Origin of the sequence: Pseudomonas sp. M2, assembly GCF_015751845.1 — a bacterium.
GTDB classification, from domain to species: domain Bacteria; phylum Pseudomonadota; class Gammaproteobacteria; order Pseudomonadales; family Pseudomonadaceae; genus Aquipseudomonas; species Aquipseudomonas putida_E.
Map to the genome: position 1 here is coordinate 4,348,240 of NZ_JADOUD010000001.1, position 112,859 is coordinate 4,461,098.

Annotated in this window: 99 protein-coding genes, 4 tRNA genes, 3 rRNA genes and 3 pseudogenes (1 of these 109 running past the window's edge); 60 read left to right on the forward strand and 49 right to left on the reverse strand. The window is 59.3% G+C overall.

Going from position 1 to position 112,859, the window contains the following annotated elements:
• The first annotated feature begins 20 nt into the window (after positions 1 to 20).
• Positions 21 to 1,829 carry an aminopeptidase P family protein gene (locus IWW33_RS20095; protein ID WP_174142528.1) on the forward strand — a complete coding sequence of 603 codons (1,809 nt, stop codon included), beginning with the start codon at positions 21 to 23 and terminating at the stop codon, positions 1,827 to 1,829.
• Between the two features lie 56 nt (positions 1,830 to 1,885).
• On the opposite strand, the gene IWW33_RS20100 is transcribed toward IWW33_RS20095, so the two are convergent.
• Together IWW33_RS20100 and rhtA are read right to left on the reverse strand one after the other, a co-directional pair.
• Complete coding sequence (locus IWW33_RS20100; protein WP_039602547.1) at positions 1,886 to 2,167, reverse strand: hypothetical protein; 282 nt, start codon at positions 2,165 to 2,167, stop codon at positions 1,886 to 1,888.
• Positions 2,168 to 2,357: 190 nt separating this feature from the next.
• A complete protein-coding gene (gene rhtA / locus IWW33_RS20105; protein ID WP_046785186.1) occupies positions 2,358 to 3,245 on the reverse strand; it encodes a threonine/homoserine exporter RhtA in 888 nt (295 codons plus the stop codon).
• Between the two features lie 607 nt (positions 3,246 to 3,852).
• Between rhtA and IWW33_RS20110 the strand changes: the two genes are divergently transcribed.
• From IWW33_RS20110 to rrf, 5 genes are all read left to right on the forward strand, one after another.
• Positions 3,853 to 5,389, forward strand: a 16S ribosomal RNA gene (locus tag IWW33_RS20110).
• 86 nt (positions 5,390 to 5,475) lie between these two features.
• Positions 5,476 to 5,552, forward strand: a tRNA-Ile gene (locus tag IWW33_RS20115).
• A gap of 24 nt (positions 5,553 to 5,576) precedes the next feature.
• Positions 5,577 to 5,652 (forward strand) — tRNA-Ala (locus IWW33_RS20120).
• Between the two features lie 236 nt (positions 5,653 to 5,888).
• Positions 5,889 to 8,780 (forward strand): 23S ribosomal RNA (locus IWW33_RS20125).
• Between the two features lie 131 nt (positions 8,781 to 8,911).
• A 5S ribosomal RNA gene (gene rrf / locus IWW33_RS20130) occupies positions 8,912 to 9,027 on the forward strand.
• Together the 16S, 23S and 5S rRNA genes with 2 tRNA genes alongside form the textbook arrangement of a ribosomal RNA operon.
• A gap of 65 nt (positions 9,028 to 9,092) precedes the next feature.
• Here the strand turns inward: rrf and IWW33_RS20135 are convergent.
• A complete protein-coding gene (locus tag IWW33_RS20135; RefSeq protein WP_174142248.1) occupies positions 9,093 to 9,956 on the reverse strand; it encodes a universal stress protein in 864 nt (287 codons plus the stop codon).
• 154 nt (positions 9,957 to 10,110) lie between these two features.
• On the opposite strand from IWW33_RS20135, the gene IWW33_RS20140 reads away from it, so the two are divergent.
• Complete coding sequence (locus IWW33_RS20140; RefSeq protein WP_115274326.1) at positions 10,111 to 10,728, forward strand: tRNA-(ms[2]io[6]A)-hydroxylase; 618 nt, start codon at positions 10,111 to 10,113, stop codon at positions 10,726 to 10,728.
• 34 nt (positions 10,729 to 10,762) lie between these two features.
• On the opposite strand, the gene IWW33_RS20145 is transcribed toward IWW33_RS20140, so the two are convergent.
• Positions 10,763 to 11,083: a DUF883 family protein gene (locus IWW33_RS20145; RefSeq protein WP_174142247.1), complete on the reverse strand. Its 321-nt coding sequence runs from the start codon at positions 11,081 to 11,083 to the stop codon at positions 10,763 to 10,765.
• 125 nt (positions 11,084 to 11,208) lie between these two features.
• Between IWW33_RS20145 and IWW33_RS20150 the strand changes: the two genes are divergently transcribed.
• Positions 11,209 to 11,472, forward strand: coding sequence for a hypothetical protein (locus IWW33_RS20150; protein WP_012315267.1), 264 nt, complete (start codon positions 11,209 to 11,211; stop codon positions 11,470 to 11,472).
• A gap of 14 nt (positions 11,473 to 11,486) precedes the next feature.
• On the opposite strand, the gene IWW33_RS20155 is transcribed toward IWW33_RS20150, so the two are convergent.
• Positions 11,487 to 11,975, reverse strand: a complete 489-nt coding sequence (locus IWW33_RS20155; protein WP_046788278.1) for an LEA type 2 family protein — start codon at positions 11,973 to 11,975, stop codon at positions 11,487 to 11,489.
• 264 nt (positions 11,976 to 12,239) lie between these two features.
• Here IWW33_RS20155 and IWW33_RS20160 point away from each other — a divergent pair, with 264 nt between their 5' ends.
• From IWW33_RS20160 to IWW33_RS20175, 4 genes are all read left to right on the forward strand, one after another.
• A complete protein-coding gene (locus tag IWW33_RS20160) occupies positions 12,240 to 12,557 on the forward strand; it encodes a hypothetical protein (RefSeq protein ID WP_046788277.1) in 318 nt (105 codons plus the stop codon).
• Between the two features lie 22 nt (positions 12,558 to 12,579).
• Complete coding sequence (locus IWW33_RS20165) at positions 12,580 to 13,728, forward strand: PQQ-dependent sugar dehydrogenase (RefSeq protein WP_046788276.1); 1,149 nt, start codon at positions 12,580 to 12,582, stop codon at positions 13,726 to 13,728.
• A gap of 119 nt (positions 13,729 to 13,847) precedes the next feature.
• Positions 13,848 to 14,954 carry a cell division protein ZapE gene (zapE, locus tag IWW33_RS20170; RefSeq protein WP_115274329.1) on the forward strand — a complete coding sequence of 369 codons (1,107 nt, stop codon included), beginning with the start codon at positions 13,848 to 13,850 and terminating at the stop codon, positions 14,952 to 14,954.
• Positions 14,955 to 14,966: 12 nt separating this feature from the next.
• Positions 14,967 to 15,545 carry a DinB family protein gene (locus tag IWW33_RS20175; protein WP_174142246.1) on the forward strand — a complete coding sequence of 193 codons (579 nt, stop codon included), beginning with the start codon at positions 14,967 to 14,969 and terminating at the stop codon, positions 15,543 to 15,545.
• Positions 15,546 to 15,569: 24 nt separating this feature from the next.
• Here the strand turns inward: IWW33_RS20175 and IWW33_RS20180 are convergent, their stop codons facing one another.
• From IWW33_RS20180 to IWW33_RS20215, 8 genes are all read right to left on the reverse strand, one after another.
• Positions 15,570 to 17,534, reverse strand: coding sequence for a DNA topoisomerase III (locus IWW33_RS20180; RefSeq protein WP_174142245.1), 1,965 nt, complete (start codon positions 17,532 to 17,534; stop codon positions 15,570 to 15,572).
• A gap of 264 nt (positions 17,535 to 17,798) precedes the next feature.
• Complete coding sequence (locus IWW33_RS20185) at positions 17,799 to 18,233, reverse strand: GNAT family N-acetyltransferase (protein WP_012315260.1); 435 nt, start codon at positions 18,231 to 18,233, stop codon at positions 17,799 to 17,801.
• On the reverse strand, positions 18,226 to 19,392 hold the full coding sequence (locus tag IWW33_RS20190; protein WP_039604938.1) for a cupin domain-containing protein: 1,167 nt from the start codon (positions 19,390 to 19,392) through the stop codon (positions 18,226 to 18,228). The genes IWW33_RS20185 and IWW33_RS20190 overlap by 8 nt, the downstream gene beginning before the upstream one ends.
• A gap of 81 nt (positions 19,393 to 19,473) precedes the next feature.
• Positions 19,474 to 20,844, reverse strand: a complete 1,371-nt coding sequence (gene purB, locus IWW33_RS20195; protein WP_046788271.1) for an adenylosuccinate lyase — start codon at positions 20,842 to 20,844, stop codon at positions 19,474 to 19,476.
• 191 nt (positions 20,845 to 21,035) lie between these two features.
• Positions 21,036 to 21,662 carry a high frequency lysogenization protein HflD gene (gene hflD / locus IWW33_RS20200; RefSeq protein WP_012315257.1) on the reverse strand — a complete coding sequence of 209 codons (627 nt, stop codon included), beginning with the start codon at positions 21,660 to 21,662 and terminating at the stop codon, positions 21,036 to 21,038.
• Positions 21,659 to 22,783, reverse strand: a complete 1,125-nt coding sequence (gene mnmA / locus IWW33_RS20205) for a tRNA 2-thiouridine(34) synthase MnmA (RefSeq protein WP_115274332.1) — start codon at positions 22,781 to 22,783, stop codon at positions 21,659 to 21,661. Before mnmA ends, hflD begins: the two co-directional genes overlap by 4 nt.
• 59 nt (positions 22,784 to 22,842) lie before the next feature.
• On the reverse strand, positions 22,843 to 23,283 hold the full coding sequence (locus tag IWW33_RS20210; protein WP_046788268.1) for an NUDIX hydrolase: 441 nt from the start codon (positions 23,281 to 23,283) through the stop codon (positions 22,843 to 22,845).
• A gap of 113 nt (positions 23,284 to 23,396) precedes the next feature.
• Complete coding sequence (locus IWW33_RS20215) at positions 23,397 to 25,622, reverse strand: NADP-dependent isocitrate dehydrogenase (protein WP_115274333.1); 2,226 nt, start codon at positions 25,620 to 25,622, stop codon at positions 23,397 to 23,399.
• A gap of 416 nt (positions 25,623 to 26,038) precedes the next feature.
• Between IWW33_RS20215 and icd the strand changes: the two genes are divergently transcribed.
• On the forward strand, positions 26,039 to 27,295 hold the full coding sequence (icd, locus tag IWW33_RS20220) for an NADP-dependent isocitrate dehydrogenase (protein WP_012315253.1): 1,257 nt from the start codon (positions 26,039 to 26,041) through the stop codon (positions 27,293 to 27,295).
• Positions 27,296 to 27,366: 71 nt separating this feature from the next.
• On the opposite strand, the gene cspD is transcribed toward icd, so the two are convergent.
• Positions 27,367 to 27,618, reverse strand: coding sequence for a cold shock domain-containing protein CspD (gene cspD, locus IWW33_RS20225; protein WP_046788266.1), 252 nt, complete (start codon positions 27,616 to 27,618; stop codon positions 27,367 to 27,369).
• A 230-nt stretch (positions 27,619 to 27,848) separates the two neighbouring features.
• On the opposite strand from cspD, the gene clpS reads away from it, so the two are divergent.
• Entirely contained in the window at positions 27,849 to 28,211 is a 363-nt protein-coding gene (clpS, locus tag IWW33_RS20230) for an ATP-dependent Clp protease adapter ClpS (protein ID WP_012315251.1), read from the forward strand.
• A 30-nt stretch (positions 28,212 to 28,241) separates the two neighbouring features.
• Positions 28,242 to 30,512 carry an ATP-dependent Clp protease ATP-binding subunit ClpA gene (gene clpA, locus IWW33_RS20235; RefSeq protein WP_046788265.1) on the forward strand — a complete coding sequence of 757 codons (2,271 nt, stop codon included), beginning with the start codon at positions 28,242 to 28,244 and terminating at the stop codon, positions 30,510 to 30,512.
• An 83-nt stretch (positions 30,513 to 30,595) separates the two neighbouring features.
• Here the strand turns inward: clpA and infA are convergent, their stop codons facing one another.
• The 3 genes from infA to aat all read right to left on the reverse strand — a co-directional run bounded on the left by infA (position 30,596) and on the right by aat (position 32,361).
• Positions 30,596 to 30,814, reverse strand: coding sequence for a translation initiation factor IF-1 (infA, locus tag IWW33_RS20240; RefSeq protein WP_002553999.1), 219 nt, complete (start codon positions 30,812 to 30,814; stop codon positions 30,596 to 30,598).
• Between the two features lie 102 nt (positions 30,815 to 30,916).
• Entirely contained in the window at positions 30,917 to 31,624 is a 708-nt protein-coding gene (locus IWW33_RS20245; protein ID WP_046788264.1) for an arginyltransferase, read from the reverse strand.
• A 56-nt stretch (positions 31,625 to 31,680) separates the two neighbouring features.
• Positions 31,681 to 32,361 carry a leucyl/phenylalanyl-tRNA--protein transferase gene (gene aat / locus IWW33_RS20250; protein ID WP_125923910.1) on the reverse strand — a complete coding sequence of 227 codons (681 nt, stop codon included), beginning with the start codon at positions 32,359 to 32,361 and terminating at the stop codon, positions 31,681 to 31,683.
• Between the two features lie 380 nt (positions 32,362 to 32,741).
• On the opposite strand from aat, the gene IWW33_RS20255 reads away from it, so the two are divergent.
• The 6 genes and pseudogenes from IWW33_RS20255 to cysG all read left to right on the forward strand — a co-directional run bounded on the left by IWW33_RS20255 (position 32,742) and on the right by cysG (position 40,146).
• Positions 32,742 to 35,201: a DNA translocase FtsK gene (locus IWW33_RS20255; RefSeq protein WP_174142243.1), complete on the forward strand. Its 2,460-nt coding sequence runs from the start codon at positions 32,742 to 32,744 to the stop codon at positions 35,199 to 35,201.
• 62 nt (positions 35,202 to 35,263) lie between these two features.
• Positions 35,264 to 35,899 (forward strand): outer membrane lipoprotein chaperone LolA, encoded by a 636-nt coding sequence (lolA, locus tag IWW33_RS20260; RefSeq protein WP_012315247.1) that lies wholly within the window; start codon positions 35,264 to 35,266, stop codon positions 35,897 to 35,899.
• 12 nt (positions 35,900 to 35,911) lie between these two features.
• On the forward strand, positions 35,912 to 37,237 hold the full coding sequence (locus IWW33_RS20265) for a replication-associated recombination protein A (protein WP_115274336.1): 1,326 nt from the start codon (positions 35,912 to 35,914) through the stop codon (positions 37,235 to 37,237).
• A gap of 32 nt (positions 37,238 to 37,269) precedes the next feature.
• Positions 37,270 to 37,440 (forward strand): annotated as a pseudogene (locus tag IWW33_RS20270) (CrcB family protein); the annotation flags it as partial.
• A 30-nt stretch (positions 37,441 to 37,470) separates the two neighbouring features.
• Positions 37,471 to 38,751, forward strand: coding sequence for a serine--tRNA ligase (gene serS / locus IWW33_RS20275; protein ID WP_046788260.1), 1,281 nt, complete (start codon positions 37,471 to 37,473; stop codon positions 38,749 to 38,751).
• Positions 38,752 to 40,146 carry a siroheme synthase CysG gene (gene cysG / locus IWW33_RS20280; RefSeq protein WP_115274337.1) on the forward strand — a complete coding sequence of 465 codons (1,395 nt, stop codon included), beginning with the start codon at positions 38,752 to 38,754 and terminating at the stop codon, positions 40,144 to 40,146.
• A 117-nt stretch (positions 40,147 to 40,263) separates the two neighbouring features.
• Here the strand turns inward: cysG and IWW33_RS20285 are convergent, their stop codons facing one another.
• The 8 genes from IWW33_RS20285 to IWW33_RS20320 form a co-directional block, all read right to left on the reverse strand.
• Positions 40,264 to 41,220, reverse strand: a complete 957-nt coding sequence (locus tag IWW33_RS20285; protein WP_196914333.1) for a glutathione S-transferase family protein — start codon at positions 41,218 to 41,220, stop codon at positions 40,264 to 40,266.
• A 92-nt stretch (positions 41,221 to 41,312) separates the two neighbouring features.
• Positions 41,313 to 42,317, reverse strand: coding sequence for a glycosyl transferase family protein (locus tag IWW33_RS20290; protein ID WP_115274338.1), 1,005 nt, complete (start codon positions 42,315 to 42,317; stop codon positions 41,313 to 41,315).
• Positions 42,314 to 42,649 carry a TusE/DsrC/DsvC family sulfur relay protein gene (locus IWW33_RS20295; protein WP_174142242.1) on the reverse strand — a complete coding sequence of 112 codons (336 nt, stop codon included), beginning with the start codon at positions 42,647 to 42,649 and terminating at the stop codon, positions 42,314 to 42,316. Before IWW33_RS20295 ends, IWW33_RS20290 begins: the two co-directional genes overlap by 4 nt.
• On the reverse strand, positions 42,646 to 42,942 hold the full coding sequence (gene tusB, locus IWW33_RS20300) for a sulfurtransferase complex subunit TusB (RefSeq protein WP_119687450.1): 297 nt from the start codon (positions 42,940 to 42,942) through the stop codon (positions 42,646 to 42,648). Before tusB ends, IWW33_RS20295 begins: the two co-directional genes overlap by 4 nt.
• Positions 42,942 to 43,301, reverse strand: coding sequence for a sulfurtransferase complex subunit TusC (gene tusC, locus IWW33_RS20305; RefSeq protein WP_174142241.1), 360 nt, complete (start codon positions 43,299 to 43,301; stop codon positions 42,942 to 42,944). The genes tusB and tusC overlap by 1 nt, the downstream gene beginning before the upstream one ends.
• Position 43,302: 1 nt before the next feature.
• Positions 43,303 to 43,695: a sulfurtransferase complex subunit TusD gene (gene tusD, locus IWW33_RS20310; protein WP_174142240.1), complete on the reverse strand. Its 393-nt coding sequence runs from the start codon at positions 43,693 to 43,695 to the stop codon at positions 43,303 to 43,305.
• Between the two features lie 85 nt (positions 43,696 to 43,780).
• A complete protein-coding gene (locus IWW33_RS20315) occupies positions 43,781 to 45,160 on the reverse strand; it encodes a uracil-xanthine permease family protein (RefSeq protein ID WP_174142239.1) in 1,380 nt (459 codons plus the stop codon).
• Positions 45,161 to 45,382: 222 nt separating this feature from the next.
• Positions 45,383 to 46,054 carry a Bax inhibitor-1/YccA family protein gene (locus IWW33_RS20320; RefSeq protein WP_012315235.1) on the reverse strand — a complete coding sequence of 224 codons (672 nt, stop codon included), beginning with the start codon at positions 46,052 to 46,054 and terminating at the stop codon, positions 45,383 to 45,385.
• 134 nt (positions 46,055 to 46,188) lie between these two features.
• Here IWW33_RS20320 and IWW33_RS20325 point away from each other — a divergent pair.
• Positions 46,189 to 46,276, forward strand: a tRNA-Ser gene (locus tag IWW33_RS20325).
• 128 nt (positions 46,277 to 46,404) lie between these two features.
• On the opposite strand, the gene IWW33_RS20330 is transcribed toward IWW33_RS20325, so the two are convergent.
• The 11 genes from IWW33_RS20330 to IWW33_RS20365 form a co-directional block, all read right to left on the reverse strand.
• Entirely contained in the window at positions 46,405 to 46,674 is a 270-nt protein-coding gene (locus tag IWW33_RS20330) for a DUF3077 domain-containing protein (RefSeq protein WP_012315232.1), read from the reverse strand.
• Between the two features lie 150 nt (positions 46,675 to 46,824).
• Positions 46,825 to 47,067 (reverse strand): hypothetical protein, encoded by a 243-nt coding sequence (locus IWW33_RS26700; protein ID WP_231386172.1) that lies wholly within the window; start codon positions 47,065 to 47,067, stop codon positions 46,825 to 46,827.
• 439 nt (positions 47,068 to 47,506) lie between these two features.
• The gene (locus IWW33_RS20335; RefSeq protein ID WP_012315234.1) at positions 47,507 to 47,776 is read right to left on the reverse strand and encodes a DUF3077 domain-containing protein; all 270 of its coding nucleotides are present in this window, start codon (positions 47,774 to 47,776) and stop codon (positions 47,507 to 47,509) included.
• 150 nt (positions 47,777 to 47,926) lie between these two features.
• Complete coding sequence (locus IWW33_RS26705; RefSeq protein WP_231386172.1) at positions 47,927 to 48,169, reverse strand: hypothetical protein; 243 nt, start codon at positions 48,167 to 48,169, stop codon at positions 47,927 to 47,929.
• Between the two features lie 439 nt (positions 48,170 to 48,608).
• Complete coding sequence (locus tag IWW33_RS20340; protein ID WP_012315234.1) at positions 48,609 to 48,878, reverse strand: DUF3077 domain-containing protein; 270 nt, start codon at positions 48,876 to 48,878, stop codon at positions 48,609 to 48,611.
• Positions 48,879 to 49,028: 150 nt separating this feature from the next.
• Positions 49,029 to 49,271, reverse strand: a complete 243-nt coding sequence (locus IWW33_RS20345; protein ID WP_174142238.1) for a hypothetical protein — start codon at positions 49,269 to 49,271, stop codon at positions 49,029 to 49,031.
• Positions 49,272 to 49,711: 440 nt separating this feature from the next.
• Complete coding sequence (locus tag IWW33_RS20350; protein ID WP_012315232.1) at positions 49,712 to 49,981, reverse strand: DUF3077 domain-containing protein; 270 nt, start codon at positions 49,979 to 49,981, stop codon at positions 49,712 to 49,714.
• A gap of 150 nt (positions 49,982 to 50,131) precedes the next feature.
• A complete protein-coding gene (locus IWW33_RS26710) occupies positions 50,132 to 50,374 on the reverse strand; it encodes a hypothetical protein (RefSeq protein ID WP_046788353.1) in 243 nt (80 codons plus the stop codon).
• A gap of 400 nt (positions 50,375 to 50,774) precedes the next feature.
• Positions 50,775 to 52,532, reverse strand: coding sequence for an OPT family oligopeptide transporter (locus tag IWW33_RS20355; RefSeq protein WP_174142251.1), 1,758 nt, complete (start codon positions 52,530 to 52,532; stop codon positions 50,775 to 50,777).
• Between the two features lie 535 nt (positions 52,533 to 53,067).
• Positions 53,068 to 54,393, reverse strand: coding sequence for an isocitrate lyase (aceA, locus tag IWW33_RS20360; protein ID WP_012315229.1), 1,326 nt, complete (start codon positions 54,391 to 54,393; stop codon positions 53,068 to 53,070).
• Positions 54,394 to 54,887: 494 nt separating this feature from the next.
• Positions 54,888 to 55,622, reverse strand: coding sequence for a secretin N-terminal domain-containing protein (locus IWW33_RS20365; protein ID WP_039603676.1), 735 nt, complete (start codon positions 55,620 to 55,622; stop codon positions 54,888 to 54,890).
• Between the two features lie 141 nt (positions 55,623 to 55,763).
• Here IWW33_RS20365 and IWW33_RS20370 point away from each other — a divergent pair, with 141 nt between their 5' ends.
• Positions 55,764 to 56,918: a hypothetical protein gene (locus tag IWW33_RS20370; RefSeq protein WP_046785672.1), complete on the forward strand. Its 1,155-nt coding sequence runs from the start codon at positions 55,764 to 55,766 to the stop codon at positions 56,916 to 56,918.
• Between the two features lie 102 nt (positions 56,919 to 57,020).
• Positions 57,021 to 58,463 carry a SulP family inorganic anion transporter gene (locus tag IWW33_RS20375; RefSeq protein WP_125923937.1) on the forward strand — a complete coding sequence of 481 codons (1,443 nt, stop codon included), beginning with the start codon at positions 57,021 to 57,023 and terminating at the stop codon, positions 58,461 to 58,463.
• Between the two features lie 50 nt (positions 58,464 to 58,513).
• On the opposite strand, the gene fusA is transcribed toward IWW33_RS20375, so the two are convergent.
• Both fusA and IWW33_RS20385 read right to left on the reverse strand, forming a co-directional pair.
• Positions 58,514 to 60,625, reverse strand: coding sequence for an elongation factor G (gene fusA, locus IWW33_RS20380; protein ID WP_046785674.1), 2,112 nt, complete (start codon positions 60,623 to 60,625; stop codon positions 58,514 to 58,516).
• A 73-nt stretch (positions 60,626 to 60,698) separates the two neighbouring features.
• Positions 60,699 to 61,124 (reverse strand): hypothetical protein, encoded by a 426-nt coding sequence (locus tag IWW33_RS20385; RefSeq protein ID WP_046785675.1) that lies wholly within the window; start codon positions 61,122 to 61,124, stop codon positions 60,699 to 60,701.
• Between the two features lie 139 nt (positions 61,125 to 61,263).
• Here IWW33_RS20385 and IWW33_RS20390 point away from each other — a divergent pair, with 139 nt between their 5' ends.
• The gene (locus IWW33_RS20390; protein ID WP_012315223.1) at positions 61,264 to 61,566 is read left to right on the forward strand and encodes a hypothetical protein; all 303 of its coding nucleotides are present in this window, start codon (positions 61,264 to 61,266) and stop codon (positions 61,564 to 61,566) included.
• 3 nt (positions 61,567 to 61,569) lie between these two features.
• On the opposite strand, the gene IWW33_RS20395 is transcribed toward IWW33_RS20390, so the two are convergent.
• Both IWW33_RS20395 and IWW33_RS20400 read right to left on the reverse strand, forming a co-directional pair.
• Positions 61,570 to 62,814 (reverse strand): aspartate aminotransferase family protein, encoded by a 1,245-nt coding sequence (locus IWW33_RS20395; RefSeq protein ID WP_119687446.1) that lies wholly within the window; start codon positions 62,812 to 62,814, stop codon positions 61,570 to 61,572.
• 105 nt (positions 62,815 to 62,919) lie between these two features.
• On the reverse strand, positions 62,920 to 63,816 hold the full coding sequence (locus tag IWW33_RS20400; RefSeq protein ID WP_119687445.1) for a LysR substrate-binding domain-containing protein: 897 nt from the start codon (positions 63,814 to 63,816) through the stop codon (positions 62,920 to 62,922).
• Positions 63,817 to 64,071: 255 nt separating this feature from the next.
• Between IWW33_RS20400 and IWW33_RS20405 the strand changes: the two genes are divergently transcribed.
• The 9 genes from IWW33_RS20405 to IWW33_RS20445 all read left to right on the forward strand — a co-directional run bounded on the left by IWW33_RS20405 (position 64,072) and on the right by IWW33_RS20445 (position 71,201).
• The gene (locus IWW33_RS20405; protein ID WP_174142237.1) at positions 64,072 to 65,454 is read left to right on the forward strand and encodes an amino acid permease; all 1,383 of its coding nucleotides are present in this window, start codon (positions 64,072 to 64,074) and stop codon (positions 65,452 to 65,454) included.
• A gap of 104 nt (positions 65,455 to 65,558) precedes the next feature.
• The gene (locus IWW33_RS20410) at positions 65,559 to 66,059 is read left to right on the forward strand and encodes a PaaI family thioesterase (protein ID WP_174142236.1); all 501 of its coding nucleotides are present in this window, start codon (positions 65,559 to 65,561) and stop codon (positions 66,057 to 66,059) included.
• Positions 66,060 to 66,132: 73 nt separating this feature from the next.
• The gene (locus tag IWW33_RS20415) at positions 66,133 to 66,828 is read left to right on the forward strand and encodes a glutathione S-transferase N-terminal domain-containing protein (protein WP_174142235.1); all 696 of its coding nucleotides are present in this window, start codon (positions 66,133 to 66,135) and stop codon (positions 66,826 to 66,828) included.
• A 134-nt stretch (positions 66,829 to 66,962) separates the two neighbouring features.
• On the forward strand, positions 66,963 to 67,394 hold the full coding sequence (locus IWW33_RS20420) for a GNAT family N-acetyltransferase (RefSeq protein ID WP_174142234.1): 432 nt from the start codon (positions 66,963 to 66,965) through the stop codon (positions 67,392 to 67,394).
• A gap of 153 nt (positions 67,395 to 67,547) precedes the next feature.
• Positions 67,548 to 67,937, forward strand: a complete 390-nt coding sequence (locus IWW33_RS20425; RefSeq protein ID WP_012315216.1) for a helix-turn-helix transcriptional regulator — start codon at positions 67,548 to 67,550, stop codon at positions 67,935 to 67,937.
• Positions 67,938 to 68,000: 63 nt separating this feature from the next.
• Positions 68,001 to 68,639 carry a UvrY/SirA/GacA family response regulator transcription factor gene (gene uvrY, locus IWW33_RS20430; protein ID WP_012315215.1) on the forward strand — a complete coding sequence of 213 codons (639 nt, stop codon included), beginning with the start codon at positions 68,001 to 68,003 and terminating at the stop codon, positions 68,637 to 68,639.
• 5 nt (positions 68,640 to 68,644) lie between these two features.
• Positions 68,645 to 70,468 (forward strand): excinuclease ABC subunit UvrC, encoded by a 1,824-nt coding sequence (gene uvrC / locus IWW33_RS20435; RefSeq protein ID WP_012315214.1) that lies wholly within the window; start codon positions 68,645 to 68,647, stop codon positions 70,466 to 70,468.
• Between the two features lie 33 nt (positions 70,469 to 70,501).
• A complete protein-coding gene (gene pgsA, locus IWW33_RS20440) occupies positions 70,502 to 71,062 on the forward strand; it encodes a CDP-diacylglycerol--glycerol-3-phosphate 3-phosphatidyltransferase (RefSeq protein WP_174142233.1) in 561 nt (186 codons plus the stop codon).
• 63 nt (positions 71,063 to 71,125) lie between these two features.
• Positions 71,126 to 71,201, forward strand: a tRNA-Gly gene (locus IWW33_RS20445).
• A 273-nt stretch (positions 71,202 to 71,474) separates the two neighbouring features.
• On the opposite strand, the pseudogene IWW33_RS20450 reads toward IWW33_RS20445, so the two are convergent.
• A pseudogene (locus IWW33_RS20450) lies at positions 71,475 to 71,804 on the reverse strand (ATP-binding protein); the annotation flags it as partial.
• Between the two features lie 100 nt (positions 71,805 to 71,904).
• Positions 71,905 to 72,110: pseudogene (locus IWW33_RS26715) on the reverse strand (helix-turn-helix domain-containing protein); the annotation flags it as partial.
• A gap of 528 nt (positions 72,111 to 72,638) precedes the next feature.
• Here IWW33_RS26715 and tssB point away from each other — a divergent pair.
• From tssB to arfB, 22 genes are all read left to right on the forward strand, one after another.
• A complete protein-coding gene (tssB, locus tag IWW33_RS20455; protein ID WP_012315105.1) occupies positions 72,639 to 73,142 on the forward strand; it encodes a type VI secretion system contractile sheath small subunit in 504 nt (167 codons plus the stop codon).
• Between the two features lie 34 nt (positions 73,143 to 73,176).
• Positions 73,177 to 74,715, forward strand: coding sequence for a type VI secretion system contractile sheath large subunit (tssC, locus tag IWW33_RS20460; protein WP_115274363.1), 1,539 nt, complete (start codon positions 73,177 to 73,179; stop codon positions 74,713 to 74,715).
• Positions 74,716 to 74,738: 23 nt separating this feature from the next.
• Complete coding sequence (gene tssK / locus IWW33_RS20465) at positions 74,739 to 76,094, forward strand: type VI secretion system baseplate subunit TssK (protein ID WP_119687439.1); 1,356 nt, start codon at positions 74,739 to 74,741, stop codon at positions 76,092 to 76,094.
• Positions 76,091 to 76,771, forward strand: coding sequence for a type VI secretion system protein TssL, short form (gene tssL / locus IWW33_RS20470; RefSeq protein WP_168216545.1), 681 nt, complete (start codon positions 76,091 to 76,093; stop codon positions 76,769 to 76,771). The genes tssK and tssL overlap by 4 nt, the downstream gene beginning before the upstream one ends.
• A 5-nt stretch (positions 76,772 to 76,776) precedes the next feature.
• Entirely contained in the window at positions 76,777 to 78,507 is a 1,731-nt protein-coding gene (locus IWW33_RS20475; protein WP_231386173.1) for an OmpA family protein, read from the forward strand.
• Positions 78,508 to 78,523: 16 nt separating this feature from the next.
• Entirely contained in the window at positions 78,524 to 79,027 is a 504-nt protein-coding gene (locus tag IWW33_RS20480) for an Hcp family type VI secretion system effector (protein WP_012315100.1), read from the forward strand.
• Between the two features lie 149 nt (positions 79,028 to 79,176).
• Entirely contained in the window at positions 79,177 to 81,831 is a 2,655-nt protein-coding gene (gene tssH / locus IWW33_RS20485; RefSeq protein ID WP_174142231.1) for a type VI secretion system ATPase TssH, read from the forward strand.
• Positions 81,831 to 84,338 carry a type VI secretion system tip protein VgrG gene (vgrG, locus tag IWW33_RS20490; RefSeq protein ID WP_174142230.1) on the forward strand — a complete coding sequence of 836 codons (2,508 nt, stop codon included), beginning with the start codon at positions 81,831 to 81,833 and terminating at the stop codon, positions 84,336 to 84,338. The genes tssH and vgrG overlap by 1 nt, the downstream gene beginning before the upstream one ends.
• A 17-nt stretch (positions 84,339 to 84,355) precedes the next feature.
• On the forward strand, positions 84,356 to 86,626 hold the full coding sequence (locus tag IWW33_RS20495) for a hypothetical protein (RefSeq protein WP_196914334.1): 2,271 nt from the start codon (positions 84,356 to 84,358) through the stop codon (positions 86,624 to 86,626).
• Between the two features lie 21 nt (positions 86,627 to 86,647).
• Positions 86,648 to 87,661, forward strand: coding sequence for an SUMF1/EgtB/PvdO family nonheme iron enzyme (locus tag IWW33_RS20500; RefSeq protein WP_196914335.1), 1,014 nt, complete (start codon positions 86,648 to 86,650; stop codon positions 87,659 to 87,661).
• A 452-nt stretch (positions 87,662 to 88,113) separates the two neighbouring features.
• Positions 88,114 to 89,127, forward strand: a complete 1,014-nt coding sequence (locus IWW33_RS20505) for an SUMF1/EgtB/PvdO family nonheme iron enzyme (protein WP_196914336.1) — start codon at positions 88,114 to 88,116, stop codon at positions 89,125 to 89,127.
• A 452-nt stretch (positions 89,128 to 89,579) separates the two neighbouring features.
• On the forward strand, positions 89,580 to 90,596 hold the full coding sequence (locus IWW33_RS20510; protein ID WP_196914337.1) for an SUMF1/EgtB/PvdO family nonheme iron enzyme: 1,017 nt from the start codon (positions 89,580 to 89,582) through the stop codon (positions 90,594 to 90,596).
• Positions 90,597 to 90,682: 86 nt separating this feature from the next.
• Positions 90,683 to 90,946, forward strand: coding sequence for a PAAR domain-containing protein (locus tag IWW33_RS20515; RefSeq protein ID WP_115274372.1), 264 nt, complete (start codon positions 90,683 to 90,685; stop codon positions 90,944 to 90,946).
• Between the two features lie 73 nt (positions 90,947 to 91,019).
• Positions 91,020 to 92,153, forward strand: coding sequence for a hypothetical protein (locus IWW33_RS20520; RefSeq protein WP_174142226.1), 1,134 nt, complete (start codon positions 91,020 to 91,022; stop codon positions 92,151 to 92,153).
• 22 nt (positions 92,154 to 92,175) lie between these two features.
• Positions 92,176 to 95,496: an ImcF-related family protein gene (locus IWW33_RS20525; RefSeq protein WP_174142225.1), complete on the forward strand. Its 3,321-nt coding sequence runs from the start codon at positions 92,176 to 92,178 to the stop codon at positions 95,494 to 95,496.
• On the forward strand, positions 95,493 to 97,079 hold the full coding sequence (gene tssA / locus IWW33_RS20530) for a type VI secretion system protein TssA (RefSeq protein ID WP_174142224.1): 1,587 nt from the start codon (positions 95,493 to 95,495) through the stop codon (positions 97,077 to 97,079). The genes IWW33_RS20525 and tssA overlap by 4 nt, the downstream gene beginning before the upstream one ends.
• Positions 97,080 to 97,102: 23 nt before the next feature.
• Positions 97,103 to 98,872, forward strand: a complete 1,770-nt coding sequence (gene tssF / locus IWW33_RS20535; protein WP_174142223.1) for a type VI secretion system baseplate subunit TssF — start codon at positions 97,103 to 97,105, stop codon at positions 98,870 to 98,872.
• Positions 98,836 to 99,933: a type VI secretion system baseplate subunit TssG gene (tssG, locus tag IWW33_RS20540; RefSeq protein WP_174142222.1), complete on the forward strand. Its 1,098-nt coding sequence runs from the start codon at positions 98,836 to 98,838 to the stop codon at positions 99,931 to 99,933. The genes tssF and tssG overlap by 37 nt, the downstream gene beginning before the upstream one ends.
• A complete protein-coding gene (tssJ, locus tag IWW33_RS20545; RefSeq protein WP_174142221.1) occupies positions 99,914 to 100,450 on the forward strand; it encodes a type VI secretion system lipoprotein TssJ in 537 nt (178 codons plus the stop codon). Before tssG ends, tssJ begins: the two co-directional genes overlap by 20 nt.
• Before the next feature lie 4 nt (positions 100,451 to 100,454).
• Positions 100,455 to 100,901, forward strand: a complete 447-nt coding sequence (gene tssE / locus IWW33_RS20550) for a type VI secretion system baseplate subunit TssE (protein ID WP_174142220.1) — start codon at positions 100,455 to 100,457, stop codon at positions 100,899 to 100,901.
• 11 nt (positions 100,902 to 100,912) lie between these two features.
• Positions 100,913 to 102,079: an OmpA family protein gene (locus tag IWW33_RS20555; protein ID WP_115275510.1), complete on the forward strand. Its 1,167-nt coding sequence runs from the start codon at positions 100,913 to 100,915 to the stop codon at positions 102,077 to 102,079.
• Positions 102,080 to 102,748: 669 nt separating this feature from the next.
• Positions 102,749 to 103,162 carry an alternative ribosome rescue aminoacyl-tRNA hydrolase ArfB gene (gene arfB / locus IWW33_RS20560; protein ID WP_174142219.1) on the forward strand — a complete coding sequence of 138 codons (414 nt, stop codon included), beginning with the start codon at positions 102,749 to 102,751 and terminating at the stop codon, positions 103,160 to 103,162.
• A 17-nt stretch (positions 103,163 to 103,179) separates the two neighbouring features.
• Here the strand turns inward: arfB and IWW33_RS20565 are convergent, their stop codons facing one another.
• Positions 103,180 to 104,400 carry an amidohydrolase family protein gene (locus IWW33_RS20565; protein WP_174142218.1) on the reverse strand — a complete coding sequence of 407 codons (1,221 nt, stop codon included), beginning with the start codon at positions 104,398 to 104,400 and terminating at the stop codon, positions 103,180 to 103,182.
• Between the two features lie 317 nt (positions 104,401 to 104,717).
• Positions 104,718 to 104,903, reverse strand: a complete 186-nt coding sequence (locus tag IWW33_RS20570; RefSeq protein ID WP_046785709.1) for a hypothetical protein — start codon at positions 104,901 to 104,903, stop codon at positions 104,718 to 104,720.
• A 347-nt stretch (positions 104,904 to 105,250) separates the two neighbouring features.
• On the opposite strand from IWW33_RS20570, the gene IWW33_RS20575 reads away from it, so the two are divergent.
• Both IWW33_RS20575 and IWW33_RS20580 read left to right on the forward strand, forming a co-directional pair.
• A complete protein-coding gene (locus tag IWW33_RS20575) occupies positions 105,251 to 105,469 on the forward strand; it encodes a hypothetical protein (protein ID WP_174142157.1) in 219 nt (72 codons plus the stop codon).
• Positions 105,470 to 105,665: 196 nt separating this feature from the next.
• The gene (locus IWW33_RS20580) at positions 105,666 to 105,860 is read left to right on the forward strand and encodes a hypothetical protein (RefSeq protein WP_115274380.1); all 195 of its coding nucleotides are present in this window, start codon (positions 105,666 to 105,668) and stop codon (positions 105,858 to 105,860) included.
• A gap of 116 nt (positions 105,861 to 105,976) precedes the next feature.
• Here IWW33_RS20580 and IWW33_RS20585 read toward each other — a convergent pair whose 3' ends face one another.
• A complete protein-coding gene (locus tag IWW33_RS20585; protein WP_115274381.1) occupies positions 105,977 to 106,897 on the reverse strand; it encodes a LysR family transcriptional regulator in 921 nt (306 codons plus the stop codon).
• Between the two features lie 99 nt (positions 106,898 to 106,996).
• Between IWW33_RS20585 and IWW33_RS20590 the strand changes: the two genes are divergently transcribed.
• Positions 106,997 to 107,758: a TSUP family transporter gene (locus IWW33_RS20590; RefSeq protein ID WP_174142217.1), complete on the forward strand. Its 762-nt coding sequence runs from the start codon at positions 106,997 to 106,999 to the stop codon at positions 107,756 to 107,758.
• A gap of 6 nt (positions 107,759 to 107,764) precedes the next feature.
• Here the strand turns inward: IWW33_RS20590 and IWW33_RS20595 are convergent, their stop codons facing one another.
• The 4 genes from IWW33_RS20595 to IWW33_RS20610 form a co-directional block, all read right to left on the reverse strand.
• The gene (locus IWW33_RS20595; protein WP_174142216.1) at positions 107,765 to 109,186 is read right to left on the reverse strand and encodes a GGDEF domain-containing protein; all 1,422 of its coding nucleotides are present in this window, start codon (positions 109,184 to 109,186) and stop codon (positions 107,765 to 107,767) included.
• A gap of 125 nt (positions 109,187 to 109,311) precedes the next feature.
• Positions 109,312 to 111,141 (reverse strand): SLC13 family permease, encoded by a 1,830-nt coding sequence (locus IWW33_RS20600; protein WP_174142215.1) that lies wholly within the window; start codon positions 111,139 to 111,141, stop codon positions 109,312 to 109,314.
• A 182-nt stretch (positions 111,142 to 111,323) separates the two neighbouring features.
• Positions 111,324 to 111,710 carry a glycine zipper domain-containing protein gene (locus tag IWW33_RS20605; protein ID WP_039604046.1) on the reverse strand — a complete coding sequence of 129 codons (387 nt, stop codon included), beginning with the start codon at positions 111,708 to 111,710 and terminating at the stop codon, positions 111,324 to 111,326.
• Between the two features lie 51 nt (positions 111,711 to 111,761).
• A complete protein-coding gene (locus IWW33_RS20610) occupies positions 111,762 to 111,941 on the reverse strand; it encodes a hypothetical protein (RefSeq protein WP_046785716.1) in 180 nt (59 codons plus the stop codon).
• Positions 111,942 to 112,164: 223 nt separating this feature from the next.
• Here IWW33_RS20610 and IWW33_RS20615 point away from each other — a divergent pair, with 223 nt between their 5' ends.
• Positions 112,165 to 112,859, forward strand: the 5' portion of a protein-coding gene (locus IWW33_RS20615; protein ID WP_119687428.1) for a GGDEF domain-containing protein. Its footprint extends 466 nt past the window's final position; only the first 695 of its 1,161 coding nucleotides appear in the window; it begins with the start codon at positions 112,165 to 112,167; the stop codon falls past the right edge of the window.

Genomic DNA, 112,859 nt, shown 5'->3' on the forward strand with positions numbered 1-112,859 from the left:
ATGTTACCGCAGGAGTGCGAATGAACGTTCATACCACCCGTGAGCAGAGGGTTCCCGAGCGCCTGATGCGTGTGCGCGAGGTAATGGCCAGGGAGGGGGTCGATGCCCTGCTGGTGCCCTCAGCCGACCCTCATCTTTCTGAGTACCTGCCGGGCTATTGGCAGGGGCGGCGGTGGCTGTCGGGCTTCGATGGTTCGGTGGGTACGTTGGTGGTCACTGCAAATTTTGCAGGGGTGTGGGCCGATAGCCGTTACTGGGAGCAAGCTATCAAGGAGTTGGCGGGTAGCGGCATCGAACTCATGAAGCTGCAGCCGGGTAAGCCGGGTGCGCTGGAATGGCTGGGCGACAATGTCCCGGCCAAAGGAACAGTGGCCGTGGATGGGGCGGTCATGGCGCTGGCGTCTGCGCGCCAGCTCGAGGAGCGCCTCAGGGGGCGCGGCATTCGCTTGGTAACCAGCCAGGATTTGCTTGCCGAGGTTTGGGAAGAGCGCCCTGCGCTGCCGAGTAACCCTGTGTATCAGCACCTGCCGCCTCACGCCACAGTCAGTCGGTCGGAAAAGCTTGCCCAGTTGCGCCGCACCATGGAAGAGAAGGGCGCAGACTGGCACTTCATTGCGACCCTGGATGACATCGCCTGGCTGTTCAATTTGCGCGGTAGTGATGTCTCCTACAACCCGGTATTCGTTTCCTTTGCGTTGATCAGCCAGCAGCGCGCCGCTTTATTCGTTGGCGCTGGAAAGCTTGACGCGCATTTGCGCCATGTACTGGAAGCCGATGGTATCGAGGTGCGTGATTATTCGGAGATCGGCGAAGCGCTGTCACAGGTACCTGCCGGCGGCCGGCTTTTGGTCGATCCTGCGCGCGTGACCTGTGGCCTGCTCAAGAACCTAGGCCCCCAGGTTTCGCTGATTGAAGGGCCGAACCCGACCACATTGAGCAAATCACGCAAGGGTGAAGATGAGCTGGTCCATATACGCCACACCATGGAGCAGGATGGCGCAGCGCTGTGTGAGTTCTTCGCCTGGTTTGAGGCGAGTCAAGGTAAGGAACCCATCACCGAACTGACCATCGATGAACAACTGAGTGCTGCGCGTGCACGGCGCCCCGGCTTCGTCTCGCTGAGTTTCTCGACCATTGCAGCTTTCAATGCCAATGGTGCAATGCCCCATTACCGTGCCACCGAGCAATCTCACGCGGTCATTGAAGGCAATGGCTTGCTGCTTATCGACTCGGGAGGGCAGTATCTGGGCGGAACCACCGACATCACGCGGATGGTTCCGGTGGGCACTCCGACGTTTGAGCAGAAGCAGGATTGCACTCGGGTGCTCAAGGGTATGATCGCTCTGTCACGCGCCACATTCCCGCGCGGTATTCTTTCGCCCTTGCTCGATGCTATCGCGAGGGCGCCGATTTGGGCGGATCAGGTCGACTATGGCCATGGTACCGGGCACGGTGTCGGCTATTTCATGAATGTGCATGAAGGGCCGCAGGTCATTGCCTATCAGGCTGCTACCGCGCCGCAGACCGCTATGCAGGAAGGGATGATCAGTTCCATCGAGCCAGGGACCTATCGCCCTGGCGCTTGGGGGGTGCGCATCGAGAACCTGGTGGTCAACCGGGCATCGGGCAAAAGTGAGTTCGGTGATTTCCTCGATTTCGAGACCCTGACGTTATGCCCTATCGATGCACGCTGCCTGCTCACCGAGTGCCTCACCAAGGATGAACTGGCGTGGCTCAACGGCTACCACGCGACGGTTCGCGAGCGCCTTGCTCCCCTGCTGTCAGGCGACGCATCGGCTTGGCTTGAAGCTCGCACAGCAGCATTGTGAGCAGCCGCGGTGGGCAGTAGATAAAAGAAGGGCAGCTCACGAGCTGCCCTTTCTGTTTACTTGCAGATGACGATCATGCTGCGGCTGGTATACCCGGCTGGGTTGATGCCGAAGAGGTAATCACCCGGCTCTTCGTCGGTGTCTCCAGAACGGGCGATGACCTTGTAACCGCGTGTGCTGCAGGCCGTGGCGGCCTTGCTGTAGCACTTGTCCCAGGATGAGGAGAGGCCGGAGCAGTTGATGTGCAGGCCCTTCTTCCCTTTTTTGACCTCAGTCTTGGCCGTTGCGGCACATCCGGCAATGGCCAAGACGGCCAGGATGAGCAAAATACGTTTCATTCCTGTCCTTAAATGCAGGGTTGATCAGTTGTCTGACCCTGTCGTTATCGCTTCGGTTCTTCCTGAATAGCCTTTGACATCCGTGTGCATGCAAGTAGATAGCGTAAAGATTATGGTTTTGTGACAGCTTAATCAGCAGGACTGCGCGCTACAATGGCCAATTCCGGGTCAAATGAAAATATTTCTCAAATCAGTCGGCTGCAACAGGGGGCTTCGCGTCGCGGCGCATGGACAGCGTGGCACCCACTGATGCGGCAATGATGGCGAGAATGGCCAGCCACTGGGTTACGCTCAGCAACTCGCCCAGGAACAATAAACCGGAAAGGGCACCAATGGCCGGTTCTATGCTCATCAGAGTGCCGAATGTGCGGGCTGGCATGCGGGTCAGGGCGACCATTTCCAGGCTATAGGGCAGGGCGGTCGAGAGTATTGCGACCCCTAGGGCCAGTGGTATGAGCGCAGGTGTCAACAGTGCGGTGCCGGCATGAACGATACCGATCGGCGCAACAAATATCGCCGCGACCACTACACCCAGTGCTGCGCTCTGAATCCCGTGTTCTGCTCCGGCGCGTTGGCCAAAGAGGATATACAGGGCCCAGCACACGCCGGCACCCAGTGCATAGGCGGCTCCCGTGAGGTCGAGGGGCTGGCCGCCATGGCCGACCGGGATCAGCAGCAGCAGGCCGCTGACTGCCAGTGCAATCCACAGGAAATCAATGGCGCGCCGCGACGCGAAAAGCGCTACGGCCAATGGGCCGGTGAACTCGAGGGCTACGGCGATGCCCAGTGGTGTTGTCTGCAGTGCCATATAAAAGAGGAAATTCATCCCGCCCAGGGCCATGCCGTAGATGATCACATTGCGCAGCGTCTTGGTGGTCATCCGTACGCGCCAAGGGCGCAGAATTAGAAGCATGATGATGCTGGCGAAGATCAGGCGCAGGGTTGTGGTGCCTTGTGCGCCGATGATCGGGAACATGCTTTTGGCCAGGGAGGCACCGGACTGTATCGATGCCATGGCGATAAGCAGCAGGCCTATAGGAAACAGCATGGTGGCCAAGCTGCGGGGCTGGGTGTTCATTTGTACGCGGCAATCCTTTTAATGATGGGTGTGGGTGTGCAATATAGTGCGCAATTGCAAGGGTGAGGTGCAAGGTGCCCGCCAAAACACCTTCTTGCATGTATGTTCAGTGATTTGAAATAAAGCCTTGACGCCCTCTTGAATCCCCTTATAATGCGCCCCACTTCCAGCGTAGTCGGAATGAGAAACTCCTTGAAATTCAAAGAGTTGCTTAATCCAGGTAGTACTGGTGGTGCTTCGATCGCCTGATCGATAGCGGTTGAAATGGTGGTTGACAGCGCTTCTAAGTGCTGTATGATTCGCCTCCCGCTACGAGAGATCGCAGCGAGCCAAGTGTTTGAAGTTGAACGAGTTTCTCGCAAAAAACTTCAAAATAAACGCTTGACAGGCTCTGAGGAAAGCGTAGAATGCGCGCCTCGGTTGAGACGAAAAGCTCTTAACCAAACGCTCTTTAACAAATCGAATCAAGCAATTCGTGTGGGTGCTTGTGAGTACGGACTGATAGTCAGAAAGATTATCAGCATCACAAGTGACCATGCGAGAAATCACATAGTCATTTGAGATTGCTGAGCCAAGTTTAGGGTTTCTTAAAAACCCAAGCAGTATTGAACTGAAGAGTTTGATCATGGCTCAGATTGAACGCTGGCGGCAGGCCTAACACATGCAAGTCGAGCGGATGACGGGAGCTTGCTCCTTGATTCAGCGGCGGACGGGTGAGTAATGCCTAGGAATCTGCCTGGTAGTGGGGGACAACGTTTCGAAAGGAACGCTAATACCGCATACGTCCTACGGGAGAAAGCAGGGGACCTTCGGGCCTTGCGCTATCAGATGAGCCTAGGTCGGATTAGCTAGTTGGTGGGGTAATGGCTCACCAAGGCGACGATCCGTAACTGGTCTGAGAGGATGATCAGTCACACTGGAACTGAGACACGGTCCAGACTCCTACGGGAGGCAGCAGTGGGGAATATTGGACAATGGGCGAAAGCCTGATCCAGCCATGCCGCGTGTGTGAAGAAGGTCTTCGGATTGTAAAGCACTTTAAGTTGGGAGGAAGGGCATTAATCTAATACGTTAGTGTTTTGACGTTACCGACAGAATAAGCACCGGCTAACTCTGTGCCAGCAGCCGCGGTAATACAGAGGGTGCAAGCGTTAATCGGAATTACTGGGCGTAAAGCGCGCGTAGGTGGTTTGTTAAGTTGGATGTGAAAGCCCCGGGCTCAACCTGGGAACTGCATCCAAAACTGGCAAGCTAGAGTACGGTAGAGGGTGGTGGAATTTCCTGTGTAGCGGTGAAATGCGTAGATATAGGAAGGAACACCAGTGGCGAAGGCGACCACCTGGACTGATACTGACACTGAGGTGCGAAAGCGTGGGGAGCAAACAGGATTAGATACCCTGGTAGTCCACGCCGTAAACGATGTCAACTAGCCGTTGGAATCCTTGAGATTTTAGTGGCGCAGCTAACGCATTAAGTTGACCGCCTGGGGAGTACGGCCGCAAGGTTAAAACTCAAATGAATTGACGGGGGCCCGCACAAGCGGTGGAGCATGTGGTTTAATTCGAAGCAACGCGAAGAACCTTACCAGGCCTTGACATGCAGAGAACTTTCCAGAGATGGATTGGTGCCTTCGGGAACTCTGACACAGGTGCTGCATGGCTGTCGTCAGCTCGTGTCGTGAGATGTTGGGTTAAGTCCCGTAACGAGCGCAACCCTTGTCCTTAGTTACCAGCACGTTATGGTGGGCACTCTAAGGAGACTGCCGGTGACAAACCGGAGGAAGGTGGGGATGACGTCAAGTCATCATGGCCCTTACGGCCTGGGCTACACACGTGCTACAATGGTCGGTACAGAGGGTTGCCAAGCCGCGAGGTGGAGCTAATCTCACAAAACCGATCGTAGTCCGGATCGCAGTCTGCAACTCGACTGCGTGAAGTCGGAATCGCTAGTAATCGCGAATCAGAATGTCGCGGTGAATACGTTCCCGGGCCTTGTACACACCGCCCGTCACACCATGGGAGTGGGTTGCACCAGAAGTAGCTAGTCTAACCTTCGGGAGGACGGTTACCACGGTGTGATTCATGACTGGGGTGAAGTCGTAACAAGGTAGCCGTAGGGGAACCTGCGGCTGGATCACCTCCTTAATCGACGACATCAGCCTGCTGATGAGCTCCCACACGAATTGCTTGATTCTTTGTATAAAGACGATGCTGTAACGCGACCCTGTTATAGGTCTGTAGCTCAGTTGGTTAGAGCGCACCCCTGATAAGGGTGAGGTCGGCAGTTCAAATCTGCCCAGACCTACCATTACATGGTTCAGCCGTAGAATACGGGGCCATAGCTCAGCTGGGAGAGCGCCTGCCTTGCACGCAGGAGGTCAGCGGTTCGATCCCGCTTGGCTCCACCACTTTTGCAGTAACTTGTCAGAACTTAGAAATGAACATTCGGCTTGAATGTTGATTTCTGGCTTTTGTCAGATCGTTCTTTAAAAATTCGGATATGTGATAGAAATAGACTGAACACCAGTTTCACTGCTGGTGGATCAGGCTAAGGTAAAATTTGTGAGTTCTGCTCGAAAGAGCAACATGCGAATTTTCGGCGAATGTCGTCTTCACAGTATAACCAGATTGCTTGGGGTTATATGGTCAAGTGAAGAAGCGCATACGGTGGATGCCTTGGCAGTCAGAGGCGATGAAAGACGTGGTAGCCTGCGATAAGCTTTGGGGAGTCGGCAAACAGACTGTGATCCAGAGATCTCTGAATGGGGGAACCCACTCAGCATAAGCTGAGTATCTTGTACTGAATACATAGGTGCAAGAGGCGAACCAGGGGAACTGAAACATCTAAGTACCCTGAGGAAAAGAAATCAACCGAGATTCCCTTAGTAGTGGCGAGCGAACGGGGACCAGCCCTTAAGTTGATTTGAGATTAGTGGAACGCTCTGGAAAGTGCGGCCATAGTGGGTGATAGCCCCGTACACGAAAATCTCTTATCAATGAAATCGAGTAGGACGGAGCACGAGAAACTTTGTCTGAACATGGGGGGACCATCCTCCAAGGCTAAATACTACTGACTGACCGATAGTGAACCAGTACCGTGAGGGAAAGGCGAAAAGAACCCCGGAGAGGGGAGTGAAATAGATCCTGAAACCGTATGCGTACAAGCAGTGGGAGCCTACTTTGTTAGGTGACTGCGTACCTTTTGTATAATGGGTCAGCGACTTATATTCAGTGGCGAGCTTAACCGAATAGGGGAGGCGTAGCGAAAGCGAGTCTTAATAGGGCGTTTAGTCGCTGGGTATAGACCCGAAACCGGGCGATCTATCCATGGGCAGGTTGAAGGTTAGGTAACACTGACTGGAGGACCGAACCGACTACCGTTGAAAAGTTAGCGGATGACCTGTGGATCGGAGTGAAAGGCTAATCAAGCTCGGAGATAGCTGGTTCTCCTCGAAAGCTATTTAGGTAGCGCCTCATGTATCACTGTAGGGGGTAGAGCACTGTTTCGGCTAGGGGGTCATCCCGACTTACCAAACCGATGCAAACTCCGAATACCTACAAGTGCCGAGCATGGGAGACACACGGCGGGTGCTAACGTCCGTCGTGAAAAGGGAAACAACCCAGACCGTCAGCTAAGGTCCCAAAGTCATGGTTAAGTGGGAAACGATGTGGGAAGGCTTAGACAGCTAGGAGGTTGGCTTAGAAGCAGCCACCCTTTAAAGAAAGCGTAATAGCTCACTAGTCGAGTCGGCCTGCGCGGAAGATGTAACGGGGCTCAAACCATGCACCGAAGCTACGGGTATCACCTTTGGTGATGCGGTAGAGGAGCGTTCTGTAAGCCTGTGAAGGTGAGTTGAGAAGCTTGCTGGAGGTATCAGAAGTGCGAATGCTGACATGAGTAACGACAATGCGAGTGAAAAACTCGCACGCCGAAAGACCAAGGTTTCCTGCGCAACGTTAATCGACGCAGGGTTAGTCGGTCCCTAAGGCGAGGCTGAAAAGCGTAGTCGATGGAAAACAGGTTAATATTCCTGTACTTCCAGTTATTGCGATGGAGGGACGGAGAAGGCTAGGCCAGCTTGGCGTTGGTTGTCCAAGTTTAAGGTGGTAGGCTGAGATCTTAGGCAAATCCGGGATCTCAAAGCCGAGAGCTGATGACGAGTTGCCTTTAGGCGACGAAGTGGTTGATGCCATGCTTCCAAGAAAAGCTCCTAAGCTTCAGATAACTGGGAACCGTACCCCAAACCGACACAGGTGGTTAGGTAGAGAATACCAAGGCGCTTGAGAGAACTCGGGTGAAGGAACTAGGCAAAATGGCACCGTAACTTCGGGAGAAGGTGCGCCGGTGAGGGTGAAGGACTTGCTCCGTAAGCTCATGCCGGTCGAAGATACCAGGCCGCTGCGACTGTTTATTAAAAACACAGCACTCTGCAAACACGAAAGTGGACGTATAGGGTGTGACGCCTGCCCGGTGCCGGAAGGTTAATTGATGGGGTTAGCGCAAGCGAAGCTCTTGATCGAAGCCCCGGTAAACGGCGGCCGTAACTATAACGGTCCTAAGGTAGCGAAATTCCTTGTCGGGTAAGTTCCGACCTGCACGAATGGCGTAACGATGGCGGCGCTGTCTCCACCCGAGACTCAGTGAAATTGAAATCGCTGTGAAGATGCAGTGTATCCGCGGCTAGACGGAAAGACCCCGTGAACCTTTACTATAGCTTTGCACTGGACTTTGAATTTGCTTGTGTAGGATAGGTGGGAGGCTTTGAAGTGGGGACGCCAGTTCTCATGGAGCCATCCTTGAAATACCACCCTGGCAACTTTGAGGTTCTAACTCAGGTCCGTTATCCGGATCGAGGACAGTGTATGGTGGGTAGTTTGACTGGGGCGGTCTCCTCCCAAAGAGTAACGGAGGAGTACGAAGGTGCGCTCAGACCGGTCGGAAATCGGTCGTAGAGTATAAAGGCAAAAGCGCGCTTGACTGCGAGACAAACACGTCGAGCAGGTACGAAAGTAGGTCTTAGTGATCCGGTGGTTCTGTATGGAAGGGCCATCGCTCAACGGATAAAAGGTACTCCGGGGATAACAGGCTGATACCGCCCAAGAGTTCATATCGACGGCGGTGTTTGGCACCTCGATGTCGGCTCATCACATCCTGGGGCTGAAGCCGGTCCCAAGGGTATGGCTGTTCGCCATTTAAAGTGGTACGCGAGCTGGGTTTAGAACGTCGTGAGACAGTTCGGTCCCTATCTGCCGTGGACGTTTGAGATTTGAGAGGGGCTGCTCCTAGTACGAGAGGACCGGAGTGGACGAACCTCTGGTGTTCCGGTTGTCACGCCAGTGGCATTGCCGGGTAGCTATGTTCGGAAGAGATAACCGCTGAAAGCATCTAAGCGGGAAACTTGCCTCAAGATGAGATCTCACTGGGATCTTGAATCCCCTAAAGGGCCGTCGAAGACTACGACGTTGATAGGTTGGGTGTGTAAGCGCTGTGAGGCGTTGAGCTAACCAATACTAATTGCCCGTGAGGCTTGACCATATAACACCCAAGCAATTTGCTTCTGCAGATTGTGGTGGTGAAGACGAAAGAACCGAAAGTTCGCAACATCACAACTATCGCATATCCGAATTTGCTGGGCTGTCCATCTGGACATTCTGGCTACAGAATTTCTTGACGACCATAGAGCATTGGAACCACCTGATCCCATCCCGAACTCAGTAGTGAAACGATGCATCGCCGATGGTAGTGTGGGGTTTCCCCATGTGAGAGTAGGTCATCGTCAAGATTCATTTCGCAAAACCCCTATCTGCGCAAGCAGGTAGGGGTTTTGTCTTTGTGCGCAAAAAAATTCTAGCCTCGGGCCAATTCAGCCAGGTGCGCGAGCGCCTCTTCACTTTTAAGTACCAGTACATCACCTACCAGCGTATCGAGCACGACTTCAGAGGTATTGCCAATCAAGGCACCTGAGATGCCCGTGCGCGCGACAGTGCCAATGACCGTGACCACTGCATCGAGCTTCTGCTCGGTATGAGGTATCAGCACATCCGCAGGGCCCTCTGCGACATGCAGGCGATCTTCGCTGATATCATATTCGGCCTGGAAAGCACTGCACGCCTCTCGGTAGCGTTTTTCGATGGTTTCACTGAGTTGATAGACCGGATCGGATGCCGCCAGCATGGGGGAGGGATGCGCACTGATCACGTGCAGTTCACCTTTTGCCAGGCTGGCAATGTCATAGCCATGGTCGATGATGCTGGTATGCAGCCGCCGATGATCTTCGTCATCGTTACCGACATCCACTGCTGCCAAAATCTTGCCTCCCGTCCAGGGCCGCTCGCTCTTGACCATCAACACGGCGCAAGGGCACTGGCGCAGAAGTTTCCAGTCACTTGGCGTCAGCAATGCCTTGCGCAGGGGGTTGTCCGGCCGGTGTTCCTTGATCACCAGGTCACAGCCTTCAGCCTGCTGAACGGCGATGATCGACTCGTGCAGGGTCTCGTTCCAGTTCTGTTCATGAGAGACGTTATCGTAGCCATCGTCGTGTAGCTGACTGCCAAGCAGGCTGAGTAGTGCACTGTGATCCTGTTTTTTGTCGCACATGAGCAGGTGCAGGCGCGCACCGGTTACGCCGGCTATAAGCTTGGCACGGGTCAACGCACGGCTATGGGCATGATCGGGATCGAGTACCACTAGAATGCTACGGACAGCTTGCATGGGCATGAACTCCCCTCAAAAGATGGTGGCCTATGCCTGACTATAGTAGGCGAGCCTTGCGTCGCCGCTTGATGTACATCAAGCATAGCTACTGGCGCTCATGATTGGCGCCGGTATAATCGCCCGTCCTGCCTGCTGTGTGTGGTTGTACGTTATGTCCCTGATCCCCGAAATCGATGCCTTCCTAGGTTGCAAGACTCCAGACGCCTGGATCGAAGCGGCCATCGCCGACCAGGAAACCTTGCTGATCGACCACAAGAACTGTGAGTTCAAAGCTGCCAGCACTGCGCTGAGCCTGATCGCCAAGTACAACACCCACCTGGACCTGATCAACATGATGTCGCGCCTGGCCCGAGAGGAACTAGTACATCATGAGCAGGTTTTGCGCTTGATGAAGCGCCGTGGTGTGCCTTTGCGGCCAGTGTCGGCAGGGCGCTACGCCTCTGGCTTGCGTCGCGTGGTACGTGCCCATGAGCCAGTCAAGCTGGTGGATACGCTAGTGGTAGGGGCATTTATCGAAGCACGCAGCTGCGAACGCTTTGCAGCATTGGTCCCGCACCTTGATGAAGAGCTCGGCACTTTCTATCACGGCTTGCTGAAAAGCGAAGCGCGTCACTACCAGGGCTACCTGAAACTCGCCCATCAGTATGGTGATGAAGCAGATATAGCCCAGCGGGTTCAGCAGGTGCGCGATGCGGAAGCGGAGTTGATCCTGTCTGCTGACCAGGAATTGCGTTTCCACAGTGGTATTCCGATGGCGCAGGCCGCCTGATTTGAAGCAGCCGGCACTACGCCTGGGGAACGGTTTAGTGACGGCGGTCTAGCAGCAGGCCAATTACCAGGCCAAACCCGGCAGAAACCGCAACGGTCTGCCATGGGTGGCCGCCGATATAGTCTTGGGTTGCGTCTACTACCGGTTGTGCCTTGGCGCGCACCTGCCCGGCCGCCTCTCGAGCCTGGCGAAGTTTCAGGCTGACCTGCGCGCGCAGCGTGTCGGCTTCTTCACCTACCAGAGAGGCGCTGTCGTTGAGCAGCTTCTCCGACTCTTCGATCAATGCCTGCAGCTCACTGAACACCTGATCCTTGATCTGCTCGCTGTTAGCTGCAATGGCTGATTTTCGGGCCATGAACATGTCCTCGTCGATAGGGGGGTAAGCAATGGATGCCGGTGCGCCGGGAAAGTTGCGCCGGCTTAGCGATGAAGCAGCACTACGGTGTAAGATAGCGGCCATTTCAACTGGCAGGTACTTTCATGAGTTTCAATCTGGCCAACAGGAGCTTCGAGGAACGGGCACAGATCGAGGCAGAAAAGGCGCGGCTGTTCGAATTGTGGCAGAACAACCTGGGCAAGGCGAAGGGCGACGCAGCTCGGCTGATTTCGGAAAAGCCGCGCCGCAAGGGCAAATGGGCCGAATGGGTACGTGCCGAACTGGACGGCATGTCGCCGCCTGAATACGCCAGCATGGTACGCAGCGAGGTCAACAAGATGATGGCCGCCGCCAGCACCAACCGTTGATGATCCGCAGCCTGTCACCAATACAGGTTGCCCCCTTTGGGCAGGTCCAGCTTGCCCTCATCGGTGAAGCGCACGGTGCCCAGGGGGCCGCCAGCCAGTTTCCCGCGCAGTACATAAGGCATCCCTTGTAGCGAGTCGAGCCTGCTCAGACCATAGGCCTGGCGCAGGAATGCAAAAGCCGTGACGCTCACCGGTACCACCACCACCGCTTCACTGTAACGGCCAATATGCCCCTGCTGGTCGCTAACCCCAGAGGCCAGTGCCTGGCCATTGACCTCCAGATTCAGCGCGATGCCGTTGTAGTCGACTGGGGCCTCGTTAGGATTTTGTACACGCATCTTTACCGCCATGCGCATCTCCAGCTCTTGCCCCGCCAGTGGTTCGATGCCGATCACGCTGATGTTCAGCGGGTCGCGCGCCTGCAACAAAGCGCAGGCGTTTAACACGCCAGCCAGCAGCAAGACCAGCGATAGTCGGGCGTAGCGTTGCAAAGCGGCAGTCATGCAAATGGACCTTGCCAATGGAAACTGGCCTTAAGTGTGGCAAATGTAAGTCAGTGTTGAAAGCAGCGGTTCTACTTCTGAGGATGCCGCAATTTCACCCTTCGAGCATCGAAGGCCCATGCCTGGCATAGTCTTCAAGGCGAGCAGGGCTGCCTGAGGTTCATACTGAAACATCACGAATCGCATTCACCCTTTTTCTGCGAACGCCTCGCGCCTTACGCTATCAAACGCATGAGGCGCACCTTTTCGTACACGAGGTGGAGTATGAATCTTACATTGCCAGCCCTGGCCGTCGGCTTGTTGCTGGGCTTGTCTGCACAGGCGGCGCCCGTGCAGCCCTTGCTGCTCGCTGCCAGTAACAACAACCCCTACAACAGCCCGATCCAGCGCGCCAACCCCAACAGCCGCCAAGGCAGCCAACCTGTCACACCACCGGTGCGCGGCCCTTCTACCCAGCCCATCCAGCGCACACCTTCCCTGGACAACCGCGGCATCGGTAATGGTGAAAACCTGCGCCGCCAGCAGCAGACGCCGAATCTGGAACCCACCCGCCCACCGCGTGACACCCGGCGCGCGCCCTGAGTACCACTGAAAGGAATCCTGCATGATCAAAGCTACCTGGCTGACCACGCTTACCGCTGCCACACTGCTGCCACTGCTCGCGCACGCCGCCGCCGAGGAGCACTTCCCCAGCGAGGAGGGGCAGGTAACCGTCAGCACCGTGGCCGACGGCTTGCGCAACCCTTGGGCGCTCGCGTTCCTGCCAGGCGGCAAGGATATGCTGGTGACTGAACGCTCCGGTAACCTGCGTGTGGTCAATGCCGAAGGCAAGGTCGGGCCCCCCATAAGCGGGGTGCCCAAGGTCTGGGCAGAGGGCCAGGGCGGTCTGCTCGATGTGGTGTTGTCACCCGAGTTTGCCCAGGACCGTACCGTATACCTGTCGTATGCCGAAGAGGGCAGTGATGGCAAGGCCGGCACTGCCGTTGGTCGTGGCCAACTGTCCGAAGATCGCGCACGCTTGGAGAACTTCGACGTGATCTTCCGTCAGCAACCGAAGCTTTCGGTGGGCAATCACTTCGGCTCGCGCTTGGTGTTCGATCGCCACGGCTACCTGTTCATTGCGCTGGGCGAGAACAACCAGCGCCCCACGGCGCAGGACCTGGACAAGCTGCAGGGCAAAATCGTGCGCATCCTGCCCGATGGTGAAGTGCCCAAAGACAACCCCTTCGTCGGGAAAAAAGCAGTTCGCGCCGAGATCTGGTCATTCGGCCACCGTAATCAGCAGGGGGCGGCCCTCAATCCTTGGACCGGTAAGCTCTGGACCCACGAACATGGCCCCCGCGGCGGTGACGAGATCAATATCCCGCAGGCGGGGAAGAACTACGGTTGGCCGATCGCCACCCACGGCATCAACTACTCGCTGATGCCGATCCCTGAGGCCAAGGGCGAACATGTCGACGGTATGGTCGACCCGCATCATGTTTGGGAAAAGTCCCCAGGCATCAGTGGCATGGCTTTTTATGACAGCCCCACGTTCAAGGCCTGGGACCACAATCTGTTCATCGGTGCGCTGGCTACCCAAGAGCTGATTCGCCTGCAGCTAGAGGGCGACAAGATCGTCCATGAGGAGCGCTTGCTAGGGGACTTGAAGGCGCGAATCCGCGATGTGCGGGTTGGGCCGGATGGCTACCTGTATGTGCTCATCGATGAAAAGGACGGGTCGCTGCTCAAAGTGGGTCTGAGCGAGGGCTGAAAGCTATTCCGGGCTTTACCGGCCCTATCGCTGGCAAGCTGCCTCGCTAAGGTGCAAGAGCGGTGATGCATGAGGGGGCGCAGGCTTGCTGACGATGGGGCCCTTCAACATAATGCTGCATGGCATTTGACCCCAAAACGCTCTATCAGCAGGCCCTTGCCGATCAAGGCTACGTCCCCGACCCGCAGCAAGCGCAGGCCGTCAATGCCTTGCAAGCCTGTTTCGAAGCCCTCGAGCGGGGCAGTCCCGCCCAGGGGCTTTACCTGTGGGGGCCGGTCGGCCGCGGCAAGACCTGGCTCATGGACCTGTTCCACCGCGGCCTGAGCATTGCCGCCCGGCGTCAGCACTTTCACCATTTCATGGCATGGGTCCATCAGCGGCTGTTCCAGCTCAACGGCACCGCGGATCCGTTGCAGGCTCTTGCCCGAGAGCTGGCAGGGCAAATCCGCGTGCTGTGCTTCGACGAACTTTTTGTCAGCGACATCGCAGATGCAATCATTCTCGGCCGCCTGTTCCAGGTGTTGTTCGATCATGGCGTGGTGGTGGTTGCCACCTCCAACCAGCCGCCGCATCTGCTGTACCAGGACGGTTTCAACCGCGATCGTTTTCTGCCGGCCATCACCGCCATCGAACGGCACATGCAGGTCCTGGCGGTGGCAGGCGAGCAAGACCATCGTCTTCACCCTGGGGCCGCACACCAGCGCTACTGGGTGGCTGAAGCTGGTAAGGCAAAGGCGCTCGAGGCGGTTTTCAAGCAGCTCAGCCCCGACGATCCGGGCAGTGCGCAGCCGTTCGCAGTGGGTTCACGGCAAATCCAAGTGATCCGGCGTAGCAGCCAAGCGATCTGGTGTCGCTTCGCCGACCTGTGCGAGCAACCACTGGCGGCGATGGAGTTCATGGCGCTGTGCGATCAGTTCTCGGCAATCCTGGTCGAAGGCATTCCAGCCCTGAGCGGCGAGCAGCGGGCCGGGCGTATTGCCCGTGGTACCGAGGATGGAGTCGCGCGGGTAGAGGCGGGGGATCGGCAACTGCCAGCGCTGGCTGCCAAGGATGACGCCGTCCGCCGCTTCATTGCCCTGGTCGACGAATGTTACGACCGTAGGGTGGCGCTGTACCTTGAGGCGCAGGTTCCGCTCGAAGCGCTCTACACTCAAGGGTATCTGGCGTTCCCGTACCAAAGGACCCTGAGCCGGCTACGGGAGATGCAACTGCAACGCTTCGCCTGAAGGAGCCGAACCATGGAGCCGCTGTCGCATCATCTGCTGACCCAGGCCTACAACAATGGCTGGGCCAATCACCGCCTGTACAAGGCCTGCCTGCAACTGACCCAGGACGAGTTCGTCGCGCCTCGGTGCAGCTTCTTCCCATCGATCAAGGCCACCCTCAACCATTTGCTGACGGTGGACTGGTTCTACCTGCACATGCTCGAGTGCGAGCAGCGTCGCGAGGCGCCTGAGCCCGACGGCGAACGCTTCTTCGAGCCGGAGCAACCTTTTGCCACATGCACCGACCTGCACGCCGAACAGGCCCAGGCTGACCACCGGCTGATCGCCTACTGCAGTGTGCTGAGCGACGACCAGCTATCGCGCTACGTGAGTATCGTAAGGCCCGACCGTGTGCAGCGTGAACAGCGGTTGCGCTTGCTTGCCCACCTGTTCGAGCACCAGATCCATCACCGTGGGCAGGTCCATGCCATGCTCAGCGATACAGCGGTGCGACCGCCCCAGCTGGATGAGTTCTTCTGTGAGGAAGAGGCCGGTTTGCGGGCGCATGATTTTGCCGAGCTTGGCTGGAGCGAGGATCGCGTCTGGAGGTGATGCCGTGCTGTTGTGGATGGCTATTCAGTTGGGGGCCTTGCGCCGAGGCTGCCGGGCCTTGCTGCCCGTGGCCTTGGCGCCGTTAGCTGCAGGCTTGCCTTTGCCCCCGCTCCTGCGCTTTTTCTTCCACGGCGCCGCCTTGCCCACCGCTGGCCCGTTTATCGTCATGCGCATGCCGCTGCAGCGCTCCACCAGCTTGCCCATCCATGCCGACTGCCGCGCCACGAAGTCCTCCAGGCTCATTTCACCACTTTGCACCATGTCCAGCGCCTGCTCCCAGATTGCCGTGGTACCTGGGTCGGCGATGGCGCGTGGCACGGCGTCGATCAGGCTGAAAGCCGCTGGGGTGGCGGCCAGTGCCTTGCCGTTCTTGACCAGGTAGCCGCGGTCGAGCAGGCCCTGGATGATGCTGGCACGGGTCGCCTCGGTGCCGATGCCGGTGGTTTCCTTGAGCTTCTGTTTCAGCCGCGGGTCGTCCACCAGTTTGGCGACGTTCTTCATGGCCTTGATCAGGTCGCCTTCGGTGAAGGGTTTGGGCGGTTGGGTCCACAGGTCTTTCAACTGCAGGCCCTGCACCGAGCAGTCCTGGCCCTCACGCAACGTTGGCAGGACTTGCGCCGGCGGCGCTTCGCGGCCTTTGGCCGGGGCCAACGCTTCTGGTAATGCGCGACGCCAGCCCGGCTCCGCGATCTGCTTGCCCACGGCGCGCAGGGCATGGCCTGCACAGTCGAACTCGGCCTGGGTTCGATCGTACTCGTGGTTGGGCAGGAACTGGGCCAGGTAACGGGCGCGGATCAGGGTATAGACCGCCTTGTGCTTGGCTGGCAAGCGTGACGGGTCGCTGGCGGCCGCAGTAGGGATGATGCCGTGGTGCGCGGTGACCTTGGAATCGTTCCAGGCCCGCGAGCGGCGGTGCGGCTCAAGGTGCGCTTGCAACGGCGCCAGGCTGCTATCGGCGCGCTGTAATGCAGTAAGGATTGCCGGCGCTTCGCTGTGTTGGCTGACAGGCAGGTAGCCGCAGTCGCTTCGTGGGTAAGTGATCAGCTTGTGGGTTTCGTACAGGGCCTGGGCAATGTCGAGGGTTTCCTGGGCGCCAAGGCCGAACTTCTTTGAGCACAATTCCTGCAGGGTGCCGAGGTCGAAGGGCAGGGGTGCTGCCTCGCGTACACGTTCGGTGGCCACCTTGAGCACCCGTGCAGTGCGGGCGTTGCCGATATCTGTTGCGGCCTGTTGGGCCAGCGCCTGGTTAAGGCAGCGCCCATGGTCGTCGCAGGTATCTTGCGGTGCTCGCCATTGGGCGTTGAAGCCAATGTTGGCATGCTCGAGTTGCACGTCGATGGCCCAGAACGGTAGCGGTACGAAATCAGCGATGCTACGGTCGCGGTCCACCACCAGGCGCAGGGTGGGTGTTTGTACCCGGCCAACGGGTAGCACACCCTGATAGCCGGACTGGCGGCCCAACAGGGTGAAAAGCCGGCTCATGTTCATGCCGATGAGCCAGTCGGCGCGTGAGCGGCCCAGCGCCGAGTGATAGAGGTTGAAGGTATCCTGCCCCGGCAGCAGGCGTGCCAGGGCCTTGCGAATCGAGGCATCGTCCAGAGCGGACAACCACAGGCGCTGAATGGGCCCACGGTAGCGACAATGTTCGACTAGCTCGCGGGCGATCATTTCGCCTTCGCGGTCGGCATCGGTGGCGATTACCAGTTCGCGTGCTTCGCCGAGCAGGCGCTTGACGGCCTTGAACTGGCTGGCAGTCTTGGGCTTGACCAGCATCTTCCACTTTTCCGGAATGATCGGCAGGTCGGCGAGGTTCCAGCGCTTGTAGCGTTCGTCGTAGCTGTCGGGCGGAGCGGTTTCCAACAGGTGGCCGATGCACCAGGTGACGCAGACGTCGGTGCCTTGCCAGCAGCCGTCGCCCCTGCGGTTGGCGCCAAGGATCTTGGCGATGTCTTTTGCCTGGGAGGGTTTTTCGCAGAGGAACAGGCGCATGGCCGGGACGCTTTATCGAGGGTGATAGGCAGTAGGATGCGCAAGCGGGGGCGCGGTGGCAAGTTTTATCTGGATGGATGTACAGGTTTGTTATTGCATGGTTTACCCAAACAACGCAGTTGCCGTAGGAGCGGCCTTGCGTCGCGAAAGGGCTGCGAAGCAGCCCCGACGTTACAGACGGCGCTGCAATAAGCCCGGGGCCGCTGTGCGGCCCTTTCGCGACACAAGGCCGCTCCTGCACGGGTTTAGCGCAAGTTTGAAGCTTCAGGCGATCTCGCGGGAGTCGCGCACCATGTCCACATGCGGGATGCCGGCTTCGAGGAATTCCTCGCTGACCACGCGAAAGCCCAGCCGCTCATAGAACGGCGTGGCATGCACCTGAGCACTCAGCATCTGCTGCTTGAGGTCGCGGTTCTGTGCCTCAAGGATTACCGCATTGACCAGCGCGTCGCCAACCTTCAGCCCGCGCCAGTCCTTGAGCACCGAGATGCGCCCGATGGTGCCGTCCGCCAGCAGGCGGGCCGTGCCAATAGGGTAATCACCTTCCAGCGCCAGAAAGTGCAGCGCGTCCTGGTCTTCCGAATCGAACTCCAGCTCCGGCGGAATGTGCTGTTCGGCGACGAACACCGCTTCACGGATACGACGGATATCGGCGTTGTCTTTCTGCCAGTCGGCGAGGCGCACACGAATCTTATTCATTGGCGAATCCCAAGCTTCCTTGTTTGATCAATTGCTGTACCAGCATAAGGCCATCTTCATCCTCCAGCCACTGTGCAAGGTTGTCGATGTGTAACGCGTCGGCGGCACAAACCAGCTTCAGCAGCTCGCGCAGTTTGGCTGGCAACGGGCAACTGCGGCCGCTGGCGAACAGCATCAGGTCGTCGCCAAGCTCCGACCAGGCCATGCGTGCGCTTGGGTTGCGGATCAGGATGGCGCCATCTTCGAGCGCTTCGATCAGCTCCTGCTCGTCCAGTTCTTCACCGACGACCTGCTCGGGGTAGCGCGGCTCGGTCATGAACTGGCCGAACCAGGTCAGCAGCAGGTCCTTGTCGTTCATGTGCTTGTCGAGCAGGCCCTTGAGGCGGTCGAGGGCGTCGTGCTGGATCTGGTGTGGGTCGCTGGCAGGCTCGGCGTCGGCGTCGCTGTAGCGCTCCTCGTCCGGCAGGAACTGGCCGAGGAAGTCGGTGAAGTGGGTCAGCACTTCGGCGGCACTTGGGGCGCGGAAGCCGACCGAGTAGGTCAGGCAGTCGTCCACGGCTACGCCGTAGTGGGCCAGGCGCGGTGGCAGGTAGAGCATGTCGCCTGGCTCCAGGGTCCATTCGCCGCTCTGTTCGAATTCGGCGAGGATGCGCAGGTCGGCATGGTCCAGCAGCGGGCTGTCGCTGTTGCACATCTGGCCGATCTTCCAGTTGCGCTGGCCGTGGCCTTGCAGCAGGAACACGTCGTAATTGTCGAAGTGCGGGCCTACGCTGCCACCGGGGGTGGCGAAGCTGATCATCACGTCGTCGATGCGCCAGCTTGGCAGGAAGCGGAAGTGCTCCAGCAGTTCGGCCACTTCCGGTACGAACTGGTCGACGGCCTGAACCAGCAGGGTCCAGTCCTTTTCAGGCAGGTCGGCGAAGGTGTCTTCGTTGAACGGGCCGCGGCGCAGCTCCCACGGGTGGGCGCCGTGCTCGAGCACGATGCGCGACTCGACTTCCTCTTCCAGGGCCAGGCCGGCCAGCTCGTCGGGGTCGATCGGGCTTTCGAAGTCCGGGAATGCCTGGCGCACCAGCAGCGGCTTCTTCTGCCAGTAGTCGCGCATGAATTCGCGGGCCGAGATGCCGCCGAGCAACTGCAGTGGAGTATCAGGATTCATGTTCAACCTATTGAAAAAACGTAATTTTCGTCCGGGAATAAAAACGCCCGGCCAGGCCGGGCGTTGAAGGCGACGCTCAGCTTAGATGCGTTTGGCCTGCGCTGCGGCGTTACCGATGTAGCTGGCAGGGGTCAATTGCTTGAGCTCGGCCTTGGCTTCGGCTGGCATGTCCAGGCCGTCGATGAAGGTCAGCAGCGCTTCTGGGGTGATGCCCTTGCCACGGGTCAGCTCTTTGAGCTTCTCGTAGGGGTTCTCGATGTTGAAGCGGCGCATCACGGTCTGGATTGGCTCGGCGAGGACTTCCCAGCAGGCGTCCAGGTCGGCGGCGATACGCGCGGCGTTGACTTCCAGCTTGCCGATGCCTTTCAGGCTGGCTTCATAGGCGATGACGCTGTGGGCGAAGCCCACACCCAGGTTGCGCAGCACGGTGGAGTCGGTCAGGTCACGCTGCCAGCGCGAGATCGGCAGCTTGCTGGCCAGGTGCTGGAACAGGGCGTTGGCGATACCCAGGTTGCCTTCGGAGTTCTCGAAGTCGATCGGGTTGACCTTGTGCGGCATGGTCGACGAGCCAATTTCGCCAGCGACGGTCTTCTGCTTGAAGTAGCCCAGCGAGATGTAGCCCCAGACGTCGCGGTCGAAGTCGATGAGGATGGTGTTGAAGCGGGCGATGGCGTCGAACAGCTCGGCGATGTAGTCGTGCGGTTCGATCTGGGTGGTGTACGGGTTGAACACCAGGCCCAGTTCGTCTTCGATGAAGGCGCGGGCGTTTTCTTCCCAGTCGATCTGCGAGTAGGCCGACAGGTGGGCGTTGTAGTTGCCCACGGCGCCGTTGATCTTGCCCAGCAGCGGCACGGCGGCCACTTGAGCGATCTGGCGCTCCAGGCGGTAGACGACGTTGGCCAGCTCTTTGCCCAGGGTGGTCGGCGAAGCCGGCTGGCCGTGGGTGCGCGACAGCATCGGCACGTCGGCGTGGGCATGGGCCAGGGCACGAATGGCTTCGGCGATCTGACGCATCAGCGGCAGCAGCACGTCGTCGCGGCCAGCACGCAGCATCAGCGCGTGGGACAGGTTGTTGATGTCCTCACTGGTGCAGGCGAAGTGGATGAATTCGCTGACCTTTGCCAGCTCAGGCAGTTGCGCAGCCTGCTCCTTGAGGAGGTATTCGATCGCCTTGACGTCATGGTTGGTGGTGCGCTCGATTTCCTTGACGCGTTCAGCGTGCTCGAGCTTGAAGTCGGTGGCCAGGCCGTCCAGCAGGGCGTTGGCTTCAGCGGAGAACGCCGGCACTTCGCCAATTTGCGGGTGAGCGGCCAGGCGCTGCAGCCAGCGCACTTCGACCAGGGCGCGGAAACGGATCAGGCCGAATTCGCTGAAAATGGGGCGCAAGGCCTGGGTTTTGCCGGCATAACGGCCGTCTACAGGGGAAACCGCAGTGAGCGAAGAAAGCTGCATGGGGTGTTCTCGGACAGTCAGGCTTTTGGAAGGGCGCATATGATACATGAAAAATGCCTGTAGGAGCGGCCTTGCGTCGCGAAAGGGCTGCGCAGCGGCCCCCAAATCGCCGCCCCAGCATAGATTGCCGGGGCTGCTGCGCAGCCCTTTCGCGACGCAAGGCCGCTCCTACCGAGGGTTCAGCGCCGCCTTCAGGAAGGTGTGCGCATCATATCGTACAGTTCGTTGAGCAACTTGCGCCGGCTGAACACCAGCTGCCAGCGATGCCCGCCCAGCTGGCGCCACAGGCGTGCGGCGCGGATGCCTGCCAGCAGCAGGGCGCGGATCTTCGACGCGTTGCTGGCCTGCTGCAGGAAACGCATGTCGCCATGCACCTGAATGCGCTGGCGCAGTGTGCTCAAGGTGTCCTGATACAAGGCGCCGCTGGAGGCGATGACGTTTTCGTGAACCAGGCCGAAATGGTCGGCCTGTGACTGGATTTGCGGCAGGCGGTTGCCGATGGTGTCGAGCAGGTCGCCACGCTTGTTCAGCTGGCGTTCCAGCCCGAGCATCGACAGCGCATAACGCAGCGGTTCGCGCTGTAGGCTGCTGGGGTCGCGTTCCAGGGCGCCGACCAGGGCGCGGTAACCGTCGCGCAGGTTGAGGTCGTCGCCACCGAATACCTCCAGGGTGTCCTTGGGGTCGCGCACCAGCAGGCTGCCCAGCATGCAGCCGATATCGGCCTCGCTGGCCTGGCCGGTGCGGGCGATGCGGTCGACCAGCACGGCGGCCTGAAACACCCCACCCAGGGCAATCAATTGCTCCTGCAGTTTGTTCATGCGCGCGGGCTCCACGGCTCGGCCGTCTCGATCACGCCGCCGCCCAGGCACACCTCGCCGTCGTAGAACACTACCGACTGGCCAGGGGTAACGGCGCGCTGCGGCTCGTCGAACACAGCGCGGTAGCCGCTTTCGGTCAGCTCCAGGGTGCAGCGCTGGTCGCTCTGACGGTAGCGCACCTTGGCAGTGAGCGTACGCGGGCTGCTGAGGTCGATCGGGTTGACCCAGAAGATCTCCGAGGCGAGCAGGGCGCGGGAGAACAACCAAGGGTGTTCGTTGCCCTGGCCGACCACCAGCACATTGCGGGTCAGGTCTTTGTGCAGCACGTACCACGGCTCGTCGCCGGCGTCTTTCAAGCCCCCGATGCCCAAGCCCTGGCGCTGGCCGATGGTGTGGTACATCAGGCCGTGATGGCGGCCGATGACTTCGCCGTCGGTGGTCTGTATCTCACCTGGCTGGGCCGGCAGGTACTGCTTGAGGAAGTCGCTGAAGCGGCGCTCACCGATGAAGCAGATACCGGTGGAGTCCTTCTTCTTGGCAGTGGCCAGGCCGTGCTTTTCGGCGATGGCGCGAACCTCGGGCTTTTCCAGTTCGCCGACCGGGAACAGGGTGCGGGCGATTTCCTTGCCGCCGACGGCATGCAGGAAGTAGCTCTGGTCCTTGTTCGGGTCCAGGCCCTTGAGCAGTTCGGTGATTGCGCCGGTGTCGCGGCGGCGCACGTAATGGCCAGTGGCGATCAGGTCTGCACCCAGCGACAGTGCGTAGTCGAGAAACGCCTTGAACTTGATTTCGCGGTTGCAGAGGATGTCCGGGTTGGGTGTACGGCCGGCCTTGTACTCTTCTAGGAAGTGCTCGAAAACGTTGTCCCAGTATTCGGCAGCGAAGTTGGCGGTGTGCAGCTTGATGCCGATGCGGTCGCACACGGCCTGGGCGTCTGCCAGATCTTCACGGGCAGTGCAGTATTCGGTGCCGTCGTCCTCTTCCCAGTTCTTCATGAACAGACCTTCCACCTGGTAGCCCTGCTCCATGAGCAGAAGGGCGGAGACGGAAGAGTCCACGCCGCCGGACATGCCGACGATGACGCGGGTCTTGGCGGGGTCTTTGAGTGCTGGGCTGGTCATGGCTACCGATGTGTATCAAGGGGGAAAAGCGCCGAGTCTACCAAACCCGAGGCTGCGCGTCAGTCGCGCAGCAAATCAAGGCTATGCAGCGGGCCTGCAAGGTAGTCATCCAGGCAGCGTGGTACCAGCTCGCTGCGCCAGCGGTCGGGGGCAGCCAACAGTTCCTCGCGGGTGAGCCAGACGGCACGGACGATGTCGCTGTCCAGCGCAAGGTCGGCGTGGTGGTGCACGGGGCGTGCGGCAAAGCAGATGCGCTGGTAGGTCACGCCGTTGCTGGGTGCGGTGTACAGGTAGATGCCGACCACGCCGGTAAGCTCGACTTCCCAGGCGGTTTCCTCCAGGGTTTCGCGCAGGGCGGCCTGGGGCAGTGTTTCGTTTGGCTCCAGGTGGCCGGCGGGCTGGTTGAACACGTGCTGGCCGGCTTTGAACTCTTCGACGAAGAGAAATTTGCCTGCGTGCTCGACGATGGTGGCGACGGTGATGTGGGGTTGCCAGGACATGGGCATTTCCTATGGTTGGCGCGGGCCGCTCCTACACAGCTGGCGCGTCTGTGCTTCAGAAAGCACAAACCCCGGTGCGTGGCCGGGGTTTGTGCTGTTACCTCAAGCGAGCCTTACAGGGCGGCAATGGCGCTGTTCAGGGTCTGGCTTGGGCGCATCACCTTGGCGGTCAGCTCGGCATCCGGAGCGTAGTAGCCACCGATGTCGGCCGGCTTGCCCTGCACGGCGTTGAGCTCGGCGACGATGGTCGCTTCGTTCTCGGCCAGGGTTTTTGCCAGTGGTGCGAAGCGCGCCTGCAGGGCGGCGTCGTCAGTCTGGGCGGCCAGCGCTTCTGCCCAGTACAGGGTCAGGTAGAAGTGGCTGCCACGGTTGTCGATACCACCGACTTTGCGCGAAGGCGACTTGTTGGTGTCGAGGAACTTGCCGGTGGCCTGGTCCAGGGTGTTGGCCAGGACCTTGGCGCGCGGGTTGTCGTAGGTGTTGCCCAGGTGCTCCAGGGAAGCGGCCAGGGCCAGGAATTCACCCAGCGAGTCCCAACGCAGGAAGTTTTCTTCAACCAACTGCTGCACGTGCTTGGGTGCCGAACCGCCAGCGCCGGTTTCGAACAGGCCGCCGCCGTTCATCAGCGGCACGATCGACAGCATCTTGGCGCTGGTGCCCAGCTCCATGATCGGGAACAGGTCGGTCAGGTAGTCGCGCAGCACGTTGCCGGTCACCGAGATGGTGTCCTTGCCTTCGCGGATGCGGGCGAGCGAGAACTTGATGGCGTCGACCGGCGCCAGAACGCGGATGTCCAAGCCTGCAGTGTCGTGATCCTTCAGGTACTTCTGCACCTTCTCGATCATCACGCCGTCGTGGGCGCGGGCTGGGTCCAGCCAGAACACCGCCGGGGTGTCGCTCAGGCGGGCGCGGTTGACGGCCAGCTTGACCCAGTCCTGGATCGGCGCGTCTTTGGTCTGGCACATGCGGAAGATGTCACCGGCTTCGACGTTCTGCTCCAGAACGACCTTGCCCTTGCCATCGACCACGCGCACGACGCCGTCAGCCTTGACCTGGAAGGTCTTGTCGTGGGAGCCGTACTCTTCGGCCTTCTGTGCCATCAGGCCGACGTTCGGTACGCTGCCCATGGTGGTCGGGTCGAACGCGCCGTTGGCCTTGCAGTCTTCGATGGTGGCCTGGTAGATGCCGGCGTAGCAGCGGTCCGGGATGATCGCCTTGGCATCCTGCAGCTCGCCAGCGGTGTTCCACATCTTGCCCGAGTCACGGATCATGGCCGGCATCGAGGCGTCGACGATCACGTCGCTCGGCACGTGCAGGTTGGTGATGCCTTTGTCGGAGTTGACCATGGCCAGGGCCGGGCGCTCGGCGTACAGGGCCTGGATGTCGGCTTCGATCTCGGCCTGCTTGTCGGCTGGCAGATCCTTGATGCGGGCATACAGGTCACCGATGCCGTTGTTGGCATTGAAGCCCACTTCGGCCAGCGCGGCAGCGTGCTTGGCCAGCACTTCGCCGTAGAAGGCTTCGACGATGACGCCGAACATGATCGGGTCCGAAACCTTCATCATGGTGGCTTTCAGGTGCACCGACAGCAGCACGCCGGAGGCCTTGGCATCGGCGATCTGCTCGGCGATGAAGGCTTTCAGTGCCTTGCGGCTCATGGTTGCGCAGTCGATGATTTCGGCGGCTTTGACGGCGGTCTTTTCTTTCAGCACGGTGGTGCTGCCGTCTTTGGCGACCAGCTCGATGCGCAGGCTGTCGTCAGCCTCGATCAGTGCGGCCTTTTCGCTGCCGTAGAAGTCGCCTTGGGTCATGTGGGCAACGTGCGACTTGGAGTCGGCGGCCCAGGCACCCATCTTGTGCGGGTGCTTGCGCGCGTAGTTCTTGACCGACAGGGGTGCGCGGCGATCGGAGTTGCCTTCGCGCAGTACCGGGTTCACGGCGCTGCCCTTGATGCGGTCGTAGCGCGCGCGGGATTCTTTTTCTTCCGCGGTGGCCGGCTCGTCGGCGTAGTCCGGGATATTGAAGCCCTTGCCTTGCAGTTCCTTGATCGCGGCCTTGAGCTGCGGTACCGAGGCGCTGATGTTCGGCAGCTTGATGATGTTGGCTTCAGGTGTGGTAGCCAGTTGGCCCAGTTCCGCCAGGTGATCGCCTACCTGCTTCTCGGTGCCCAGTTGCTCCGGGAATGCCGCGAGGATGCGGCCAGCCAGGGAAATGTCGCGAGTTTCGACGGCGATGTCAGCCGAAGCGGTGAAAGCTTCGACGATCGGCAGCAGCGAGTAGGTGGCGAGGGCGGGGGCTTCGTCGGTGAAGGTATAGATGATCTTGGAACGGGTGGGCATGCGGGTTAACTCTCTATGTGCTGAGCGTACTCGAGTCTCGAGGTGCGCAGGGTAGGCGCTTCGCCCTGGCGACGCCATGAGCGGAAAGTCGAGAGGCTGCGAGCGGTGATGGTGGATGCATCAGTCGAGCGTCAAGTGCTGAACTGCGGTAACAGCTCAGGCTTTTTGGCCAGTTACTGGCCGAGGGCGAGCCGCATTTTCCTGGGATTCGCCCCGATGACCCTTCGGTCGCGGCGCAGTATATCAAACCAATCGGGCTATTCAGCAAGGCGAAGTGACATCGGCGCCATTTATAAGACCAAAGACGTAGCGGCAATGTGGCGTGATGTCGCAGCGCTTGCAGGTCGGCAGATGTGGTTTAGGCTCAGTGGGATCGCATGATGTCCAATCACACCCGAAAGCGGAGTAGTGCAAGCATGGGATACCAGAAAATCAAGGTTCCGACCGACGGCGCCAAGATCACCGTCAATGCAGACCATTCGCTCAACGTGCCCGACAACCCCATCATTCCCTATATCGAAGGCGACGGCATTGGCGTCGATGTCTCACCGGTGATGATCAAGGTGGTGGACGCTGCCGTGCAGAAGGCCTACGGCGGCAAGCGCAAGATCGCCTGGATGGAGGTGTACGCCGGGGAAAAGGCTACCCAGGTCTATGACCAGGACACCTGGCTGCCGCAGGAGACCCTGGACGCGGTGCGCGACTATGTCGTATCGATCAAGGGGCCGCTGACCACTCCGGTCGGCGGGGGCATCCGTTCGTTGAATGTGGCGCTGCGCCAGCAACTTGACCTCTATGTGTGCCTGCGGCCGGTGCTGTGGTTCGAGGGCGTGCCTAGCCCGGTCAAGAAGCCCGGCGATGTCGACATGGTGATTTTCCGCGAGAATTCCGAGGACATCTACGCCGGTATCGAATGGAAAGCCGGCTCGCCCGAAGCGAACAAGGTCATCAAGTTCCTCAAGGAGGAAATGGGCGTCACCAAGATCCGTTTCGACCAGGACTGCGGCATCGGCGTCAAGCCGGTTTCCCGCGAGGGCACCAAGCGCCTGGTGCGCAAGGCCCTGCAATACGTGGTGGACAACGACCGTGAGTCGCTGACCCTGGTGCACAAGGGCAACATCATGAAGTTCACCGAAGGTGCCTTCAAGGACTGGGGTTACGAGGTGGCCAAGGATGAGTTTGGCGCCGAGCTGCTCGATGGTGGCCCTTGGATGAAGTTCAAGAACCCCAAGACCGGCCGCGAGGTCATCGTCAAGGACGCCATTGCCGACGCCATGCTTCAGCAGATCCTGCTGCGCCCGGCCGAGTATGACGTGATTGCCACCCTCAACCTCAACGGCGACTACCTGTCCGATGCACTGGCGGCGGAAGTGGGTGGGATCGGTATCGCGCCAGGCGCCAACCTGTCCGACACCGTGGCCATGTTCGAGGCCACCCACGGCACTGCGCCCAAGTATGCCGGCCAGGACAAGGTCAACCCGGGCTCGGTGATCCTCTCTGCAGAGATGATGCTGCGCCACATGGGCTGGACCGAGGCGGCCGACCTGATCATCAAAGGCACCAATGGCGCGATCGGGGCCAAGACGGTTACCTACGACTTCGAGCGGCTGATGGAAGGCGCGAAGCTGGTGGGTAGTTCAGGCTTCGGCGACGAAATGATCAAGCATATGTGAAACAATTGAAAACCGGCCGCCCCTGTTAAGTGGGGCGGCCGGTTTTTTCGTATGCCGACGCAAAGCAGGGATCAGGCTTCAGCGGTCGATGATTGCGAGGCTCCTGTTGAGGTGCTGGCAACAGCGTTGGCGATCTCGGTCGCATGCAGGCCCTTGGGGCCCTGCACGATCTCGAAAGTCACGGCTTGTCCGGCCTTCAGGGTTTTGTAACCGTCCATCTTGATCGCCGAATAATGGGCGAACAGATCGTCGGTTTTGCCGTCTTCATTGATGAATCCGTAGCCCTTGGCATTGTTGAACCACTTGACTTTACCGCTTGCCATCCCTATGTCCCTCTGCAAAGGACTCCATCACTGGAGTATCATCCACTTCATCCGCATACGAACCTTGCGAAAAATCTGGTTGACTGCGCGGATCTTTATCGACCACGGTGGGTTCTTATTGGTTGTAACACCGTTTTGCCGATAGTCAAGGTCGCCCCGTCTTCGCGCGGGCTGCGGCTTGAGCGGTCAACTCACAACCTTAACCTGTCGATCATGATGAAATTCTTTCCATGCATGCACGTAGCGAGATTCGACTAACATTCAATCAGGATCGCCCGCAATCGAATGAGGACGACGGCTCAGGGCTTGCGGTACAGGAAGCCAAGCCGATCCTGCAGGCGCCACCGATGTACAAGGTGGTTTTGTTCAACGATGACTACACGCCGATGGATTTCGTCGTCGAAGTGCTCGAAACGTTCTTCAGTCTGAACCGCGAGCTGGCGACCAAGATCATGCTGACCGTCCATACCGAAGGGCGGGCAGTGTGCGGATTGTTTACCCGGGACATCGCCGAAACAAAGGCCATGCAGGTCAACCAATACGCCAGGGAAAGCCAGCATCCGCTACTCTGTGAAATCGAGAAGGACGGTTAATCGCCGACCACTTGGGTATGAGGTGAAGCTATGTTAAACCGCGAGCTCGAAGTCACCCTCAATCTTGCCTTCAAGGAGGCTCGTTCGAAGCGTCATGAGTTCATGACAGTCGAGCATCTGCTGCTGGCACTCCTTGACAATGAGGCTGCTGCGACCGTTCTGCGCGCCTGTGGCGCCAATCTCGACAAACTCAAGCATGACCTGCAAGAGTTCATCGATTCCACCACTCCCCTGATTCCCGTCAACGACGAGGATCGCGAAACCCAGCCGACCCTGGGCTTCCAGCGTGTGCTCCAGCGTGCCGTGTTCCACGTGCAAAGCTCTGGCAAGCGCGAAGTCACCGGTGCCAATGTGCTGGTGGCGATTTTCAGCGAACAGGAAAGCCAGGCCGTGTTCCTGCTCAAGCAGCAGAGCGTGGCCCGTATCGACGTGGTCAACTACATTGCCCACGGCATTTCCAAGGTGCCGGGCCACGGCTCGCACAGCGACAGCGACCCGGAAATGCAGGACGAGGAGGGCGGCGAGACGTCGTCCTCGAGTAACCCGCTGGATGCTTACGCCAGCAACCTGAATGAACTGGCCCGCGCTGGGCGGATCGACCCGCTGGTAGGGCGCGAGCAGGAAGTCGAGCGCGTGGCGCAGATCCTTGCCCGTCGGCGCAAGAACAACCCGCTGTTGGTCGGTGAGGCTGGTGTGGGCAAAACTGCCATCGCCGAAGGCCTGGCCAAACGCATCGTCGATGGCCAGGTGCCCGACCTGCTGTCGCAGAGCGTGGTGTATTCCCTCGACCTTGGCGCACTGCTGGCGGGTACCAAGTACCGCGGCGACTTCGAGAAGCGCTTCAAGGCGTTGCTCGGTGAGCTGCGCAAACGCCCACAGGCCATCCTGTTCATTGACGAAATCCACACCATCATTGGTGCCGGTGCTGCGTCGGGCGGCGTGATGGACGCGTCCAACCTGCTCAAGCCGCTGCTGTCTTCCGGCGAGATTCGCTGCATTGGTTCGACGACCTTCCAGGAGTTTCGCGGCATCTTCGAGAAGGACCGTGCCTTGGCGCGGCGCTTTCAGAAGGTGGATGTCAGCGAGCCGTCCGTCGAGGACACTGTGGGCATTCTGCGCGGCCTCAAGGGGCGCTTTGAAAGCCATCACAACATCGAGTACAGCGATGAAGCCCTGCGCGCCGCCGCTGAGCTGGCATCACGCTACATCAATGACCGCCACATGCCGGACAAGGCCATCGACGTGATCGACGAGGCCGGTGCGTATCAGCGCCTGCAGCCTGAGGCGAATCGGGTCAAGCGTATCGATGTGCCGCAAGTCGAGGATATCGTGGCCAAGATCGCGCGGATTCCGCCGAAGCACGTCACCAGCTCCGACAAGGAGCTGCTGCGTAACCTGGAGCGTGACCTGAAACTGACCGTGTTCGGTCAGGACCAGGCGATCGATTCGCTGGCTACGGCAATCAAGCTGTCCCGTGCAGGCCTCAAGGCACCGGACAAGCCGGTCGGCTCGTTCCTGTTCGCCGGCCCTACCGGGGTGGGCAAGACCGAAGCGGCACGCCAGTTGGCCAAGGCACTGGGCGTTGAGCTGGTGCGCTTCGACATGTCCGAGTACATGGAGCGGCACACTGTGTCACGCCTGATCGGCGCTCCTCCCGGGTATGTGGGGTTCGACCAGGGTGGCCTGCTGACCGAGGCGATCACCAAGCAGCCGCATTGCGTGCTGCTGCTCGATGAAATCGAGAAGGCGCACCCCGAAGTCTTCAACTTGCTGCTGCAGGTGATGGACCACGGTACGCTTACCGACAACAACGGGCGCAAAGCGGACTTCCGCAACGTGATCCTGATCATGACCACCAATGCCGGCGCTGAAACTGCGGCACGCGCTTCCATCGGTTTCACCCATCAGGACCATGCGTCCGATGCGATGGAAGTCATTCGCAAGAGCTTCACGCCGGAGTTCCGCAACCGTCTGGACACAATCATCCAGTTCGGCCGCCTGAGTCACGAGACGATCAAGAGCATCGTCGACAAGTTCCTCATCGAGCTTCAGGCGCAGCTGGAAGACAAGCGTGTGCTGCTCGAAGTCAGCGATGCCGCCCGCGGCTGGCTGGCGGCTTCTGGCTACGACGTGCAGATGGGTGCGCGGCCGATGGCGCGGCTTATCCAGGACAAGATCAAGCGGCCGCTGGCCGAGGAGATCCTGTTTGGCGAGCTGGCCGAGCATGGCGGTGTGGTGCACATCGACCTGCGCGATGGCGAGTTGGTGTTCGACTTCGAGACTACGGCAGAAGTAGCGTGACGCAAGGGGCCGCTTTGCGGCCCCAAGCAATTTTAGGGTACAAAAAAGCCCGGCACATGGCCGGGCTTTTTCATGGCTGGAGCTTAGCGCGCACGGTAGGTGATGCGGCCCTTGCTCAGGTCATAAGGCGTCAGCTCGACGCGGACCTTGTCGCCAGTGAGAATACGGATGTAGTTCTTGCGCATCTTTCCGGAGATGTGCGCGGTTACGACGTGCCCGTTTTCCAACTCCACGCGGAACATGGTGTTGGGCAGGGTGTCGACGACAGTACCTTCCATTTCGAAGCTGTCTTCTTTCGACATGCAGTTGAGCCCTCGGTGTCCAGTGTTGGCCCGACGCATAACCGCACCGGGCAAAAAAGTGGCGTGGATTATGCCGGAAAATAGTGTGTCAAGCCAATGCTTTCAGTTGAGGGTGACCCAACGCTGGTTGATCAGCAGTTCGATCGGGCGATACTGGGTCTTGTAGTTCATCTTCTTGCAGTTCTTGATCCAGTAGCCGAGGTATACCGCTTCGAGGTCCTGGCGCAGGGCTTCGGTGATTTGCCAAAGGATGGCAAAGCGCCCCAGGCTGCGCCGTTCTTCGTCGGGCTCGTAGAACGTGTACACCGCTGACAGCCCGTTGGGCAGCAGGTCGCACACCGCCACCGCCAGCAGGCGGCCTGCCAGGCGGAATTCGTAGAACCAGCAGAACGGCAAGTCGCGCACCAGAAAGGTGGAAAACTGATCGCGGCTTGGCGGGTACATGTCGCCATCGGCATGGCGGGTTTCGATGTAGCGCCGGTACAGGTCGAAATATTCTTCCTTGAACGCCGGCCGGGCAGCCGTCACGGTGAGGTCGGCATTGCGCTTGAGGATGCGCCGCTGCTGGCGGTTGGGGATGAAGCGTGCGGCCGGAATGCGGGCTGGAACGCAGGCATTGCAGTTCTGGCAATGTGGGCGGTACAGGTGGTCGCCACTGCGCCGAAAGCCCATCTCCGAAAGGTCGGCATACACATGCACGTCCATCGGCTGGCTGGGGTCGAGGAACAGGGTGGTCGCCTGCTCGTTCGGCAGATAGCTGCAGGAGTGGGGCTGAGTGGCATAGAACTTCAACCGCGCCAACTCTGTCATGGTCGACCCCTTCGGTGAGACTTTGCTTTAAGTGTAAGCCAGCTCTCGGAACTCGCCTAGCTGCGCCAGCTGGCACTGTTGGGCTGGTCGAGGTGGTGGGCCAGGTAATCGGCGAAGCTGGCGCGGCTGATGGCGCGGGCGCCCAGGCTATGCAGGTGTTCGGTCGGCATCTGGCAGTCGATCAGCACAAAGCCCGCCTCTTGCAGGTGCTTGACCAGGGTCACGAAGCCGACCTTGGAAGCATTGTCGGCGCGGCTGAACATCGACTCGCCGAAAAACAACCGCCCCATGGCCAGGCCGTACAGGCCGCCCACCAGTTCGCCGTTGTGGCGCACCTCCACCGAATGGGCGATACCGCGCCGGTGCAGCTCGCAGTAGGCGTTGCGCATGGTGTCGGTGATCCAGGTGCCATCCGCGTAGTCACGCGGTGCCGCGCAGGCGTCGATCACGGCGGGGAAGTCGCTGTCGAAGCTGACCTGATAGCGCCCCTGGCGCAACAGCTTGGCCAGCGAGCGCGAGACATGCAGCTCGTCCGGGAACAGAACGGTGCGAGGGTCGGGCGACCACCAGAGGATGGGTTGGCCGTCCTGGTACCACGGGAAGCAGCCATGGCGATAGGCCTGCACCAGGCGCTCGGGGCTGAGGTCGCCACCAGCGGCGAGCAAGCCGTTAGGATCCTGCAGGGCCTTTTCCAGGGGTGGGAAGGTCAGCGAGTCGCGAGTCAGCCAGGTGAGCATGGTCTATCGTGCGGTGGGGGAGGGGAGGGGCAGCATGGCAAGGAGGGCGCTTTGGGTCAATGCTGGCCCATGTGGGGCCAGGCCTGCCTGCGTGTGCGTTCAGTCAGGCGATATGGTCGGCAATTTCCTACACAATCGTGAGGTTGCAGGCACCATCTGGCACATTTGCTGTCACACCTGTGCAAAAACACAGCATAAGCCTTTGTCACAAAAGAAAATGCATGCTCAAATTGCACCTATACGAAAGTCGCCCCCACCCAAACGCCATAGGGCGTGCCGCCATGGCGGCCGGCGGGCAGTAATGTTAAAAGTAGTGGTTCATTGGCCCGTTATCGGCCAATCACTACTGGACGCGCAGCACGCGCAGGAATAGACGCGTTTTGAAGAAATCCACCGCAACTCCAGCTCCTCTGCCTGTGCCCCTGTGGCGGCAGCAGCTGCATTACCGCCTCAAGGAAGGTGCGTTGATCGCTGTCGGCGCCCTGTGCCTGTACTTGTGGATGGCGCTGCTGACCTACGATACCTCCGACCCAGGCTTCAGCCACACCAGCAACGTCGACCAGGTGCAGAACGCTGCCGGGCGTGCCGGTGCGTACTTCGCCGACATCATGTTCATGGTGCTGGGCTACTTCGCCTACATCTTCCCTTTACTGCTGGCCATCAAAACCTGGCAGATCTTCCGCGAGCGCCATCAACCCTGGCAGTGGAGCGGCTGGTTGTTCTCCTGGCGCCTCATCGGCCTGGTGTTCCTGGTGCTGTCGGGTGCCGCTCTGGCGCATATCCATTTCCACCCCCCGGCGAGCCTGCCGTTCTCCGCCGGTGGTGCCTTGGGCGAAAGCCTCGGCGACCTGGCGCGCAACCTGCTCAACGTGCAGGGCAGCACGCTGATGTTCATCGCCCTGTTCCTGTTCGGCCTGACCGTGTTCACCGACCTCTCGTGGTTCAAGGTGATGGACATGACCGGCAAGATCACCCTCGACCTGTTCGAGCTCGTGCAAGGCGCGGCCAATCGCTGGTGGGAGGCGCGCAACGAGCGCAAACGCCTGGAGGCGCAGCTGCGCGAGGTGGACGAACCAAGGTTCGACGCGGCGCCGGCGGCTGCCGAGAAACGCGAACCGGCCAAGGCGCAACTGCGCGAGCGCATCGGTGAGCGCGATGAGCCGCCCGCGCGCCCTGTCGTAGCCCAGCGCGAACCCATTGCCCCGCGCGAGACTGTTGTCCCTCGTGAACCCTCGATTGCCCCTGTGATCATGCCGCCGGCAGCGCCGGCCAAGGCAGTGGAGCCGAGCAAGCGGGTGATGAAGGAAAAGCAGGCGCCGCTGTTCGTCGACAGCGCCGTGGAAGGTACCTTGCCGTCCATCTCCATCCTCGACCCGGCCGAGCAGAAGAAGATCGAGTATTCGCCAGAATCACTGGCCGGCGTCGGTCAGTTGCTGGAAATCAAACTCAAGGAATTCGGCGTCGAAGTCTCGGTGGACTCCATCCACCCGGGCCCGGTCATTACCCGCTACGAAATCCAGCCTGCGGCCGGGGTCAAGGTCAGCCGCATCGCCAACCTGGCCAAGGACCTTGCACGGTCGCTGGCCGTGACCAGTGTGCGGGTGGTCGAGGTCATCCCCGGCAAGACCACCGTGGGTATCGAGATCCCCAACGAAAACCGGCAAATGGTGCGCTTCTCCGAGGTGCTGTCGACGCCGCAGTACGACGAGCAGAAGTCGCCCGTCACCCTGGCCCTGGGTCATGACATCGGCGGCAAGCCGGTCATCACCGACCTGGCCAAGATGCCACACCTGCTGGTGGCCGGTACCACCGGCTCCGGTAAGTCGGTGGGTGTGAACGCGATGATCCTGTCGATCCTGTTCAAGTCCGGCCCTGAAGACGCGCGCCTGATCATGATCGACCCAAAGATGCTCGAGCTGTCGATCTACGAAGGCATCCCGCACCTGCTGTGCCCGGTGGTCACCGACATGAAGGACGCCGCCAACGCGCTGCGCTGGAGCGTGGCCGAGATGGAACGGCGTTACAAACTGATGGCGGCCATGGGCGTGCGTAACCTGGCCGGCTTCAACCGCAAGATCAAGGATGCCCAGGAGGCTGGCGAGATCATCCACGATCCGCTGTTCCGCCGCGAGAGCATGGAAGACGAGCCGCCGGCCCTGAAGACCCTGCCGACCATTGTGGTGGTGGTCGACGAATTCGCCGACATGATGATGATCGTCGGCAAGAAGGTCGAAGAGCTGATCGCCCGTATCGCCCAGAAGGCGCGGGCCGCCGGTATTCACCTGATCCTCGCCACCCAGCGCCCATCGGTGGACGTGATCACTGGCCTGATCAAGGCCAACATCCCGACCCGCATGGCGTTCCAGGTGTCGAGCAAGATCGACTCGCGCACCATCATCGACCAAGGTGGCGCCGAGCAGTTGCTCGGCCACGGTGACATGCTCTACATGCCGCCAGGTACCAGCCTGCCGATCCGGGTACACGGCGCATTCGTCTCCGACGATGAAGTGCACCGCGTGGTGGAAGCCTGGAAGCTGCGTGGCGCCCCGGACTACAACGACGACATCCTCAACGGCGTCGAGGAGGCCGGCAGCGGCTTCGAAGGCGGTGGTGGCGGTGGCGGCGACGAGGATTCGGAAAGCGACGCGCTGTATGATGAGGCGGTGCAATTCGTCCTCGAAAGCCGTCGGGCGTCGATTTCGGCCGTGCAGCGCAAGCTCAAGATCGGCTACAACCGCGCTGCGCGCATGATCGAGGCGATGGAAATGGCCGGCGTGGTCACCCCCATGAACAGCAACGGCTCGCGGGAAGTGATTGCCCCGGGCGGCCCGCGCGACTGATGAACACCTTGCCGGGCGCCGACGGTGGCGCCCGGCTTCTTCAATGCTCAATGAGGATTAACATGCGCGCGATTCGCATGCTGTTGGTTTCTGCCCTGACCCTGGGTTCGCTATCGGCCACACTGTCGGCTCACGCTGGTGAGCAGGACGTGCAGCGCCTGACCCAGTTGCTGGAAAAGTCGCAGACCATCGAGGCCAATTTCTCCCAACTGACCCTGGATGCCGGCGGCACCAGCCTGCAGGAGACAACCGGCAAGATGACGGTCAAGCGCCCGGGCCTGTTCTACTGGCACACCGATGCACCCCAGGAGCAGGTGGTGGTGTCCGACGGCAAGAACGTCACCCTGTGGGACCCTGACCTGGAGCAGGCCACCATCAAGAAGCTCGATGTGCGCCTGAACCAGACCCCGGCGCTGCTGCTGTCCGGTGATGTGTCGAAGATCAGCCAGAGCTTCGACATCACCTCCAAGGAGCAGGGCGAAGTGATGGACTTCACCCTCAAGCCAACGACCAAGGACACCCTGTTCGATTCGCTGCGCGTGTCGTTCCGCCGTGGCCTGATCAACGACATGCAGCTGATCGACAGCGTCGGCCAGCGCACCAACATCCTGTTCAATGGCGTCAAGGCCAACCAGGCGGTGCCGGACAGCACCTTCAAGTTCGACATCCCGAAAGGCGCGGACGTCATCAAGGAGTAAGCAGAGCGCACCATGGACCTGTTTCGAAGCGAACCCGTTGCCCAGCCCCTGGCTGCCAGGCTACGCCCGTCCAACCTGGACGAGTATGTCGGCCAGGAGCACCTGCTGGCGCGTGGCAAACCGCTGCGTGAGGCGCTGGAGCAGGGTGCGCTGCACTCGATGATCTTCTGGGGGCCGCCGGGCGTGGGCAAGACCACGCTCGCACGGCTTCTGGCACAGTTTTGCGATGCGCACTTCGAGACGGTTTCTGCGGTACTGGCGGGGGTCAAGGAAATCCGCCAGGCCGTCGAGGTGGCCAAGCAGCAGGCCGGCCAGTATGGCCGCCGGACCATCCTGTTCGTCGATGAGGTGCACCGCTTCAACAAGTCCCAGCAGGATGCCTTCCTGCCCTTTGTCGAAGACGGCACGCTGATCTTCATCGGCGCCACCACCGAGAACCCGTCCTTCGAACTGAACAATGCTTTGCTCTCGCGGGCGCGGGTGTATGTGCTCAAGAGCCTGGACGAGCCTGCCTTGCGCAAGCTGGTCGACCGCGCACTCAACGAAGAACGCGGCCTGGGCAAGCGCAACCTGAGCGTGGGCGACGACGCCTTCAAGATGCTCATGGCCGCCGCCGATGGCGATGGCCGGCGCATGCTCAACTTCCTCGAAAACGCCTCGGACCTGGCCGAAGATGGCGGCGAGATTGGCGTAGACCTGCTGCAGAGCTTGCTCGGTGACAGCCGCCGGCGCTTTGACAAAGGCGGCGAGGCCTTCTACGACCAGATTTCCGCCCTGCACAAGTCAGTGCGCGGCTCCAACCCGGACGCCGCGCTGTACTGGTTCGCGCGCATGCTCGATGGCGGCTGCGACCCGCTGTACATTGCCCGCCGCGTGGTGCGCATGGCCAGCGAGGACATCGGCAACGCCGACCCGCGGGCCCTGAGCCTGTGCCTGGCGGCCTGGGACGTGCAGGAGCGTCTGGGCAGCCCTGAGGGCGAGCTGGCGGTGGCTCAGGCCATTACCTATATTGCCTGCGCGCCAAAGAGCAACGCCGTGTACATGGGCTTCAAGACTGCCCTGCGCGAAGCCGCCGAGCACGGCTCGCTGGAGGTGCCCCTGCACCTGCGCAACGCCCCGACCAAGCTGATGAAGCAGCTCGGCTACGGCGAGGAGTACCGCTATGCCCACGACGAGCCCGATGCCTATGCTGCGGGTGAAGATTACTTCCCCGATCAGCTCGAGCCACGCCAGTATTATCAGCCCGTGCCCCGAGGGCTCGAGCTGAAGATCGGCGAGAAACTGCGTCACTTGGCCGACCTTGATCGCAGCAGCCCGCGTCAACGGAGAAAGCCGTGAGCGCTCTGTTCCATGGGCTGTTCCTGCGCTTTGGCCTTATCGTCGGCTTCATCGGTGGGCTGACGACGTTTTCCTCTTTTTCGCTCGATACCGTGCGCCTGATGGAAAGTGGGCAAGCGCCCCTGGCCGTGGGCTATACCGGTATTAGCGTGATGGGCGGGCTACTGGCCACCTGGGCCGGCCTGTCCCTGACCCGACTCTGAACCAACCTACACACATAACGAGAGAACGACATGCTCGATTCCAAACTGTTACGCGGCCAACTTCAGGAAGTGGCGGACCGCCTCGCCTCCCGTGGCTTCAGCCTGGATGTCGCGCGCATCGAATCGCTGGAAGAGCGCCGCAAGGCGGTGCAGACCCGCACCGAGCAGCTGCAGGCCGAGCGTAACGCCCGCTCCAAATCGATCGGCCAGGCCAAGGCCAAGGGCGAGGACATCGCGCCGCTGATGGCTGACGTCGAACGCATGGCCAATGAGCTGGCCGCTGGCAAGGTCGAGCTGGACGGCATCCAGGCCGAACTGGATGGCATTGTCCTGACCATCCCCAACCTGCCGGACGCTAGCGTGCCGGTCGGTGCCAGTGAGGACGACAACGTCGAAGTGCGCCGTTGGGGCACGCCGAGGGCATTCGATTTTGAAATCAAGGACCACGTCGCCTTGGGCGAGATCAGCGGTGGCCTGGACTTCGAAGCAGCTGCCAAGCTGTCGGGCGCCCGCTTTGCCGTGCTGCGCGGCCCGATTGCCCGCCTGCACCGTGCCTTGGCGCAGTTCATGATCAACCTGCACACCGGTGAGCATGGCTACGAAGAACACTACACCCCCTACCTGGTCCAGGCTCCGGCCTTGCAGGGCACCGGCCAGCTGCCGAAATTCGAGGAGGACCTGTTCAAGATCACCCGCGAAGGCGAAGCCGACTTCTACCTGATCCCGACCGCTGAAGTGTCGCTGACCAACCTGGTGGCCGGCGAGATCATCGACGCCAAGCAGCTGCCGCTCAAGCTGGTCGCCCACACCCCGTGCTTCCGCAGTGAGGCTGGCGCTTCGGGCCGTGACACGCGCGGCATGATCCGCCAGCACCAGTTCGACAAGGTCGAGATGGTCCAGGTGGTCGAGCCGTCCAAGTCCATGGAAGCCCTGGAAGGCCTCACCGCCAACGCCGAGCGCGTGTTGCAGCTGCTGGAGCTGCCCTACCGCGTACTGGCCCTATGCACCGGTGACATGGGCTTCGGCGCCGTGAAGACCTACGACCTGGAAGTGTGGGTGCCAAGCCAGGACAAGTACCGCGAGATCAGCTCCTGCTCCAACTGTGGTGACTTCCAGGCGCGCCGCATGCAGGCCCGCTGGCGCAACCCGGAAACCGGCAAGCCGGAGCTGGTGCACACCCTCAATGGCTCGGGCCTGGCCGTAGGCCGTACCCTGGTCGCTGTGCTGGAAAACTACCAGCAGGCCGATGGCTCCATCCGTGTGCCGGAAGTGCTCAAGCCCTACATGGGCGGTGTCGAGGTCATCCGCTAAATGGATTACCTGCCGCTGTTCCACAAGCTGCAGGGCGGCCGCGTGCTGGTCGTCGGCGGCGGCGAGATCGCCTTGCGCAAGGCGCGCCTGCTAGCCGATGCTGGCGCCGCGCTGCGGGTGGTGGCGCCCGAGGTCGACGGCCAACTGGCTGCGCTGGCCCGTGAAGGTGGCGGTGAGGTCCTGGTGCGTGGTTATCAGGCGGCCGACCTGGTCGGCTGCCGCCTGGTGATCGCAGCCACCGACGACCCCGGGCTCAATGCCCAGGTGTCGGCGGATGCGCAGGCGCTTTGCGTGCCGGTCAACGTGGTGGATGCACCGGCCCTGTGCACGGTGATCTTCCCGGCCATTGTCGACCGCTCGCCCCTGGTGGTTGCGGTATCCAGCGGCGGTGACGCCCCGGTGCTGGCGCGCCTGATTCGCGCCAAGCTGGAAACCTGGATCCCGTCCACTTATGGCGAACTGGCCGCCTTGGCGGCGCGCTTCCGGCACAAGGTCAAGGCGCTGTACCCGGATGTCAATCAGCGGCGCGGCTTCTGGGAGACCGTGTTCCAGGGCCCGATCGCCGAGCGTCAGCTGGCCGGGCAGGGTGCCGAGGCCGAGCGGCTGTTGCAGGCCATGGTCGACGGTGCGCCGGTGCAGCAGGGTGGTGAGGTGTATCTGGTGGGGGCGGGGCCGGGTGATCCGGACTTGCTCACCTTCCGTGCCTTGCGCCTGATGCAGCAGGCCGATGTGGTGTTGTATGACCGCCTGGTGGCGCCGGCAATCATTGAAATGTGCCGCCGCGATGCCGAACGCATCTACGTCGGCAAACGCCGCGCCGAGCATGCCGTGCCGCAGGACCAGATCAACCGGCTGCTGGTCGACCTGGCCCGCGAGGGTAAGCGCGTGTTGCGCCTGAAGGGAGGCGACCCGTTCATTTTCGGCCGTGGTGGCGAAGAGATCGAAGAACTCGCCGAGCATGGCATCCCGTTCCAGGTGGTGCCCGGTATTACCGCAGCCAGTGGTTGCTCTGCCTACGGCGGCATTCCGCTGACCCACCGCGATTATGCCCAGTCGGTGCGTTTCGTGACCGGCCACCTCAAGGACGGTACCAGCAACCTGCCTTGGAATGACCTGGTGGCGCCGAACCAGACCTTGGTGTTCTACATGGGCCTGGTAGGGTTGCCGACCATTTGCGCCGAGCTGATTCGCCATGGGCGTGCATCGAGCACGCCGGCGGCGTTGGTGCAGCAGGGGACTACGCGCAATCAGCGGGTGTTCACTGGCACCTTGGCCGACCTGCCAGCACTGGTGGCCGAGCATGAAGTGCATGCGCCGACCCTGGTGATTGTCGGGGAAGTGGTGCAGTTGCGCGAAAAGCTGGCCTGGTTCGAAGGTTCGCAGCAAGACCAGTAATAGCGGGGCCGCTTTGCGGCCCATCGCCGGCAAGCCGGCTCCCACATGTACTGCGCAGCTCACCACCCTGTGTGAGCCGGCTTGCCGGCGATGGGCTGCAACGCAGCCCCAACTTTCTCAGCCCCAGATCCCTTTGCCTGGCAACCGCTCCCGATCATGCGGCAGATTGAAGTCCTGCAGCGGCCCCTTGGGCACGATTCCGTTCGGGTTGATGGTCTTGTGGCTCATGTAATAGTGCTTCTGGATGTGCTCCATGTTCACCGTCGGCGCCACACCCGGCCACTGGTACAGCTCACGCAGCCAGTTTGACAGGTTCGGGTAGTCGCTCAACCGGCGCAGGTTGCACTTGAAGTGGCCGTGATACACCGCATCGAAGCGCACCAGCGTGGTAAACAGGCGCACATCGGCCTCGGTCAGGTGCTCGCCTGCCAGGTAACGTTGGCGGTCCAGCAGCGCTTCCAGGTAGTCCAGCTCGTTGAACACTTCGTCGAACGCAGCCTCGTAGGCTTCTTGCGTAGTGGCGAAGCCTGCACGGTAAACACCATTGTTCACCGCTGGGTAAATGCGTGCATTGAGCGCTTCGATGGTCGGGCGCAGCGGCTGCGGATACAGGTCGAGGGTATTGCCTGTCAGTTCGTTGAAGGCGCTGTTGAAGATACGGATGATCTCCGCCGACTCGTTGTTGACGATGCGCTTTTCCTTTTTGTCCCACAATACGGGCACGGTCACGCGGCCTGTGTAGTGCGGGTCATCTTGGGTATAGCGCTGGTGCATGAATTCTAGGGCGTCGAGGTGATCGCCCGTGGAGCCCTGTTGCTGGTCGAAGGTCCAGCCGTTTTCTTGCATCAGCCAGCTGACCACCGACACATCGATCAGCGGCCCCAGGCCTTTGAGCGCACGCACGATCAGGGTGCGGTGAGCCCATGGACAGGCCAGCGACACATACAGGTGGTAGCGACCGGCTTCGGGGGCGGGCAACTGATTGCGGCGCTGGGCGTTCTCGCGCTTGAAGGCGCCATCCTTGCCGTTTTCGTACCACTGGTCGTGCCAGCGACCGTCGATCAAAAGGCCCATGGTGAGCTCCTCGGAACAAAGTTGTTTGTCGTTGGAGCCCAGTCTAGGGCAAAGCGTTCGAATAAATAGCGCAAAGACTGCGCAAAAATGATCTAGTTATTCGATTGGTTTCGAGCGCCCCAATAGCCGCGTGCGGTCGCGAACGCCTGCTCCCGGTCCTGCCCCAAGCCGCGCAACGCCAGGGCCATGGTCGCCACCACGGCCATTTCCCCATAGCTGTCCTGAGCCTCGCCACGCCAAACCGCCAGCAGTTGTTCGGGCTGCAGGCTTGCAGGTTTTACATGGCGCCGCTCACTCAGCGCCGGCCACTCTTCGTCCCAGTTTTCACCTGCGCTGGTGCCGTACAGGTGGCTGATGACATCCGGGTTGACTTCGATTTCGCCGCCATCGCCCTTGATGACCACCGCATGGTCACCCAGCAGCCGGCTGGCCTCGCGGTGTACGGCCTGGTAGCCGGGGTGGAAGATGCTCTGCAGGCCGCAGCGGGCGCTCAGCGGGTTGAGCACGCGGGCCAGCGAATGGATGGGGGAGCGCAGGCCAAGTATGTTGCGCAGGTCAATCATGCGCTGCAGTTGCGGGGCCCAATCGTGCAGCGGGAAAAACGCCAGGCGTTGCTGGTCCAGTGCTTGCTCGACAGCAGACCAATCGCGGCACAGCGCAATGTCCAGCAGGGCCAACAATTGCTCGGTGTACATGCGCCCGGCGGTGTGGGCGCCACCACCGTGCATCAGGATGCGCACGCCGTTGGCGGCCAGGCATTTGGCGGCCAGCAGGAACCAGGGCAGGTGGCGCTTCTTGCCGGCATAGCTGGGCCAGTCCAGGTCGACAGCGATGCGTGGTGCATGCAGTTGGGCGCGCAGGGCCTCGGTGAAGCCGGCCAGCTCCTCGGCGCTCTCTTCCTTGTGCCGCAGCAACATGAGGAAGGCACCGAGCTGAGTGTCTTCAACCTTGCCTTCAAGCAGCAGGGCCATGGCGGCTCGGGCTTCCTCACGGGTGAGGCTGCGGGCACCGCGTTTGCCTTTGCCAAGGATGCGCACGAATTCGGCGAACGGGTGTTCGGCCGGGGTTTGAAGGGTGAGCGGGCGAGCGTCTGTCATATGCAATTGGTCGGCTTGGGCAGGCCCGCCAGCTTGGCGGCGAGTTTGGCGGGGGTGCCGTTGAACAGGCGGTTGAGGTGCGGGCTGTTGCCCTTTTCAGGGCCCAGCTTTAGCGCTGTGTACTTGATCAGCGGGCGCGTGGCCGGAGACAGCTGGAATTCCTCATAGAACTGGCGTAGCAGTTCAAGCACTTCCCAGTGTTCGGCGGTCAGGGCAATGCTTTCGCGCGCGGCCAGTGCCTCGGCGACGGCGTGGGACCAGTCTTGCAGGTCGACCAGAAAGCCGTCCTTGTCCAGGACGATTGCCTGGTTGTCTATGGTCAAGGTGTTCATAGCCAGCTGTTGACCTTGTCATAGTGCAACGACAACGCGACGAACGCTGGGTAGTCCACGGTCTTTGCCAGCCCGCTGCTGACGCTGCGCGCCTGCAGGTCTTCGTCGAGGGCGAACAGGCGTTGCTCCAGCGCTGCCGCCTGCAGCAGGCGCTGTGGTTCGCTGCCGTCACGCAGGGCATAAACCGCATCGCCGCACAGCAGCAAGGCATCTTCGCCGCCGAGCAGGCGCAGGCAGCTGCCCAGGCGATCATCGCCGAAGGGCGAGTGGGATATCACATGCAAGGTCGGCATCAGAGCGTCACCACTTGGTCGAAACGGGCAATCAGTGCCTTCAGGGCCGCGTCGTCCAGCACCTCAACGGGCAGGGCCAGGGTGTCGGCAGCAAGCCCGCGAAGGGCCAGGCTGTGCTGGCAAGCGAACAGCTCCTCCACACCGAACATCGGCAGTGCCTGCAGGTTGGCGGCCAGATTCTTTTGTTGCACGGCAACCGGTTGCTGATCAGGGGCAAGCTGGAACACGCCGTCATCGAGGAACAGCATGCCCAGTGGCAGATCGAAAGCGCCGCCGGCCAATGCGATGTCCAGCGCTTCGCGGGCAGACGGGCCGGTCCAGGGCGCCTGGCGGCTGATGATCAACAGGGATTTGGCCATTTCAATCGCCTCCAAAGCAGACCAGGCGGTCGGCCAGCTGTGCCGCTTCATGCAATTGGCCCAGGCCGGAGAGCTCCCACGGCTTGGGCAGGTTCACCGCTTGGCGCTGGTAGCGGCTGGCTTCGGTCTCATCGAGCACGCCGCGGCGCAAGGCAGCGGCGATGCACACCACGGCGTCCAGCTGGTGCTGCTCGACAAAAGCGCGCCACTGGGCGGCGATGTCCTGTTCGTCCTGGGGCGCGACCACGTTGGCCGAGGCGCTGTGAACACCGTCCTGATAGAAGAACAACCGGGCAATCTCATGCCCGCCGGCCAGCACCGCCTCGGCGTAGCGCAAGGCGCGCCGCGAGGAGGGCGCATGGGCCGGGGAAAAAACCGCGATAGCGAATTTCATGGGCAACTCGTGTAAAGGAATGCGGCCATGATAAAGCAAAAAGCCCGCGCGGGTGGGCGCGGGCTGGTTGGCCGGGGAGGGGCTATCAGGTGTGTTCCTTGCTCTCTGGCAGGAACCAGTTCAGCACCAGGGCGCAGATGCCACCGGTGGCAACGCCCGACTCCAGTACGTTGCGAATGGCCGCCGGCATGTGCGCCAGGAACTCCGGAACCTGGGCCACGCCCAAGCCCAACGCCAACGACACGGCGATGATCAGCAGTGCACGGCGGTCCAGGCGCGTGCTGGCCAGAATGTTGATGCCCGAAGCGGCCACGGCACCGAACATGACCATGGCCGCGCCGCCCAGCACAGGCTCAGGCACAGCCTGAATCACGCCGGCAACACTCGGGAACAAGCCCAGTACCACTAGCATCACGGCAATCCAGATACCGATGTGACGGCTGGCGATGCCGGTCAGCTGAATCACGCCGTTGTTCTGCGCGAAGATCGAGCTGGGGAAGGTGTTGAACAGGCCCGCCAGCAGCGAGTTGGCGCCGTTGACCAGCACGCCGCCCTTGATGCGCTGCATCCACACCGGGCCTTCGACCGGTTGGCGCGAGACCTTGCTGGTGGCTGTAACGTCGCCGATGGCTTCGAGCGAGGTCACCAGGTAGATCACCAGCATCGGGATGAACAGCGCCCACGAGAAACCGAGGCCAAAGTGCAGCGGCGTCGGTACCTGGAACAGTGCAGCTTCATGCATGCCGGTGAAGTCCAGCCGGCCGAGGTAACCCGCCAGGGCGTAACCCACCGCCAGGGCGATGACGATGGCGCAGCTGCGCATCCACACCACCGGGATGCGGTTCAGGATGACGATGATTGCCAGCACCACGCCCGACAGCAGCAGGTTCTCACCATTGGCGAAGGTGCCATTGGCCATGGCGCCAAAGCCGCCGCCCATGCTGATCAAACCGACCTTGATCAGGGTCAGGCCGATCATCAGCACCACAATGCCCGTCACCAACGGCGTGATCAGACGCTTGACGAAGGGCAGGATGCGCGACACGCCCATCTCGACGAACGAGCCGGCGATCACCACGCCGAAGATCGCTGCCATCACGCTTTCGACAGGCGTACCCTGTTTGACCATCAGCGCACCACCGGCAATCAGTGGGCCGACGAAGTTGAAGCTGGTGCCCTGCACGATCAGCAAGCCCGCGCCAAACGGCCCAAACCGCTTGCACTGCACGAAGGTGGCGATACCCGAGATGACCAGCGACATCGACACGATCAGGTTGGTATCACGCGCCGAAACACCCAACGCCTGGCAAATCAGCAGGCCCGGGGTCACGATCGGCACGATGATCGCCAGCAGGTGCTGCAGCGCCGCCAGCAGGCCGATAAGCAGCCGTGGCTTGTCCTCGAGGCCAAGCACCAGTTCGTTGGCAGGCGCATCCGCGCCCGGGCTGTGTTCGTGTGAGCTCATCGGTGAAGCTGCCCCGGAAGAAAAAAGGAGCGCATTCTACGGGGTGAAGGGGGATTGCGGTAGTGGCGCGCACGATGGCAGCAAGATCGGCGAGCATTCGGGTAATAACCTGACTTTTAGGTCAGCTGGCGCGGAAAGGGTGGGCTACAGGATACAGGCCTGCACGTACGCACAAAAAAGCCCGCCGAAGCGGGCTTTTTCAACGGGCTCAAGCAACCGGTATCAGTCGTCGCGACCCATGATGCCGAACAGTTGCAGCAAGCTGACAAACAGGTTGTAGATCGATACATAAAGGCTGATGGTCGCCATGATGTAGTTACGCTCACCGCCGTGGATGATCGCGCTGGTCTGGAACAGGATGCAGACCGACGAGAACAGCACGAAGCCAGCGCTGATCGCCAGTTGCAGGCCGCTGATCTGGAAGAAGAAGCTTGCTACTACGGCGCCCAGCAGGACGAAGAAGCCGGCGGTGATGAAACCGCTGAGGAAGCTCATGTCCTTGCGCGAGATCAGCACATAAGCCGACAGGCCACCGAACACCAGGGCCGTCATGGCGAAGGCCGAGCTGACCACCTCAGCGCCACCGGCCATGCCCAGGTAACGGTTGAGGATTGGGCCGAGGATGAAGCCCATGAAGCCGGTGAGAGCGAAGGTGGAAACCAGGCCCCAGACCGAATCACGCAGTTTGTTGGTGAGGAAGAACAGGCCGTAGAAGCCGATCAGCACGACGAAGATGTTCGGGTAGCCGACACGCATCTGCTGGGCAACGAAAGCCATGACACCGCTGAAGGCGAGGGTGAGTGCCAGCAGGCTGTAGGTGTTGCGCAGGACCTTGCTGACCTCGCGCTGCTCGACCTGTTGGCCGCTGTGTACGGCATAATCCTGTTCGCGCATGGCGACACTCCTTGGTAAACCTGTGGTTTTGGAACGTTCAGATGCTAGGAGTCTATCAGAGCTCCTGCAACCGGCGACATAGAGAGTTTGACAGCGTGTTTCATTACGGTATTATGGCGGCCGCAAAACGAGCTGGAAGCGTGGCCGAGTGGTTTAAGGCAACGGTCTTGAAAACCGTCGATGGGCAACTATCCTAGAGTTCGAATCTCTACGCTTCCGCCATATTCTCAGCAAAAGCCCCGATTATTCGGGGCTTTTGCGTTTCTGGGGTTGGGGATGCCGATAGGCGTGAGCCTTTAAGTTAAAGGCGGGAAATGCTTTGTCTACACATCTCGTGTCGTGCCTCTTTCTCAGCGCATCATGCCCAACTCGGCATCATCCATCAGCGCCTTGGCCAACGCACTCAGGTAATGCGCTGCCCAGACCATCATCGGTTTTTCATCCATCACACCGATGACCGTCAATTCCCGCACATAGCCCATCAGTTCCGAAGCTTGCTCCCGGGCATCCTGGCAGGGAATGCCGGCTTCGATGCGAAACAGTGGATGGGTCTGGTTTTCACCTTGAAAGAACGTGGTCTTGCCTACAGTGGTTTTTACGTTCGGCTCATCGCTAGTCATTGATCTCTCCCAAGCATCCAGGGCCTGGGCGGGCACCTTCGCGGGTAAGCTGCGCCCTTTGTCGCGACACCGGCCTCACTCAATGCCGCGCACCCGTGGCAGCCGGCTTGCCGGCGATAGGGCCAGCCCAGGCAACACAGGGTTGTCGACTTAGTGCAGCGTTCGCGGCTCAGTCGGCATCTGGACCTGAATCAATGCCGCCTCGAGCAGCACACGCAGCGAGTCGAGTTCATGTGTCGACGCCATCAGCAGGGCCGACGCAGGCGACCGCGGCTGAACCAGCATTGCCTGATGCGTAACGGCTAGCGCGCAGTTAGCGAAGTCTGCGGCCTGGATGAGCGTATCTTCGAGAGAGTGAAGGGTGTGGGGTGGATCAGGGACTATCTTTAACATTCCTATATCTCCAAAGGAAGCGCACCTATCCTGCTGTCAAACAGTTTGGGTGGCAGCTGTGTGCAGGTTGACAGACCGGCGGACATAGGAAGTTCCGGCGCACGCAAGCGTGCCCCACACACAGCCGCCATTGAAGGCGCTGCCTACCTACATACCGTTACGGCCTGTCAAAGCCATGTCGCTGACGTGCAGCAACAGGCCGAGACTAGAGCGCCAGCAGGGCGACCGCAACGGAAAACAGGCGGCTGAAGTATGTTTGGGAAATGGACTACAAGAAAGGGAAAAAATCTGATTTTCTGACACAAAGACAAACCGGTATCGCGCCTGTTATCCATTGGCATCCACAGTTACGCTCATTTACAGAGTTTGGGGGCTGCCAATACAGCCATTTCAATGCGGAGGCGGACGCATTTGGCGTACCGCCTGGCACGTCAGGGAATCAGTGCATCATCCCCAACTCGGCATCATCCATCAGCGCCTTGGCCAACGCACTCAGGTAATGCGCTGCCCAGACCATCATCGGTTTTTCATCCATCACACCGATGACCGTCAATTCCCGCACATAGCCCATCAGTTCCGAAGCTTGCTCCCGGGCATCCTGGCAGGGAATGCCGGCTTCGATGCGAAACAGTGGATGGGTCTGGTTTTCACCTTGAAAGAACGTGGTCTTGCCTACAGTGGTTTTTACGTTCGGCTCATCGCTAGTCATTGATCTCTCCCAAGCATCCAGGGCCTGGGCGGGCACCTTCGCGGGTAAGCTGCGCCCTTTGTCGCGACACCGGCCTCACTCAATGCCGCGCACCCGTGGCAGCCGGCTTGCCGGCGATAGGGCCAGCCCAGGCAACACAGGGTTGTCGACTTAGTGCAGCGTTCGCGGCTCAGTCGGCATCTGGACCTGAATCAATGCCGCCTCGAGCAGCACACGCAGCGAGTCGAGTTCATGTGTCGACGCCATCAGCAGGGCCGACGCAGGCGACCGCGGCTGAACCAGCATTGCCTGATGCGTAACGGCTAGCGCGCAGTTAGCGAAGTCTGCGGCCTGGATGAGCGTATCTTCGAGAGAGTGAAGGGTGTGGGGTGGATCAGGGACTATCTTTAACATTCCTATATCTCCAAAGGAAGCGCACCTATCCTGCTGTCAAACAGTTTGGGTGGCAGCTGTGTGCAGGTTGACAGACCGGCGGACATAGGAAGTTCCGGCGCACGCAAGCGTGCCCCACACACAGCCGCCATTGAAGGCGCTGCCTACCTACATACCGTTACGGCCTGTCAAAGCCATGTCGCTGACGTGCAGCAACAGGCCGAGACTAGAGCGCCAGCAGGGCGACCGCAACGGAAAACAGGCGGCTGAAGTATGTTTGGGAAATGGACTACAAGAAAGGGAAAAAATCTGATTTTCTGACACAAAGACAAACCGGTATCGCGCCTGTTATCCATTGGCATCCACAGTTACGCTCATTTACAGAGTTTGGGGGCTGCCAATACAGCCATTTCAATGCGGAGGCGGACGCATTTGGCGTACCGCCTGGCACGTCAGGGAATCAGTGCATCATCCCCAACTCGGCATCATCCATCAGTGCCTTCGCCAACGCACTCAGGTAGTGCGCTGCCCAGACCATCATCGGTTTCTCATCCATCACACCGATGACCGTCAATTCCCGCACATAGCCCATCAGTTCCGAAGCTTGCTCACGCGCATCCTGGCAGGGAATGCCGGCTTCGATGCGAAACAGTGGATGGGTCTGGTTTTCACCTTGAAAGAACGTGGTCTTGCCTACAGTGGTTTTTACGTTCGGCTCATCGCTGGTCATTGATCTCTCCCAAGCGTCCAGGGCCTGGGCGGGCACCTTCGCGGGTAAGCTGCGCCCTTTGTCGCGACACCGGCCTCACTCAATGCCGCGCACCTGTGGCAGCCGGCTTGCCAGCGATAGAGCCAGCCCAGGCAACACAGGGTTGTCGATTTAGTGCAGCGTTCGCGGCTCAGCCGGCATCTGGACCTGAATCAATGCCGCCTCGAGCAGCACACGCAGCGACTCGAGTTCATGGGTCGACGCCATCATCAGGGCCGACGCAGGCGACCGCGGCTGAACCAGTATCGCCTGATGCGTAACAGCTAGCGCGCAGTTAGCGAAGTCTGCGGCCTGGATGAGCGTATCTTCTAGAGAGTGAAGGGCGTGGGGTGGATCGGGAACCATCTTCAACATCGCTTATTACCTCTATGGATGCCGTCACCTCGCCGCTGTCAAACAGAAGGGTGGCAGCTGTACGTGGGTTGACAGACCGGCGGAATAAGCAAAGTTCCGGCGCACGCAAGCGTGCCCCACGCACAGCCACCATAGAAGGAAAGCCATGTGCTTAAACCGTTACGGCCTGTCAAAGCCGTGTCGCTGATGTGCAGCAACAGGCCGAGACTAGAGCGCCAGCAGGGCGACCGCAACGGAAAATAGGCGCCTGAAGTATGTTTGGGAAATGGACTACAAGAAAGGGAAAAAATCTGATTTTCTGACACAAAGACAAACCGGTATCGCGCCTGGTATCCATTGGCATCTACAGTTACGCTCATTTACAGAGCTTGAGGCTGCCAATACAGCCATTTCATTGCGGAGGCGGACGCATTTGGCGTACCGCCTGGCACATCAGGATATCAGCGCATCATCCCCAACTCGGCATCATCCATCAGCGCCTTGGCCAACGCACTCAGGTAATGCGCTGCCCAGACCATCATCGGTTTCTCATCCATCACACCGATGACCGTCAATTCCCGCACATAACCCATCAGTTCCGAAGCTTGCTCCCGGGCATCCTGGCAGGGAATGCCGGCTTCGATGCGAAACAGTGGATGGGTCTGGTTCTCACCTTGAAAGAACGTGGTCTTGCCCACAGTGGTTTTTACGTTCGGCTCATCGCTAGTCATTGATCTCTCCCAAGCATCCAGGGCCTGGGCGGGCACCTTCGCGGGTAAGCTGCGCCCTTTGTCGCGACACCGGCCTCACTCAATGCCGCGCACCTGTGGCAGCCGGCGTACCGGCGATAGAGCCAGCCCAGGCAACACAGGTTTGTCGATTTAGTGCAGCGTTCGCGGCTCAGTCGGCATCTGGACCTGAATCAATGCCGCCTCGAGCAGCACACGCAGCGACTCGAGTTCATGTGTTGACGCCATCATCAGGGCCGACGCAGGCGACCGCGGCTGAACCAGTATCGCCTGATGCGTAACGGCTAGCGCGCAGTTAGCGAAGTCTGCGGCCTGAATCAGAGTGTCTTCGAGAGCGTGGAGGGCATGGGGTGGATCGGGGACTATCTTTAACATTATCCAATTCCTTGTAAGTGCGGCGACCTCTCTGCTGTCAAACAGAAGGGTGGCAGCGGTACGTGGGTTGACAGACCGGTGGAATTGGCAAGTTCCGGCGCACGCAAGCGTGCCCACACGTACAGCCGCCATAAAGATAGCTGTATGCCAAATACCGTCGCGGCCTGTCAAAGCCATGTCGCTGATGTGCAGCAACAGGCCGAGACTAGAGCGCCAGCAGGGCGACCGCAACGGAAAACAGGCGGCTGAAGTATGTTTGGGAAATGGACTACAAGAAAGGGAAAAAATCTGATTTCCGAACACAAACAGAAACCAGCCGGACCCAGAACTGACCTTTACTCAGGGCAGCCAAAGGTACAAGCGCTGCCTCATGCCGTGTTCGCGACGCTGTTTCGTACAGCTACAGCGTCCGTAGCATCTCCCAGAACGATGCCCCTACGCCCGTGATACTTTCACCTGCAATCAACCCAGCTGCCGCTGTGATCGCAAAGCGCTCCGTGACGCTCGGCCATCGGCAGTTGACCAGCCAGGTAAGTACTGCGCCAAAACCCATCATCATCGCGATCGACGCCGGCAATATGAATGCCAGCCCCAGTGCGGCGGTACTCGGCAGCCAGCGGGCCACCCGTTGCGGTAGCAGGCTGTCCAGCGTGCCCAACAGCACGCCTACAGCGCTGCCAGCCAAAATCGCCCAGCGAATCTCCGACGACAGCGCTCCCAGCCCAACTGTCAGCGTCTGGGCCACCGCTTTCCAGGTCGCGACAGCCGGCGCAGGCCACTCCTCGGTAAGCAGCATGGCCTGCGGATCCGGTATCAGCATCAGGTAAACCAGCACGCCGACCGCGCTGCCGATGAAAATACCGATGCATTGGGCAACGAGTTGCTTGTGCGGGGTCGCGCCGATCGCCAAGCCAACCTTGAAGTCGTTCATCAGGTCTGTGGATTGCCCGGCCGCGCCCCCCGCCGTGTTGGCGCTCATCAGGTTGATGGCCACCTGGCCGGGGGCGATCAAGCCGAAGCCGAGCTGCGACAGTTTGCCAATGGCGCCAATCGGTGCGATGCCGGTGGCCCCCACGACGCGCGCGGCGACGACGGCAAGGCAAATCGCCAAAGGAATGCTCAACAACGCCATCCACCAGTCGATCCCGAACAGCAGCGCCTGCAGGGCGACGACCAGAGCGACGGATAGCAGCAGGCCGGATGCAGGCCCTGGCGAAAACCGTATCCTGGCGCGCGGCGCCCGATGTGCAAGCGCATTTGCAGGCAACCGCCGTGACACTCGGAGCAGACGAACTGCCAATGAAGTCAAGGTCGCACAGACCATCAGGCTAACGCCCGGCCACAACAGCCACTCCACCAGCGCGGCGAACTGGGGGCCGCTGGCGTTCGGGGCGATCACTACCAATGCGTGGTCGATCAGCCACGGCGCTAGCCCGCCCCAGGCCAGCGCGGCGCCGAACAGCAACGTCAGGCCAACTCGAATGCCGATGATGCCGCCAAAGCCGATGAGCAACAGCGAAGGATCGACAGTAAAGGTCAGGCGCTCGAGCGCAGGCGTGGGTGCCCAGCGTGGTAGCGCCCAGACGAAGCCGTCAATCCACTTCACCAGCCCTGACAGCAGCGCGGCACTGCACAGAACCTTGATGCGAGACATGGCTTCGCGCCCATGATGGTAGATCTGCTGCAGCGTTTCCAGGGTCGCCATGCCTTCGGGGAACTTCAGGTCATGGTCGTTGAGCAAGGCGGGGCGCAGGTACCAGGCGATCCAGATGCCCAGGAAGCTTACGGAGAAAACCCAGGCCATCATCGGCGCCGGGTCCAGTTGGTGGCCGGTGAGCAGCGTATAGGCCGGGATCGGCGCCACCAGCCCGCCGGAAATGATGGAGGCGGCGGCCGACGCCACGGTCTGGTTGATGTTGCTTTCGTGCAGCGTCCAAACGGGCCGCTCCTTCTTGCGGCCCGCGATACCCTGCCACAGGGCGAAGCCGACCAGCAAAGCGATGATCGACATGTTGAATGACCAGCCGATCTTGAGCCCCGCATAGACATTCGATGGCGTGAGCAAAATGCCCAGCATCGCGCCGGTGAGTACAGCCCGCAGGCTCAGCTCACGTTCGATGCGAACCCTTGGGAGGGCGGCGGCTGGAGCATGTCCCATTACAAATCCCTTTCTAGATGGCGCAAGCGTTGTCTGCACAACTGAGCCCGGAAAGCCACGAAGGTTCAGTGGCAGCCAGTGTGACCCGGCTGGCAAAGAGATTTGAAAAATTTTTGGCCCGGTTTGGCTATCTGCCAGTTATTGCGGTGCGCCGATGGGTAGCGCTTTTGAAATGGACGGTGCAATGGGCGATGAGACAAGCCACTGCAAATCGTGAGCAAAAGAAAGCCCGCCGGGAGGGGCGGGCAAAGGAGCGTCTATCACGTAGGGATAGCTTTAGTCTCTGCCTAGTGCCGTGAAAATTGAGTGAAAGAAAAGTCAGTGCGATGTGACGGGCGTCACTCCCATAACGCCTGCTGCACCTGTCATCGCTCTTGGCGCTGCTGCAGCGCAGTGCCAAAACCTCTCTGGCATGAAAGGCCTGTGTGGGCTCATTCGAGCCGGGGAAAACCGATTTTCTGAAAACAACCAGGCTGAACTAAAAAGCCCGGGGCTTTCACAAGCCCCGGGCCCTTTCTTCAGCAGCAAATCACTATCAGTGGAACTGCTCTTCTTCGGTCGAACCGGTCAGTGCCGTCACCGACGATGCGCCACCCTGAATCACGGTGGTCATGTCGTCGAAGTAGCCGGTGCCCACTTCCTGCTGGTGCGCCACGAAGGTGTAGCCTTTGCTGGCGTCGGCGAATTCCTGCTCCTGCAGCTTCACGTAGGCGGTCATGTCGTTGCGGGCGTAGTCGTGCGCCAGGTTGAACATGCCGTGCCACATGTTGTGGATACCAGCCAGGGTGATGAACTGGTGTTTGTAGCCCATGGCCGACAGCTCGCGCTGGAATTTGGCGATGGTGGCGTCGTCCAGGTTCTTCTTCCAGTTGAAGGAAGGCGAGCAGTTGTACGACAGCAGTTGGTCCGGGTATTCCTTCTTGATCGCTTCGGCGAAGCGGCGGGCTTCGTCCAGGTCTGGCTTGGCGGTTTCGCACCAGATCAGGTCGGCGTACGGCGCGTAGGCAAGGCCGCGGGCGATGGCCTGGTCGAGGCCGGCGCGGACCTTGTAGAAGCCTTCACGGGTACGCTCACCGATCACGAACGGCTGGTCGTACGGGTCGCAGTCGCTGGTCAGCAGGTCGGCGGCGTTGGCGTCGGTACGGGCCAGGATGATGGTCGGTACGCCCGATACGTCAGCAGCCAGGCGCGCTGCAACCAGCTTCTGCACGGCTTCCTGGGTAGGTACCAGAACCTTGCCGCCCATGTGGCCACACTTTTTCACCGAGGCCAGCTGGTCTTCGAAGTGCACGCCGGCGGCGCCCGCTTCGATCATGTTCTTCATCAGTTCGTAGGCGTTCAACACGCCGCCGAAACCGGCCTCAGCGTCTGCCACGATTGGCGCGAAGTAGTCGATGTAGCCTTCGTCGCCCGGGTTCTTGCCGGCTTTCCACTGGATCTGGTCGGCGCGGCGGAACGAGTTGTTGATGCGCTTGACCACAGTCGGTACGGAGTCGACCGGGTACAGCGACTGGTCAGGGTACATGGACTCGGCGGAGTTGTTGTCGGCGGCCACCTGCCAGCCAGACAGGTAGATGGCCTGGATGCCGGCCTTGACCTGCTGCACTGCCTGGCCGCCGGTCAGGGCGCCCATGCAGTTGACGAAATCTTTTTCTGGGCGGAAGGACGGGTGGGCACCCTCGGTGACCAGCTTCCACAGTTTTTCTGCACCCAGGCGGGCCAGGGTGTGCTCCGGCTGCAGGGAGCCACGCAGGCGAACGACATCGGCGGCGGTGTAGGTACGGGTCACGCCTTTCCAGCGCGGGTTTTCGGCCCAGTCTTTCTCGAGGGCTGCAATTTGCTGTTCGCGTGTCAGTGCCATGGAAATAAACCTCGTCGCATCGATCTTGGGGTAATTGTGCTGATGCTCACGAAGCGAATCAGGGGTGTGGCGGCTGTCCTGTTCGGGGGAGTGCGGCGGCGAACGCGAAGGCTCGAAGGGGGAAGGAGTTGCAGTCTGGGCGAGGGCATGCGCCGGCAGGTCGGCTCGTGGATGCCTTGCTGCGGTGCTACGCGATTGCCAGAACTGCGGTGATGCGCTTCCGTCCCTCGGGACAACTTCTTCGTTGCAGTCGCAATCCCGTCGAACCGCCTTGTGGGCCGTATAGACACGAGGTGCCTCCAAGGGTGGGAGGAGGGGCGCCTCGAAGGCCCTTGCCAGGGCCCCTGATTAGCGGGAGCGAGGCCATCATGCCCTTGGGAAAAAGAGCCTGTCAAATGTTTTGTAGTGCTTTTTTGGGCTTACTACATCTTTGGTCTAATGCGACTTGCTGGTCAGTTTCAAGGCCTTTGGTCGAGGCCTTGATTTGCCTGGGATCAGTCGAGAAGGTCGACTTTGACACGTAAAGTCATGTTTTCACCCCGTTGGGTGCTGTAAGTGCGGCTTGACGGGCTGAGATCGGCCTGGCTCTGCTGGTTGAACCCAGCCAGGGTAATCCACTCACCGAGCTTGCCGGTGACCGTCGTGTCGGTACTTTGTACTTTCACTACATCAGCACGTTCATGGCTCATTCGGTCATTATTGGTGCTTATTTGCAGGCGAACGGTTTCGCCGATCAGGCTTGGGGTCACGTAGAAACCCTGGGTCACATTACGGTATTCGGTGTTGCTCTGGATGCGCCCATAGCCGTCGGTGCTGGTACTGGTGACCGGGATGCTCTGGCCGACCTGGATCAGCGCCGGTTGGCCTTCGCTGGCCTGGACCTGTTGCAGGCCACCATCCCGGTTGCTGGTGCCGTAATGGATGATGCGCGCATTGCCTCGGTTGTCCTGATAGTTGCTGTCGTTGTTGTCGACGCTGATCATCAGGCGCTTGGGCGCGGTGTCCAGCTGTTGCAGCAGGGCGCGCAGGTCGTCTACGCGTTCGGGGCTGGCAGTGACGATCAACTTGTTCTCGAAGGCGCTGACGCTACCGTCCTTGCCAATGAACGACTGGGCGGCGGGCAGCAGTTCGGCGCTGCTGCGGTGCTGCAGCGGCAGCACTTCGGTGGCGGCTTGGGCGGCCAGGCTGGCGGCCAGCAGCAGGGAAGTTAGAAAGGGGCGTAGCGCCATGTCCATGATCTCCGCAGGTGGAATCAACATGATGGCAAAATTGTGCGACTCGTGCCGGTTGTCCATCACAAGGTGTCTTTTATCCTGCTTTTATTCTATAAGATATAAATTATAGTCATCTGGATAATTCAGGATATTGCCATGAGCCTTGCCCGCCCGATCTTCCGCCGCGAACAGTTGGCTCAAGCCCTGGTACGGGACCTGGCCGGCGAATCGTTCGTCGACTACAGCTCGGGTATGTTCCTCGCTGCACCAAGGCGCACGGGCAAGAGCACCTTCCTGAATAACGACTTCATTCCAGCCTGCCTGGAGCGTGGCTGGCTGCCGGTGTATGTCGACCTGTGGTCTGACCGTGATGCCGACCCTGCCGAGTTGATCAGCGGTGCCATCGGCAGCGCTCTGGCGCGTTTTGAAAGTACCTTGGCCAAAACCGCGAAGAAGGCGGGTATCGACAAGATCAACCTGCTGCGTACGCTCAGCTGGGATTTCACCCGCCCGCAACTGCCCGCCGGTACCACGCTGGCACAGGCACTTGCGGTGCTGCATCAGGTGTGCGGGCAAATGGTGGTGCTGGTGGTGGATGAGGCGCAGCATGCCCTCAACAGCGAGGGTGGGCTGAACGCCATGTTCGCGCTCAAGGCGGCGCGCGATCACCTCAACCGGGGTGACCGCCCCGATGGCCTGCGCCTGGTGTTTACCGGGTCCAGCCGGGACAAGCTGGCCAATCTGGTGCTCAAGAGCAAGCAGCCATTCTATGGCGCCAGCATCACTGCGTTTCCGCTGTTGGGGCGGGACTTCGTCGACTTCGTGACCGGTGTCTGGAATGGCCGTCTGGCGGCCAGCAACCAGTTCAAGGCCGAGGACCTGGAGTATGCCTTTGAGCGTGTTGGCCGGCGCCCGGAGATGCTCGGCAAGTTGCTCACCGAGGTGAGTATCGGGCTGGGCGAGGCAGGCAACCTTGGCGAGCTGCTGCGCACCGGTGCGCTGAACCATCAGGCCGGGGTGTGGAGCGACTACGAAAGTGCCTGGAACGAGCTGTCTGCCTTGCAACAGGCGGTGCTGGCAGTGATGGCCGAGCGCACGCGGGCCCGGCAGCCGTTCTCGCCCTTCACCGAACAGACCTTCATCGACGTCAATCGCAAGCTGGAACAGGCTGCTGCCGAAGCCAACGCCACCACACCCAATGTGCAAAAAGCCCTGGATGCCCTGCGGGAAAAGGAGCTGGTGTGGAAGGCCAATCGCGGCGAGTACGCTCTGGAGGATGTAGCAATGGCCGAGTGGCTGGCGCGCGGCTAGGGCTGGGCTGCTCGCGGTGGCCACTGCCAGACAAATTCCGTAACATCCCGCCCTTCGATTGTTTTCAGTACCGGCCGCCTGGCCCTGCACCACAGGACACCCATGAAACCCGCCCGACTTCGCGCCGACCTGCTCGCCGGCCTGACCACTTCATTCGCTCTGGTGCCCGAGTGCATCGCTTTCGCCCTGGTGGCGCACCTAAACCCGCTGATGGGCCTGTACGGCGCCTTCATCATCTGTACCCTCACCGCGCTGTTCGGCGGCCGCCCGGGCATGATCTCCGGTGCTGCCGGCTCGATGGCGGTGGTGATCGTCGCTCTGGTGGTGCAGCACGGTGCGCAGTATCTGCTGGCCACCGTACTGTTGGGTGGTGTGGTGATGATCCTGTTCGGCCTGTTGCGCCTGGGCAAGCTGGTGCGCCTGGTGCCGTATCCGGTGATGCTTGGCTTCGTCAACGGCCTGGCGATCGTCATCGCCATGGCCCAGCTGGAGCATTTCAAGACGGGTGAGCAGTGGCTCAGCGGCACGCCCCTTTGGCTGATGATCGGCCTGGTGGCACTGACCATGCTGGTGGTGTACGTGCTGCCAAAGCTGACCCGCGCCGTGCCGCCAGCGCTGGTGGCGATCCTCGGCGTTGGCCTTTTGGTGTACCTGCTCGACCTGCCAACCCGCACCCTTGGCGACATGGCGCACATTGCTGGTGGGCTGCCGGCGCTGGCCCTGCCGGATGTGCCCTGGAACCTTGAAACGCTGAAGATCATCGCCCCTTACGCGGTGCTGATGGCCATGGTCGGCTTGCTGGAGACCCTGCTGACCCTGAACCTCACCGACGAGATCACCGAGAGCCGCGGCTACCCGGACCGCGAGTGCGTGGCCTTGGGTGCGGCCAACATGGTTTCCGGCTTGTGCGGTGGCATGGGCGGCTGCGCGATGATCGGCCAGACGGTGATCAACCTCAGCTCCAATGGCCGCGGCCGGCTGTCCGGCGTGGTGGCGGGGGTGATGATCCTGCTGTTCGTGCTGTTCCTGTCGCCGCTGATCGAGCGTATCCCGTTGGCGGCGCTGGTCGGGGTAATGTTCGTGGTCGCCCAGCAGACATTCGCGTGGGCGTCCTTGCGCGTGCTGCACAAAGTGCCGGTGAGCGATGTGCTGGCGATCATTGCCGTGACGGTGGTCACGGTCTTCACCGACCTGGCCACGGCCGTACTGTTCGGCATCGTCATCGCTGCGGTGAACTTTGCCTGGCAGCATGCGCGGGAGCTGTATGCCGACAGCCATGAAGACGCCGAGGGGGTCAAGCATTACCAAGTGCACGGCACGCTGTTCTTCGCCTCGGTCACGCCGTTTCTCAACCAGTTCGACCCTGCGGGTGACCCGGCCAAGGTTACCCTGGATTGCCAGCACGTGAGCTTCGTCGATTACTCGGCAATTGCTGCGTTGAAGACCTTGCGCGAGCGGTATGCCAAGGCGGGCAAGCAGCTGCGGGTGGTGCATCTGTCCGAGCGCTGCAAGAAACTGTTGAAGCGGGCAGGCGAGCAGCACTGAGTTTTTGCGGGGGCTGTGCTGGCCCTATCGCCGGCATAGCCCTCGCGGCTTCACTCCCCGCGATTCTTCTTCACAATGCCGTCAGCAATGCTCGCCGGCGCCTCGGCATAACGGGTGAACTCCATCGTGTAGCTGGCCCGCCCTTGGGTCATTGAGCGCATCGAGGTGGCGTAGCCGAACATTTCTCCCAGCGGCACTTCGGCACGGATCACCTTGCCGGCAGGGGTCTCGTCGCCATCCTGGATCATGCCGCGGCGCCGGCTCAGGTCGCCCATGATGTCGCCCTGGTATTCCTCGGGCGTGACCACCTCGACCTTCATTACCGGCTCCAGCAACACCGCTCCGCCTTTTTGCGAAAGCTGCTTGGTGGCCATGGAAGCGGCGATCTTGTAGGCCATCTCGTTGGAGTCGACGTCGTGATAGGAGCCGTCGAACACCGCAGCCTTGAGGCTGATCAGCGGGTAGCCGGCAAGCACGCCGTTCTTCATCTGCTCCTCGATGCCTTTCTGGATCGCCGGGATGTACTCGCGGGGTACCACGCCGCCAACGATCTCGTTGATGAACTCCAGGCCTTCCTTGCCTTCATCGCCCGGTGCAAAGCGGATCCAGCAGTGCCCATACTGGCCGCGCCCGCCGGACTGGCGAACGAAGCGGCCCTCGATCTCGCAGGTGTTGCGGATCTTTTCGCGGTAGGCCACCTGGGGCTTGCCGATATTGGCCTCGACGTTGAACTCACGCCGCATGCGGTCGACGATGATGTCCAGGTGCAGTTCGCCCATGCCTGAAATGATGGTCTGGCCGGTCTCCTCATCAGTGCGCACGCGGAACGAGGGGTCTTCCTGGGCCAGCTTGCCCAGGGCGATGCCCATTTTCTCCTGGTCGGCTTTGGTTTTGGGTTCTACGGCCACGGAGATCACCGGGTCCGGGAAGTCCATGCGCTCGAGGATGATCGGTTTGTCCATGTCGCAAAGCGTGTCGCCGGTCGTCACGTCCTTCATGCCGATCAGGGCGGCGATGTCGCCGGCGCATACATCCTTGATTTCTGCACGTTGGTTGGCGTGCATCTGCACCATTCGGCCGATGCGCTCCTTCTTGCCTTTGACCGAGTTGAGCACTGCGTTGCCGGAACTGAGCACCCCGGAGTACACCCGGGCAAACGTGAGCGTGCCGACGAACGGGTCGGTCGCGATCTTGAACGCCAGGGCCGAAAACGGTTCGTTGTCGTCGGCGTGGCGCTCCAGGTGTTTCTCTTCGTCGTCCGGGTCGGTGCCCTTGATTGCCGGGATTTCGGAGGGCGCGGGCAGGTAGTCGATCACCGCATCGAGCATCAGCGGCACGCCTTTGTTCTTGAACGAGGAGCCAAGGATGGTCGGCACGATTTCGTTGGCAATGGTGCGCTGGCGCAGGGCGGCCTTGATCTCGTCGATGCTCAGCTCCTCGCCATCGAGAAACTTGGTGGTCAACTCATCATTGGCCTCGGCCGCCGCTTCGACCATGTGCGCACGCCATTCGTCGGCCAGTGCCTTGAGTTCGTCCGGGATTTCTTCTTCGCGGTAGGTGGTGCCATGGTCGGCGTCGTTCCAGTAGATCGCCTTCATCTTCACCAGGTCGATCTGGCCGATGAAGTTCTCTTCGCTGCCGATGGCCAGCTGGATGGGTACCGGGTGATGCCCCAGGCGCTTGTCGATCTGTTTGACCACGCGCAGGAAGTCTGCGCCTTGGCGGTCCATCTTGTTGATATAGGCCAGGCGCGGGACGTGATACTTGTTGGCCTGGCGCCACACCGTCTCGGACTGCGGCTCTACCCCGTCGGCACCGCTGAACACCACCACGGCGCCATCGAGCACGCGCAGCGAACGTTCCACCTCGATGGTGAAGTCGACGTGGCCGGGGGTATCGATGATGTTGAAACGGTACTTGTCGGCGAACTGCTTGGTCGAGCCCTGCCAGAAGGCCGTGGTCGCCGCCGAGGTGATGGTGATGCCGCGTTCCTGTTCCTGGGCCATCCAGTCCATGGTCGCGGCGCCATCGTGCACCTCGCCCATCTTGTGGTTGACCCCGGTGTAGAACAGGATGCGCTCGGTGGTCGTGGTCTTGCCGGCATCCACGTGGGCGACGATACCAATGTTGCGGTACAGCTCGATGGGCGTTGTGCGGGCCATGACGGACTACCTGAGGATGAGCGGATTCTCCCAAGGTAGCAGAGCGGGAGAATCCTGCTTTACCGCCGGGCCGTCAGTCGGCCTGGGCTTGCAGCAGCCACTGGCCGTCCACTTCGCGGGCAACGCCGCTGGCGGGCAGCAGGGCCAGCAGGCGCTCGTGCAGAGCCGCTTCGGTGAAGGTCTTGAGGGTGGTCAGGTCCAGGGCACCGACCGGGTTCAGGTCTGCCTTGGTGTACGACAGCCAGGCTTTTTTCAGTACCTGCGCCACGTCGCTGCCGGCTGTGGTGGCGAAACGGCGGTGCCATTGGCGACCATCGAGGGTGAAGCTGTGGGCGTGGGTATAGGTGCTTTCGTCGCCACCTTCGGTGCAGCGGTGGCAGCGGCACGGGCCTTCGCCGAAGGCGTTGCGCAGGTAAGCGTTGAAATCCACGACGGGCTTGAGGGTCAGGCGTTTGTCGACCTCGAACAGGTCGGCGATCAGGGGTTCTTCGGCGCTCACTCGGTGTCCTCGTGTGGTGTGGCGTGCATCGGCGGGCACCCTAACAGATCAGGGCGGGGGAGGCCATTAGAGACAACTGCGCACAGCTGCCGTACTCTACGCGCCCGCAAGCCTGCATCCAACACCGAGGTAACCCCGCTTGAGCACCCAGTTCCCGTACACCGCCACCGTCACCATCAGCGCCGAAGACCGTGGGGGCGATATCGAGGCCTCGGAAAACCCCAGCATGCGTGTTGGCCTGGAAGCCGTGACCGAAACCCTGAAGAAGGTGCATTTCGTCGGCACGCTCGCGGCTCCGGAAAAGCCGGCCACGCATATCTGTGTGACGCTGGAGAACGGCCTTACCTACTACGGCCCGATCGTCAACGGCCACGCCGAACTCGAAGGCGGCTGGATCGCTTTCGAGTCCGACATGCTCACCCCGGAAGAACTGGGCCTGTAAGCCTCAGTTCAACTCGACCAGGCACTGCTCGAAGATGTTCAACCCTTCTTCGAGCACCTCGGCTTCGATGGTCAGTGGCGCCAGCAGGCGAATGATGTGTCGCGCCTTGCCGCTGGGCATCAGCAACAGGCCTTTGGCCCTTGCTGCATCCATGACCTTGGCCAGCTGAGCGGGTGCAGGGCTACCGTCTGCATTGACGAACTCGATCCCGCGCATTGCGCCGACGCCTGTCAGGCGCCCGATGAACGGGAAGCGTTGCTGCCAGTGTCCAACCCGGCTGACGATGGCCTGCTCCTGGCGCTCGCCCCATGTGGCGACGTTCTCATCGGTCATCTGCGCCAGGCTCGCCAGCGCCGCTGCACAGGCAATCGGATTGCCCGAATAGGTTCCGCCGAGGCCGCCCTTGGGCAGCGCCGCCATCAACCCCTGGCGCCCGACCATCGCCCCCAGCGGCATGCCGCCGGCGATACTCTTGGCCAACAGCAGCAGGTCTGGCTCGATGCCCAGCCGCGGGAAGGCGAAGCGCTGGCCGGTGCGGCCGAAACCCGACTGGATCTCGTCGATGATGATCAGGATCCCGCGCTCGTCGCAGAAACGGCGCAGCGCCTGAGCAAAGGCCGGGTCCAGGGCGAGGAAGCCACCTTCACCTTGCACGGGCTCCAGGATGAACGCCGCCACGTCCTCTACTGCCAGCTCGACGCTGAACAGGCGGTCCATGGCCTTGAGCGCCTGCTCGCAAGTGACGCCGGTATCGGCGCTGGGGTAGGGCAGGTGGTACACCGGCCCCGGCAGTTCACCTACGCGTTGTTTGTAGGGGGCGACCTTGCCGTTGAGGTTCAGGGTTGCCAGGGTGCGGCCATGAAAGCCGCCATCGAAAGCGATGATGGCGCGCTTGCCGGTGGCACCGCGGGCGACTTTGAGGGCGTTTTCCGCCGCTTCTGCGCCGCTGTTGGTAAGCATGCCGGCCAGCGGGTAGCTGACCGGCACGAACGCGCGCAGGCGCTCCATGAGCTCCAGGTAAGGGCCGTGAGGCGCCGCGTTGAAAGCATAGTGGGTCAGGCGCGTGGCCTGGGCCTGGATGGCCGCGACCACGGCCGGGTTGCAGTGGCCCAGGTTGAGCACGCCGATGCCGCCGACGAAGTCGATGTAACGTTTGCCGTCGGTATCCCAGACTTCGGCATTACGGCCATGGGAAAGTGTAATCGGATGAACGATGGCAATGGATTGGCTGATACTTTCCAGATTCATGGGCACGCGGACCTTGTTCGAGTTTCTTAATATCGAAGCGCGCCGAAGTGTCGTTCCGCAAACGAATTATTCGATTGCGTTCATTCCCTGGATTCGCGAACTTGGTCAATCTCCCTCTGCCACGCGTTCACCAATCCACTGCACGAAGGCCCTGATCTTCGGCACCTCTGCCGCATGCTCGGCATGGGCGATGAAGTGCCGGCCATTGCTCGCCACCGGGTGGTCCCACGCCACTACCAGCTTGCCTTCGCTCAACTCCTCGGCCACCAGATAGCGCGGGATCAGGGCGATGCCGCAACCGGCGATGGCCGCACGGATGCACAGGTAGAACGTGTCGAAGCGCGGCCCGTGGTAGCTGTTCTGGCTGTGCAGGCCCAGCCCCAGAAACCATTCGTGCCAGGCCTCCGGGCGTGATGCGCATTGCAGCAAGCGGTGTTCGGTGAGGGCTTGGGCACTGTCGAAGCGGTGCCTGGTCTGTAGCTGCGGGGTACACACCGGCACCACCTCTTCGCTGAACAGTTCGATGCAGGTCGCCCCTGGCCAGGTGCCCTGGCCGAAAAAGAAGGCGATGTCGGCCTTGGCCTGCACCAGGTCGAACGGCTCCAGTTCGTTGCGGATGTCCAGGTGGATGCGCGGGTAGCGGTCACCGAAGCCTTTGAGCCTGGGCACCAGCCAGCGCGCACCGAAGGTGGGCTGGGTGGCGATGCGCAGCACTTCGGTTTCGTCGCCATAGCTGAGGATGTAGCGGCTGGAAATGTCGATCTGGTTAAGGATCTTGTTCACTTCGGTCAGGTACAGGGCGCCCGCCGGCGTCAGGTGCAGGCGCCGGCGAATGCGCTGGAACAGCGAGTGCGCCAGCATTTCTTCAAGTTGCGCGACCTGCTTGCTGACGGCGCTCTGGGTCAGGTGCAGTTCCTGTGCCGCCCGGGTGAAGCTCAGGTGGCGGGCGGCCGCTTCGAAGCACTGCAGGGCGGTAGTCGAGGGCATCAGGCGTTTGGACATGGCAGGCGCGTACCGAGCAAAAAAGGAAGGAGTTCATTCCATATTGGAATCATGTGCTTCGAAAAGGTCGTTTGTTGACCTCGCCCTATAGATTAATACTGACCTGGATCAACGATTACAACCGGTACTGCGAAGAGGAGGCAAGTGCACCGCCGGCGACTTCAAAACAAGAAAAAAGAGCATCACCACTTACAAGAATTCTGCTCCAACTTTTTCAGCCGTCCCTGCGGCGGCCGACCCATTCGAGGGTTCTCCATGGCTTCGCTAGAAAACAAGAAACAGCGTTCCCTGCAGCACGGCCTGACCTCCCGTCAGGTGTCGATGATTTCCATTGCCGGCATCATTGGCGCCGGCCTGTTCATCGGTTCCTCCAACGCCATTGCCACCGCTGGCCCGGCCATTCTCATCTCCTACGCCATGACTGGCCTGCTGGTGTTGCTGGTGATGCGCATGCTTGGCGAAATGGCCATCGCCAACCCCAACAGCGGCTCCTTCTCCACGTACGCCTCCGAGGCCATCGGCCCCTGGGCAGGGTTCACCATCGGCTGGCTGTACTGGTGGTTCTGGGTGCTGATCATCCCGGTCGAAGCCATCGCCGGGGCTGACATCCTGCATGCCTACTTCCCGGCGGTACCGTCCTGGCTGTTCGCCTTCCTGATCATGTTTGTGCTGTCGGGCACCAACCTGGTCAGCGTGAAGAACTTCGGTGCGTTCGAGTACTGGTTTGCCCTGGTCAAGGTAATCGCGATCATTGCCTTCATCGTGGTCTGCAGCCTGGCTGTGTTCGGCTTCTGGCCGCTGGCCGAAGTCTCAGGGGTGAGCCGGCTTTGGGACAGCGGCGGGTTCATGCCCAATGGCTTCGGTACGGTGCTCGGTGGCGTGCTGATCACCATCTTCTCGTTCTTTGGCGCCGAGATCGTCACCATTGCCGCTGACGAGACCGCCAACCCGAAAGACAAGATTCGCCGCGCCACCAACCTGGTGGTGTACCGCATCGCGATCTTCTACCTGGCCTCGATCTTCCTGGTGGTGTCGCTGGTGGCCTGGAACGATCCGCAACTCAAGGCCGTGGGCTCGTTCCAGCGGGTACTTGAGGTGCTGAATGTGCCCGGGGCGAAACTGCTGGTCGACCTGGTGGTGCTGGTGGCGGTCACCAGTTGCATGAACTCCGGCCTCTACACTGCTTCGCGGATGCTGTATTCCCTGGGTGCCCGCGGCCAGGCACTGAGCATGACCAAGCGTATCTCCGGTGCCGGCGTGCCGACGGTGGCGGTTATCCTCTCGACCCTGGCAGGCTTTGCCGGCTGCTTCGTCAACTACGTATTCCCCGGCAAGGTGTTCGGCTTCCTGCTGTCGACCACCGGTGCGATTGCCTTGCTGGTGTACCTGGTGATTGCCGTCTCGCAGCTACGCATGCGGGCCCGGGCTGATCGAGAGGGGCGGCCGCTGGAGTTGAAGATGTGGTTGTTCCCCTGGCTGACCTGGCTGGTGATCGGCACCATCGTGATGGTACTGGGCTACATGCTGTTCAGTGATGCGTACCGTTATGAGACGCTGATGACGGCCGGGGTGACGTTGTTCATCGTGCTGGTTTCGCTGACCCAGCGGCGTGCCAGGGCGGTGGCGCAGCCTGCCTGACCCTTGCGGGGCGCTTTGCGCCCCGCATTTTCATTGGCCCATGCCCAACGCGGCGCTACCATGCAGCTTGCATCCCTTCCCATTCCAAAAAGCACAGGAAGCGTATGACCGAACAAGCTCTCTCCCTGCAGGCGCTGGCCGCACCCGACGGCATTTGCTACGGCTGCGGCGTTGCCCACCCCAGCGGCCTGCATGTGCAGAGCCATTGGGACGCCGACGGTATCCATCTGCTGTGCCGTCACACGCCCGACACCACCTTCACCGGCTGGCCGGGGCTCGTCTACGGCGGCCTGCTGGCGATGCTGGTCGATTGCCACTCCAACTGGGCTGCCATGGCTTACCACTACCGGGCCGAAGGGCGTACCCCCGGCAGCCTGCCGCGTATCGACTGTGTCACCGGCAGCCTGGGCCTGAACTACCTCAAGCCCACACCCATGGGGGTCGAGCTGCTGCTCAAGGCGCGTGTGGAAGGTGAAGTCGGACGCAAGACACGGGTAGTCTGCGAGGTCTGGGCGGGGGATGTGCTGACCGTCTGCGCCGATTCGGTGTTCGTCCGTGTGGATACCGACAAGCTCAAGCTCAAGGCCCATGGCCAGGTGAGCTGAGGACGGCAGGTGGTGGTCAGCCGCCCATGATGTTACTAAAGTGACAGGTCCATTCCCCTGGCACAGGTTGACCATGACCGATCTCAGCGCATTTCCCGTTACCCGCAAATGGCCTGCGCAACACCCCGAGCGCCTGCAACTGTACTCGCTGCCTACGCCCAATGGCGTCAAGGTATCGATCATGCTGGAGGAGATCGGCTTGGCGTACGAGCCGCACAAGGTCAGCTTCGAAACCGACGACCAGCTGAGCCCTGAATTCATCTCGCTCAGCGCCAACAACAAGATCCCGGCGATCCTCGACCCCGATGGCCCTGGCGGCCGGCCTTTGCCGTTGTTCGAGTCGGGCGCGATCCTGCAGTACCTGGCGGAAAAGAGCGGGCAACTGCTCAGCCGTGACCCGGCGACCCGCTACCAGACGCTGCAGTGGCTGATGTTCCAGATGGGCGGCATCGGGCCGATGTTCGGCCAGGTCGGGTTCTTCCACTTCTTCGCTGGCAAGGAATACGAAGACAAGCGCCCACGCGACCGCTATGTCAACGAATCCAAGCGCCTGCTCGGCGTGCTGGACCGGCACCTGCAAGGGCGGCAGTGGATGGTCGATGAGTACAGCATCGCCGATATCGCCATCTTCCCTTGGGTGCGTAACCTGGTGGAGCGCTATAACGCAGGTGAGCTGGTCGGCTTCGATGAGTTCAATAACGTGCAGCGCGTGCTGGCCAGCTTCCTTGAGCGCCCCGCTGTTCAGCGGGGGCTGAAAATTCCGGGCTGAGGCAGCAATGGGGCGTGACCTCGGCCACTGAATTACCTAGGCTTCAGGCGACAGGCCAATGCAGGAGAGCCCCATGACCCGCTGTAAGTGCGAGCTGCCCGGCCACCGTTGGTTGTGCACCTGGACGGTGTGTGATGCCCATTGAGCTGATACCTGCCACCGACGCCCACCGCACCTTCGCCCGTGACCTCACGCGTCGGGCCATGCTGGCGTACTACCGGGAGTTTGATCTGTTGTGGATCGAAGAAGCGTTCGATCAGGCCTGGGATTGGCGGGAGCAGTGGCTGGTCGTAGACGGGGACCGCGTGCTGGGCTTCTGCAGCCTCAGCAAGGACCGCCAGGCATTGTTCATTCGCGAGCTGCACCTGCTGCCTGAGCATCGCGGGCAAGGGGTTGGCAGTTGGGTACTGCAAGCGCTGGCCGCCAAGGCGGCGCAGCTGAGGCTGCCGTTGCTGCGCTTGATGGTGTTCAAGAGCAACCCGGCGCGGCGGCTGTACCGGCGCGAGGGGTTCGTCGAAATGGGTGAGGATGAGTGTTTTGTGCGTATGCAGAAGGTGATCGGCTGATCTTTGCAGATCAAGCTTGCGGCCCTAGGTGCTGGCTCAATACTGGCTTGCGACCCCGGCGTGCGATGGGCATAGTGACCGAGCAGTCTGCAAGAGCCCACAGGGTTGTGAGCAGTATCCGACGATGGCTAGGGAAGCAGGAGAAACATCAGTATGAATGGGCTCGGTCCGCGTCTTAGGGAAGAGCGTGAACGGCTGGGGATGACCCAGCGGGTGTTTGGTGATATCGGCGGCGTCGAACCCAATGCCCAGGGCAAATATGAGAGTGGCGAACGCACACCGAGGGTCGATTACCTGGCTGCCCTGGCGGCTAGAGGAGTCGACGCGCTCTATGTGCTCAGCGGTGTGCGCACCCCGGCGCCGCTGGAAAGCCTGACGGCGGATGAAACCGGTTTAGTGGCTGCGTTCAGGCGCCTGGCGGCCGACGACAAAGCGGCGTTTGCGCATTTGTTGGAGCGCCTGATGGGCGATGGAGGCCGAAGTGATGCGATGCGGCCACAGTGGCGTGAGCGTAGGACATTTCCTAAGGAAGTTTTGCGCTAGGCCCGTCTTGAAAAATTTTGTTAAGGTGGCGGGATCCAATCGCCCTGTTGACGAGGTGTCTGCTTGATTAGGGTCCTAGTGGTCGATGACCACGATCTGGTGCGAACCGGTATTACACGCATGCTGGCCGACATCGACGGCTTGCAGGTAGTGGGGGAGGCGGACTCGGGCGAGTCGGCGCTCAAGCTGGTCCGGGAGCTCAAGCCGGATGTCGTGCTGATGGACGTCAAGATGCCTGGCATTGGTGGCCTTGAGGCTACCCGCAAATTGTTGCGCAGCCACCCTGACACCAAGGTGGTGGCCGTGACCGTGTGTGAAGAAGACCCGTTCCCCACGCGCCTGATGCAAGCCGGGGCGGCCGGCTACCTGACCAAAGGCGCGGGGCTGGACGAGATGGTCCAGGCCATCCGTCTGGCGTTTGCCGGGCAGCGTTACATCAGCCCGCAGATTGCCCAGCAACTGGCGCTCAAGTCGTTCCAGCCGCAAGGTTCGCCGTTCGACGCCCTGTCGGAGCGGGAAATCCAGATCGCCCTTATGATCGTCGGTTGCCAGAAGGTTCAGCTCATCTCGGACAAGTTGTGCCTGTCGCCCAAGACCGTCAATACTTACCGGTATCGGATCTTTGAAAAACTCTCGGTCACCAGCGACGTCGAACTGACCTTGCTGGCCGTTCGCCACGGTATGGTCGACGCAAGCCTCTGAACCTCATGTCCCAAGTCTTTGATGCCAGCGCGTTCCTGGCGACCTGTAGCGCTCGCCCGGGCGTCTACCGGATGTTCGATAGCGAGACTCGGCTGCTCTATGTGGGCAAGGCCAAGAACCTCAAGAAGCGTTTGGCCAGCTATTTCCGCAAGACTGGCCTGGCGCCTAAAACCGCTGCGCTGGTGGGGCGCATCGCCCAGGTCGAAACCACCATCACCGCCAATGAGACCGAGGCGCTGCTGCTCGAGCAGAACCTCATCAAGCAGTGGCGGCCGCCGTACAACATTCTGCTGCGCGACGATAAATCCTACCCGTATGTGTTTTTGTCCGACGGCCAATTCCCACGGCTGGGCATTCACCGTGGCGCGAAAAAAGCCAAGGGGCGCTACTTTGGGCCATACCCCAGCGCCGGAGCCATCCGCGAAAGCCTCAGCTTGCTGCAAAAAGCCTTCTCGGTGCGCCAATGCGAGGACAGCTACTACGCCAACCGTACCCGCCCATGCCTGCAGTACCAGATCAAGCGCTGCAAGGGGCCGTGTGTGGGGCTGGTCGACGCAGAGGAATATGCCGAGGACGTGCGCCATTCGGTGATGTTCCTCGAGGGCCGCAGCCAGCAACTGGGCAATGAGCTCAATGCCGAGATGGAAAAGGCCGCGATGGCCCTGAACTTCGAGAAGGCAGCCGAACTGCGCGACCAGATCGCCTTGCTGCGCCGGGTTCAGGACCAGCAATATATGGAAGGCGGGTCCGGTGATGTGGATGTGGTCGCCGCCTTCGTCAACCCCGGTGGCGCCTGCGTGCACCTGATCAGCGTGCGCGGTGGGCGGGTGCTGGGCAGCAAGAACTTCTTCCCGCAGGTAGGTATTGAAGAAGAGGTGGCCGAAGTGATGGCCGCCTTCCTGTCCCAGTACTATTTAGGCAATGCCGAGCGCGAATTGCCGGGTGAGTTGATCGTCAACGTGGTGCACGAGGACTTCGCTGCCATCAGCGAGGCGCTGCAAACCCTGCGCGGCCGCGAGCTGACCATCAGCCACCGCGTGCGCGGCACCCGCGCCCGTTGGCAGCAACTGGCGGTGACCAACGCCGAACAGGCGCTCAATGCTCGCCTGGCCAACCGCCAGCACATGGCTGCGCGGTTCGAGGCCCTGGCCGAGGTGCTGGGCCTGGACGAAGTGCCCCAGCGCCTGGAGTGCTACGACATCAGCCACTCCAGCGGCGAGGCCACGGTAGCCAGTTGCGTGGTATTCGGCCCTGAAGGCCCGCTCAAGTCCGATTACCGTCGCTTCAACATCGAAGGCGTGACCGCTGGCGACGACTACGCGGCCATGCACCAGGCCCTGACGCGCCGCTACGGACGTATCAAGGACGGCGAGGGCAAATTGCCTGACGTGCTGCTGGTTGACGGCGGCAAGGGCCAGCTGAACATGGCTCGCGAAGTGATGCAGGAGCTGGCGTTCACCGACCTGACCCTGCTCGGCGTGGCCAAGGGCGTGACCCGCAAGGCCGGTTTCGAGACCCTTTACCTGAATGACGTAGCTCACGAGTTCACCCTCAAGGGCGACAACCCGGCGCTGCACCTGATCCAGCAGATCCGCGACGAAGCCCACCGTTTTGCCATCACCGGCCACCGCGCCCGCCGCGGCAAGGCCCGCCGAGTGTCCAGTCTGGAAGACGTTGCCGGGGTAGGGCCCAAGCGCCGTCGCGACCTGCTGAAACATTTCGGCGGCCTGCAGGAGCTCAACCGCGCCAGTATCGATGAAATCGCCAAAGCCCCCGGCATCAGTAAAAAGCTTGCCGAGTCGATTTATGCCAGCCTGCATAGCGAGTAGAATGCCGGGCTCAACCCGCAGCCAGTCGTACCGATGAATATTCCAAATCTGCTCACCGTTCTACGCGTCCTGCTCATTCCGATCTTCATCTTGCTGTTCTATATGCCCTATCACTGGAGCTATATGGCCGCCAGCACGGTGTTTGCCATCGCCGCCGCCACCGATTGGCTGGACGGCTATCTGGCCCGTCGCCTGCAGCAGAGCACGCCGTTCGGCGCGTTCCTAGACCCTGTGGCCGACAAGCTGATGGTCGCCGTAGCCCTGGTGCTGCTGGTGCAGGTGCACGCCAACTTCTGGCTGACCCTGCCGGCCGCCGTTATCATCGGCCGCGAAATCGTCGTTTCGGCCCTGCGCGAGTGGATGGCTGAACTGGGGGCGCGGGCGCATGTGGCGGTGTCCAACCTCGGCAAGTGGAAAACCGCAGCGCAAATGCTGGCGCTGATCATCCTGCTGGGCAATCCGCCACTGGTGACCTTCTGGGTGATTCTGGGCTACGGGTTGCTGCTGGTTGCCGCTGCGCTGACGCTATGGTCCATGGCCCATTACCTGCTGGCCGCCTGGCCGCACCTGCGTGAAGGTTCGGAACAAAAATAAAACTTTTTTGAATCAAGGGGTTGACGCCGTTTTAGATATCGCTAGAATGGCACCCATCACGACGCGGGAATAGCTCAGTTGGTAGAGCACGACCTTGCCAAGGTCGGGGTCGCGAGTTCGAGTCTCGTTTCCCGCTCCAAATTCGATCCTCAGTGCGTCGCTGGGATCACAAAAAAAGAGGCCTAAGGGCCTCTTTTTTTGTGCCTGCGATTTGGCAGGTTACCTGCGTGCCGGCGACAGCGCCCGCTCAGGCGAAACAGGCTTAACGGCCTGGCGCACGGTGCGCGGCTCGGTCGGCATCTGCATGCGGATTCCACGACACTTGGACACCCAGCCCACGATCATTTGGACGCTCATTCCACGCTCGCTTGGACAGGCAGTCGGAGCGCAGCGACGCAGGTTTGAATTGTTCGTCTGAAGTCCCTGCCGCCGTCAATTTTGTTGCGCGCCTGCGCATCGATTCGCCCTTCAGTTCGTTCCGATAAGCGTTTTGCACCAGCCGGTCGAGGATCGCATCGCCCAAGGTCGGATAGCCGATCAACGCATGCCATTTGTCCACCGGCATCTGGCTGGTGACCAGCGTCGAGCTGTTGCCGTAGCGGTCGTCCAGCAGTTCGAGCATGTCGCGACGTTGCGCTGCGGTAAACGGTGCCAAGCCCCGGTCGTCCAGGATCAGCAGGTCAGTCTTGGCGTATCCGGCCATCAATTTGGCGAAGCGACCGTCGCTGCGGGCAAGGCCCTGGCCCCAGGGCGACGCAATCCGGTGTGTACCCATGCTCATTCAGGCATCGGTCGCTGATCGGTCGGCACTGGCGCTGCCGGTGGAAACAGCCGTCGATTCAAAGGTTGCGTTTTCGCCACTTGAACACTGTGGTTGAAGTGATCTCTAACTGCTCACAGATGGCCTTGGGGTCACCCCTTCAGCGAGTAAAAGAAGTATCCGCGCCCGTTGCCCGAGGCTTCGCTCCAGCGTCCTCCTGCGTAACCAATGTTGAAGCGTAATGGCGTCAGCAGGTTGCAGTGAAAAGGAAGCGATGGGTCGGGGCATCCGAGAAACCAGGCGAGGTATGAAGGCAGACAGTATATCAATATTCGTTAGAAAATTAACTAACCGCTCACGGCGCTAGTACATGTTTGCTATTTGCGGCTTTGGTTTGGGGTGGCGCTTTTGAACTTGTAGGAATTTTCTGTTCTGGTGCGGCTTGGTGGAAATAACTTGCATTTTATGCATGTTGATCATTATTTCGTCTGAGGTTGTTTTTGTTGATTTGGGTCAATGCGTCGATGGCGGTCGGGTTGCTCTTATTAAATGCATCAATGTTGGCGCTCTAGTGTGCGGCTTCGAACATTTGTTGTCATCTTAGGTATGCCTTGTAGGACGCTTCCTTATTTTAGAAAGGGGGTGGCGCGGCGCCAAAAGATGCGCCATGGTTATCGGGGAGGCACTTCCGGGTAGCGCTTCCGCCCAAGTAGTCGTACGCAGTGGTTCGACTGGCCTTGATTAATTTTGTTGGGGTTCGGTGGCGCTCATTTGGGCGTTGGCTCCCGCTAGAAATCCCGGTTCGCAGGAGGTGGTATGGCTTCAAATAGCTTTCAGAATGAAGTGCCGAAGGCACGTGTCAATATCAAGCTTGATCTGCATACAGGTGGCGCCCAGCGCAAGGTGGAACTTCCCCTTAAACTCATTCTGATGGGAGACTACAGCAATGGGAAGGAAAAGCGCCAGCTATCAGAGCGGCCGAAGGTAAATATCAACAAGAATAATTTTGACAGCGTGCTGTCCGATCTCTCTCCGAGTCTCAAGGTTATTGTTGACGATACGCTGTCGGGCGAGGGTGGGGAAACACCGGTCGAACTGAGCTTTCAGCGCATGAAGGACTTCGAGCCAGAACAGGTTGCTCTGCAGATTCCTCAGTTGCGTGCACTGTTGGCGATGCGAAATTTGCTGCGCGAATTGAAGGCCAATCTTCTGGATAACGCAACGTTTCGTGCTGAATTGGAGCGGATACTTAAAGATGAAGCACTGAGTGACGAGTTGCGTAAGGAACTTGCTGCCCTTGCACCGCCAAGCGAGCGCTAGAAAACCATCATCTCGACAGACTGGAAGCTAATAAATGTCCGAAGAACAATCTTCTGCGCAATCGCGTGGCGCCACCGTGCAGGTGGAAGAAAACCAGAGCGTCTATCACGCGCTGTTTGAAAGAATAAACCTTGAACCGCTTGATCAGATGGGTGGCATTGAGGTGTTCCAAAGTATCGATGCGTTGTCAGAAGCGACAGCTAATGAGCGCGTTACTGCTTCGGTGAGCGTTTTTCTGGACCGTCTCAAACAAGTCTCTCCGAAGGTGGAGAAGCTGGACAGGGCTCTGCTGGATGAGCACATCGCCTCGATTGACGCTCAGATCAGCAGCCAGCTGGACGCGGTCATGCATCACCCGGATTTTCAACGGGTCGAATCAATCTGGCGCGGCGCGAAGTCGTTGATTGACCAAACGGATTTCCGTCAAAACGTCCGAATTGAGCTGCTCGATATCAGTAAGGAGCATCTGGCGCAGGACTTTGAAGACGCGCCGGAGATCGCGCAAAGCGGTTTGTATCTGCATACCTATACCCAGGAATACGATACGCCTGGTGGTGAGCCTATCGCGGCGGCAGTTTCGAATTATGAGTTTGGGCGAGGGGCGCAAGATATCGCATTGTTGCGCAATGTTTCGAAAGTGGCGGCTGCATCCCATATGCCGTTTTTGTACTCGGTTGGTCCGGCCTTCTTCGGAAAAAACACCATGGAGGAAGTGTCTGCGATCAAGGATATCGGTAACTACATGGATCGTGCGGAGTATATTAAGTGGCACGGCTTCAGGCAAACTGACGATGCTCGTTATGCGGGCGGGATAACACCCCGCACATTAGGGCGCTTGCCTTATGGGCCTGATACGAACCCTGTGCGATCTTTCAACTATGTGGAGCGAGTCAAGGGGCCGGATCACAGCAAGTATTTGTGGGTAAGCTCTACATTCGCGTTCGCGGCGAACATGGTCAAGAGCTTTATTGCCAATGGATGGTGCGTGCAGATTCGAGGGCCACAGTCGGGTGGCGCGGTTACCGACCTGCCGATTCATTTGTACGACATGGGGACGGGTAGTCAAGTCAAGATCCCCTCGGAAGTTATGATTCCGGAGACCCGAGAGTTTGAGTTTGCCAATTTGGGCTTGATTCCGCTCTCGTATTACAAGAATCGTGACTACGCATGTTTCTTCTCGGCCAACTCAGCGCACAAGCCGGCAATCTATGACACGGCGGAGGCCACGGCAAATAGTCGTATCAATTCGAGGTTGCCCTATGTGTTCCTGCTTTCTCGCATTGCACATTATTTGAAAGTTATCCAGCGGGAGAATATCGGTACAACTAAAGACCGTCGCCTGTTGGAGTTGGAGCTCAATAGGTGGGTCAGTGGCCTGGTCACCGAGATGACCGATCCGGGAGATGACTTGCAAGCTTCCCACCCGCTGAGAGAGGCAAAAGTGGTTGTCGAGGACATTGATGACAACCCGGGCTTCTTCAGGGTCAAGTTGTTCGCTGTGCCGCATTTCCAGGTTGAAGGTATGGACATCAACCTCTCATTGGTTTCGCAGATGCCCAAAGCAAAATCTTGATTGCGGTTGCAGGAGTGTATGTCGTGAAAATCGACCGGCCTTTATGGGCGTCCGGAGTGGTGTTGTCTGCGCAGCAGTTTCAACAGCAGGCCCGCTTTGAATCGTGGACCAACCAGAGTATTGCCTCACTGGGCTTGGTCCACCCTTGGGGCATCCGAAATGTGGCGTTTGATGCAGATGCGCTGAGGTTGGGTAAGCTGAAGGCCACTCGGCTTCAGCTGTGCCTACCAGACGGTACTTTGATCGATACCGATCGGCTGGATCGACTACCCAGTGCCCTGGAACTCTCTCGGGTATTGCCCGGAGATATCCAGACGGCAACGGTTGTGATCGCTTTGCCACTGGAACAGGCCAATGGTAACAACTGCCTGTTTGAGGGTGGCAGCGCTGAGCGGCCCGTCAGATATCACCAGGTATGGCGTGATACCAAGGATCTCTACACCAGTGAAATACAGTCAATCAGCGTGCTCGAACATGCGCTGAGCTTGCGTCTGGCTGATGACGATAATGCGGATTATCTGACCTGCCCGGTGGGTCGTTTGCTGCGTGATGGCAAGGATGGGTGGGCCATTGATGATACCTACATCCCGCCGTTGCTGAAGTTTGATGCTCATGCTGGGTTGTTGCTTCAACTCGACAACCTGCTCACCCAGCTGTCCGCCAAGCGTGAGCGTTTGATGGGAATGCGCCGGGAGAGCAACCAGCGAATGGCGGATTTCGCTGTTGCAGATGTCACGTTGTTCTGGTTGCTCAACGCACTGAACACTTATCAGCCGGTGTTGGCAGACCTAAAAGCGCAGCCTGCTCGCCATCCGGAGCAGGTATATCAACAGTTGGTGAAGTTTGCAGGTGGCCTGCTGACCTTCTCGTTAGACCAGCACATAGAGGACATACCCGCCTACCAGCACGCGGACCTTGAGGCGGTTTTCCCGCCCTTGATGCGTACCCTATCCACATTGCTGGAGGCGAGCCTGCCGTCCCGCGTGCTGGCGCTGATCCTGGAGGCGCGCAGCGCAAACCGCTGGCAGGTTTCTCTGAGCGATCCACGTCTGCTTGAGCCTGAAGGGGCTGACTTCTATTTGTCGGTCCGTTGCCGGCTGCCAGCCGTACAAGTTCAAAGCCAATTCCCACGGCTGTGCAAGATCGGTTCCCCCGATGATGTGGACCATCTCGTCAATGCGGCACTCGATGGCGTTCCACTGAAACCTTTGAGCCATGTGCCCGCCGCGATACCGCTGCGGCTGGAGAATCAGTACTTCGCGCTCGACCTCGGCCATGCAAAGGGCCGCGCCATGCTGGCTGATGGGGTCTGTGCCCTCTATGTCCCGAGTGTGTTTCAGGGTGTCCAGCTCGAATTGTTCGCGGTGCTTCGCTCATGAGTCGCACAGTGCAGAAGCACACCGCAGCCAAGGTGGACATCGACGCGTTGCTGCAGGACACCTATCTGTTGGTTGTCGAGTTGCGACACGGTACCGATGCGCACAGTAGTCCGCAGCTGTGGTCAAGGTGCGTGGCTGATGTCGAGCATGTACGAGCCATGCTTCAGCAGGAGGGTCTGGACCGCCGCAGCGTCGATCTGATCAGTCATGCGCAGTGTGCGCTTCTGGACGAAACAGTACTTGCCCGCGCCGAAGGCAGTGCCCATGAGGATTGGGCGATGGAGACCTTACAGGCAAGGTTTTTCAGCAGCCATCAGGCGGGGGAGTCGCTCTACGAAGATATGCGCTCTGCGCTGCAGGAAGCCTCTGTGTCCCCTTGCGTACTCACAGTATTTCATCGAGTCCTGATGCTTGGATTCCTGGGGCGCTACCGAGAGGCAAACCACCCGGAGCGGCAGCAGTTGTTGACTGCCATCTCCGCGCAAGTGCCGCCTCTGGATACAAGTCAGTCGCTGGTCGTTCAGTTAGGCAGTGGCCCACGGATGCCGATGTGGGGTTGGTTGCGATCTCCTCTGCTTCACATCGTGATGGCAGCTGCTCTGTTGGTAGGTGCTTGGTGGGCGCTTGATCACGCGTTAGGCGAGGCAGTGGCCTCGCTCTTGCCGGTGCAGGAATGAGCGCAATGGCGCAGGTACACAAACAGGGGCTTTGGCTATGGGCCGGTGCGCTGTCCTGGTTGTTGATTGCCACGTTGCCGCTGGCTGTAGAGGTTCAAGCCATCGCTACTCTGGTAGTCACTGCCTTGCTGGTGTTGGGCTGGCGCCGGACTCAGCGTGCTGCCAAGAAACATACACCGTTGCAGTGGGGCAGCGGTGTCCGCCTGCCTGCTGGCTCGTATCGTCATCCTGTCGTTCTAGCGGTCGGCGATTGCTTGGCTGAGCTGTTTGGGGCCTCGTCTGCTGAGCAGCTGGCGCCACGGGTAACAGTGGAGGGGTGTTATGTGCCAGTGCCCGATCTCTTGAAGTTGTCCGCAACCGTGGCCGATCTGCTGCTGGAGCGGCCAGAGTGGGACGGGCAGCTCAGTGTCATGTGGCTGGTCAATCCCAGTGCCCATAATGACGGCGCAGTGCTTGCGAACCAGATACAAAGCTTGTGCCATCAGGTTGCGATATTGCGCAAGCGAGGTAGACCGCTGCCGCTGCTGATTGTGGGCTACTTCCCGAGCGCAGTTGGGGTGTCGCCCTGGTTCAGCTGGGAAACTGAAGCATCAAGTGTGCGAACGCGTGAGGTGGGTGAGTGCCTGACGCTGGCCGAATGGGAGCGCAGGGGCACAGAACCTGAGAACCAGGCTGATCGATTCCGAACCACGGTGCAGTTGAGCGCTGCTGTGGGTTGGTTGAATCAAGCGTGCTTGCCGGAAATTGGCAAACGTAATTCCCGCGAGGGGATCGTAACAGCGGACGCCGTTGCGGTTGCATTTTGTCCCAAGTCTGAGGGCGCGCGTGATGGCAACCTCTGGCACCGTTGGCTACAGGAGCGGACTGGCCTTTCCTTCGCAGGTAGTGGGCCTAAACATACAAACGCGTCGTTACCCTTTCCTGATGCACTGCTCCATGTGTTGCCTGGCAGTACTCCACACAGTCGGCGAAGTAGGGCTGTGGTGATTGGAGTCTGGTTGTTCGTACTGACGGCTTGCGTTGCGCTGATTAGTTCGGCGAGGCAGAACACGCTCTTGATCCGTCAGGTCACCGATGATTTGCGACGCTACAGCACGGCTTCGCTGAGCCCCGATTCGGACAAAGTATCGCAACGCCAGGTGGCACTGATGGTGCTTCGCCAGGAGGCGCAGCGACTGGACCGCTACTATCGCCAAGGGGAACCGTGGTCGTTCGGGATCGGGCTCTATCAGGGCGAAAGGCTGCGTCCTTCGTTGTTGGCCGCAATCAACGGCCATCACATCCCGACGATGCCTCAGGGAGTGGCTGACAAGCCACGCACGGTTCGCCTGGACAGCCTGTCGCTCTTCAACAGTGGTAGCGCGCAGTTGAAGCAAGGATCGACCAAGTTTTTGGTGAATGCACTTGCAGACATCAAGGCCCAGCCAGGCTGGTTGATCGTGATCACGGGCCATACGGACGCGACGGGTAATGACGAACAGAATTTGCGTTTGTCGCGAACACGCGCGGCGGCGGTTCATGACTGGATACAACACATGGGTGACATACCCAGCAACTGCTTCGCAGTTCAAGGCTTGGGTGCAAGCGAGCCCGTTGCAAGTAATGACACGGAACAAGGACGGTCGGCTAATCGCCGAGTTGAAATTCGCCTGGTGCCGGAGGCGGGGGCTTGTCAGCCCTCGGCTACGGCCTCAGGAGTGCAACCCAAGTCGCACTCTGCGACTCCCAAAGCTTGAAATGAGGAGCTTCTAAATGGCTATTCCTGTTTATCTGTGGCTGAAAGACGATGGTGGAGCCGATATCAAAGGCTCGGTGGATGTAAAGGGCCGTGAGGGTAGTGTTGAAGTAGTCGGTCAAGATCATGATTTGTATATCCCTACCGATAACAATACCGGCAAATTAACGGGTACGCGTATCCATACGCCTTTTGTTTTTACCAAGGAGATAGACGCCTCCTCTCCTTATCTCTACAAGGCCGTGACGACTGGGCAGACGCTTAAAGAGGCGGAGTTCAAATGGTACAAGATTAATGATGCCGGGCAGGAGGTGGAGTATTTCAACACCAAACTGGAAAACGTAAAGGTCGTGAAAGTTGCACCGAAGATGCACGATGTCAAAGATCCGGCGAAAGAAAAACACAATCACTTGGAACTAGTCGAGCTGCGCTACGAAAAAATTACTTGGGCATTCAAGGATGGGAACATCATCCATTCGGATTCCTGGAATGAGCGCCCTAGCGCCGCTGCCGCTGGATGAAACCGGACTGTCAACCGAGGTTGGTTGACAGCCTCCAGTGTCTTGGGTTGAGCGTCCGTGCGCGGGCGTTCAGCCAAATACACCTCAGCTATTCAGATGCGCTCGCACTTGTGGCGGCATGTTGATTATTGACGACAAGGATGCCCTGTATGGCACACGATCCTACCCGCCTGCTTCGCCGGCTAAACGCCTACTGTACCCAGGCACTCACGGCAGCGGCTTCACTTTGTCAGGCGCGCGGGCACAGTCATATCACTGTTGAACATTGGCTGTTGAAGTTGTTTGAGCAGGGCGAGGGCGATCTCGTGGTCCTCGCCCGCCGATACGAGTGGGATATGGATGCCATCTGGCAAGGGCTGCTTGACCACTTCCATACATTGCCGCGCAGCGTTCTCAGTAAACCTCAGTTGAGCGGTGAGGTGCAGCAGCTGATCACCAATGCCTGGTTGTTGGCATCGCTGGATCGTGACTGTGAGCAATTGCGATCCGTTCACTTGCTGGGGGCGTTATTTGAAACGCCTAACTTGCTCAAATGTTCCGCCGCCTGGCCTCTATCGAGCGTCGGTCCGACGCAGTTCAAGCAAATGGAAACGCTGCTTGAGTTTGACTCGCAAGAGCGTCAACCGGGGCAGACATCACTGTTCAAGCCAGAAGTGTCAGGAGAGGCTAAGGCGGCTGTCGTCTTGAAGGGGGACGAAGCATCAGTCGCTGTCCTCGATCAGTTTAGCCATGACGTCACCACCCAGGCAGCAGCGGGGCAAATCGACCCGGTGTTCGGCCGCGACGATGAGATCCGTCAAATGATCGATGTGCTGAGCCGTCGGCGCAAGAACAACCCTATCCTTGTTGGCGATCCAGGTGTTGGAAAAACCGCTCTGGTCGAGGGGCTTGCTTTACGCATCGCCAGCGGGGATGTCCCCGATAGCTTGAAACCGGTGTGTATCCGTACTCTGGACCTAGGGTTGCTCCAGGCGGGCGCAGGGGTCAAAGGCGAGTTCGAGCAACGGCTGAAGAACGTAATTGATGCCGTCCAGCGGTCAGAGACGCCGGTGCTGCTGTTCATCGATGAAGCGCACACCTTGATCGGTGCTGGCAATCAGGCAGGGGGCGCAGATGCGGCGAATCTGCTGAAACCGGCTTTGGCGCGTGGCGAGCTGCGCACCATCGCTGCCACCACGTGGAGTGAATACAAGCAGTACTTCGAGCGCGATGCGGCGTTAGGGCGTCGCTTCCAGATGATCAAGGTCGATGAGCCGGATGATGCCAATGCTTGTGTGATGCTGCGAGGGCTCAAAGCGCGTTATGCCAGCTACCACGGCGTGCATGTTCAAGACGCTGCGGTGCAGGCGGCGGTCAGCTTGTCTCGCCGCTTTTTGACCGGGCGCCGTTTACCGGACAAAGCTGTGGATCTGATTGATACCGCCTGCGCGCGTGTTCGCATGAGCTTGGACTGCGAACCTCAGGCCTTGGTCCAGCTGAAGTCGCAGAAAATGGCCTTCACGGCAGAGAGGGTGGCGCTGGAAGAGGACGCGCAGCTTACCGGTATTACGCATGAATCTCGCTTGGCGAAGATCACTACCCAGCTGGTGCAGCTGGAGAGTCAGCAAGCCGCGTTGGAGCTGCAGTACCAACAAGAACTCGACCTCACCCACCAGCTGCTCAATGCTCGCCAGGGCGAGCAGGTTGATACAACTGTCTGCGCTCAGCTGCAAGAACACCTCAGCTACGTGCAGGGGAGTCGGCCACTGCTGTCCCTTGATGTGTGCGCACGCAGTGTGGCTGAGGTGATCGCAGACTGGACGGGCGTGCCTCTCGGTAGTCTGCTGAAAGACGAACACGCCAGCTTGTTGAACCTGGAAGATCAGTTGGCCGAGCGTGTTGTTGGTCAAGACCCGGCGCTGGTTGTACTTGCCCAACGGTTGCGCGCCGCCCGAACGGGCCTCACTGACGACAAGGCACCGATGGTTGTCTTCCTGCTGGTCGGTACCAGTGGCATCGGCAAGACGCAGACGGCGCATGCACTGGCCCACAGTCTGTTCGGTGGCGAGAAGTCCTTGATCACCCTCAACATGTCGGAGTACCAAGAGGCGCACACCGTCAGCCAACTCAAGGGTTCGCCGCCGGGTTATGTGGGTTACGGCCAGGGCGGCGTACTCACCGAAGCCGTCCGCCAGCGTCCCTATAGCGTGGTGTTGCTGGACGAAGTCGAAAAGGCCCACCGTGATGTGCTCAACCTGTTCTATCAGGTGTTCGACCGCGGCTTCATGCGTGATGGAGAAGGAAGGGAGATCGATTTTCGCAACACGGTCATCCTCATGACTTCGAACCTGGGAAGCGACCTGCTGCAAGGTAGTATCGAGCGGCAGCCAGGCATTGAGGAAGCGGCACTGCATGAACTATTGCGTCCCGTGTTACGCGAGCACTTCCATGCTGCACTGTTGGCTCGCTTCCAGACATTGATCTTCCGCCCATTGGGGGCCGATGCACTCAAGCGCATTGTCGCCATCAAACTCGATCAAGTGGCCAAACGCTTGCTGCGTCATTACGGCCTGCAATGTGAGGTTGATGACTCGCTCTACGAAGCGCTGGTCGCCGCCTGCCTTTTGCCCGATACCGGCGCTCGCAATATCGATAGCTTGCTCAATCAACAGATCCTGCCGGTGCTCAGTCAGCAGTTACTCCAGCGCCAAGCGCTCGGACAGCCCACCCAAGCCGTGACGCTTGGATACTGCGAAGACGCCGGCATCAGCTTGAGCTTTCCAGATGAACACCACGCAGCCGTGGCGGCTGCCGAGGGGGTTTGATGATGGCGAAGCCAATAATGGGTTTCACCCATAACCACTACCAGCTTGAAGTCGACCAGCTTGCTGTTGAGCTTGATGTACTGTCGTTCAAAGGTGAAGAGTGGCTGAGCAAACCGTTCAAGTACACCGTGGCATTCACTTCCCCGGAGCAGGATATCGAGGCTGCGCAGATCCTCGGGAAGGATGCCAGCTTTTATCTGGGCAAGTCTCAACCCACCGTCCAGCTCTCAATGATCAACGCTGCTTCACGTACGCTGCATGGCGTGATCACCGGTTTCAAGCGTGTCTCCGGTTCCCGGGATGAAGCCCGCTACCAAGTCACACTCGAAGCGCACCTGGCATTGCTCGGGCGTGGCAAGCAGTACCGGATCTACCAGCATCAGTCGGTGCCGGAAATCGTTGAAAGTGTTCTCCGTAGTCGCCACCAGTTCGAAGGGCAGCACTTCTTGTTTGACCTGGCGCGCGAGTATCCCAAGCGTGAACAGGTCATGCAGTACGGTGAGAGCGATCTGGCCTTCATCAGCCGTCTGCTGGCGGAGGTCGGCATTTGGTATCGCTTTACCCACGATGATCGCCTTTCCATCGATGTGGTCGAGTTTCACGACCATCAACGCCATTACCAGTTTGGACTCACGCTGCCACATCGCCCGCTGTCGGGTTTGACCAGCAATGGGCAGGAGGGCGTATGGGCGCTCCAAGTTGAGCATCAGGTGGTGGAGCAGCACATCAATGTGCGGGCTTATCACCACCGGGACGCGGCCGCCTTCCTGGATGGTGAGGTTGATCACAGCCGAGGTGCCACCACCACCTATGGCGAAGGCTATCACTACGGCGAACCCTATACCGCGCTGGGTGACGCCATTGACAAGGATGAGGACCTGCTCAGCGAAAGTGGCTACTTCTATGCGCGCCTGAATCATGAACGCTTTCTCAACGACCAGACGCGTTGCAATGGCGTCAGCAGCAGCGTGACGCTTGCCCCAGGGCAAGTGCTGACGGTCTCTGACGGGGCGCCGCAGGTGTTCGAGCCTGGGGTGGTCATTACACATTTGACCGTCGAGGCAGCACGCGACCGGAGCTTGGAGGCCAGGTTCGACGCGATTCCCTATTTGGAGTCGATAGGCTTTCGGCCTAGATTGCTGGGCAAGCCACAGATCGCCGGTACGGTGCCGGCGCGCGTCACCAGCCCACAGGCTAACGATCCCTACGCGCATATCGACCTGGAAGGGCGCTATCGGGTGAGTTTTCTGTTCGATCGCGACAGCTGGAAAGCCGGTGAGGAAAGTGCCTGGCTACGCCTGGCCCGACCCTACGCCGGCGACACTCATGGCCTGCATTTACCACTTATCGCCGGCACTGAGGTGGCTATCGCCTTCGAACAGGGGGACCCGGACCGGCCCTACATCGCCCATGCCCTGCACGACAGCCGGCATGTGGACCACGTTACCCTACGCAACGACAAGCGCAACGTGCTGCGCACCCCGGCCAACAACAAACTGCGCATGGACGACGCCCGCGGGCAGGAGCACATCAAGCTCAGTACGGAGCACAGTGGCAAGACTCAACTAAATCTCGGGCATCTGGTCGATGCCGAGCGCCGGCCTCGCGGGGAGGGCGCGGAACTGCGCACTGATGGGCATGCCGCGATCCGTGGCGGCAGTGGCATCTTCATCAGTGCTGACGCTCAGCCTCAAGCCCAAGGGACAATGCTGGAGATGGGAGCAGCGTTGGCTCAGCTCAATAACGCTCTGGCATTGGTGAACGCACTGGCGCAAAGCGCAGCTGTGTCGGGAGCATTACCAGCTGATAATCAGGCCCAACAGAGCCTGCGGGAGGCATTGGCGCGGCTCAAAGATGCGGGACTCCTTGCCTCGGCACCTGCCGGGATAGCTATGGTTACACCTGCAAACATCCAACTATCGGCAGAAAACTCTATTACAGCTACGGCTGGTGACAGTGCTGACTTCAGCCTATTCAAACGTTTTAGCGTAGCCGCAGGTGAGGCTATCAGTCTGTTCGCTCAAAAGTTAGGGCTCAGATTAATTGCGGCTCGTGGCCCTGTGGACATTCAGGCACAAAGCGATGCGATGACGTTACAAGCAGACAAGGAACTCGCTTTAAATAGCAGTAATGGCGAGATCGTTCTCAATGCCCAACACGGCATCACTCTGGTTAGCAGAGGTGCCTATATCAAGATAAAAGACGGATCTGTTGAGATCGGTGCCCCGGGTGAACTGCATATCAAGAATGACAATATCGCTTGGGGAGGCACTGCCTCATTGGAAAAGGCCCTGGCACCGATGATTCTGGAAGATCCTGTTTACAGCAGTCCCATGCAAGGTGGCTTTCAAGTTAGAGATAAAGTTAGTGACAAGCCAAAACCTTACGTACGGTATCGAATTGAAGCTGCCGATGGCAGCGTGCTGAGAGGCATGACAGATGGGAATGGTTATACACAATCCCACTATGGAATTGATCTTCAAAGCATAAAGTTATTCTTTGAGTAACTTCGGAGCGATAATCGATGAGCGATGCGGATATCTCAGTAGCAGAGAGCAGGATTTGCAAAAGTAAACCCGTTGTAGTGGCTCACCATCAATCGGCACAGTGTTATTTTTGTCCGGAAACCGAGGAGTTGGTTTTTATTGCTGATAGTGAGGCTGCAGAGTTTGAGGCGCATTGGAAGGAAATGCAGCAGTGCGTAAATGATTTTCATCAGGAAAAAATTAATTACTCCGTTGCAATTGAAGAATATGGAATTGCTGCAGAAGCCACAGCAGCGCCTGAGGCGTCATTTCATGACGCTGTAGTGCGAGCTGAGGAAGATTTGGAGTTGAAGCGGAAAGAGTTAAAAGAAAAAATTGGTGAGTTTTCTATCCAAGGCATGAAATATAATGATGTTGTGGAGCTTGTTCCTGTTAGTGGTCAGTCTGCTAAAAGAAAAGCTGGTGAGAAACGAGCGCCTGTAGTTTATGTAAAAAAAGGTTACTACAGTCAAGGCAAGGATGGCAGAAAACTCCATACTGTGTCGTTGAAAAGTCGTGACAAAAAAGGCGGCGCTGAAAGTATCTTTGAACGACGCAGTGATGGAAAAATTCGTCGCATAGACGACAAAAAGCTTAAAAGGCAACTTGCCGGATTGAATTGGCCAAAAATAAAATTTGATCTGAAGGATGTTGTTAAATGGGCAGGCCTTGGTTTTGATCCTGAGGCGCTGAGTATGGATTGTTCACTTTTTGACTGGGCAGATAGCTGGAATGCTGCCGCACAAGGTGAGGCAAAGTGGGGGGATCATATTGATTTTGAGGGCGGAGCACAGTTTATGCGCTTTGTTTCCAATTTTGGCGCAAATGTTGAAATTGATCCACGTAAGCAACAATTCTCCATCAAAGGAGAGGGTGGCGGCAGCTTAACAGCGGCTGCCGGCATAGCGTCCTTTTCAATTTACGCCCCGGATCGCATCGGATGGGCGCTTACAGTTAACCCCTCTTATGAGAACGAGGTCCCGTTTGATTTAGGAATGATGCGCCTAAGTTTGAACGTTCGCTTGGCCGCATTTATCGGTGCGACGCTTCAGGTGGAGGCTCAATTCCAGGTGGTCAGTAGTGGTGACCAGCAAACCGTCATGGGCCAACCTGGTCGTTTGAGGCGTTTCAGTGAAAGAAGAAGCCGAGCTTACGATTTTCATCAGCAGATGAACAGTGAAGATGAAGGGATAAAACTTTCGGCAGAAGCTTTTGCGGGTGCGAGGGCGGAAGGAACACTGACGGGATCACTGCAATGGTTAAAGCCGACAGCGGCAGGGGAAACAAATGGCGGTATACTGGAGACTACTGGAGAGTACGTCGATTTTTGTAAAATAGGACCCAGTATTGCAGGGTTGGCGGGGGTGGGTGCCGGCTTGAGTTTTCATTGTACTTTTATTAATGGGAAGTTTTGTTTTCGTTTTGCAGCCTCTCTATGCAAAGGGTTGGGGGCCAAAGGTGGCTTTATTTGTGAGGTGAATGGCAATACCTTTCTGGAGTTTGGTGCTTGGTTGATTTATCAACTGAATCAAAGGGATTATGGTTTTTTTAAAGTAATGGATGAGGCCGCATTTAGTGTGTATACGAAGTATTGTGTTATGCAAATGGAGGTCGTTGAAGCTAATGTATATGAGTATTACTCATTCGCAAAGGGGTCGATTGAAAAAGTTGCAAATGATTTCAAAAAAAAGATTGGTGAATTGGCTGATGAGACGAAAAAGAGTATTGATGCTTCGCAACGACGGAATCAGTTAGCTAAAAATATTATCACCCGAGAGTCGGATCTGTTGCGCTACACACCTGAAGCTAAGGGTATATTGCTTTACCTTCTAACGCGGCATGGTAAATGGGATAATATAGATCCAGGGAACATAGAATTTCTCGATCGTTACGGTGAACGAAAAGAAGCGGTGCTTTGTGTGCTTAGAAGTATTCAGACCAAGCCGGAGTGGCATAAAGTATTGTCTCGTGTCAATTCGCAAGGGCATGGCCCATCAGAAGGTTACTCTGAGTTGGATGCCGTCGAGCGGCATGAGCGAAGCTTGGTTGACTTTCTTAGGTTAGGATTAAAGGATCGAGATAGAGAACTCTATAAAATAAAATATGAGCGAAGCGAACTGGCCATAATTTATGATCGGCTGAAGGAATTTAGTTCTTCTGGTTATGCGCTCGCTATGAATGATACGGTCTATTATAAGCTAAACGTTGGTCGTAATCCGAATTACCCGCGACGCTGCAAGTTTGGTGATTGTGGTGCTGATATTGTCTGAGTAAATCTAATTGGAGTGGTCGTGAAGATTTTTAAGGTGTCTATATTTTTTTTGGTTTTTTTGAGTTTGTCAGGCTGTGACCAGTTGGCGAGTGATATTGATTATAAGGAGCTCAAGATAACTCCGAGAGAGATGAAGCATTTTGTCGAAGAAGTAAAAAGGGACTTGGTGTTTGTTGAGGGTGGTGAGTATTTGATGGGGGATTATGGCTTGCAGTATGGGGCGGAGCAAATGTCTTATGATGGTGATGAAGACAGTCGGCCAGTACATAAGGTCAAGTTGAGCACCTTTTCTATTGCAAGATTTAAGGTCTCAAATAAAGAGTTTGAGATGTATCTTAAAAGCAATGGTCTTGATTTGCGTTCTTTTGAGGAAGGGGATAGACAGGAGGATTGGAAGAATATTCATTCTTTACCTAATTTGCCAGCGCATATGGACTGGTATGAGGCCGATCGCTATTGCAACTGGCTGGCTAAAGTGTCCAATCTTCCTTTCTCATTACCCACTGAGGCTCAGTGGGAGTACGCGGCACGCAGCCGCGGTCAGTTTTTGATGGTGGCCACTGATGACGGTACTTATAGGCAGACAAATGATGGTTTTACTAAAGATGGGGGAGGGCCAAAAGGAATTAACATTTCTACTTCTCGAGATCGTAAGGAGTTTGCTAGAAAAATGGGGTGGAGAACGGGCGTGCTTACGCCCTTGCCGGTAGACAGGTTTCCTCCCAATCCGTTGGGCCTTTATGCCATGTCGGATAATGGGCTGGAGTGGGTTAAGGATTGGTATGACGAAAATTATTATCAGTACTCCCCTGAAATTGACCCCCAGGGGCCGGAGACACCAGTTACCAAGGACTACTTTGGCCGGGATACAAAAGTTGTACGTGGTCAGGCAAATGCCAATCCAAGCTGGGGAGGAGGAGTGAATGTGCACAGAACCTCTGCGAATCCGCATGGTTATGCATTTGAACATGACATGATTGTATTGGACGATAAAGCGGCTAGATGTGTTGTTAATAGTTCTGATCAAATTTAACAGTAATGAGGGCTGTGCCTCAGGGGGATTTGAATAAGTTCGTGAGCCGGCTGATGAGGCGAAGACGAATGTTGACGCTTCAAAGCGAAGGAATCTGTTAGCTAAAAACATTATAGAGCGAGAAACGGATCTGTTGCGCTACACACCTGAAGCTAAGGGTATAAGGTTACTTTGAGTTGGAGGCCGTCGAGCGGCATGAGCGAAGCTTGGTAGACTTTCTTAAGTTAGGGAAGGATCGAGATAGAGGATTATATAAAATAAAATATGAGCGAGGCGAACTGGCCATAATTTATGATCGGTTGAAGGAGTTTAGTTCTTCTGGTTATGCGCTCGCTATGAATGATACGGTTTATTATAAGCTAAATTTTGGTCGTGATCCGAATTATCCGCGACGTTGCAAGTTTGGTCCTTGTGGTGCGGATGTTTTTTGAGGGAATCTAATTGGAGTGGTCGTGAAGATTTTTAAGGCGCCTATATTTTTTTTGATTTTTTTTAGTCTGTCAGGCTGTGACCAGTTGGCGAGTGGTGTTGGTTATAAGGAGGTCAGGATAACTCCGATAGAAATGAAGCATTTTGTCGAAGAAGTAAAAAGGGATTTGGTGTTTGTTGAGGGTGGTGAATATTTGATGGGGGATTATGGCTTGCAGTATGGGGCGGAGCAAATGTCTTATGATGGTGATGGAGATAGTCGGCCAGTACATAAGGTCAAGTTGAGCACCTTTTCTATTGCAAGATTTAAGGTCTCTAATAAAGAATTTGAGATGTATCTTAAAAGCAATGGTCTTGATTTGCGTTCTTTTGAGGAGGGGGATAGACAGGAGGATTGGAAGAACATTCATTCTTTACCTAATTTGCCAGCGCATATGGACTGGTATGAGGCCGACCGCTATTGCAACTGGCTGGCTAAAGTGACCAATCTTCCTTTCTCATTACCCACTGAGGCTCAGTGGGAGTACGCGGCACGCAGCCGCGGTCAGTTTTTGATGGTGGCCACTGATGACGGTACTTATAGGCAGACAAATGATGGTTTTACTAAAGATGGGGGAGGGCCAAAAGGAATTAACATTTCTACTTCTCGAGATCGTAAGGAGTTTGCTAGAAAAATGGGGTGGAGAACGGGCGTGCTTACGCCCTTGCCGGTAGACAGGTTTCCTCCCAATCCGTTGGGCCTTTATGCCATGTCGGATAATGGGCTGGAGTGGGTTAAGGATTGGTATGACGAAAATTATTATCAGTACTCCCCTGAAATTGACCCCCAGGGGCCGGAGACACCAGTTACCAAGGACTACTTTGGCCGGGATACAAAAGTTGTACGTGGTCAGGCAAATGCCAATCCAAGCTGGGGAGGAGGAGTGAATGTGCACAGAACCTCTGCGAATCCGCATGGTTATGCATTTGAACATGACATGATTGTATTGGACGATAAAGCGGCTAGATGTGTTGTTAATAGTTCTGATCAAATTTAACAGTAATGAGGGCTGTGCCTCAGGGGGATTTGAATAAGTTCGTGAGCCGGCTGATGAGGCGAAGACGAATGTTGACGCTTCAAAGCGAAGGAATCTGTTAGCTAAAAACATTATAGAGCGAGAAACGGATCTGTTGCGCTACACACCTGAAGCTAAGGGTATAAGGTTACTTTGAGTTGGAGGCCGTCGAGCGGCATGAGCGAAGCTTGGTAGACTTTCTTAAGTTAGGGAAGGATCGAGATAGAGGATTATATAAAATAAAATATGAGCGAGGCGAACTGGCCATAATTTATGATCGGTTGAAGGAGTTTAGTTCTTCTGGTTATGCGCTCGCTATGAATGATACGGTTTATTATAAGCTAAATTTTGGTCGTGATCCGAATTATCCGCGACGTTGCAAGTTTGGTCCTTGTGGTGCGGATGTTTTTTGAGGGAATCTAATTGGAGTGGTCGTGAAGATTTTTAAGGCGCCTATATTTTTTTTGATTTTTTTTAGTCTGTCAGGCTGTGACCAGTTGGCGAGTGGCGTCGATTATAAGGAGGTCAGGGTAACTCCGATAGAGATGAAGAATTTTGTCGAGGAAATAAAAAGGGACTTGGTGTTTGTTGAGGGTGGTGAATATTTGATGGGGGATTATGGCTTACAGTATGGTGCGGAGCAACTGCCTTATGATGGTGATGAAGACAGTCGGCCAGTACATAAGGTAAAGTTGAGCGCCTTTTCTATTGCGAGATTTAAGATCTCAAATAAAGAGCGTGAGATGTATCTTAGAAGCAATGGTCTTAATTTGCGTTCTTTTGGGGAGGGGGATGAACAGGAAGATTGGAAGAATATTCATTCTTTACCTAGTTTGCCAGCGCATTTGGACTGGTATGAGGCCGACCGCTATTGCAACTGGCTGGCTAAAGTGTCCGATCTTCCTTTCTCATTACCCACTGAGGCCCAGTGGGAGTACGCGGCACGCAGCCGTGGTAAGTTCTTGATGGTGGCCACTGATGACGGTACTTATAGGCAGACAAATGATGATTTTACTAAAGATGGCGGAGGGCCAAAAGGAATTAACATTTCTACTTCTCGAGATCGTAAAGAGTTTGCTAGAAAAATGGGGTGGAGAACGGGCGTTTTTACGCCCTTGCCGGTAGACGGGTTTCCTCCCAATCCGTTGGGCCTTTATGCAATGTCAGATAATGGGCTGGAGTGGGTCAAGGATTGGTATGATGAAAATTATTATCAGTACTCTCCTGAGGTAGACCCTCAGGGACCTGAGACGCCTATTACTAAAGACTTTTTTGGCCGTGATACAAAAGTTTTGCGTGGTCAGGCAAGGGCTAATCCAACCTGGGGAGGGGGCGTAAATGTGCATAGAACCTCTGCCGAGCCACATGGATATGGGTCTGAAAATAAATTGATTGTGTTGGAAGATAAAACGGCTAGATGTGTTGTTAATAGTTACAAGCGGATTGAGTAGTAGTGAGTTCTATATTTCAGAGAGAGCATTTAAATGTAGGCTGCCTGAAAGGCGGGTGATGATTTTATTATTTGGTGATTAATTATATGCGCGGAGTTATTCGTGTTGGCGACAAACTGTCTTCGGGAGGCAAGGTACTTGCCGGCACCAGTGGATTGAAATTTATGCAGCTTGATGTCGCTTGCGTAGGTGATGCTGTTTTTTGTCCAATACCTGGGCACGGCGTGAATGAAATAGCAGAGGGGGATACAGGTTCGAAAGTTAAAGGTCGGCCCATTGCTTTAGACGGTCATTGCTGTTCCTGTGGTTGTGAGTTAATCACGTCGCTTCCTCAAGCAGGTAGGCTGTGAGATGGCAGTTGACCTGAGCTCATTACCCGAGAGGCGAATGCTACCCCGGCAACCTCGGCACTGGCGATGGGGTGTGGTCATCTTGCTTTGTTCGCTCGTAGTTGGCGGGTTGATGGTCCTGCTTTGGCGGGTGGACAGTTGGCATACATCATTTTGGTTTTGGATCTGCGCTTTATTAGGGGGTTTGATTACCGGGTTAGTGTTCTACGCACTGCGTTTGTTGGCGTACGAGAAACATCGAGATTATATAGGGAGTTGGAATGAGAGTCGCGATGAGTTGGAGCAGTCACTCATTCGGCGCGGCCAGCGTACGGTTGCCGTATTGGCCGTGTCCTATTGTTCGGGGGCGGGTAATAATAAACTTGCTCAGGCCCTGCGTTTGGGTAGTAAGCCTCTCCAACCTATTTATCTGGAAGGACAGGCCTTGACAATGCGGTTGAGCCAATTAAAACCGCCGGTACAAAATCACTCAAAGTCCGAATACGCTAAGCGTTTACGTGGATTTTTACAGCAAGTTGTACGTGGGTTGGAGTCTGATTTAGAGATGGGGGCGCGCAGTCTTGCTGTGGATGTTCGTATCAGGCATAACAAAGTACTTTGCAATGAAGAGCTTCTGTCCATTTGGTCTGCAGTTACCACCAACCACCGTTTAACTGATAGCGTGGTCTTTGCGATGGACGATGATGGCATAATGTGGCTGGACGCTTGGTTGGATGCGCCGGAACGACATCCATTGTTAGTGTCCGTCGAGATTAATCTTTTTCTAAACCCCGTTGCTGAACAGGCTGAGGCCGTGACAGCTGTGTTGTTGGGCTCTTCGCAGTGGTGTAACACGCAAAAAATTGATTCGATCGCTCTGGTTCATCGTCCTGTCCAACTTGAATGCCCTGGTCGCTCGATCAAGGATGCAGTTACCGATGCATTTCTTTGGGGGCAACTGCGTGCCGGAGAAGAAACGTACTTCAGTTGGCAGGCTCAGGTGCCTGGTGACGTTTTACGTGAGACAAGTATCGCTGTGAATGCAGCACGTTTCCCTTTTAACGTGGCCAGGTGTCATCGATTGGATGATTCGTTTGGTTTGCCGGGATGTGCAGTAGGTAATGTCGCATTAATCGTTGCTAGTGAGTGTGCCAAGGCAGAAGACGGTCCTCAGGTGGTCCTGCTACAGGATGCCTCTGCTCAAATTTTTATTGTCCGGCCTGCATGAGATCTTGAAATAGGGATTGATCGTGAAAAAGAAGAGAATCAGCGTCTGGATAGTGATCCTGTGTTTGCTCGTTGCGGGTGGGGTATTGATCTGGGTCGATAATCCCGTAGTGCAGGTGAGGAGTGAGACTGCACGCTTGCAATGGTCAGCAGTGTTGTTGATCGGCTGTTTGATATTTCTCTTTCTCGATGGCGTCGGCGAATTGGCTATCCGAATGTTGGGCGCGAGAGATTTTATTGCTCTGATGGGACAAAAGCTCGGAGTCAACTGGACTCGTTCGACTGGCAGTAACGTGGTTTCTAATGCTGAGGATCCATTCGGCGTACCCGAGTTGAGGGCGCATTTGAATGGACGCTACGGCTTCTTCTGGCGGCGCAAAATTCGACTGTTGTTGGTGGTCGGTGAGTCTGAGCAGATCGAGGCGATTGCCCCTGGGTTGAGCGAGCAGCGTTGGCTGGAAGGGCAAAACACCGTGCTGCTGTGGGCCGGCAGCATCCAAGGTGAACCGCAAGACGCGTTGCTTTTGCAGTGGCGCGGCCTATGTCGCAGCCGTGCGCTCAATGGGGTGGTCTGGGTGTTGAACAAAGACCAAAGCAATAACGTGAGCGCGATGAACGATAGCGTTCGTCGTTTGCAGAATCTGGCCAAAACCCTTCGCTGCCAATTGCTGCTGCATGTGTGGCAGGTCTGCGACAGTATGTGGCCGCAGCACGCGCGCGAAATCGGGGCGGTAGGCTGCATGCTCCCGGTACCATTAACGCCAGTGCGGCTCGCCGACCACTTAGGCATGCTCGCACAACCCTTACGTGAGCAGGGTCTATCGCAGCTTCAAAAAGACTCTGATCATGATTTCTTGCTTCGGTTGTCACGCGATGTTGCGACCGAGGGTGTCTCCGGATGGAGCGCTGCATTGTCCGCGCTGTTCCGGCGACGCGACGTTTGGTTGCGTGGAGTGTGGTTCAGCTTACCGCTGCGACTCCAGAACAACCTTCGCGTGGATCATCACTGGCCTGAAGACCCTGCATGGTCAGGGATCCTCAGCGATCGCTCTGCCCGAGCCCGACGACTGGGTTGGCACCCAGGCAGAGTCGCCTACGTTTCTGCGCTTGGCCTGGCTTCCATCTGGGGCATCGGCTTGCTGTTGTCGTTTGCCAGCAACCGTGCCGAGGTCGTTCAAATAGCGGCGGCGTACAGCGCTTTGCAGCAACCTGTAACAGGCACCGACACTCAACAGGCACTGGGCGAGCTTGTACGCGAACTCTCCCGCCTGGACTATCGATCAGAACACGGCGCACCGTGGTACCAGCGTTTTGGCCTGAACCGGTCCCACGACCTGCGCGAAGCGGTGTGGCCGCTCTATACGCAAGCCAATAACCAACTGCTCCGTGACCCCGCCGTCTCTGAACTGGAAAAACGGCTCAAGGCGTTGGTCAACTTACCTCCGGCGAGTCCCCAGCGCGCCAAGCGGGCCCAGCTGACGTACAACTACCTCAAAGCCTATCTGATGCTGGCGCGCCCGGAAAAAGCCGATGCGGCTTTCTTGGCCGAGACCTTGGGCGCTGCCGAACCGGCACTGTGGACGTTCTACGGCCAGCATCTGCCCGATCACCCGGATTGGGCGATCAAGGCCGACCCCAGGTTGATCGCCCAAACGCGTCACGTGCTGCTGCGCGAACTGGGCCAGCGAAACGCCGAAAGCAGCCTGTATCAGCAGGTCCTCGACACCGCGGCGAACCACTACCCGGCGTTGGGCTTGCAGCAGATGGTCGGCGACACCGATGCAACCGCCTTGTTCGCCAGTGCTGAACAGGTCCCCGGTGTGTTCACCCGCCAAGCGTGGGAAGGGCGGGTACGTGCAGCCATTGAAGAGGCGGCGCAGGCGCGCCGCGAAGAGATCGACTGGGTGCTCAGCGACAACCCCAACGACATTGCCAAGGAGCTGAGCCCCGACGAACTCAGCGAGCGGTTGACCACGCGCTACTTCCAGGATTACAGCAGTGCCTGGCTGGGCTTCCTCAACAGCCTGCGCTGGCAGCAGAGCCATGGCCTGAGCGATGTGATTGCACAGTTGACGCTGATGAGCGATGTGCGTCAGTCGCCATTTATCGCCCTGATGAACACGTTGAGTTACCAGGGCCAGGCAGGCGTTCGTGGCCAGGCCTTGGCCGATTCCCTGATTGAATCCGCACAGAAGTTGGTGGGGCAAAAAGCAGCGCCGATAGTCGATCAACTTCCCCAAACACCAAACGGCCCGCTCGACAGCACCTTTGGCCCCTTGATGGCGTTGCTGGGAAAGGAGGCGGAAGGGCGATCGGGCGATGACCGTTTGAGCCTGCAAACCTTCCTCACGCGGGTCACCGGCGTGCGCTTGAAGCTGCAGCAGGTGGTCAATGCGCCCGATCCTGAAGCAATGATCCAGGCCTTGGCGCAGACGGTATTCCAAGGTAAAAGCGTGGACCTGACCGATACCCAGGCCTATGGCAACCTGATCGCCGCCAGCCTGGGCGCCGACTGGGGCGCGGCTGCCAATACGCTCTTCGTGCAGCCGCTGGATCAGGCCTGGCAACAGATTCTGCAGCCGTCGTCGGCAGGCCTCAACAGGGCGTGGCAGCGCTCGATCGTCGACGAGTGGCAGGGTGCTTTCAGCGGCCGGTATCCCTTCGCGGCCACCAGCAGTGGCGCCTCGTTGCCCATGCTGGGGCAGATGATCCGCGCCGACTCCGGGCGGATCGAACAGTTTCTGGCCCAGCAGCTCACGGGGCTTCTACGAAAAGAAGGTAGCCGCTGGGTGGCAGACCCGCGGCAAAGCCAGGGGCTGCGTTTCAACCCGGACTTTCTGACAGCGATCAATCAGCTCAGTCGTCTGGCCGATGTGTTGTACACCGATGGCGGTATGGGCTTGAGCTTCGAGCTGCAAGGCAAACCTGTGCGTGATGTGGTGCAGACCACGTTCGTGCTCAATGGTGAAAAGCACCATTACTTCAACCAGCGAGAAAGCTGGCAACGCTTTCACTGGCCCGGGCAGGGTGACCACCCCGGCATCAGCCTTACGTGGAGCAGTGTCTACACCGGCGAACGTCTCTTTGCGGACTACCAGGGCACCTGGGGACTGATTCGTCTGCTGGAGCAGGCCAATGTCACGGCGTTGGACGACGGCGATAGCCGCTTCCGGGTCGTGTTGGATGCGCCAGATGGTTTGCGCCTCACTTGGCACTTGCGCACCGAGTTGCGGGAAGGCCCGCTTGCGCTGCTCAAATTGCGAGGGTTCAGCTTGCCGCGAGAGATCTTTCTGGTCGATGGCCGTGACACACCGCAGTACGCGCAGAATGGGGGCATCGAATGAGTCTGAAAAGCCTGATCGAAAGCTGTTTACCCGGTTGCGAGCCACTGGCCGTGGCGCGCGAGCACAGCGAGTGCTGGAAAACCTGGTTGACCCCCATCCGTGATGACGCGCCCGTAGGCGAGGATCCGGTTTATGACGACGACTTCCAGCATATGCGCGAGGAGGTCAACAAGCTTTCCGGGGCGGATGTGGAGCTGGTGGCGCAGCTGGGGCAGAAGCTGCTCCAGCACTCGTGTAAAGACCTTCGCGTTGCCACTTACTACCTCTGGGCACGCTTGCACCGGGACGGAGAGGCAGGCTTGGCGGATGGCTTGAACTTGTTGGCAGCGTTAATGGAACGTTATGCCGACGGCATCCTGCCTGTGCGTGGCAACAGCCGCAAGATGGCCTTGGAGTGGCTTGCCGGCAGCAGGGTCCTGGCAAGCTTGTCGCTGTACCCACAGGTGGTCAAGGCTGAAACCGAGCGAACGGTGGCTGCTTTGGTATGGTTGGAGCACTGCTTCAGCCATTGGCCTGAAGACCAACTGCCAGGACTGGACGCGTTGTACGGTGCCCTCACTGCCCGACTCGCTGTGTCGGGAGGTGTTGATGCAATCGTCCCTCAGACTGGCAGTGATTCACCCGTAGACAGTAGGGCGGCAGGCCCGAGCCCAACACCCATAAAGTCGGGCCGAGATCTGCTGGACAGTGGTAGAGGGCTAGCCAGCTATCTACGTGATCAACCAGAAGGGTGGTTGGCGGCGCATCGGCTGATGAAGAGTTTGCGTTGGGACACCGTGCATCAACTGCCGCCGCAAACTGCGCAGGGGGTTACCCGTCTGGCACCGCCTCGCGGCGAGTATCGCGCTCAGCTCAAGCGCTTGCACTTGCAGCAAAGCTGGAACGAGCTGATTGATCAGGTCGAGCAAATGTATGCCGAAGGCGTCAACCACTTCTGGTTGGATTTGCAATGGTATCTCCATCAGGCCCTGAGCAAATCAGCTGAACCCTCCAAGAGCTGGGCGGATGTGGTCAAACACGATCTGGGCATGCTGCTGCAACGCCTGCCGGGCGTGGAGTTACTGTGTTGGAGCGATGGCTCGCCATTCGCCGATGAAGCCACGCGTGAGTGGATCAACCAGCAGGTCAGCGGTAATCGCCCAGAACAATGGCTGCCCACAGCGGCCCCCGCATCGTCGGCGGCTGCATGCGAAATATTCGCCTTGGAGCCCGAGGCACTGGCGCAAGCGGATGCTGATGGCGTGGAGCACGCGCTGGCGTGGCTGGCGAGCCGTCCAGACGTGCAGACCGGGCGGCAACGTTGGTTACTGCGTTTGCTGATGGCGCGAGTGGCCGAACAGTGCGGCAAGGCCGAGCTGGCCATTCATTTGTTCACTGAGCTGGACGCTGCCGCGCAACGCCACACATTTGCCGACTGGGAGCCCGACCTGCTCTTCGAGGTCAAGGCGCGTTTACTCAAGCTGCTGCGTTTGAAAAACCAGCGCAACGATGCTGACCGGCCTGCGTTGGCGCGGCAAATGGAACACCAGTTGGCAGCACTCGTATCCATTGACCCGGTACGCGCTGCAATCCTGTGCAGTTAATTCACTTTGATCAGGAATCTGTTTTGACTACGGACAACCTAACCCTGCGTTACTTCGACGCTGAAATGCGCTACTTGCGGGAAGCAGGTAAGGAGTTTGCCCAAGCTTTCCCGGATCGGGCGGCGCAGCTCAACCTGGATAAACCCGGCGCTGAAGATCCCTATGTGGAGCGCTTGTTCGAAGGCTTTGCGTTCTTGATGGGGCGTCTGCGTGAGAAATTGGACGATGACCTGCCTGAGCTGACGGAGGGGCTGGTCAGCCTGCTGTGGCCGCATTACCTGCGTACCATCCCATCGCTGGCCATCGTCGAGCTTATGCCAGATGTCAATCAGATGAAGGGCAGCGAGGCGGTCGCAAGAGGCTTTCAGGTGCTATCACAACCGGTGGGTCAGCACCGTACCCGCTGCAGCTACTCCACCACGCAGGATTTGACGCTACGACCGCTCAATCTGGAAACCGTGCGACTTGACCATGAGCCCGATGGACGTGCAGTTCTACGTCTACGCTTCGCGCGTGGAGCACTGGCCAGCTGGGATCAACTCGACCTCGCGCATATCCCCTTGTATCTGAATGGCGACGCGGCGCTTGCCAGTGTACTGCACCAGGCGCTGACATTGAACGTGCAGGCGCTGCATGTGCGCTTGCCAGGCGAGGCGCAGCGCAAGGCATTTGCGGGGCAATTCAAGCCAAAGGGGTTTGCGGACGATGATCGCCTTTGGCCTAAAGGCGATAGCGCATTCAGCGGTTATCAGTTGTTGCTGGAGTACTTTACGTTCCGCGAGAAGTTCATGTTCGTGACGCTCTGCGGCCTGGAATCGCTCGTGCTGCCTGCGCACGCGCCGTGGTTCGAACTTGAAGTAGTACTCAGTGAGAACTGGTCGCATACGTTTACGCCGACGCAAGAGCACATTCGTTTGCACGCGGTCCCCGTGATCAACTTATTTGCACTAGAGGCTGATCCACTCATCTTGGACCCGTTGCAGAATGAATACTTGCTTCGCCCAATGCGCTTGCAGGACGGTCATACAGAGATCTACTCGGTAGACAAGGTTTCTGGAGCGAAAGACAGCGTTCGTCAGGATTACGTGCCGTTCAGCAGCTTTCGTCACAAAGGGGGGATGCTTCGCGATGAGGCCCCCGAGCGCTATTTTCATACCCGCCTGAGACGCGGCGCCAATGGTCTTCATGACACTTGGCTGATTCTTGGCGGGGAGGGCTTTGACAAAGATGTATTGCTCAATCGCAAAAGCCTGTCGTTGCGCCTGACCGGTACCAATGGCCAGCTGCCGCGAAAAGCATTGCGCAGTACGTTGCTCGACGCTGCGGCGCAGTCCACACAGGCAGGCTTGCGAGTGCGCAACCTGACCGCGCCGACCCTACCGTACTACCCGCCGAATCGCGACCGTTTTCACTGGCGGGTACTCAGTCACCTGGGGTCGAATTTTCTACCGATGCTCAACAGTGCAGAAGTACTGCGTGGCACGTTGGCCTTGTATGAGTGGACGGGTAGCGAAACCAACCGCCGCCGTCTGGAGGCCATTGTCGACGTCAAGCATCACCTGATCCAGCGCTTCGAGAAAGGCTTCTTGCTGCGAGGTGTGGATATCGAAGTGACGGTCGATAGCAATGGCTTTTCAGGCGAGGGGGATATCTGCCTGTTTGGTGAAATGCTCAGCCGGTTCTTCGCTCTGTATGCGGACATTCATTTGTGCACTCAACTGACGATGATTTTGCAGCCGACGGGGAGGTGCCTGCGATGGAGCGAACATCACAGTCAGCGTATTCCCGGTTGAAGGCCGAGGGCATTGTGCATGTGTTGGCTGAACAGGTGTCGACGGCTAACGTCTACCGCTTCTGCCAGGTGCTGGAGCAGGTGTTGGCTGAACAACCACCGTTGGGCAGCACTGCACATCCCGGCGATGACCTAATCAGGTTCCGGCCAGATCCTGGAATGGGATTTCCAGCAGGCGAGTTGAAGGCCATTGAAATCGACGAGTCTGCTCCACACCGACCGCTGACCGTGCGAACCCGGCTGCTGGGTTTGTATGGCGTCGACTCTCCTTTGCCCACGGCCTATCTGGACGATATCGCCCTGCGACGCGAAGGCCATGAGGCGGTGGAGCACTTCCTCGATATCTTCAACCATCGAATATTCACCCAGTTCTATCGGATCTGGCGCAAGTACTCCTACCCGGCAACGTTCGAACCGGGTGGGCGCGATGCCACTTCACAGTGTTTATTGGGCTTGATCGGGTTGGGCATTCCCGGTACGGCAGAGCGTATCGCCACACCGATGTCACGTTTTCTGGCCCTGCTTAGCGTCATGCGTCTTCCCACGCGCAACGTGGAGGGGATTGGTGCGTTGGTGAAGTTGCTGGCGCCACACACGGATACGCACGTGACCGGGCATTGGCCGCAGAGTGTTGTGCTTGAGCAGCCCGCCAGCCTTGCACCAGAGCGTCCGGTGACTTTGGGCCAGGGCATGCCGTTGGGCGCTGTCGGGCACGACGCGAACAGCCAGCTGCGCCTGCGGCTGTATACCGAGGACCAGGATGAAGCGCGTGAGTGGCTTCCTGGTGGCCGGCTGATAGCCGATTTGTGGGTGTTGCTTGAGGTGTACCTGGGATGGCGTTGCACAGCGCTGCTACAGCTCTCAATTCCACGCGAGATGGTGCCGGCTCCTGTACTAGGACGCACTCGGTCGATGCTTGGCATGACCGCTGTATTGAAGCGGGCAGAGGGCGTACTCGCATCGGCTCAAGACGACACGATCACGATTAACCTGGGCCGATATCAAGGTCTGCAGCCGAACCCTTGCAGGAAGGAGGTACAGCATGTGGCGTACCGTTTTTAAATGCTTCACGGCATCGACACTTGTTGCAGTACTGAGTGGGTGTGGCTTTGCACAAAAGGTTGCAGACGGTACGGCGTCTACTGCCCAAGCGATCTTCTACAAGCAAGTAAAGACGCTGCATCTGGATCTCAACGGCCGGTCAGCGATAAATACCGATGTCGAAGAGATGAGCGGATTGTCGGTGCCGGTGCTGGTGCGGGTCTACCAGTTGAAGGACAGCAAGGCGTTGGAGAACGCCACCTATGACGAACTGGTAAGTCAAGGTGAGCGAGTGCTTCGCGATGATCTGCTCGATGAGCGCGTGGTGGTGATAAAGCCCGGCGAGGCGGCGCAGCTGAGTACACCTCTACAAGGCGACGCTCGGTATGTTGCTGTGGTTGCGCTGTTCCGAAGTCCAGACGTTATCGAAAATACGTGGCGCGTTGTCTTGCAGCGTGACGACCTCGAACCGGATCAGGCCAGAGTGCTGGAATTGGGCGATAACCGACTGACGCTTCAACATCGTGCGGAGGGCTGACTGCATGCCTGAGACCAGTCCTTCTCTTTACGAAATCCTGTTGCAGAACTTTTGCGGTGAGCTAGCGCTGGACCAGGTGAATGAAGATGACCAGCTGACCCTCTCGGTGCTGGACAACATTCAGCGCATTCTCAACAGCCGTGCAGGATCACTCTCGCATCTGCCCGACTATGGCTTGCCGGACATGGGCACAGTGCTGCAAGGGCTACCGGCTTCAGCACATGGCTTGATGAACGACATCGCCCGCACGTTGCGCCGCTATGAGCCCCGGCTGGCGCAGGTGAGCGTTCAGCTGATACCTCAGTCTCGCCCTGGCCATCTTGACTATGCCCTTGACGTGGTCATCAAGGGCGGCGGCAGGGCGTCCTTTGGGACCACACTCGGCGCCGAAGGCAGGGTTGTGGTGCGTCACCTCAAGCAGGAAGGCTACCTTCCCGTGCAATGGAACTGACAGGGGGCCAGATGACGGCACTTTTTGGGATGCGTGTTCGCTTGGGTGGGGATCCAGGCAACTTCGATGAGTTCAAGGTGTTGCACGGTGAGCTGGCCAAGCTCACGCACCCCGCCTGTCCCGATGTGGACTGGGCAAAAGTTGAGGGGTTGTCTTTGCGACTCTTCGAGCTGAACGGGATTGAGCTGCAGACGGCGGTGGCGTTCGTACTGGCGCGTAGCTACCGCACGGGTGTGACGGGCTTGACCGAGGGTGTGGCGCTGCTCGCTACACTGAGCGATGAGTGGCCGCGCGTATGGCCAGTGCAGGCGTCAGCTCGCATCGATCTCATTGCATGGCTGTTTACTCAGTTGCATCCCTTGGTTCGCATGGTGGCGTGGGGCAGGTCGAGTTCGGCGGGGTTGAGCGAACTGATTGTCGAGTTGAACCGCCTGGAGCACCGCTTGGAACGCCTTGGCCATGCACCTTTGGTTGCGCTGCAGGTCTTCCGAAACCAACTGGCCAGCCTCCTGCAGCGTATGCCAGGAGGCCGGGTGGCGGCGATGCCGCTTCCTCTGCAATCCTGGGCGACGATTGCTGAGCCATCCATCACGCCTCAAATGGCTGCTGCCGTTTCTGCCCCTTCGACCTACACATTTGTAGTCGAGCCTCCGGCGCAGAAGCGTGTCGTGTTGCCGTGGTTGCTGCTGCTGATGGTCACTATTGCATGCTTGGGGTGGTTAGGTTGGCAAGAGTGGTCATCCAGGCAAGCCAAAGAACCCCCTACGTCCGATCCAATCCAACTCGACAGCTTGAACCTGTTCGATCCTGGCAGTGCCGAACTCAAGCCGGGTTCAACCAAGCTGCTGGTCAATGCACTGGTTGGAATCAAGGCCCAGCCTGGCTGGTTGATCGTTATCTCCGGGCATGCGGATGCGCGAGGCGATGCAGCCAAGAATCTCGATCTTTCTCGTGCCCGCGCTTCCGCTGTTCGCGACTGGATGCAGCGTATGGGCGATATCCCGGACAGTTGCTTTGCTGTCCAAGGTGTTGCCGCCAGTCAACCGGTCAGCAGCAACGACACCGTGAATGGTCGCGCAGAAAATCGTCGGGTGGACATTCGATTGGTACCTCAGGGAGATGCATGTGGCGAGCTGGAGGCCGTAGGGCGTTCGTTTCGGGGAAGAGAGGCTGCGTGATGGCGTACCTGCAAGGCGATGTAATGCTGAACTGCGCCAATGTGCAGCATTGCTGACATCGCTGCCCCGAGTCTGCTGAACAAGAAGCGTAAGGCTAAGGGCAAGCCGCTGTTCTTCAACAACCACTTACTTAGGTTGAGGCGCCTCGAAGCGGTTCGCACGCTGCGGGAGATCTTCACGCTTCTCCTGAGGGCATCTGCGTCGCGGGGGGGGGGGGCAGCTGTACGTGGGTTGACAGACCGGCGGTAAAATCACGAAAAACTCCGGCGCACGCAAGCGTGCCCACACGCACAGCCACCATAAAACTGAGACTGTCTGTGGGATTTACCGTCACAGCCTGTCAAAGCTGTATCGTTGATGAGCAACGACATGCCGAGACTGGAGCGCAGCTACAGTGGCCGCGACGGAAAAAAGCGCAGTGCGAGTATGTTTGGGAAATGGGCTACAAGGACGAGGGAAAATCTGATTTCCTGGTGTTTCCAGCGCTCAAGATGTGGGTGTTTTGATCGGTCTATGTCAGCCTATGGCGGGCAGCAATCCAATGCTCTGTAATCAGTATGGGCCACATCGCCGGAAAGCCGGCACGGCCGACACCTATCCAGAAACCGGGGTTTTCTATGGGAGAACGGAGAACCCTGTGATAATGGGCGCAATTACAAGGGCCATGTCATGCTGACCATCTCCAATAACGTGCATCTACCGGATGCCGAAATCGAACTGACATACATCCGCGCGCAGGGCGCGGGTGGGCAGAATGTCAACAAGGTGTCCAGCGCCGTGCACCTGCGCTTCGACATCCCGGCCTCATCGTTGCCCGAGTTCTACAAAGAGCGGCTGCTGGCGTTGCGCGACAGTCGCATCACCGGCGAGGGTGTTTTGATCATCAAGGGCCAGCAGTACCGCACCCAGGAGCAGAACCGTGCTGACGCACTGGCGCGTCTTGCCGAGTTGATCATCGCTGCCGGCAAGACCGAGAAGAAACGCCGTCCCACCAAGCCGACCCTCGGTTCGAAGACCCGCCGTCTGGAAGGCAAAGCCAGGCGGAGCAATGTCAAGGCGGGTCGGGGCAAGGTGGAGTTCTAGTCCTGGGATTACCTACATCACCTGCGGCGAAGTTCTGCAGCAAACTGCGACGCCTCGAGTTGCAACTGCGCAGGCCCGCCCCAGAACGCGCCGTGGCGCACGATCACCCTTTCATGCAGCGCTGCCGCCACCGCAGCGGCAGCATTCGGGGCTTTGAACAGCACAAAACTCGCTTCGTTGCCTACCTTCAGCCCATAGCCCTTTTTACCCATCACCCCGGCACTGGCTTCGGTCGCCATGTGCAGCGCTACCCGCAGTTCCTCGTCAGTGTTGAAGCCCGAGCGATAGCTGACCAACATGGCCCGTTGCAGCATGTCGCCATTGCCGTAGGGCCACCAGGCGTCCTGGATGTTGTCGTTGCCGGTGAACACCCGCACGCCGCCTGCGCGCAGGCGCAGCACGGGCGGGAAGGCGTGCTCGCCCGGGGCGTTGGTCATGATCGACACGCCTGCACCGGCCAGCACTTCGGCGGTGCGGTCCACCACGCTGTCGACAACATCACCCAGGCCATAGGCATGGCTCACCGCCACCAAACCTTGCATGCCCAGTGCCTGGGTACGCGCGGCGATGCGTTCGAGCTGGGCTATGCAGATGTCACCTGGCTCGTGCAGGTGAATATCAACCTTCACCCCGTGCCGGTCGGCGATGCCGAAAACAATGTCCAGCTGCGCTTCGGCGTCACCGTCCAGGGTGGTCGGGTCGATACCGCCCACCACCTGCACACCTTCGCGTACGGCAGCCTCCATCACTTCGGCAGTGCCGGGGCAGGTCACCACGCCGGCCTGGGGGAAAGCCACCAGCTCGATGTCGATCAGGTCTTTCCACTTCTCGCGGGCTTCGAGGATGGCGCGCAGATTGGCAAGGCCGGTGGTGGCGTCCACATCCACATGGCAGCGCATGGCCAGGGTGCCGAAGGCGGCGGCCTGACGAATCAGGGCATCGGCGCGTTCGACAATAGGCGGGGCGCTGGCGAGCTCGCGCTTTTCCACCGCCAGCCGTTCACGCAGGGAGGCCACGCTCTGGTGCGGGCGCCAACGGTCGCCGACGAAACTCTTGTCCAGGTGAATGTGGCCATCGACGAACCCAGGCAACGCCAGCAGCCCTTCAAGGTCGATGGTTTCGCGGACCGGCTCGCTGGCGCGCTGCGGGCCGATATGGGTGATGCGCCCGTTCTTTACGGCAATGTGCAGGGGCAGGCCATCGGCGTCGATGGCATTGATGAACTCGCGGTCATTCATGGTCGGGCCTTTTTCCCAGGCTTGAGTGATGACACACGGTAGGCAGGATCCGCACACGCCACAAATTAATTATCAGGATCGATTGCAGTGCATTTCTGGATGCAGGCAGCGCTAGGGGTAATGCCTGTCAGTTAGCGTTATCAGGGCTGCTACGCAGCCAATCGCCGGCAAGCCGGCCACACAGATACCATGCAGTTCTTGAGGTCTGCACTGTGTCTGTGGGAGCTGGCTTGCCGGCGATGGGCCGCAAAGCGGCCCCAAATCGATATTCAGCCCGCAGTGGTTGACGAGCGAACATCGGCACAGGGAAGGGCGTGCTACTGCAGCGTCGGCGGCTTCATCTCCAGGGGCATCCCTGCCAGCGTAGCCTCCATCCCCGCAATTTTTCGCGTAAGCCGTTGCGCCTCCTCATCTTTGCCCTGTGCTTTCAGAAGATCCCGCTCTTTGCGTAATGCGAGCAGGCATTTTTGCAGACCCAGGCCAGAAGTATTGAACTGGTCCATGTTTCCCTCATGCTGAAGGCTTCCGTGCCGTTGTAGGAAAAATGGACCCTAGCAGTTCGATATTGCTGCGGAAACTGAGGTTTCATACAGCAGATACTCGGCACCCAGATGCAGCCTACAGTAAGGGGGAAAACTTCCTACAAATTAACTTAGAGGCTGTTTCTATTCGTGTAGATCAGGCTTGCGTCTGATGCCCGTAATTGCTGAGCCTGTGATGACCTGACCGTTGAAAGAGGCATCATGCTGCTGGCAGGCTGGCCAGCTATGCACTGAAACTTAAAGTTGCAATTGTATGCCGGTATCGACAACTCAAACGCGCTCTTGTGGCCTCCCACGACCACTGCCACATGGTGAGCACGCTTGGCTGGATGCGTGGCCGATCGCATCTGATACGCCTTTTTTCATCAAACCTGAATCTGTATCCGTATCAGCGCTGCGCCGATAATGCTTTTCATCCCTGCTATCACATTGAAGAGGTTCTGATGGGCAAGCTCGCGCTATTTCTGGGTGGTTTTCTTCTGCTCACCCTTTTGGTAGGCCTACTGGGCACCATCCCTCCTGGCTGACAAAACTCCCCCCTCCGGCCCGCCCTTTTGCCAGGGGAGCCAGCGTCGGGCCGTTGCGGCAATGGTCCTTGGTATACCGTTAGACTGGCGGTAGCTGCAAGTCGTTCTCAAGTGAAAAGGCCTCGTGTACTCTCCCGCTCGCGTCATAATGAGTCGCGGCAGTGGGCCGGCCTTTTACCTTGGAGTCGACATATAGATGGAATGCAAGAAGGACCCTTCAGCGCTGCTGGAGTGGCGTAGCCGCTTCCTGACCGCAGGCATTCTCGAAGAAAATGAATACGACCAGGCGTTGCGCAGTGCCGATGCGCTTGAGCAATCAGGCGTGATCAGTGCGGTTGAGTGGATCGAGCTGGTCAAGGCGGCGAATGCAGCGCTACTGCGCGTGCGATAAGTCCTTCTTTACGCGGGGAAATCTGTCCACAAAAAACGTGGGTAGGTCTGTGGATAAAATGCTGTAAGCCAAGCCGTTTGCGGCTTCTGTTGAATTGAGCAGAATTTGAACAGATGTCAGCGAGCCTGCCGGTTGCCCCCATTGCCCGCCTGGCGCAGGGCCAGCAGCAGCTCACGGACCCGCGCTGGCAACTCGCCGGCAGGATACACAGCGTGCATTTGCGGGTCTTGGCCGGTACTGGATGTCAGTCGGTAATCTGCGCAAACACGCACCAGCCGGCCGGCACCGACTTGTGCCTCGCCCACCCAGTCGGCCAGGCGGGCAATGCCGGCACCGGCCAGTGTACTGTGGTAGACCGCATCGCCTGAGCTCAGTCGCAGCCTTGGATGGGGGCGCAGGCTGGTGATTCGGCCACCTTGGCAAAAGTGCCAGGCCTTGAGTATGCGCGGGGCGGTATGCAGGATCAGCGAATGGTCAGCCAGGTCCTCTGGCCGCTTGGGTATGCCATGGCGCGCCAGGTAGTCCGGGCTGGCGTACAGATGGCGCTGGTAGCGCCACAGTGGGTAACCGATCAGCTCGCTTGATTGTGGAAACGCACCGCGGACCACGAAATCGAGCTTGCCCAGCAAAGGGTCAAGCGCCTCGTCACGGTAGTGGACGTCCAGCGTTACCTGGGGGTGGCGGCGGGAAAATGCCGCCAGCACACCGGGCAGCACATGTTCGCCAAGCAATTGCGGCACGCCGAAGCGGATCCAGCCCTGTGCGCTGCCACTGAGTGCGGCCAATTCATCGGCGGCATCACGTTGCACATCGAGCAAGCGTTCGGCGTGGGGCAATAACCGCTCGCCAGCTTCGGTGAGGGTCACCGCATTGGCATTGCGGTTGAGCAGCTTGCACCCGCTGTTGTCTTCCAAAGCCTGTACTGCCCGCGTCACGGCGCTGGGCGAGCGGCCCAGGGCGCGGGCGGCGGCGACGAAGCTGCGTTTGTGCGCGACGCTGACGAAGGCCTGGATTTCGCGCAGCATGTCCAATGCCATGAAGGTCTCCTGGTTGCAGTTTTTGCAATATGGCATTTCAACACAGGCGCGCCGATTTGATTAGCCTTGCGGTCTGCTTTCACTGCCTGGAACCGCGCCATGATGGATATCGCCGTACTCTCCCTGTTCGCTTTTGCCGCCGGCCTGATCGATGCTGCGGTAGGAGGTGGTGGGCTCATTCAGATCCCGGCGCTGTTCAACGTATTGCCCACGGCGCAACCTGCGGCCTTGCTTGGCAGCAACAAACTGGCATCGGTGTGCGGTACGGCTTTCGCGGCGCGCTCGTTCATTCGCAAGGTCACCCTGGACTGGGGGTTGATCGTGCCGGCGGCGCTCAGTGCGTTCATCATGTCGTTTGCAGGGGCGGCCACGGTGTCGCTGGTGCCGCCCAGCGTGATGCGCCCGGCAGTGCTGGTGCTGATCGTGCTGATGGCGATCTACACCTTTTGCAAGAAGGATTTCGGCACCTTGCACGCGCCGGCGAAGATCGGCCGCAAGGAGCAATGCCTGGCGGTACTGATCGGTGGCGCCATTGGCTTCTACGACGGCCTGTTCGGGCCAGGAACCGGCAGCTTCCTGATCTTCCTGTTCATTCGCTTTTTCGCGTTGGACTTCCTGCACGCCTCGGCCTCTGCCAAGGTGGTCAACATCGCCACCAACCTCGCGGCGCTGGTGTTCTTCGTGCCATCGGGCAATGTGCTTTATGCCATTGCCTTGCCCATGGCCGCATGCAACGTGCTTGGGGCGCTGACCGGGACCTGGCTGGCCGTGCGCAAGGGCGCAGCCTTTGTGCGCGGGCTGTTCCTGGTCTTGCTGTGCGTGCTGATCGCCAAGTTGTCCTGGGATTTTCTGATGGGGTGAGTCAAATTACCCGGCGCCCTGTGCCTCTGCCAGTTCGACACGGTTGCGGCCGTGGGCCTTGGCGCGGTACAGCGCCTGGTCCGCACGGGCCAACAGCTCGTCCAGACCCGGCGCCGGTTCATGCCCGGCGCAGCCGTCCAGGCCGATGCTGACGGTGATCTGCAGGCGCTCGTCGCCCTGCGCCAGGTGTAGGTCCTGGACCGCTCTGCGCAAGCGCTCAGCGGTGAAGTTGGCCCGGTCTGGCGCGAGGCCCGGCAGCAGGATTACAAACTCTTCACCGCCCATGCGCGCCACCAGCTCGCCTTCATGCAACTGGTCTTGCAGGGTGTGGGCGAACTGGCGCAGCACCTGGTCGCCTACGGCGTGGCCATGGCGATCGTTGATCGACTTGAAATGGTCGATGTCGAGCATCATCAAGGTCAGCGGCAATGCCTGGGCATGTTGCTGGCGGCTGTCGAGCAGGGCATTGGCGCGGCGGGTGAAGGCGCTGCGGGTCAGTGCTCCGGTCAGGTGATCGATGGTGGCCTGATGCGCCAGGCGCGCCAGCAGGCTACGGTTGGCCTGGCTGACGCAAGAAACCACCAGCGGCCCGAGCACCAGCATGGCGATGCCCAGACGGGCCGACATCAATGTGGTGACCCCAAGCTCGCTTTGCGGCGCGCTGAAATGCATCAGGTTCTGCGCCACCGCAACGATCAGCGTACTGCCGGTAGTCAGTGTCAGCAATGAAACCAGAAACGGTGAGTAGGTCCATGCGCACCACAGCAGTGCTGCGATCGGGAAGGCAATGGCCCCCGGTCCGCCGAAGGCGATACTGAAGACCAGCGAGGCCAGCAGCACCAGCAAGGGGGGCAGGCTTACGGCCTGGGCTCCACTGCGGACCAGCGCGCGCGCCGATGGCGCCGTCAGCAGCACCGGCAGCACCAGCACTGCGGTCGAGAACTGCTCGCTGAACCACGCCAGCCAGGTGGTGCGCAGCGATTGCTCGAACCACGGGGCAGCCACCACGCAGGCCATGCAAGCCGCCACCATGGCACCGGCCGCGCAGGCACCGAATACGCTGAGCACTCCCTGCGGGCTGCGCATGCGCCGGTGCAGGCGCGGTAAGCGTGACAGCAAGAGCCACACCGTCACCACTACGCTCAGGTTGCACAGGTTGAGCCACAGCGCCGAGAGCCAGGCGCTGCCGCAAGCCAGGTCGGCGGCGATCATGGCCAGCCAGGCCAGGGTGAAACTCACCGGGGTGGCGTGGCGCGGGTAGCGCAACAGCACACCGGCCAGCACTGCATTGACGGGCCAGAACAGGGACAAGGATTCGATTGGCCGTGCCAGGATGCCGCCCAGGGTCAGGGCGAAGGTCAGGCCGAACACGGCGAAATAGGGCAACAAGCGCGACTGGGCTGGAAAAACCATAGGCTCGACCGACAAGCGGAGACGAAATCCAGGACAACGGCTGTGGGCACCTGGGGCAATAACACCCCAGTTTGTTTGCGCAGGCCACTCAATGTCAATCTGCCGAGATCGCGCAGGATAATGGCCAATATCCTCTGGCGTCATAAACCGTGGAACCATGGCACCATCAGTACCGTCACCAGCATCACCAGCACTGTGAAGGGCACGCCCACCTTGACGAAGTCGGCAAAGCGGTACTGGCCCGGGCCGAGCACCAAGGTATTCACCGGTGAGGAAACCGGGGTCATGAACGCCGCGGATGCCGCCAAGGCCACAGTCATGGCGAACGGATAGGGCGAGAGGCCCAGCTGTGTTGCCGTGCTGATGGCAACGGGCGCCATCAGTACGGCGGTGGCGGTGTTGGAGATGAACAGGCCGATCACCGCTGTGACCATGAACAGGCAGGCGAGCATGGCGATCGGCCCGGCGGCGCCCAGCAGGCTGACCAGCCCGCCCACTGCTAGGTCGATACCCCCGGTCTGCTGCAGCGCCTGGGCGAAGGGCAGCATGCCGACGATCAATATCAGGCTTGGCCAGTGAACGGCGCGGTAGGCGCTGTTCATGTCGATGCAGCGCCCGGCCCCCATCAGCAGGCAGCCGATCAACGCGGCGATCACATTGGGTACCACGCCGCTGACCATCAGCCCGACCATCACCGCCAGGCTGATCAGGGCATAGGGTGCCCGGGTACGGGCCGGGGCCACTTGGTCGATCTCGGCAGGCAAGCTCAGTACCAGGAAGTCCTTTGGCTGGCTTTGCAGCTGGCGTACCGCCTTCCAGGGGCCGACGACCAGCAGCGTGTCGCCAAGGCGCAGCGGTTCTTCCACCAGTTGCTCGTCGATCGCCGCCTGCTCACGGCGCAAGCCAACCACGTTGAGGCCGTAGCGGGTACGAAAGGCAAGGTCCAGGATGCTTTTGCCGATCAGTTGCGAGCCGGGGGGCAGGGACACTTCGGCCATGCCCAACTCCTGGGACTGGTCGATGAAATAAGCGGCCTTGAAATGAAGAGGTTCCAGTTGCATGGTTTGACACAGGCTGCGCAGGTCATCGCGATTGGCGAACAGGTCGAGCAGCAGCACGTCACCCTGCTGCAGGACGGTGCTCGAATCGGCGGCGATCACCCGCGTGGTGAACTTGTGCTGGCGCTCGATACCGATCACGTTGGCGCCATGCCGGGTGCGCAGCTCAAGCTCCCCGAGGGTATGGCCGATCAACGGCGATTGCGCCCGAATACGTAGCCGCCGCTCCCGGCCGTTGAGCTTGTAGTCCAGTACCAGGTCGAGCAGGGTGCGGCGGCTCTCCACCCGGCCGTCCTTGCGTACTTCGCCGTTGAGCCAGTGGCGTGTCAGCAGCATGTAGCCAATCCCCAGCACCAGCACCACCAGGCCGAACGGCGTGAAACTGAAGAAGCTGAAACCTTGCTCGCCTTGGCGTACCAGTTCGCTGTGCACCACCACGTTGGGTGGTGTGGCCACCAGGCTGAGCATGCCACTGATCAGGCCGGCGAAGCTCAGCGGCATCATCAGGCGGCTTGGCGAAATCTGCAGGCGTGCAGCGATGCTCAGCACCACCGGGATGAAGATCGCGACCACGCCCGTCGAACTCATCACCGAGCCCAGCCCGGCCACTGACACCATCAGCAACACCAGCAGGCGCGCCTCGCTGTTGCCTGCCCGGTCGCTCATCCATTCGCCGATGCGATAAGCGATGCCGGTACGCACCAGCCCTTCGCCGATCACGAACAAGGCAGCAATCAATACCACGTTGGGGTCGCTGAAGCCGGCCAGGGCCTGCTCCACGGTGAGGATGCCCGACAGTGGCAGGGCGAGAATCACCAGCAGCGCGACGACGTCCATGCGTGGTCGGTTGATGACAAAGAGCACGATGACGACAGCCAGCAGGCCGAGGACCCAGAGCAGTTCCTGGTTCATGGGGCGGGGGTGTTCCTTCACTCAAGGGGGCACGAAAGACAGTAGCAGTCAGTGTGGCAGCTTGTGGTGAAGAGGGTGTTGATGAGGGTCAGCGGGGAGAGGGTTTGCCTTGTTAAGGCAGCGGGAGACTGGGTGATCGATGCAGGAGCCGGCAAGCCGGCCCCTGCAGAGGCTGCGCTGAATCAGTGACGGTGGCGGCGGTGCTTCTTGCCGTTGTTGTCACCCAGGTGGTTGCCAATCGCACCACCTGCCGCGCCGCCCAGGCCGGCGCCGATGGTCGAGCCGGTCGAGCCGCCGACCTTGCCGCCCAACAGCGAACCGCCTGCCGAGCCCAGGCCACCACCGATGGCGGCTTCGGTGCGGTTGCCCTTGCGCGCAGCCACCGCGCTGCCGGCGGCACCGCCAAGGCCTGCGCCGACAGCTGCACCAGTGCTGCCGCCGAGCTGTTGGCCGACAACATTACCCAGGACGCCACCCAGGCCACCGCCGATGGCGGCGGTACCGTCACCGGCGAAAGCGCCTTGGCACAGCAGCAGGCCAAGGGCAAGGGAAGGCAAAGTCAGACGCATGATAGGGAGCCTCGAAGAATCATCAGGTTAAGAGTGGATTGCAAAGACGTGTCAGCGATAGCCGCGGTCACGGTAGCGGCGATCGTCATCGTCGCGGTCATGCCGGTGATGGTGGCGGTGATCACGGTCGCCATCGCGCCATCCGCCATCGTCATCGTGGTAGCGATGATGGTGGCAGCCGGCAACCAACAGAAAAGCGGCGATCAGAGAAAGGCTTGCAAGGCGGGTCATCACGATATAGGTCCTTGATCCGCATAGGTTTACGGGACACTTGCTGAGACTGTGATCGATCCGTTTGGTTTCCTGGGCGGGCAATTTTTTGCCGCGGTGACGACGAGTGGCGTGCCTGCCGGCTGCTGTTCTGTCCCGCTCGGTCATGGCTCGACTGCGGCTGGGCGCTTAGACTTGGCACAGGCCGCAACGAAGACGGCCATCTGCCACACGGTGAATCATGATGATCGCCCATACACCCACGCTGTTCGCCGCCGTTGCACTGGTCGCGACCATCCTGGCGTTCTGCCTGTTGCTGGTCGGCCAGTCCAATCGCCAAGACAACCTCTGGCTTACCGCTTGCGGTTTGCTCGCCCACGCGTTGGCCTACGTTTGCTACACCGTTTATGGGCACGCCCCGCTGTGGTTCAGCTACGGGGTGGGCAACAGCCTGCTTTCACTGGCCCTGGCCTTCTATTCGGCCAGCCTGTTTCGCGTGCGCGAGCAGGCTGTGCCGTGGCGGCAGGTCTTCATCATTCCCGCCTGCATGCTGGTGGGCCTGATGCTGCTGCTCGACACCGTGGAGCCGCGCATGCTGCTGGCGACGCTGGTGCTGATGCTGCAGTGCACGTTGATCCTGTACTGGGTGCGGCGCCACGTCGAACGGCCGGGCAGGGCGCACCTGTTGCTGCAGATTGGCGCCCTTGTCAGCCTGGTCGGGCTGGGCATGCGTGCGCTTGCAGTGGTCAATGGCACGGCCGTGGAAATGCGCTACGACACCAGCAACCTCAAGCAGAGCATTTCCGTCGCCATCGGTACGGTAACGGTGATGATGTACTCCATCGGCCTGGTGCTGATGGCCAAGGAGCGCAGCGAATCACGCCTGCAGCACCTGGCCTTGCGCGATGTGCTGACGGGTACCTACAACCGGCGGGCGAT

What these genes read in the sequence shown, in the direction of transcription:
- IWW33_RS20285 (WP_196914333.1), bottom strand. Translation starts at nt 41,220, where the DNA reads ATGGGCCTTTTGATCGACGGTCGCTGGCACGACCAGTGGTACGAAAAC.
- mnmA (WP_115274332.1), bottom strand. Translation starts at nt 22,783, where the DNA reads ATGACCAGCCCAGCACTCAAAGACCCCGCCAAGACCCGCGTCATCGTC.
- IWW33_RS20295 (WP_174142242.1), bottom strand. Translation starts at nt 42,649, where the DNA reads ATGAACACCTTGACCATAGACAACCAGGCAATCGTCCTGGACAAGGAC.
- IWW33_RS20370 (WP_046785672.1), top strand. Translation starts at nt 55,764, where the DNA reads ATGAGCCTTGCCCGCCCGATCTTCCGCCGCGAACAGTTGGCTCAAGCC.
- IWW33_RS20480 (WP_012315100.1), top strand. Translation starts at nt 78,524, where the DNA reads ATGGCTATTCCTGTTTATCTGTGGCTGAAAGACGATGGTGGAGCCGAT.
- IWW33_RS20375 (WP_125923937.1), top strand. Translation starts at nt 57,021, where the DNA reads ATGAAACCCGCCCGACTTCGCGCCGACCTGCTCGCCGGCCTGACCACT.
- IWW33_RS20320 (WP_012315235.1), bottom strand. Translation starts at nt 46,054, where the DNA reads ATGCGCGAACAGGATTATGCCGTACACAGCGGCCAACAGGTCGAGCAG.
- IWW33_RS20140 (WP_115274326.1), top strand. Translation starts at nt 10,111, where the DNA reads ATGTCCCTGATCCCCGAAATCGATGCCTTCCTAGGTTGCAAGACTCCA.
- IWW33_RS20610 (WP_046785716.1), bottom strand. Translation starts at nt 111,941, where the DNA reads ATGACCCGCCTTGCAAGCCTTTCTCTGATCGCCGCTTTTCTGTTGGTT.
- IWW33_RS20100 (WP_039602547.1), bottom strand. Translation starts at nt 2,167, where the DNA reads ATGAAACGTATTTTGCTCATCCTGGCCGTCTTGGCCATTGCCGGATGT.
- IWW33_RS20590 (WP_174142217.1), top strand. Translation starts at nt 106,997, where the DNA reads ATGATGGATATCGCCGTACTCTCCCTGTTCGCTTTTGCCGCCGGCCTG.
- IWW33_RS20210 (WP_046788268.1), bottom strand. Translation starts at nt 23,283, where the DNA reads ATGTCCTGGCAACCCCACATCACCGTCGCCACCATCGTCGAGCACGCA.
- IWW33_RS20555 (WP_115275510.1), top strand. Translation starts at nt 100,913, where the DNA reads ATGACGGCACTTTTTGGGATGCGTGTTCGCTTGGGTGGGGATCCAGGC.
- pgsA (WP_174142233.1), top strand. Translation starts at nt 70,502, where the DNA reads ATGAATATTCCAAATCTGCTCACCGTTCTACGCGTCCTGCTCATTCCG.
- IWW33_RS20425 (WP_012315216.1), top strand. Translation starts at nt 67,548, where the DNA reads ATGAATGGGCTCGGTCCGCGTCTTAGGGAAGAGCGTGAACGGCTGGGG.
- IWW33_RS20400 (WP_119687445.1), bottom strand. Translation starts at nt 63,816, where the DNA reads ATGTCCAAACGCCTGATGCCCTCGACTACCGCCCTGCAGTGCTTCGAA.
- IWW33_RS20145 (WP_174142247.1), bottom strand. Translation starts at nt 11,083, where the DNA reads ATGGCCCGAAAATCAGCCATTGCAGCTAACAGCGAGCAGATCAAGGAT.
- IWW33_RS20355 (WP_174142251.1), bottom strand. Translation starts at nt 52,532, where the DNA reads ATGGGACATGCTCCAGCCGCCGCCCTCCCAAGGGTTCGCATCGAACGT.
- IWW33_RS20475 (WP_231386173.1), top strand. Translation starts at nt 76,777, where the DNA reads ATGGCGCAGGTACACAAACAGGGGCTTTGGCTATGGGCCGGTGCGCTG.
- tssB (WP_012315105.1), top strand. Translation starts at nt 72,639, where the DNA reads ATGGCTTCAAATAGCTTTCAGAATGAAGTGCCGAAGGCACGTGTCAAT.
- tusC (WP_174142241.1), bottom strand. Translation starts at nt 43,301, where the DNA reads ATGGCCAAATCCCTGTTGATCATCAGCCGCCAGGCGCCCTGGACCGGC.
- IWW33_RS20265 (WP_115274336.1), top strand. Translation starts at nt 35,912, where the DNA reads ATGGACCTGTTTCGAAGCGAACCCGTTGCCCAGCCCCTGGCTGCCAGG.
- tssL (WP_168216545.1), top strand. Translation starts at nt 76,091, where the DNA reads ATGAGTCGCACAGTGCAGAAGCACACCGCAGCCAAGGTGGACATCGAC.
- IWW33_RS20290 (WP_115274338.1), bottom strand. Translation starts at nt 42,317, where the DNA reads ATGACAGACGCTCGCCCGCTCACCCTTCAAACCCCGGCCGAACACCCG.
- IWW33_RS20185 (WP_012315260.1), bottom strand. Translation starts at nt 18,233, where the DNA reads ATGAATAAGATTCGTGTGCGCCTCGCCGACTGGCAGAAAGACAACGCC.
- zapE (WP_115274329.1), top strand. Translation starts at nt 13,848, where the DNA reads ATGGCATTTGACCCCAAAACGCTCTATCAGCAGGCCCTTGCCGATCAA.
- tusB (WP_119687450.1), bottom strand. Translation starts at nt 42,942, where the DNA reads ATGCCGACCTTGCATGTGATATCCCACTCGCCCTTCGGCGATGATCGC.
- IWW33_RS20420 (WP_174142234.1), top strand. Translation starts at nt 66,963, where the DNA reads ATGCCCATTGAGCTGATACCTGCCACCGACGCCCACCGCACCTTCGCC.
- purB (WP_046788271.1), bottom strand. Translation starts at nt 20,844, where the DNA reads ATGCAGCTTTCTTCGCTCACTGCGGTTTCCCCTGTAGACGGCCGTTAT.
- IWW33_RS20245 (WP_046788264.1), bottom strand. Translation starts at nt 31,624, where the DNA reads ATGACAGAGTTGGCGCGGTTGAAGTTCTATGCCACTCAGCCCCACTCC.
- IWW33_RS20365 (WP_039603676.1), bottom strand. Translation starts at nt 55,622, where the DNA reads ATGGCGCTACGCCCCTTTCTAACTTCCCTGCTGCTGGCCGCCAGCCTG.
- IWW33_RS20330 (WP_012315232.1), bottom strand. Translation starts at nt 46,674, where the DNA reads ATGACTAGCGATGAGCCGAACGTAAAAACCACTGTAGGCAAGACCACG.
- tssG (WP_174142222.1), top strand. Translation starts at nt 98,836, where the DNA reads ATGGAGCGAACATCACAGTCAGCGTATTCCCGGTTGAAGGCCGAGGGC.
- IWW33_RS20600 (WP_174142215.1), bottom strand. Translation starts at nt 111,141, where the DNA reads ATGAACCAGGAACTGCTCTGGGTCCTCGGCCTGCTGGCTGTCGTCATC.
- IWW33_RS26700 (WP_231386172.1), bottom strand. Translation starts at nt 47,067, where the DNA reads ATGTTAAAGATAGTCCCTGATCCACCCCACACCCTTCACTCTCTCGAA.
- tssC (WP_115274363.1), top strand. Translation starts at nt 73,177, where the DNA reads ATGTCCGAAGAACAATCTTCTGCGCAATCGCGTGGCGCCACCGTGCAG.
- IWW33_RS26710 (WP_046788353.1), bottom strand. Translation starts at nt 50,374, where the DNA reads ATGTTAAAGATAGTCCCCGATCCACCCCATGCCCTCCACGCTCTCGAA.
- tssE (WP_174142220.1), top strand. Translation starts at nt 100,455, where the DNA reads ATGCCTGAGACCAGTCCTTCTCTTTACGAAATCCTGTTGCAGAACTTT.
- IWW33_RS20180 (WP_174142245.1), bottom strand. Translation starts at nt 17,534, where the DNA reads ATGCGCCTGTTCCTCTGCGAAAAACCCTCCCAGGCAAAAGACATCGCC.
- IWW33_RS20160 (WP_046788277.1), top strand. Translation starts at nt 12,240, where the DNA reads ATGAATCTTACATTGCCAGCCCTGGCCGTCGGCTTGTTGCTGGGCTTG.
- clpS (WP_012315251.1), top strand. Translation starts at nt 27,849, where the DNA reads ATGCATGCACGTAGCGAGATTCGACTAACATTCAATCAGGATCGCCCG.
- IWW33_RS20395 (WP_119687446.1), bottom strand. Translation starts at nt 62,814, where the DNA reads ATGAATCTGGAAAGTATCAGCCAATCCATTGCCATCGTTCATCCGATT.
- IWW33_RS26705 (WP_231386172.1), bottom strand. Translation starts at nt 48,169, where the DNA reads ATGTTAAAGATAGTCCCTGATCCACCCCACACCCTTCACTCTCTCGAA.
- IWW33_RS20340 (WP_012315234.1), bottom strand. Translation starts at nt 48,878, where the DNA reads ATGACCAGCGATGAGCCGAACGTAAAAACCACTGTAGGCAAGACCACG.
- IWW33_RS20190 (WP_039604938.1), bottom strand. Translation starts at nt 19,392, where the DNA reads ATGAATCCTGATACTCCACTGCAGTTGCTCGGCGGCATCTCGGCCCGC.
- tusD (WP_174142240.1), bottom strand. Translation starts at nt 43,695, where the DNA reads ATGAAATTCGCTATCGCGGTTTTTTCCCCGGCCCATGCGCCCTCCTCG.
- IWW33_RS20565 (WP_174142218.1), bottom strand. Translation starts at nt 104,400, where the DNA reads ATGAATGACCGCGAGTTCATCAATGCCATCGACGCCGATGGCCTGCCC.
- IWW33_RS20405 (WP_174142237.1), top strand. Translation starts at nt 64,072, where the DNA reads ATGGCTTCGCTAGAAAACAAGAAACAGCGTTCCCTGCAGCACGGCCTG.
- tssJ (WP_174142221.1), top strand. Translation starts at nt 99,914, where the DNA reads ATGTGGCGTACCGTTTTTAAATGCTTCACGGCATCGACACTTGTTGCA.
- IWW33_RS20605 (WP_039604046.1), bottom strand. Translation starts at nt 111,710, where the DNA reads ATGCGTCTGACTTTGCCTTCCCTTGCCCTTGGCCTGCTGCTGTGCCAA.
- IWW33_RS20350 (WP_012315232.1), bottom strand. Translation starts at nt 49,981, where the DNA reads ATGACTAGCGATGAGCCGAACGTAAAAACCACTGTGGGCAAGACCACG.
- IWW33_RS20135 (WP_174142248.1), bottom strand. Translation starts at nt 9,956, where the DNA reads ATGCAAGCTGTCCGTAGCATTCTAGTGGTACTCGATCCCGATCATGCC.
- IWW33_RS20515 (WP_115274372.1), top strand. Translation starts at nt 90,683, where the DNA reads ATGCGCGGAGTTATTCGTGTTGGCGACAAACTGTCTTCGGGAGGCAAG.
- serS (WP_046788260.1), top strand. Translation starts at nt 37,471, where the DNA reads ATGCTCGATTCCAAACTGTTACGCGGCCAACTTCAGGAAGTGGCGGAC.
- IWW33_RS20410 (WP_174142236.1), top strand. Translation starts at nt 65,559, where the DNA reads ATGACCGAACAAGCTCTCTCCCTGCAGGCGCTGGCCGCACCCGACGGC.
- IWW33_RS20570 (WP_046785709.1), bottom strand. Translation starts at nt 104,903, where the DNA reads ATGGACCAGTTCAATACTTCTGGCCTGGGTCTGCAAAAATGCCTGCTC.
- hflD (WP_012315257.1), bottom strand. Translation starts at nt 21,662, where the DNA reads ATGAACAAACTGCAGGAGCAATTGATTGCCCTGGGTGGGGTGTTTCAG.
- aat (WP_125923910.1), bottom strand. Translation starts at nt 32,361, where the DNA reads ATGCTCACCTGGCTGACTCGCGACTCGCTGACCTTCCCACCCCTGGAA.
- IWW33_RS20495 (WP_196914334.1), top strand. Translation starts at nt 84,356, where the DNA reads ATGAGCGATGCGGATATCTCAGTAGCAGAGAGCAGGATTTGCAAAAGT.
- arfB (WP_174142219.1), top strand. Translation starts at nt 102,749, where the DNA reads ATGCTGACCATCTCCAATAACGTGCATCTACCGGATGCCGAAATCGAA.
- IWW33_RS20580 (WP_115274380.1), top strand. Translation starts at nt 105,666, where the DNA reads ATGGAATGCAAGAAGGACCCTTCAGCGCTGCTGGAGTGGCGTAGCCGC.
- cysG (WP_115274337.1), top strand. Translation starts at nt 38,752, where the DNA reads ATGGATTACCTGCCGCTGTTCCACAAGCTGCAGGGCGGCCGCGTGCTG.
- icd (WP_012315253.1), top strand. Translation starts at nt 26,039, where the DNA reads ATGGGATACCAGAAAATCAAGGTTCCGACCGACGGCGCCAAGATCACC.
- tssH (WP_174142231.1), top strand. Translation starts at nt 79,177, where the DNA reads ATGGCACACGATCCTACCCGCCTGCTTCGCCGGCTAAACGCCTACTGT.
- IWW33_RS20585 (WP_115274381.1), bottom strand. Translation starts at nt 106,897, where the DNA reads ATGGCATTGGACATGCTGCGCGAAATCCAGGCCTTCGTCAGCGTCGCG.
- IWW33_RS20095 (WP_174142528.1), top strand. Translation starts at nt 21, where the DNA reads ATGAACGTTCATACCACCCGTGAGCAGAGGGTTCCCGAGCGCCTGATG.
- clpA (WP_046788265.1), top strand. Translation starts at nt 28,242, where the DNA reads ATGTTAAACCGCGAGCTCGAAGTCACCCTCAATCTTGCCTTCAAGGAG.
- vgrG (WP_174142230.1), top strand. Translation starts at nt 81,831, where the DNA reads ATGATGGCGAAGCCAATAATGGGTTTCACCCATAACCACTACCAGCTT.
- aceA (WP_012315229.1), bottom strand. Translation starts at nt 54,393, where the DNA reads ATGGCACTGACACGCGAACAGCAAATTGCAGCCCTCGAGAAAGACTGG.
- IWW33_RS20315 (WP_174142239.1), bottom strand. Translation starts at nt 45,160, where the DNA reads ATGAGCTCACACGAACACAGCCCGGGCGCGGATGCGCCTGCCAACGAA.
- IWW33_RS20150 (WP_012315267.1), top strand. Translation starts at nt 11,209, where the DNA reads ATGAGTTTCAATCTGGCCAACAGGAGCTTCGAGGAACGGGCACAGATC.
- IWW33_RS20335 (WP_012315234.1), bottom strand. Translation starts at nt 47,776, where the DNA reads ATGACTAGCGATGAGCCGAACGTAAAAACCACTGTAGGCAAGACCACG.
- lolA (WP_012315247.1), top strand. Translation starts at nt 35,264, where the DNA reads ATGCGCGCGATTCGCATGCTGTTGGTTTCTGCCCTGACCCTGGGTTCG.
- IWW33_RS20155 (WP_046788278.1), bottom strand. Translation starts at nt 11,975, where the DNA reads ATGACTGCCGCTTTGCAACGCTACGCCCGACTATCGCTGGTCTTGCTG.
- uvrC (WP_012315214.1), top strand. Translation starts at nt 68,645, where the DNA reads ATGTCCCAAGTCTTTGATGCCAGCGCGTTCCTGGCGACCTGTAGCGCT.
- fusA (WP_046785674.1), bottom strand. Translation starts at nt 60,625, where the DNA reads ATGGCCCGCACAACGCCCATCGAGCTGTACCGCAACATTGGTATCGTC.
- rhtA (WP_046785186.1), bottom strand. Translation starts at nt 3,245, where the DNA reads ATGAACACCCAGCCCCGCAGCTTGGCCACCATGCTGTTTCCTATAGGC.
- IWW33_RS20415 (WP_174142235.1), top strand. Translation starts at nt 66,133, where the DNA reads ATGACCGATCTCAGCGCATTTCCCGTTACCCGCAAATGGCCTGCGCAA.
- IWW33_RS20575 (WP_174142157.1), top strand. Translation starts at nt 105,251, where the DNA reads ATGGTGAGCACGCTTGGCTGGATGCGTGGCCGATCGCATCTGATACGC.
- cspD (WP_046788266.1), bottom strand. Translation starts at nt 27,618, where the DNA reads ATGGCAAGCGGTAAAGTCAAGTGGTTCAACAATGCCAAGGGCTACGGA.
- IWW33_RS20345 (WP_174142238.1), bottom strand. Translation starts at nt 49,271, where the DNA reads ATGTTGAAGATGGTTCCCGATCCACCCCACGCCCTTCACTCTCTAGAA.
- infA (WP_002553999.1), bottom strand. Translation starts at nt 30,814, where the DNA reads ATGTCGAAAGAAGACAGCTTCGAAATGGAAGGTACTGTCGTCGACACC.
- IWW33_RS20215 (WP_115274333.1), bottom strand. Translation starts at nt 25,622, where the DNA reads ATGCCCACCCGTTCCAAGATCATCTATACCTTCACCGACGAAGCCCCC.
- IWW33_RS20165 (WP_046788276.1), top strand. Translation starts at nt 12,580, where the DNA reads ATGATCAAAGCTACCTGGCTGACCACGCTTACCGCTGCCACACTGCTG.
- tssA (WP_174142224.1), top strand. Translation starts at nt 95,493, where the DNA reads ATGAGTCTGAAAAGCCTGATCGAAAGCTGTTTACCCGGTTGCGAGCCA.
- IWW33_RS20175 (WP_174142246.1), top strand. Translation starts at nt 14,967, where the DNA reads ATGGAGCCGCTGTCGCATCATCTGCTGACCCAGGCCTACAACAATGGC.